This is a genomic window from Acinetobacter sp. CY17 (genome assembly GCF_059515825.1).
On record NZ_JCAKMX010000002.1, the window covers coordinates 114,141 to 229,483 of the forward strand.

Here is a 115,343-nt window from a genome sequence, read left to right on the forward strand (position 1 = left end):
AGGTCAACCTTTTGGTGAAATGACTTTGCCTAAAAGCACTGCACCTTTGGTGTTATTAGCAGCAGGCAGTGGCATCACGCCAATGTACAGCTTAGTGCAAAGCTTAGTACATACCCAGCAAATGACCGATCAGAAGGTAACGCTCTTGTATTGGGTCAAAACCCAAGCTGATGCGGCCTTTGTTGAGCAATTTCAAACGTGGGCACAGCAATACGTCAACTTTAATTTTGAACTGTTATGTACCCAAGAGGCGCCACAAGCTGAACGCTTAAATACACAGCATTTAGCATCGCTTGGCGAGATTCAACATGCCATTGTGTATGCCTGTGGGCCATCTGGTTTTGCCAAACAAGCACAACAGATGTTTGCAGAGGCGCATACCATTCATACTGAAGCATTTAGTATGAGCACTGAGTCAAGCGCTGAAACAGGTTTTGTTAATGTGACACTCACTCAATCGAATAAAGTTGTGACGATTCCTAAAGGTCAGTCAATTTTAGTGAGTCTTGAGCAACAAAATATTAAGCCAAAGCATGGTTGTCGCATGGGTATTTGTAATAAATGCGCATGTAACAAGGTTGAAGGCAGCACCAAAAATATTGTCAATGGTGGTCAAAATGCCGAACCTGGCAATTTATTAAAAATTTGTGTTAATTCCGCGCAGTCGGATCTAATTATTGATCTGTAATGGAGCCTAAAAATTATGAATATGCCCGTTAAAATCGAATATTTTAAAAATCCGAAAAACCGCGAATTAACTCAGGCGGAATTGGACAACTTGGCGCGTGAACTCGATGCCATTAAACAAGAAGTGTTGGATGATATTGGTGAAAAAGATGCCAAATACATCCGTAAAGTTTACTCAACCATTCGTTATACTTCAATTGCAGGACGTGCCTGCTTATTTGCAGGTTGGTTCCCACCAGCTTGGGTGTTAGGCACAGGCTTATTAGGTGTAGCCAAGATTCTAGAGAACATGGAGCTGGGTCATAACGTCATGCATGGTCAATACGACTGGATGAATGATCCAAAGTTCAATGGTCAGACTTATGAATGGGATATTGTAGGTACCGCAGATAACTGGCGTCAAACCCATAACTATAAACACCATACCTATACCAATATTAAAGGGATGGATGATGATATTGGTTATGGTTTAGTACGTTTGTTTCCAGAACAACGGTGGAAGCCAGGACATTTATTACAGCCTTTATATAGCATCCCATTTTGTACTTTGTTCCAATGGGGCGTGGCAATTCAGAACTTAGAAATTGGTAAAGTCTGGATGGGACGCAAGAGCAAACAACAACTTAAAGAAGAATGGCGTCCGCTGCAAAAGAAAATCTCTAAACAATTGTTTAAAGATTATGTCTTCTTCCCAGTGATTGCAGGTCCAGCGGCATTGCCTGTCCTGACAGGAAATATGGTGGCCAATGGTATTCGTAACGTTTGGACATTTAGTATTATTTTCTGTGGTCACTTTACCAAAGATGTAGAAGTGTTCCCAAAAAGTGTGATGCAAAATGAAAGCCGTGGTCATTGGTATATGCGCCAAATTCGTGGTTCATCAAACCTCACTGGTTCAGAAGCGTTCCATATTTTAACAGGTCACTTAAGTCATCAGATTGAACATCATTTGTTCCCTGATGTACCGGCACGTCGTTATCGCCAAATGGCACCAAAAGTAGAAGCAGTATGTGAAAAATATGGCTTAAACTACAACAATGCTAGTTTAGTGAAACAATATGGCAGCGTGTTAAAACGTATTGTGAAATACGCGTTCCCATTTAAAAAATAAGCTTGCTATGACTTGCGAGTAAAAACCACCCAATTGGGTGGTTTTTTATGCTGATTTTAACCCTAAAGGTGGTAAATCTAGATCTCGTCCAAGCATAAACGGGTAGTCGGCAAGCGCCAGCAAAGCTTCGTCTTCATGACTATTGCCATAGGCATAAATATTCGCAAACTGAGTTAAATCATAAGTTGCTTGTACGCGCAGGCTTTTTTGTTCCCCGCTACAATCAGGGGTTTGATAATGCCCAGTAAATTTGCCTTGTACAATCTGTGGTTGGGTGCAGATTAAATCAATATCTAAATAATCACAGAGGGGCTTTAGGTAGAGATCCAAAGAAGCAGAAACCAACGCCACGCGATCACCCTGCGCCTGATGGGCTTTTAAACGAATTAACATTTGACTATCTAAATGTTTGATCAATTGCTCAGCGTATTCAGTGGCAATTTTCTGGAGAAAGGCCGCATCTTGATCTTTAAACATATGATAAAACAATGTTTGCCGCATTTGATCGGCAGGGTAACACTGTAAATAATAAGCTTGAATTTTAGGTAAAATTTTAATCCCTTGCCGCACAATATGGCGTTTTTTTAAGGCGTAAAAAATAAAGCCGGTAAAACTGTCTTGGCAGCATAAGGTGCCATCAAAATCAAACAGGGCTAAATTTTGATACGTTTGGCACGTTGCATACATGTTTCATAGCGTCCATTTACGCGGCTCGCAAACCAATTGGTATTATAATCACGGCTCAGTTTAGGCCCTGAAATCACGACTTCTGGCATCACCGCATACATTGGGTCTTTACCAGTTTTTTCCTGATACAAACGTGTGATTTCCTTATAAGTTGCTGTGTCTTCAAATTTCTTGTCTTTTTCTTTCTTTAAGTCAGAACGAATTTGGCGTGGTGTGATCAGTACTTTTTCCACAGCAAATAGATTAATTAAAGCGGTCTCAGACTGACTTTTTTGGGGGCGCTCAGAACCATCTTTGCTGTAAAGCAGTAAGTCGCCATCTAAATCAAGATCAATCTCGGCCACGCTATTTAACATTTTCTGAAAGGCGGCATTACGACTTGAATACATGCCCGAGTTATAGTCGGCAAAGCGATAAATGGCACGGTCATAGTCGGTTGGATACATCATCAACCGGTGAATACCATAATATAAGCCGCCATATTGGCTATACAGGTCAGTGCGTAACTCTGCCATATTGCCCCCTTGGCGTTTATGCTCTTTGGCATAACTAATATGCACTTGCATAGAACCTAAGGTGGTAATGGGATTCATTTTTTCGCCAATATCTTGACCCACCAATTTTGCGGCGCCGGTTAAGGCACTGACATGGTAATGCTTGGACATATAGTCAAAAATTTCACGATATAATTCATCTAATTCACGCTCAGTTTTGACTTTACGCATTTGGCTTAAATAATTATTGTCAGGGGTAGGTTGGTTACGTAGCACATCTTGGAAGTAACCTGCCACTGTACCGCCAATCTTTTCACCTAATTTTTCAGTAAACTTTTCTTCTAAACGATCTTCAACTTCCTTGACTGCTTTCACCCCTAAACCTGCGACTTGTGGATCAGCCACAAAGTTAGATTCTTGATCCACCACTGCAATAATACTACACACATTATCTTTGGTTTGAGGAATGCCAAATTGCTCAGTAATATCATAAATGTCTTTTGCCCAAGTGTCGCGTTGATTGACTCGGTTTGGGATGAGCTTTTGAATTTGTTCAGTATTTAAAGTTGGCTCATCTTGATTATTCCACCAAGCGCTATCACCGCAGGCAGTTAAACTCAAACTAAGGGTTGTTATAACAAGAGGGAGATAAGCGTTTTTCATAACCATAAACACGCAGTAAACAGGTGAGCTCAAAAGGTAGATGCAGTATACTCACAATATCGTAAAAGTTAAGAATATATATGTATATTGGTCCTTATCAACTGTCAAATAATTTGATCGTTGCACCGATGGCAGGGGTGACGGATCGACCTTTCCGTACCTTATGTAAATATTTTGGCGCAGGGCATGCGGTCAGTGAAATGATGACCTCAGACAAGACCTTGCGTATGAGCAAGAAAAGCTTATATCGTGCCAATTTTGATGGTGAATTAGCACCGATCTCTGCGCAAATTGCCGGTTCTGACCCGCAGGATTTAGCAGAAGCTGCACGTTATCAAGTGGCCAATGGCGCGCAAATTGTTGACATTAATATGGGCTGCCCAGCTAAAAAAGTCTGTAATAAGCTGGCAGGTTCGGCTTTATTGCAAGATGAAGATTTAGTCGCGCGTATTTTAGATGCGGTGGTGGCGGCAGTGGATGTTCCTGTAACCTTAAAAACCCGCCTTGGCTATTTAAATGGTCAAGAAAATATTATGCGTGTAGCCAAACGTGCTGAAGAAGCAGGCATTGCGGCTTTGGCTTTACATGGGCGTACTCGTGAAGATATGTATTTAAATACAGCACGTTATAGTCTGATTAAAGATGTTAAAAGCATGCTGAGTATTCCAGTCATTGCCAATGGCGACATCGATAGCCCAGAAAAAGCCAAATATGTGTTGGATTATACTGGTGCTGATGCGGTGATGATTGGACGTGCTGCACAAGGCCGACCGTGGATTTTTCGTGAAATTGCTCATTATTTAGCAACAGGTGAGCACTTGGCTGCACCTTCTATTGCAGAAGTGCAACAGGTCTTGCTAGGTCATTTAAGCGAATTGTACGAATTTTATGGTGAATATTCAGGTTGTCGTATTTCCCGTAAACATATTGCTTGGTATACCAAAGGTTTACGTTCAGGTAATGAATTTCGGCAAAATATGTATAAGGTTGAAAGTACAACCGATCAATTTAAAGTGGTCGAAGACTACTTTAATCAGTTGCTTGCCCATGGTGAAATCATGAGTGATGTACAAGTGGAAGCTGTAGATTTACTGCAACCTTAACGATTTAAAAGCAAAAAAACCGCCCTTGAAAGGCGGTTTTTTAATGTACTGCGTTAAGGTGTTGCTACAGTCTCTACTGGCGCTACAGGTTGTTTTTGCGACTTATTTTGCAAGACATCCGCACCAAATCCAACCACTACTAAAAAAACTAATACATAGCCCACAATTTTTCCCCAAAAAATAAGCGAGCTGATATTAAACTAAAATGTGTGAGGTAGCTTCATTTCGAGTACAACAAGATTAATTAAATCGGCGGGTTCTAAAGCTCGAATTTGTGCCACACGTGTGCCTGCCCAAAAGGCAGCAAAATCATGCTGATCATGCTCAGCCGCAATACTATTTAATTGTTTTGCTAAATCATAGGCATAGGGGTAAGGGGCGACGTTTGGTCGTTGTGGATGATCGATTTGAGTATGCCAATGATTAATTAAACCGCGAGCAGGACGTCCTGAAATGCTGCTGGTGATTTGTGTAACAGGTTGTTTAAATAAAGCTGCCCGATAGGCTGCATTAGCATTTGAGCTTTTACATTGAATAAAAGCCGTGCCCATTTGCACTGCACTGGCACCTAGATTTAACATTTTTGCTGCATGTTGCCCATTCATAATGCCACCCGCCGCGACAATGGGTAGGCTGCAATGTGCGGTTAATAGTTGCACCAAATCTTTGGTGGTAATGGCGCTGTCGAGATGTTGGTTGAAAATACCACGATGTCCACCAGCTTCAATGCCTTGGGCAATAATCACATCAATCCCTGCCGCTTCAATAGCTTGGGCTTCGATTAAATTGGTGGCAGATACCATCGTCACAATGCCAGCGGCTTTTAAGGCCTGAATTTGGTGTGCATGTGGAATACCAAAATGAAAACTCACTGCTTGAGGGTGCGTTTCTAAGACCACTTTTAAATAATCATCATTGTCTAAAAAGCTTGGATAAATACAACTGAGTTGTTGCGGGGGGTGTACCTGATATTTTTGAAAAAAAGGCGCCATATAGTCACGCCATGCTTGTGCCTGTGCAGCGTCGAGTGCTTGAGTTTGATGACAAAAGAAATTGACTTGAAAGGGACGGTCGGTGAGTGCTTGGGTAGCTAAAATTTGCTGTAATGCTTGTGCTGGGGTATTTGCACCTAAACCTAAGGCACCTAAACCACCCGCATTGGAAACTTCCGCTGCCAATTGTGGGGTAGTCACGCCTGCCATGGGGGCCAGAAATATGGGATGTTGTAACTGTAATAATTGTTGTAAAGGCATATCAAAGCTCCTGTCTTCAGGCTTACTTTGCCAAGTTTGCCTGCATTAAGCAACGCATATGACAGACAAAATAACCAACATCACCGCTTTAAATACTAAAGTCAGCACCATAAAAAAAGCCCATCGAAATGGGCTTTTTACTTAGCAACCTGTTAATTTTTCAGGTTGTGGTTTTTCATCTGGAAAGAAGATTGGGCGTAGTTTGACACCTACACCATTACCAATAAAGGCAAAGATCAGCCATAACCAACCGTGTAAACTGCCTGAAGCAATACCACTAAAATAAGCACCAATATTACAGCCGTATGCCAAACGTGCACCATAGCCCAATAAAATACCGCCCACAATTGCGGCAATTAAGGAACGTGCTGGAATATTAAAATTAGGTGCAAATTTACCCGCAAGACTTGCTGCCAACAAAGCACCCAGCATAATGCCAAAGTTCATCATGGAGGTGATGTCAAACCATAATGAATTGGCTAAGGCTTTGGCATTGCTTGGTTGTTGCCAGTAATCCCATACGCTTACATCCACACCTACCAGCATGGCAGCTTTAGCACCCCAAACCGCCAAGGCAGAGGTCACGCCCCATGGACGACCTGCTAAGGCTAATGTGGCAAAGTTAAGCACAGTTAAAATTAAACCGCCCCAAATCAAAGGCCAAGGCCCTTGTAAGAAGCGTTTAAATCCTTGATGTTGGCTTTGTGGTTCAATTTCTAAACTGCCATGGCGTTTTTTCTCTACCCATACGGTCGCCAAAGCAATTAAGGCAAACAGCACAAAGTTCAGCAATAATGCAGGCATCACCCCAAGACTGGTGACCATAGACATTGGTCCTAAACTTGGTAGAGCAAACCACCACTCGAGATGGCTGGTCGCAATTAACGAACCAAAACAGAAAAATACCAAGGTCACTAGCATACGTGAGCTACCACCGCCAACGGTATACAAGGTCCCCGAGGCACAGCCGCCGCCCAATTGCATACCAATACCAAAGATAAAGGCACCAATCATCACCGACATAGACACAGGGTTGACGTTGCCTTTAACGGGATTACCAAATAGCTCGCCTGCACCTAAGGCTGGGAAGAACAATAATACCGCTACGGTCAGCATAATCATTTGCGCACGCAAACCACGGCCACGGCCTTGTTTAATAAAGACACGCCAGCTTGAGGTAAAACCAAATGAAGCATGATAAAGCGTCATCCCTAAGGCGCCGCCAATTAAAAATAGTAGGGCTTGGTTTAAGCCTACAAATTGATAGGCACCTAAGGTCCCTAGCACTAAGAAAATACTCGCCACCCAAATCGAAATATTCGAACGATTGGCTGGAGCTGCAACAATAGACATGAAATATACAAACAACAGCGAACAATAGCGCTGCATTGTAATGCAATCTTATAATTAAATATTATATATAGAGTGATAGTGTCTTTAATGTTGTTGAGAATAACTAATTTAATATATAAGTTAAATTTATATATAACTCTTATTCAGCATCAAAAAACGCCTCAACAGAGGCGTTTTTGAAGCATAAGTGGTTATTACTGTGCTCTTTCTTTTACATTGGCAGCACCTTGCTCAACGGCTGCGGCAGTGGCAGCAGTGGCATCCTTCGCTGCTTCTTTAGCATTATGTGCCGCAGCTTCTGCATTGGCCGCTGCATTTTGTGCAGCACGTTCAGTTGACTCAGCGGCATTATCAACCGCAGTTGCAGTGGCATTCGCTGCATTTTGGCTCGCATCTTTTACATCATGTGCGGCTTGATCAGCTGCATTTTCTAGATGTTGACCTGTAGTTGCACCTGTTTCTGGCGCTTTTTCTTTGCTACAACCGACTAAAGCAACAGTAGCAGCTAAACCTAATGCAACGAGTAATTTATTCATTCTATATTCCTTTTAATTATCTGTCCGACAACGGCCCACAGGCAATATATGCTGAAAAACTATAAAAATAAAGATGATGAATTGTTGAACAAATGTAAAAAAGGCCGAGTGTTTGCACACTCGACCTTATACAGTTTAAGGTGAATTATTGTCCAGAACGGATAATATAATCAAACGCAGACAGCGATGCTTTAGCGCCTTCACCTGTGGCAATGATGATTTGCTTGTAAGGCACTGTGGTACAGTCACCTGCTGCAAATACACCTTTGACATTGGTTTCATTGCGTTCGTTAATCACAATTTCACCACGGTTTGAAAGTTCTACAGCCGTTTCTTTTAAGAAATCCGTGTTTGGTAACAAACCAATTTGTACAAAGATCCCTGCAAGCTCAACAGTGTGTTCAACATCAGTGGCACGGTCTTTGTATTTTAGTGCAGTTACTTGTGAACCATCACCCACCACTTCGGTAGACAAGGCATTTTTGATCACAGTTGTGTTTGGCAAACTGTTCAATTTATCTTGAAGCACTTGGTCAGCACGCAGTTTGGTATCAAACTCAACAAGCGTTACATGCTCAACAATACCTGCTAAGTCAATCGCGGCTTCTACACCTGAGTTACCACCACCAATCACCGCAACACGTTTGCCTTTAAAGAGCGGGCCGTCACAGTGTGGGCAGTAGGCCACACCACGGGTTTTGTATTCTTGCTCACCCGGTACATTCATTTCTCTCCAACGTGCACCTGTAGATAAGATCACAGTTTTCGATTCAAGTTTGGCACCGTTTTCAAGTGTTACTTCAACTAAACCGTTGGCAGTCTCGTCAGCACCTTTAATGTTAGCTACACGTTGCAAGTTCATGATGTCCACGCCGTATTCACGAACGTGTGCTTCCATTTCTGCTGCAAACTTTGGACCTTGGGTTTTTTGAATCGAAGTGTAGTTTTCGATGTCCATGGTATCCATGACCTGACCACCCATGCGCTCCGCCACGATACCGGTTTTAATCCCTTTACGTGCAGCATAGATCGCAGAGGTATTGCCCGCAGGGCCGCCACCAATCACCAAGACATCAAAAGCATCTTTAGCATTTAACTTTTCAGCATCTTTAGCCGCAGAGTTGGTATCTAATTTTGCAACAATCTCTTCCAAAGTCATACGACCTTGACCAATGTGTTGGTTGTCTTGGAATACCATCGGTACCGCCATGATTTTGCGTTCTTCTACTTCGTCTTGGAAGAATGCACCATCAATCATGGTGGCTGTTGTGCCTGGGTTATAAATAGCAATCAGGTTTAATGCTTGAACCACGTCAGGGCAGTTATGGCAGCTTAAAGATACAAACACATCAAAGTCAGATTGTACGCCTAAGTCCTTAATTGAAGCTAAAACTTCATCAGACACTTTAGGTGCATAACCAGAGGTTTGTAGCAACGCTAGAATCAACGAGGTGAACTCATGGCCCATTGGAAGGCCGGCAAAGAATACCCGCGGCGCTTCACCTGCTTTGGCAATACCAAAGCTTGGGACACGTTTGTTTTGACCATCAAAACGTGCAGTCACCAAGTTGGATAATGCCGCAACTTCTTCAACCAATTCTTTGATTTTGGCTGATTTATCTGAATCATCTAGGGCTGCAACCAATTCGATTGGGCCTTCAAGGCGTTCTAATAAAGCTTTTAATTGCGCTTGAGTATTTTGATCTAACATTGCTAACGTCTCCAAAGGAGTAAATATTTATTTGATGAAACAATCATAAAATAGATCTATAAATAGATAAAACGGTTAGTTTTTATAAATATGATCGGAAAAATAGATTTAAAAATCGTTTCATCAACAATTTCATAAGTCTATATGGGGGATTTATGTTAAGTTTCAAGTAAAGCAGCAGCGACTCATTTATGTTAATTTAATCGCTTTATTTCAAAAGAGCAGTGATTTTATGCAATTACAGCGTGGTATTTACCAGCATTATAAAGGCAAGCACTACCAAGTTTTTCATGTGGCGAGCCATAGTGAAACACAAGAACAATTGGTGGTGTACCAATGTTTATATGGGGATTATTCGATGTGGGTGCGCCCACTGGAGATGTTTTTAGAAGATGTCGAGATAGAGGGGCACGTTATGCCACGTTTTAAATTGATTCAAGCATTATAAGTCCATATATAGGATAGAGCAGTCAAAACCAGTACCTATAGTGATATGTAGAGCGATTGCCACAGTCCAACGGTCACCACAGGCTTTAAACCAACGATGGGGCAACATGTACGAGATTGCTGCCATAAGCGTGAATATAGGGCGAAAGCTGACATTCACGCTGTTTTATAAGGGGATACTGGCGATTTGGCTTAGAGCAAACTGACTTTAGTAAAATGCACATCATATTCTAAATATTTGTGTACGAAAGCGGCTTTATCACTACGACGTAATAAATTGGCATAGACAAATTTAGGTACAGAGTAATACAGCTCTGCTGAGCCATTGTCATAAAAAATATGTAAATGCCGAGACGTCGAATTATATCTCCATGACGTGACTCTAAGTGCTACTCCCATAGGCAACTCCTTATTCACAAAGGTTTTTTCTATCATTATTATGTTGCGGCTTATTTGAAATTACTTGAATTAGCCGCTTTTCTATATAGCAGTATTGTAAACTGCTACATTCAAGTTGCTATGCCAAATTTATGCCAAACAGCAGCACAAAAGTGCTGTAGCTTCATCAACAATTCGAGGCTGTGGGGCAGATGAAAAAAGTAACAATTGTGTGGTGTAGTCGCGTTAAAAACTCAATTAAAATTCAGCAAAATAACAATGATTGAGAATGAAAATGCAATTATTTGAATGTTCTAACTGCCATCAACCAGTGTATTTTGATAATAATTATTGTACGGCTTGTCAGCATGTTTTAGGCTTTGATGCCAAGCAAATGCAGATGGTCGCCTTACACTACTCAGAACAAGATCACAGCCTGAGTGAACCCAACAGTCAAACTCGTTATAAATTTTGTCAAAATAAACAGTATCAGGTGTGTAATTGGTTATTGGCAGAGACAGACCCAGCGCAATTTTGTCTTGCTTGTGCACTTAATCGAGTAATTCCTGATTTGAGCGAGCCTGAATATCGTCAGCGTTGGCATAAAATTGAACTGGCTAAACATCGCTTAGTGTATGCTTTATTGCGTTGGCAATTACCACTGGAAAATAAAATCCAAAATCCACAGCAGGGTTTGGCCTTTGACTTTAAAGCCGACCCAAATTGTCCTCATGAACCTAAAGTCATGACAGGACATGATAATGGCTTGATTACCTTAAATATTGCTGAGGCTGATGATGTGGAACGTGCCATGGCGCGTCACAATATGGATGAAGTGTATCGTACCTTACTTGGGCATTTTCGCCATGAAATCGGGCATTATTATTGGGATGTATTGGTCGATGGCACAGCATTTTTGGAGCCGTGTCGGGCATTATTTGGCGATGAACGCATGGATTATCAGCAAGCGCTAGATCGTCATTATCATCAAGGGCCGCCAAGTGATTGGATGCAACATTATATTAGCCCTTATGCCACCATGCATCCTTGGGAAGATTGGGCGGAAACATGGGCGCATTATTTACATATTGTCGATGTGCTTGAAACAGCAGATTCTTTTGGGATGCAAATTCGCCCTCAAGTGGTACAGCAGCAACAAGACCATTTAATGCATTTGGCTGTAAAGAAAAATCCTTATTATAATCAAAGTTTTGATGAGATTTATCAGGCTTGGCTGCCAATTTCCTTTGCCATGAATAGCTTAAATCGCAGTATGGGACAAGAGGATTTTTATCCCTTTGTCATTAACCTTGAAGTACAAAATAAATTAAGATTTATTCATGAAGTGATTCAAGCCACAGCACAAAAAGCACACCAAGCAGCTTAAACTAAACATAACCACCACGCTAAGTGCGTGGTTTTTTTAGAGCGTTTGGCATTGTGCCACTTTAGAAGACGCTTGATTATGAGCACCTAGCGGGGCAATACGGTTATGCACGCACAATAATGCTTGGCTGCGATTATGCTCGAGTTGAATGACGCCGAGATTATTTTGTAAATCAATCTCTCCTGCAACTTGATTGCGTTTTAACATGATCTCACGTCCTGCGGCCAACTGAATGTTGCCTGCAACATGGGTTTCTTCAATTTGTATACCACTAAAATAGGCATCAGCTTGAATATTGCCACTGACTTGGCTGCGTTTTAATACCAAACTGCCATGTTGCTTGATCTCAATATTGCCGTTAATTTTAGCATTGTCTAAGATACATTTTTTTTCGACCACCAGATCAGCATTGATATTTTTATTGCGCAATTGACCTTGGCAAATCAGCGTGTCAGCAAAGCTTGGTAAGGCAATGAAGCACAAGAAAATAGCGGTAAATTTATGCATGATAAAGCCCTAAACGATATTTGGCTATATTTTGCCCTATTAATACTATAAAGATAAGTTTTGATAGATGAAAAGACATAAAAAAACCACGCTAACAGCGTGGTTTTTTTGAATCAGTTTGATCTAATCAAGATTAGATTTTACCAACTAAGTCGATTGAAGGCGCAAGAGTTGCGTCGCCTTCTTTCCATTTAGCAGGGCAAACTTCGCCTGGGTGAGCGTGTACGTATTGAGCCGCTTTCACTTTACGAAGAAGTTCTTGCGCGTCACGGCCGATACCACCCGCGTTGATTTCAACGATTTGGATTTTACCTTCTGGATCGATAACGAAAGTACCACGGTCAGCAAGACCAGCAGCTTCAATTAATACTTCGAAGTTTTTAGATAAAGTCCAAGTTGGATCGCCGATTAATGGGTATTGGATTTTACCAATTACGTCAGAAGTGTCGTGCCAAGCTTTGTGAGTGAAGTGAGTGTCAGTAGATACACCGTAGATTTCCACGCCTAATTTTTGGAATTCAGCGTAGTTGTCCGCAAGGTCACCAAGCTCAGTTGGGCAAACAAAAGTAAAGTCAGCTGGGTAGAAGAATACTACAGACCATTTGCCTTTAAGATCAGCTTCTGATAATTCAACGAATTGACCGTTGTGGTACGCAGTTGCGTTAAATGGTTTAACTTCAGTATTAATTAAGCTCATCATTGTCTCCATGATTGAGGTTTGTAATTTGATTTCCATAAGCATATAGAAATTAAGCGGCTTGCTAAAACAGAATTTTTGCATGAATAAAATCGGAAAATCCGAATTGAAGCCACAAAAGTCTGTTTCAAACCAGTAAACCTGCTATATAAATTAGTACAACAGATATAGTTTGCAAAGCTGTTAAAAACGTGGGGATGCGATTAAAAAATTCAAGGGCAACTACACAAAAAAGTCCAAAATATTCAAAAGTCTTATGCTTTCCCCAAATGCGATAACAGCGTAAAATAGCGCGCTATTGTGAGCTTTAGGAATACTTTTCAGTGCAGCGAGATTTAAATGTAGAACAGTTGGTGATGGCGCGTGACCTTCATCGTTTAAATCGACTACGTAAAGGAAAGGATGCCAATCAAGAACAATATCAGGCACTTTGGGATCAGTCACATGCCAAAGTGTTACAGCGCGTTGAGCGTTTGCCTCATATTCGCCTCAATCAAGATTTACCTGTTACCCAATATGTCGATAAATTAATCGATGCGATTAATCAGCATCAAGTGATTATTGTCGCAGGTGAAACGGGTTCTGGTAAAACAACACAATTACCGCAAATTGCGATGCTGGCAGGGCGCGGTTTAACTGGTCTCATTGGTCATACTCAGCCGCGACGTTTGGCGGCGCGCAGTGTCTCGCAGCGTATTGCTGAAGAAGTCGGTGAAAAACTCGGTGAATCGATTTCATTTAAAGTGCGTTTTAATGAACAAGGTTCGCAAGATTCTATTGTGCGTTTAATGACCGATGGTATTTTGCTCGCAGAATTAGCAAATGACCGTTTTCTCACCAAATATGACACCATTATTATCGATGAAGCGCATGAACGTTCGCTGAATATCGACTTTATTATGGGCTACTTAAAGCAGTTGTTGCCACGTCGTAAAGATTTAAAAGTCATCATTACTTCGGCAACTTTAGATGTTAATCGCTTTAGCAATTACTTTAATGGCGCACCAATTTTTGAAGTTGAAGGACGTAGTTTCCCTGTTGAGGTGCGTTATCGCCCAGTGTCTGAGCTGCCTGTTGGCGGCAGTGATGATGACGAATTTGATGATTTTGAAGAAAATCTACCGCGTGCGGTGGTTGCGGCTGTAGAAGAATGTTTTGCGGATGCACAAGCCAAAGGGCATCCTGAACATGCCGATATTTTGGTCTTTGCCTCAACCGAACAAGAAATTCGTGAGTTGCAAGAAACCTTACAAAAATATGGCCCACGGCATACCGAAATTTTACCGCTGTATGCCCGTTTGGCCTTAGCGGAACAACAAAAAATCTTTAATCCATCGGGTGGTGGGCGTCGTATTATTATTGCCACCAACGTGGCAGAAACTGCGTTAACTGTACCGAATATTCGTTATGTCATTGACAGTGGTTTTGCGCGTATTTCACGTTATAACTACCGCTCTCGCGTGCAACGATTACCGATTGAAGCCATTTCGCAAGCCGCAGCCAATCAGCGTAAAGGGCGCTGTGGTCGTATTGCGCCGGGTGTGTGTATTCGCTTGTATTCTGAGGAAGATTTTTTAAGTCGTCCTGAATTTACCGAACCGGAAATTAAACGTACCAACTTGGCATCGGTGATTTTACAGATGCAAAGTTTAGGTTTTGGTGACTTGGAAGACTTTGATTTTATCGAGCCACCAGATTTACGTTTAGTCAATGACGGTCGTAAGTTGCTGATTGAACTGGGCGCGATGACGGAGAAAGTTAATCCCCCTAAAGTGGCTGACAAAAAGCAGTCAGCCACTTTAGGGGGATTAACCAAAATCGGTCAACAAATGGCAAAAATGCCGATTGACCCACGCCTTGCCCGTATGATTTTAGGTGGCGCGCATTTTGGTGTGCTTAATGAAGTCTTGGTAATTGTGGCTGCGCTTGCGGTACAAGACCCACGTGAACGTCCTGCCGATAAACAAATGCAAGCCGATCAAAAGCATGCTTTATTCCGTGAAGCCGATTCTGACTTTTTATTCTATTTAAAACTGTGGGAAACGCTGCACGCCAATCGTGAAAGTATGAGCGAAAATAAGCGGCGTAACTTTGCGCGTCAGCATTTCTTAAGTTGGTTACGCTTACGTGAATGGAAAAAAACCCACGAACAATTGGTGGATTTAGCCCAAGGTTTAAAACTGTCGTTTAACCCGAAAAAAGCCAATTACGAAAATCTACATCGTGCTTTACTGACCGGTTTATTGTCATTTATTGCCAATAAAACCGATGAGCGCAATGTATTTATGGCGGTGCGTCAGCAAAAAGCACGTATTTTCCCTGCTTCAACCCTGCATAAAACCAATACGCCTTGGGTCATGGCCTTTGAGATGGTGGAAACTTCGCAAGTGTATTTACGTACCTTAGCGAAGATTGAACCTGAATGGATTTTACTGGCTGCAGGTGACTTGCTTAAACATCATTATTTTGAACCGCATTGGTCGAAAAAAGCCGGTATCGTGAATGCCTATGATCAAATCTCGCTGTTTGGTTTAATTATTGAACCACGTCGCTTGATGAACTATGAAAAAGTCGATCAGGCCGCAGCGCATGAGATTTTCTTACGTGATGCCTTAACCACAGGTAACTTAGGCATTACCCCGCCATTTTTAAAGCATAACCTACTCAAACTTGAAGAAGTTGAGCGTGTTGAAGACAAATTACGTCGTCGTGATTTGGTGGTGGATGAAGAAACCATTTATCAATTTTATGCCGAAAAAGTACCTACAGACGTTGCTAGTCGTCGTAGCTTTGAAGATTGGCGTGCCACAGTTGAGCCTAAACAGCCGCGTTACTTATTTGTTGAGGATGATGCACTGTGGCTCAATGACCGTCCAACCACGCAGCAATTCCCAGATTATTTACATAATGGCAGCTTGCGTTTAGCCGCCAGTTATCGTTTTGATCCAAGTCATAATCAAGATGGCGCTACGGTCAAAATTCCTCTACAAGCCTTAGCCCAAGTGGATGAAAATATTTGGTCATGGGGGATTCCAGGTTGGCGTCAAGATTTAATTGAAGCGCTACTCAAGACACTACCTAAAGATAAACGTCGTAATTTAGTGCCAATCCCTGATACCGCACGTAAGCTTATGCAACGTGTGGATGCGCTACATTTACGCGAACATATTTTAACTTTCTTAAGTTTCCAATTGCGCGGCGAGCAGGTCACAGCGCATGACTTTAATCTTGAGCGTATAGATCAATATCTATTGCCTTTTATTCAAGTGATTGATGAAAAAGGTCGTGTGATTGAGCAAGGGCGTGACTTAAACGAACTTAAAGCTCGTTGCCGAGCAGAGACGCATAGCCCAGTGAAACAGCTCAAAGGTGAGTTTAAAACTTTCCCTGAGCAATTTGTGTTTGAGGCTTCTCAAAAAGTTACGGGTGTTATTGTCAAACAATACCAAGCTTTGGTCGCTACGAAAGATTTTGCGGCATTAGAGCAAAAAGATGAATCGGGTGTGGTGATTCAAACCTTCAATGATCAGTTGGAGGCCATTAAGCAGCATCGCCAAGGGGTGATTCGTCTGGTGCATATGCAACTCGGTGATCTTATTCGTCAGCTAAAAAAACAAATTTCTAAACCTTTGGCATTGGCTTATTCACCACTTGGCGATAAAGCTAAACTTGAGCAAATGTTGGTCTATGCCACTTTAGAAATGGCGATTACCGATTTACCTGTCAATGCCGCTGAGTTTGAAACTTTGCTGCAACAGGTGAAAAAGACCTTTTTAACGCATGGACAAACTGCACTACAGGTCATGTCGGAAATTTATATTCAGTGGCAAGAGATTCGTCGTCGTTTAAGTGGCTTAAATGACGCCGTATTTGGCAAAAGTATGGATGACATTGAAGATCAACTTGATCTTATGTCATTGGCTAACTTTGTCTATATTAAGCCATCCGATGTATGGCTTGAGTTTCCACGTTACTTAAAAGCGCTGATCATGCGCCTTGAACGTTTGCCAAATAATTTACAAAGGGATGATTCTGCCATTGATCAAGTTGACCCTTGGATGGAAAAATTGTTCACTTTTAAAAATGACCCGCGCCTAAAAGAGCTCTACTTTATGGTCGAGGAGCTGCGCATCTCATTGTTTTCTCAACCGATGAAAACCAAGATGCCAATTTCAGCCAATCGTCTACAAAAAGTTTGGGAACGTTTAGGAATCCGTTAATATACTCACCATTTTTCCATAGGAGTTTTACATGGGCATCCGTATTACAGGTACAGGTTTATATACACCTGCTGAAACCATCACGAACGAAGAGTTAGTTCAAAGTTTAAATGCTTATGTAGAACGTTATAACACTGAAAACGCAGCTCAAATTGCCGCGGGTGAACTTGAAGAGCTGCGTACTTCGAGTGCAGAATTTATTGAAAAAGCATCAGGCATTAAAAGCCGTTATGTGGCAGAAAAGTCAGGTATTTTAGATATCGACACTATGCGTCCACGTTTAACTGAACGTCCAAATGAAGAAATTTCATTACAAGCGGAATGGGGCGTGGCAGCAGCCAAACAAGCGATGGACAATGCAGGTGTCACTGCTGAAGACATCGATGTAGTAATTATGGCATGTTCACAATTACAACGTGGTTATCCAGCACTTGCGATTGAAATCCAATCTGAATTGGGGATTCAAGGCTATGGCTACGATATGAACGTGGCATGTTCAGCAGCAACCTTTGGTTTAAAGCAAGCCTATGACGCGATCAAATGTGGCGCGCGCCGTGTGTTGTTGGTGAACGTTGAAATTACATCAGGTCAGTTGGATTATACTTCACGTGATTCACACTTTATTTTTGGTGATGTGGCCATGGCGTCTATCATTGAAGAGACAGACAGCAAAACTGGTTTTGAAATTTTAGATACCTATCTCTACACCCAGTTCTCAAACAACATTCGCAATAACTTTGGTTATTTAAACCCAGCTGAACAAGCGACAGGTAAAGGCTTATTGTTCCGTCAAGACGGACGTAAAGTATTTAAAGAAGTTTGTCCGTTAGTTGCAAAAACCATTAAAAACCAAGTGGAGAAAAACAACTTAACCCCTGAACACATCAAACGTTTCTGGTTGCACCAAGCCAATGTCAACATGAACGAATTGATTTTAAAATATGTTGCAGGTAAAGAAGCGCCAATTGAACGTGCGCCAATTATCCTCGATGAATTTGCCAATACGTCATCTGCCGGCGTAATGATTGCGTTGCATAAAACTGGTCATGAAGTCAACGACGGTGAATACGGCGTATTGTGTTCATTTGGTGCGGGCTACTCAGTAGGCTCAATCTTAGTGAAAAAAGTTGTGGTTTAAGTTTTAAATTGCACATAAAAAAGGCGCTGAATGCGCCTTTTTTATTTATGAAAATACTGGTGGTGTATAAGTTAAAGTACGACCTAAGAACCACAGTAAAAACAGCACCAATGGAATATGGAAAATCAGTTGGGTCACGGTAAAACCAATCACATCTTTGGCTTTAATTTTTAAAATACCCAGCATGGGTAACATAAAAAATGGGTTAATTAAGTTGGGCAGGGCTTCTGCCGCATTATAAATTTGTACCGACCAGCCCAAATGCACTTTTAAGTCATTGGCAGCTTGCATGACATAGGGTGCTTCAATAATCCATTTGCCACCGCCTGAAGGAATAAAGAAACCTAAAATAGCTGAGTAAACCCCCATGACAATGGCAAAGGTTTCTTGCGAGGCAATGGAAACAAAAAACTCAGCAATATAATGCGAAAGTGATAAATCTTGCGCGTTATGGGCATTGGTCATCATAAAGGCGATGCTGCCATACAAAGGAAATTGGATTAAAACCCCAGATACAGCAGGAACGGCTTTTGTCACCGCATTTAAAAAATTACGTGGTGTGCCATGCAGGGCAATGCCCAGCATTAAGAAAATAAAATTATAAGTATTAAGGCTGGAGATCGCCAAAATCGGGTTACTTTTGCTAAATTCATTGACCATCCATACCACACCCAAAATTACAATTAAAATACTTAATAAAGGTGAGTTTTCTAACCAATCACCGGGGCGTTTAGGAGCTTGCGGATCAACAGGCTTTTCTTCATCAAGTTGAATATCAAAATGCTCTATGGTTTTAATGTGTCGGCCTTTAGGTGCAGACCAAAAAGCGATGGCGATAGAGGCAACAATCAGCACTGCGGTCATAATCATCGATTGCGGTAAAAAGATGGTTTCGGTAAAGGGAATCACGCCAGTTAAGTTATAAATCGGTTCGGGTAGACTGGCTTTATTGGCTTGAATTTGTGCAGCTGATGAACTAATGCCCAGTGCCCATGTGGCGCCCATACCAATAATCGCGGCGGCTGCCGCAGCACGGTAGTCCATATTCAGCTCTTTACGTTGCGCTAAGGCAATCACCAATAGAGCAGTCAGAACAGTACTCATCGCCCAATTGACTAAAGAAATAAGCAAACTGACCGTGGCCACCAAGACAATTGCCCCGCGACCTGAATGAGGAAGACGAGCCAGTATGCGAATTAGCGCTTGTACGGGTTTAGACACCGATACTACATAGCCCACTACAATCAGCATACACATTTGTAAGGTAAACGGAATCAGGCTCCAAAAGCCATCGCCAAAAGAGAGCGCCACGGACTGTGCCGGAGCACCTATGAAAATTGCGGCAAGGGCGACAATCACCACGCCAAGGAGGGCAAAAATATAGGAGTCAGGAAACCATTTTTCTGACCAATCACTGACGCGAAGCGCAAAGCGCTGCATAAAATTTTGTTGTTCCATCTTTATATTCCATGCTGTTTTTTTAATTAAAAAAGCCCTTTAAAACCTAGTGCTTTAAAGGGCTGAAAATGTGATGCGTAATTTAGGCGATGAGTTTTACGCCCGTGACCTTTTGAATCTCATCTAAAGTCACGTCTTTGGCGAGTTCTACCAACTTAATCCCTTCAGGGGTGATATCCATCACGCCTAAGTCGGTGATAATACGCTGTACTACGCCTTTGCCAGTTAAAGGTAGGGCACATTGCTCGACAATTTTGGGTGTACCATCTTTGGCACTATGTTCCATCAGCACCACGACTTTTTGCACGCCTGCGACTAAGTCCATCGCGCCGCCCATGCCTTTGACTTTTTTACCGGGAATCATCCAGTTGGCAAGATCACCGCTTTGAGAGACTTCCATGGCACCTAAAATGGCAATATTGACATGACCACCACGAATCATGGCAAAAGAGTCGGCACTGGAAAAAAAGGCTGCGCCTTTGCGTGCAGTCACGGTTTGCTTACCGGCATTAATTAAATCGGCATCTACTGTTGCTTCTGTTGGAAATTCACCAATGCCCAATAAGCCGTTTTCTGATTGCAGCCAGACATTCATATTTGCAGGAATATAGTTAGCCACTAGCGTAGGTAAGCCAATACCTAAATTGACATAAAAGCCATCTTCTAACTCTAAAGCGGCGCGCTGCGCCATTTCGTTACGTGTCCAAGCCATGGCTTAAGCCTCCACTTTTAAAGTCAGTTGTTCAATGCGTTTTTCAGGTGTGGCATTTAAAATAATGCGCTGTACATAAATACCCGGTAGATGGATTTCATCGGGATCTAAATCGCCAATCTCAACAATTTCTTCCACTTCAGCAATACAGATTTTGGCGGCTGTAGCACACACAGGGTTAAAATTTTGTGCAGTTTTACGGAAAATTAAATTACCGGCTTTATCCGCTTTATAGGCTTTGACTAAAGCCACATCAGCAGTTAAGGCATGCTCTAAGATATATTCTTTGCCGTTAAATTCACGCAGTTCTTTGCCTTCGGCAATTAAAGTTCCCACGCCCGTTGCGGTAAAAAAGGCCGGAATACCTGCACCACCAGCACGTAGTTTTTCTGCTAGCGTCCCTTGTGGGGTGAGTTCTACTTCTAACTCACCATTTAAAAATTGGCGTTCAAATTCCTTATTTTCACCCACATAAGAGGCAATCATTTTTTTAATTTGTTTGGTTTCTAACAATAAACCTAAACCAAAACCATCGACACCAGCATTATTCGAAATACAGGTTAAGTTTTTAACCCCAGTGTCTTTTAAGGCGGCAATTAAGGCTTCAGGAATACCGCATAAGCCAAAACCACCTACCGCTAAGCTTTGTCCGTCTTTGACCACGTCTTGCAGCGCCTCGGCTGCACTTGCATATACTTTATTCATTGTTATTCTCTTTTGATCTTTAAGCGCAGCGCTGTTGCCAGTAGGCATTGGCATAATTGGATGGATTATTGCGCTGTAATACTTGGCTGATATTTTGACTCGCACGCATTAATGCATCCACGTTAATATCCGTGCTAAAGCCCATATTGGAGAGTAAATAGTACAGATCTTCGGTGGAGACATTACCTGATGCGCCTTTGGCATATGGACAGCCACCAAGGCCAGCAATCGATGAATCAAACACGCGAATGCCTTGTTCAAGTGATTGATAAATGTTGGCAATCGCCATGCCATAGGTATTATGGAAATGACCTGCCAAAAGTTTGGCATCGGTTGTAGCTAAACAGGCATCCCAGACCTGTTTAACGCGGTTAGGCGTGGCTGTACCAATGGTTTCGCCTAAAGATACTTCATAGCAGCCCATTTCCAGTAAGCGCTCAGTGACCTGTGCCACGACTTTCGGCTCAATGGCACCTTCATAAGGGCAATCCACGATACATGAGACATAACCACGCACTTTAATATTGTGCTGTTTAGCAGCGGCAAAAATATCGGCGAATTTGGCAAAGCTTTCGTCAATTGAGCAATTGATGTTTTTTTGAGTAAAGCTTTCAGAAGCTGCGGTAAATACCGCAACTTCTTGGCAGCCCACCGCTAAAGCCGATTCAAACCCTTTGATATTGGGCGTCAGTAAGCTTAAGCTGATGTCTGGGTCTTTTGGCAACTCGGCAAAGAGCTGATCGCTCATCGCCATTTGCGGTACCCATTTGGCTGATACACACGAACCAACCTCAATCGCACTTACGCCAGTTTGCATTAAATCTAAAATTAGATTTTTACGATCCGTTAAAGTCAATGGTGTTTTTTCGTTTTGTAGGCCATCGCGCGGCCCAACCTCGACGATTTTGACAAATTCACTCATGCCACATCCTCCAAGGCCACAAATTCCACCAATTCATCACCAGCTTTGACTTGATCACCGGCTTGGAAATAAGCTGCTGCCACCACGCCATCTTGCGGTGCACGAATCGAATATTCGATTTTCATGGCTTCTAAAGTCAGTAACACATCGTCTTTTTTGACTTGGCTGTTGGGTTGCACTAAAACTTGAGTAATCACCCCCGGCATTGGTGCTTTTAAATTGCCCGCATCGGCGCTGTCATCTTGGCTGTTAAAGCTTGGTTGAATATGAGCAAAATGATGGCTTTGACCGTTGTGATAAACAGTTAAACCACTGTCACTTAAGCTAAAGGCGTAATCGGTTTTACGACCCGCTAACTCAATTTTGACATGATGTGCATCTAACAACTGACCATTTATCACATAGCTTTGGCCGTCGTATTCTGCGATATAGCCTGCGTTTTGTGCAGTAAAGTGCACCACATTTTCAATACCATTGATGGCAAATTTTACCGCATAACGGGCATTGATATTGACGCGCCATAACGATGCAGCTTGCCAAACTGGATTATTGGCAGTTTTATTGCTGGCAAAACGCGACAGTAATTCAGTGAGTGCAGCAGACACCACTAATTCTGGCGAGATTTGTGGCTGTGGGCCAAGTAAAAATGCTTCTTCACGTTGAATTAGACCCGTATCTAGATGCGCATTGGCAAAGGATTCACAGCGTACCAAGCGGTCTAAAAAGGCAATGTTGTTGCCTAAACCATCCACATGGAATTGGCTTAGTGCATGATGCATTTGCGTGAGCGCCGCTTCACGGTTTTCACCCCACACAATCAGTTTGGCAATCATCGGGTCGTAGTAGGTGGTAATTTCATCGCCTTCGACAATACCGCTATCCACACGCACATGTGCATTTTGGGTTGGATAGCTTAAGTAATGAATTTGACCAATGGCTGGTAAAAAGCCTTTTTCTGGCTCTTCGGCATAGACACGCGCCTCTAGTGCATGACCATGGATGCTCAGTTCATGTTGCTCTTTAGGTAGTGCTTCGCCATAAGCCACACGCAGTTGCCACTCGACTAAATCTTGACCTGTAATCATTTCCGTTACAGGATGTTCAACTTGTAAGCGGGTGTTCATTTCCATGAAATAGGCCGTACCGTCTTGTTCGACGATAAACTCAACTGTACCCGCACCCACGTAATTCACGGCACGGGCAGCATCAATCGCAGCTTGGCGCATGGCTTCAAGTTTTGGCTCAGCCATGTTAGGTGCTGGTGCTTCTTCTAAGACTTTTTGATGACGACGTTGCACCGAGCAATCACGTTCAAACAAATGTACATAGTTGCCATGTGTATCACCAAAGACTTGTACTTCGATATGACGTGGTTGTACTACATAACGCTCAATTAAGACATCATCATTGGCAAAGCTGGCTTTGGCTTCACTTTTACATGAGGCAAGGGCAGCTGAAAAGTCTTCACTACGTTCTACTAAACGCATGCCTTTACCGCCACCACCCGCGCTGGCTTTAATGAGTACAGGGTAGCCAATGGCATCAGCTTGTTGTTTTAAAAACTCGGCATCTTGATTGCTGCCATGATAACCCGGGGTTAAAGGTACACCAGCTTTTTCCATTAAGGCTTTCGAGGTGGCTTTTAAACCCATGGCTAAAATGGCTTCTACAGGCGGGCCAATAAACACGATATTATTTTTTTTACATGCTTCAGCAAATTGGTCGTTTTCTGATAAAAAACCATAACCTGGGTGAATGGCTTGTGCACCTGTATCCAGTGCCGCTTGAATAATGCGTTCAACTTGTAAATAACTTTGTGCCGCAGGCGATTCACCAATATACACCGCTTCATCGGCTTGTTTGACGTGCTGAGCTTGCGCGTCGGCATCGGAATACACCGCAACGGTAGCAATGCCCAATTTTTTCGCACTACGAATGACACGGCAGGCAATTTCACCACGGTTGGCAATTAAAATTTTGTTAAACATAGCAGTATCCTTCTATTTTTGTTGTTATGCAGTGGTTTGAATCCAACTTGGACTTTGTTTGTTTAAAAACGCACTCAAACCATTTTTCGCCTCAGTTCCTTGGCGTACATGTGCAATATGTTGTGCGGTTTGTTTGAGTAAATCTTGACTGAGTTCTTGTTGATTGACCATCTGAATCAATTGTTTAGAAGCTGTTTGCGCTTCAGGGCCACCCAATAATAAGGCTTCTACAATAGAATCAATGCTTTGATCTAAACTTTCAGGCGTTGCCACTTCATGTGCTAGGCCAATCTTTAAGGCTTGTTCAGCAGAAATACGCTCAGCAGTTAAGAAATAACGTGAGGCTTGGCGCGCGCCAATGGCACGAATTACATAGGGGCTAATAGTGGATGGTGCTAAACCTAAGCGCACTTCTGAAGTGGCAAACTTGGCTTCCGTACTCGCCACACAAATATCACAGGCAGACGCTAAACCCATGCCACCGCCAAAGGCAATACCATGTACACGGGCAATGGTCGGCTGCTTTAAGGTCGCCAGTTGATGTAACATTTGCGCTAGTTTTAAAGCATCGGCTTCATTTTCTTCACGCGAGGCACTACCTGCTTGTTTCATCCAGTTTAAATCCGCACCGGCAGAAAAGCTTTTGCCACGTCCGGCTAAAATCACCACACGAATATCATCACGTTGATCAATGGCCGCAAAGCAGGTATGTAGCTCTTCAATCACTTGGGTATTAAAAGCATTGTGTAATTCAGCGCGATTCATCCAAACCGTTGCCACAGCGCCGTGTTGTTCGAGTTGTAAAAATTCATAGCTCATGTCATTCCCCCTTACATACGGAACACGCCAAATTTGGTTTCTTGAATCGGTGCATTGAGTGCTGCAGCTAAGCTTAGGCCTAAGACTTGGCGGCTTTGCGCAGGATCAATCACACCGTCATCCCAAAGACGTGCCGAGGCATAATACGGATGACCTTGTTGTTCAAACTGATCACGGAATGGTTGTTTAAATTGGTCTTCTTCATCGGCTGACCACTCTTCACCGCGTGCTTCAATTTGGTCACGTTTTAAAGTGGACAGTACGCTGGCCGCTTGTTCGCCACCCATCACCGAAATACGTGAGTTTGGCCATGTCCATAAGAAACGTGGCGAATAAGCACGGCCACACATACCGTAGTTGCCTGCACCAAATGAACCGCCAATAATTAAAGTAATTTTAGGGACATTGGCAGTCGCCACCGCCATTACTAACTTGGCACCGTGTTTGGCAATACCTTCGTTTTCATACTGGCGACCGACCATAAAGCCAGTGATGTTTTGAATAAACAGCAGGGGAATATTGCGCTGAGTGCACAGTTCAATAAAGTGCGCGCCTTTTTGTGCACATTCTGAGAATAAAATACCGTTGTTGGCAATAATACCCACAGGCATACCATAAAGCTCAGCAAAACCCGTCACTAAGGTGGTACCAAAACGCGCTTTAAATTCATCAAAACGTGAACCATCGACAATACGCGCAATCACTTCACGCACATCAAACGGTTTGCGTGTGTCACTTGGTACTACGCCATAGAGTTCTTCTGCAGCAAAGCGCGGTGGTTCAATTTGATCAAAAGATAGATTTGGTTTTTTATTCAGGTTTTTAACAATGTTACGCGCAATGGCAATGGCGTGTTCATCGTTTTCAGCCAAATGATCGGCAACGCCAGATAAACGCGTATGCACATCCCCACCACCTAAATCTTCAGCAGAAACGATTTCACCTGTTGCAGCTTTAACCAGTGGTGGGCCCCCTAAGAAAATCGTACCTTGGTTACGTACAATAATGGTTTCATCAGACATGGCTGGCACATAAGCACCGCCTGCGGTACAGCTGCCCATCACCACCGCAATTTGAGCAATACCCATGCTTGACATACGCGCTTGGTTATAGAAAATGCGCCCAAAATGATCACGGTCAGGGAATACTTCATCTTGCATTGGCAAGTAAGCACCGCCTGAATCAACCAAATAAATACATGGCAGATGATTTTGCTCGGCAATTTCTTGCGCGCGTAAATGCTTTTTCACGGTGAGCGGGTAGTAAGTGCCGCCTTTGACGGTGGCATCGTTAGCGACAATCATACAGGTCACGCCATTGACTTGACCGATACCTGCCACCACGCCTGCAGCAGGCACATCATCGGCATAGACTTGGTAAGCGGCCAATTGACCAATTTCTAAAAAGGCACTACCAGCGTCAATCAGTTGGTCAATACGTTCGCGTGGCAGTAATTTGCCACGGGCGATATGTTTTTCGCGGGCTTTTTCACCGCCACCTAAGGCAATTTTTTGTGCCATATTTTTTAGGTCAGCCACCAAGTTTTGCATTGCGGCTTGATTGTTTTTAAAGTCTTCGCTACGTACGTTAAGTTTGCTGCTTAATACATTGAGTTGATCGTGAGCATTTTCGCTGCGATTGAATTGACGTAATACATTCATCATAAACATCCTTGTATGTAATCTTGTTGTTGTATTGGGGAGGATGTGGGCACGGCTGTGCCCAAAAGCATTATTTGGTTTCGTTAAACAGTTCGCGACCAATCAGCATACGGCGAATTTCTGAAGTGCCAGCACCAATTTCATACAGTTTGGCATCACGCCATAGACGACCGACTGAATATTCGTTGATGTAACCATTACCACCTAAGGTTTGGATCGCTTCACCTGCCATCCATGTGGCTTTTTCTGCGGCATATAAAATGGCACTGGCAGCATCTTTACGTAGGCTGCGGCTATGATCGGCTTTGTCACATTCAGCACCTACAGCATATACCAGTGCTTTACAGGCCAACCATGTTGAATACATATCCGCGACTTTGCCTTGCATCAGTTGGAATTCACCTAAGGCTTGACCAAATTGTTTACGCTCATGTAAATACGGAATCACGCTGTCCATGCAGGCATCCATAATGCCAAGCGGGCCTGCGCTTAACACCGCACGTTCATAATCTAAACCGCTCATCAGCACTTTAACGCCATTGCCCACACCGCCCATGACATTTTCTTTAGGTACTTTGACGTTATCAAAAAATAATGGATAGGTATTTGAACCACGCATACCCAATTTGTCTAAATGCGTGCCGTGACTAAAACCTTGCATGCCTTTTTCAATAATAAAAGCGGTCATGCCTTTAGGCCCAGCATTGATGTCCGTTTTGGCATATACCACCAAGACATCAGCGTCACCACCGTTGGTGATCCACATTTTTGAGCCGTTTAATACATAATGATCGCCTTGATCATCGGCACGTAATTTCATGCTTACCACATCTGAACCAGCATTTGGTTCTGACATCGCTAAAGCGCCCACATAGTCGCCAGAGATTAATTTTGGTAGGTACTTTTGTTTTTGTGCTTCTGAACCATTACGTTTGATTTGGTTAATACATAAATTGGAATGCGCACCATAAGACAAACCAATGGCAGCAGAGGCACGGGATACTTCTTGCATCACCACAATATGCGCCAAATATCCTAAGTTTGAACCACCGTATTCTTCACTCACCGTTAAGCCGTGTAAGCCCATGTCACCCATTTTTTTCCATAAGTGCGCCGGGAATTCATTGTCGTGATCTACGCTTGCAGCAAGTGGGGCAATTTCTTTGGCACAAAATGTTGCCACAGAATCGCGTAAAGCCAGTAAAGTATCATCCAAACCGAAATCAAGTGTCTGTAGACTAAGTTGTAACGGAATATGTGCGTTCATGTTGTTCATCCTGAATTTGTATTTATTTTTCCCAAATCACTTGGTGAAAGCCGTTGTTTTTGTGCTTTTAAAACTAACATACAATGTTTTTTTGAAAAAGTGAATATAAATTCACAAATTGATTTAAAATTCACTTTTGTCTTGTTGAGAATTAAATTATGAGTTATAAAAGATCATCATTGATGCAAGAACGCATGGAGCAAAATCGTGCTGCGATTTTACAGTCCGCGCGGGAATTGATTGCACAAGGTGGACTAAAAGACGCACAAATTCAACCGATTGCAGAGCGAGCGGGCGTTTCAAGTGGCTTGGTATATCGCTATTTTGAAAATAAAAGTCAGGTCTTAATTGAAGTGTTGTCGGCGGCAATTTTGTATGAGATTGAGATTTTAGATTCAATTGCCAAACGTCAAGATTTATCTGCAACACAGAAATTACATAAAGCAGTCACAACTTTTGTAAAACGTGCCCTCAATAGTCCACAACTGGCTTATTCGCTGATGTTTGAGCCGATTGATCCATCGGTGGAGCATGAGCGTTTTCGCAGTAAGCAGTTGCTCAAACAGAGTATTAAGGAGATTTTAGCCGAAGGGAAAGTCAACGGTGAATTTGGATTTGAAGATTTAAATACCGCTGCATTATGCGTTGTTGGAACAATGACCTTTGTAGTGATCGAACCTTTAAATCCGTCACGTAATATGTTGTTTGATCAAAATTATAAGGATTACTTTGTCAAACAAATCGCTGATTTTTGTTTAAATGCGGTGATGTTAGAGGAAGAAAGCCGCGTTTAAATTCCACACAACGGTTTGTGGGCAAAGCATAAAAAACAAAATTAAAAAGAATCAAGGAGAATGATTCAATGACACAAGTCCGTTTAAGTTATGCCTATGGTGCAAGTGGTCAGCCGCTATTAGGCACAACCATTGGTGAAAAGTTTGACCAAGCCTGTGCCGAATATGCCGAGCAGGATGCTGTGGTGAGCGTGCAGCAAAATATTCGCTTAAGCTACAAGCAGTTGCAACAGCAGGTGAATGCCTTTGCTTGTAGCTTACTCAAATTGGGCCTAAAAAAAGGCGATCGCTTGGCGATTTGGTCACCCAATTGTGTAGAGTGGACCATTACTCAATTTGCGGCATTTAAAGCCGGTATTATTTTAGTGAATCTCAATCCTGCTTATAAAAGCAGCGAACTTGAATATGTGTTAAATAAAGTCTCTTGTGTAGGCTTAGTCATTGCACCTGCGTTTAAAACTTCAGATTATCAAGAAATTCTGTGTAAGATTGCCCCAGAACTCTGCAATTCTAATGAAAAAATTCTTTCAAGTAGTCGTCTGCCGTACTTAAAGCATGTCATTAAAATCTCAGATGAACAGCAAGGCGCGATTCATCGTTTTAGTGACTTATTGGCTGCGCCAACTGATCAGCAGCTTGCAGAACTTGAGCAAATTTCCAGTGAATTACAATTTGATGAAACCATCAATATTCAGTTTACCTCAGGGACTACTGGTAATCCTAAGGGCACTATGCTGACCCACAATAACATTTTAAATAATGGTTATTTTGTTGGAGAAGCGATTCGTTTAACCCCACAAGACCGTGTTTGCATTTCGGTACCGCTGTTCCATTGCTTTGGTATGGTGATGGGCAATCTCGCCTGTATTACGCATGGTTCAACCATGGTTTATCCATCGGGTGTGTTTAACCCTTTGGCCAGCTTACAAGCCATTGAGCAAGAAAAATGTACTGCAGCCTATGGTGTGCCGACCATGTTTATTGCCATGCTCGAGCATGAGCAATTTGAAGAATTTGATTTAAGCAGTTTACGTACTGGCATTATGGCGGGTAGCCCATGTCCGCGTGAAATTATGCAACGTGTGATTGAACGCATGCATATGCATGAAGTGACCATTTGCTATGGTATGACTGAAACTGCACCGGTGAGTGCACAAAGTGCTGTCACCGACAGCATTGAACAACGTGTGGGTACCGTGGGACGCGTGCATCCGCATATTGAAATTAAGATTGTGGATGAGCAAGGCAAAATTGTACCGCGTGGTGGCTTGGGCGAGCTGTGTGTCCGAGGTTATTCAGTGATGCTCGGCTATTGGGAAGATCAAGACAAAACCTTTGATGTGATTGATAAAGCCCGTTGGATGCATACCGGTGATATTGCTTCTATGGATGATGAGGGCTTTATTAAAATCAAAGGCCGTATTAAAGATGTGGTGATTCGGGGTGGCGAAAACTTATTCCCCAAAGAAATCGAGGACTTCTTATATACCCATCCTGCGGTAATGGACGTGCAAGTGATTGGTTTGCCTGATCCACGCTATGGCGAGGAATTGTGTGCTTGTATTATTTTGCATGAAGGCGAAAGTTGCAGTGAAGAAGCGATTCGTCAATATTGCAAAGAGAATATTTCGCATAACAAAGTCCCGCGTTATGTACGCTTCTTTGATGAGTTCCCGATGACTGCATCTGGTAAGGCACAAAAATTTAAACTCCAAGAGTTGATGCGCCAAGAACTTAATTTGCTGGAAGATATTGCTTAACTAAGTGTGCCCACGATCTTCGGATTGTGGGCTATTGTCGAATTGCCAATGTAAGTAGACCTGTATTAAGGAGTAAAGGTGGCTAAGGACTTTCACCATCCTAAAGTAGTTGCCGGTTATGATGAACATATCCGCAAACTGATTCCCGGCTATGAGCTGATGCATGCACAGGTACGTGCCGTATTTCGGGTTCATTTAGCTGCAGATGCACACATTTTAATTGTGGGTTGTGGCACGGGCTATGAAATTGGCTATCTGTTGCAACATTTTCCCAAACTGCAAATCACCGCAGTTGATCCATCTTTGACCATGCTTGAACACGCCAAAGTTTATACCGAGCATCTGAATGCATCTAAACAAATTAACTTTATTCATGGTACGGCTCAAGATTTAGACACAACAATACAATTTGATGCCGCCTTAAGTCTTTTAGTCGCACATTTTATTAGCAATGAAAATAAGGCACAATTTTTCCGCGAGATTTATCAGCACTTAACACCCAATGCATTGTTGATGACCTATGATTTACTGTTACATGCTGAAGATTACGAACTCAATATTCTACAGTGTATCTGTCAAGAACAAGGTTTAAGTCTCAGTCAAAGCCAGCAGATGTTGGCCCGTTTAGAGGATGACTTTGGTTTAATCACACCGCAAGGTTATCGTGATGCCTTACAACAGGCGGGTTTTCAACAGATTAAAACTTATATGCAAGTGATTAATTATTTTGGATTTCTAGCAAAAAAAATAACAGTATAGGGTAGTTATGTCAGCGTATTATCAATTAAAACAACGTGAACATTTACAAAATGGGACACTCATTTCCCATTATCAATGTCAAATTCATTGCCAAGGGGCGTGGAATCCGCATGAACAACATATGGCGCCTGCTGGTGGGATTCTAGCGCATGAATTGGCGCATTTTAATCCACGTCCTGAGCTTCGAATTGGGCGTATGAGTTATGATATTTTAGGTCTGATTCCCTTTGGTGAATTTTCGATTCAGACTCAAGTAATTCGTGGTGGTAAAACCATTGAATTGCTTGAAGCCACCATGCTGGCCAATGGACGTGCCTGTATTGTGGCACGGGCTTGGCGTATGCAAACTCAAAATACCCAGTCTATTGCAGGACTTGAAGATGGTTTTGTCACGCCACCTGAACAATTACCAGTATGGGATGGCATGAAATGTTGGCCAGGGGGTTATATTCAAAGTATTCAAGCACGTGCCGCTGCAGACCGCCGTGCCGGTCAAGGCATTGTGTGGCTCAATACCCAAGTGGATATGGTTGAGGGCGAAAAAACCTTAGATTTTGTTAAACTCATGGGATTAATAGATACCGCCAATGGCGTGGTACCGCGCGTCGAACCCGGACAAGGTTGGGCTTTTCCGAATCTAGATTTGCAAGTGCATTTATATCGTCAGCCACAAGGGCAATGGCTCGGTTTGCAAGCCACGCAGCAATATGGCAGCGATGGGATTGGTTTAACCAGTAGTGTCTTACATGATGAACTGGGGCCTTTTGGTCGCAGTGAGCAAATCTTAACCTTACGTGCCATGTAAAAAAAACCGAAGCGCTTGCTTCGGTTTTTTAAAGGCTAAAGGCTTAGAATTTTTTTTCAACACTCAGCAATACACTTGGAATGGCTTCATTGCTACGCGCTTGATAAAATTCACCATTGTCTTTATAAAGACGGGTTTTATAGTCGGTACTTAAAATATTACGTGCACTTAAAGTGGTTGCCCAACCATCTTGGAAGCGTTTGGTGGCACTAATATCCACATTGACGCGCTCATTGGTGTTTTGTACATAGGGCTGATTATCTACAGGACGGCTAAATGCAGGGGTGTAGTTGACATTCATACTGGTCGCCAACTGCCACGGCTGATAATTATATGAGACACCGGCACTGGCAGTATACGGTGCCACGCCACTGGCTAAACGCTCACCACCATTATCTAAATCAATTTTAGCGCGTACTGTTGAGACTTGACCATTGACCATAAAGGAATGGCCGGCTTCAGTTTGCTTAATGGCATAACGACCAGACAGCTCCATGCCGTAGGTGGTGGCACTATTTTGGTTGGTTGGACGCTGCACGTAGCGACCATCTTCTAAATTCACTACACGTTCGATGTAATCATCCACTTTACGGTAATAACCGGTTAAGTTGATGCCACCTGCAGCCGTGTTAAAACCTAATGTCGATTCAAAAGCATTGATCTGTTCAGGTTTTAAGAAGGGATTACCACCACGGTCGGGGTTATTTAAGCTACCAGCATCGGCATCGGTTGAATAGGAAATGGTTGGTAATAGGCTATTGCTATTGGGGCTACGGAAGGCCTGACTTAAATTGGTTTGTAATGACCATGCTGGAGTAAAATCAAAACGATGTGCCAGAACCGGGCTGAGATGAGAGTCGCTATAATCCACTAAACCTGAACGCTCTAACCATTGCTGGCGCGCACCTAAGGTCACGGTTTGACGCTCGGTAAAGCGCCATGAACCTTCTAAATAGGCAGCATAACGCTGTTCATCTAAAGTTTGGTTTTGATTGCTGTCCAGTTCATTGCTTTTTACATCAAAACCAAATTTGATTTGTTGTTTGGGATTAAATTTGCGTACCCCATCATAGGCAATACCATATTCATTGACCTGTTCCTGAATATTTTCGGTGCCACGACTTGAGCGGGTAATTTCGGTTTCGTCTTGTTGTTCAAGGCTGAGACGGATTTTATCTGAGTTGCCGCCATCTTTACGTTCATAACGGGTGTTTAAGCGAATACTTTCGTTGTCATCGGATTGCACAGTCCGCCCGTTATAGCCGTCATTTTGATGTTGACGATAAAAAATTTCCGCCACAATTTTTTGTTGATCATCAATTTCATATTCAGCACGCGGGGTGAGCATCAAAGATTTACGTTCATTAACACGTTTTTGTTGTACCACGCTTTCACCGGCATTTTGAGTATTGCTGGTGGTTTGCGTCTCATCAATGCTGTGGTTGGCAGATACGCTATAAATCCATTGATTGGTGCGGCCATCGGCCTGCAGGCTTAAGTTTTTACGTTCTTCTTCACGCGAATCTGATTCGGCAAAACCATAACCTAGGCGTACACTGCCATTAAGACGGGTGGTATCTAAAGGTTGTTTTAGAATAATATTAATCACCGCAGAACTTGCGACGGAAGCTTGCGCCACACTCGGTTGTTTGACAATTTCAATGCGTTCGATCATGTCAGGGGTTAAAGTGTCAACAATTGACATGCCACCACGCGGGCCACCTTGCACAGGTTCACCATTGATTAAAAACACCGGTGCACCGCCACCCCGAAAACGCATGCCGCCTGCGCCACCTGCACCACGCGGCCCTGGTCCTGATGGCATTTGAAAACCTGCCGCACGGCGCAGCGCATCATTGACGGATTGATCACCATATTGCAGCATTTCTTCACGGCTAATTATAGTTTTGGCCACAGCACTAATGTCTAGGTCGGCCTTGGCTTCAGCTTGGGCGCCAAAAGTTAAGGTCTCCAAGGTTTGCACTGGCAGACTTGCGGTATTTATTGTGTCTGCCATAACAAAGCTACTGCATGTAAATAAAGCCAAGCAAAGTGCGCTATAAGATAAGCCTAGAGATTTTGTCATTGTCCGTGCCCCATATTTTAATTGCGCAGAGTCTAAAATAAAATTATGGAGAAAATGTGCGCGCTATAAATAAAAGCCAAAAAAATGCTGCCCCGTGGCAGCATGCTTTAAGACACTTTATCTGGAATCATCAGTGCTTGATTAATATACAACTTAATTAGACGTTCCCGCGAGCCAATGGCTTTTTGATAATGAGTGGAATTCAAGAGCAGCGATGCCCCATAGGTCACGGTCCAAATATAAGACAAATAATCACGAATCGACATGGCGCTATTTAAGGATTTTAAATATTCACCAGTCATATCTTTAATCGATAAAATTCGCTGCTCACGTATCTCATACAGCTCTTCAAATAGACTTTTTAAGCGACGCTCGTTATTGGTTAAGCGTTCTTCAATTGAGTGCAGCAAGATCGTACGGTTCGAGTTGAGCATGTTGTATAACATATACTGCGACACATAAGTCTTGATGTTGGCTTGATGGGTTTTAGAAATGTCGAGTAAACGGCGCTCATTTAAAATAATCAATTCTAAATACAGCTGATTTTTACTTTTAAAGTGTTTGTAAATGGTGCCTTTGGCGATATCCAGTTCAGAAGCCAATTCCCCGAGGGTAATATCTTGATTGTTATCTAATAACAACTTTTCTGCCATGCTTAGAATTTTTTCTTTTCGAAGCAAAAAGTTTTGCTGGCGCTCTGAATTCATCTTCTTCGTTCCATCTATACAATCAAAACAACAAAGGCAACTTAAACTACCTCTGCCTCAATGCACATTACACCAAAGTCTTGAATTTGCCTAGTAAATGAACAATTGAAAACTGTTATAAATCATATTTTTAGACATAGCCTTATTTAAATGTCAAGCAAGGAAGACTCATGAGGTCAATCGTTTCCAATTGCCGCATTTTTATTTTATTGTCATTGCGTTTTCTAAGATTAGTTTATACAAAAATAACCAGTAAATTGGCTTTAAAAAAATACTGTAATTTGTATAACAATCTGAAACTAAAAGAATTGAATAGATAAAGAATGCAAGATGAATCTTGTGAATATTCAAATCTTTCAAGTATGGACTTGATCAAAAAGCCGATTCAAGCCATGCAAAAGTTACGGTGTTGCAGCCTGCGTACGATGTGCCAGCTGAATGCCACCTAGTAAAGGGATGTCATGAGAGTGTCAAAAATGAATTTGATACTTAAGCTCTTAGGGAATGCGAATCATGCAAGACCTGCTTTGCTTGCAAAGCAGTTTAATTTTAGTTAAGGAAAGTAACGATGCCGATTTATAATGCACCACTAAAAGACATGGATTTTATCTTAAATGACGTATTTCAGGCAGAACAGTTCTGGCAAAGTACTGAACAGCTCGCGCATTTAGATCAGGCAACAGCCAATGCAATTTTAGAAGAAATGGCAAAGTTTTCCAAAAATGTCATTTTAGATTTAAACCGCTCAAGCGATGAAGAAGGCGGTGCACAATTTAACAATGGTGTAGTCACAACTCCTAAGGGCTTTAAAGAAGCATTTGAACAATATGCACAAGGTGGCTGGATTGGTCTAGGTGCATCTGAGGAGTGGGGCGGTCAGGGCATGCCAAAAATGCTGACCGTACTTGCCGATGAAATGATTTGGGCCACCAACCCGTCATTTATGCTCTATCCACTGCTTACTGTGGGCGCGGGTATGGCAATTGACCAAGCAGGCACACAAGCGCAAAAAGAAGCGTATTTACCAAAATTCTATACCGGCGAATGGTCAGGCACCATGTGCTTAACTGAGCCACACTCAGGTACAGATTTAGGCATTATTAAAACCAAAGCTGAACCCAATGAAGATGGTTCATACAATGTAACGGGTACTAAAATCTTTATTACCAGCGGTGAGCATGACCTATGTGAAAACATCATTCACTTAGTCTTGGCCAAAACACCGGGTGCACCTGCGGGTTCACGTGGTATTTCGATGTTTATCGTGCCTAAATTCTTAGTCAATGAAGATGGTTCTTTAGGCGAGCGTAACACGGTTGCGGCAGGTTCAATCGAGCACAAAATGGGGATTAAAGGCTCTGCGACTTGTGTGATGAACTTTGATGCTGCTAAAGGCTACATGATTGGTAAAGAAAACGAAGGCCTAGCAGCGATGTTCATTATGATGAACTATGAACGTTTATCTATGGGGATCCAAGGTATTGGTGCGGCTGAATATGCTTATCAAAATGCCGCGCAATACGCAACGGATCGTCTACAAGGTCGTGCTGCAACGGGTGCGCAATCTCCTGAAAAACCAGCTGATTCTATTTTAGTGCATGCGGATGTACGCCGTATGTTATTAAACGTACGCTCGAATAACGAAGCATCTCGTGCATTTGCCGCCTATGTAGGTCAGCAACTGGATATCACTAAATTCTCAACTGATGCAGAAGCAGTGAAAAAAGCCAATAACCGTGTTGCGCTATTAACGCCAATTGCAAAAGCGTTCTTAACGGATAAAGCCTTAGAGTCAACTTTAGAGGCGCAAATGTGCTTTGGTGGTCATGGTTATATCCGTGAATGGGGTATGGAACAGTGTATTCGTGACTTACGTATTTCACAAATTTACGAAGGCACCAACGGTATTCAAGCACTAGATTTAATTGGTCGTAAAACCATTAAAACCAGTGGCGCTTTCTTGGCTGAATACCTAGAGGAAATCCGCGCATTCGCCAATGGTCTAGACGACAGCTTGAGCATTAAAGCGGTAACCTTAGATATTGCTGCACAAACTGAAGAATTAACCCAATTTATTGTTGAGCAATCGAAACAAAATCCAGATTTATCAAGTGCAGTTGCGGTTGATTACTTACATGCAGTGGGCATGATGAGCTTTGTGTACATGTATGCACGTATTGGTGCAGCAGCACAAGGTCAAACAGACAGCTTCTACCAAAACAAATTGGCATTGGCACAGTACTACAGCAATAAAGTCTTAGCTGACTTTGCTGCGCGTGTACAACGTGTCAAGAGTGGGACAGATGTCATGATGGACTTCTCAGCAGAATACTTTACTGCTCAGTCTTAATTTTAGCGCCATATGAAGGTATGTCAGGAAGGACGGCATACCTTCTGAAATCAGATAGGATATAAAAACAATGATCGTAATTGTAGATGCAGTTCGTACTGCTATGGGTGGCTTCCAAGGTTCACTTTCATCGCTAAGCGCACCAGAATTAGGGAGTGTAGTGATTAAAGAAACTATTCAACGTGCCGGTATTGCTGCCACAGACGTTGATGAAGTGATTTTTGGTTGTGTGTTACCTGCAGGCTTAAAACAAGCACCTGCACGTCAAGCCATGCGTTTAGCGGGTGTACCTGACAAAGTGGGTGCCACCACGATTAATAAAGTCTGTGGTTCAGGCATGAAGGCTGTCATGCAAGCCGCAGATGCGATTAAAGCGGGCAGTGCCAATATCATCATTGCAGGTGGTATGGAATCGATGAGTAACGCGCCGTATTTACTTGATAAAGCACGTGGCGGATTACGTATGGGTCACGGTAAAGTGATTGACCATATGTTCCAAGATGGCCTAGAGGATGCTGAAACAGGTCTGTCGATGGGTGTACTAGCGCAAGAAATGGCGGACAAAAAAGGTTATACCCGTGAACAGCAAGACGCTTATGCGATTGGTTCATTAAACAAAGCAGTTGATGCAGTTAATAACGGCTACTTTAAAAATGAAATTGCTGCCGTGACGGTATCTAGCCGTAAAGGCGATGTGGTGGTTGAGCAAGACGAACAACCATTTAATGCCAAAATTGATAAAATCCCGACGCTACGTCCGGCATTTAAAAAAGATGGCACAATTACCGCAGCCAACTCAAGCTCAATTTCAGACGGTGCATCTGCACTTGTGGTAACTTCTGATGTAGTGGCTAAAGAAAAAGGTTTAACACCACTAGCGCAAGTGGTGGCCTACGCAACCAATTCGCAGCATCCAACAGAATTTACCATTGCCCCAGTCGGTGCCATTGAAAAAGTACTTAAACAAGCGGGTTGGAGTGCAGAAGAGGTTGATCTGTGGGAAGTGAATGAAGCTTTTGCGATGGTGGCGATGGCTGCGATTGATGGATTTAACTTAGACCCAGCAAAAGTAAATATTAGTGGCGGTGCATGTGCGCTCGGTCATCCACTGGGTTCTTCAGGTTCACGTATTATTGTGACGCTGATCCATGCCTTAAAACGCACGGGCGGCAAAAAAGGTGTTGCTGCCTTATGTATTGGTGGTGGTGAAGCAACAGCTATTGCGGTGGAATTACTGTAAAACCCATGGACATAATCGTTGCGCGATGCCGCAACGATGGATAACAACAAGTTTGATTTTGAGAAGAGCTAACATGACCCAAGGTTTAGATCGCGTTCGTTGCACCGCGTTACATGACAAAATTGTTTCAGTAGAGCAAGCTTTAGATTTGATTCAAGATGGCGCCGTAGTGGGTGCAAGTGGTTTTGGTGGTGCCGGCGATGCCAAAGCGATTCCTTTAGCATTAGCGCAGCAAGCCAAAGTTAAAAATATTACTTTTGCCACAGGTGCCAGTTTAGGTAACCAAATTGACGGCAAATTAGGGGCCGCGAAAGTCATTTCACGTCGTTTACCGTATCAAGCCGATCCAAGCTTACGTAAACAAATTAACAATGGCGAAGTTGCATATACAGACATGCATTTATCGGGTCTTGCCGATAAAATGCGTCATAAAATGCTGCCAGCGCCACAAGTGGCTGTGGTCTCTGCTATTGCTATTACCGAAGATGGCCTGATTATTCCGACCAATTCCTGCGGTAACTCAGCACAATTTGTTGAGCTGGCTGATCATGTCATTGTGGAAATTGATTTGACCTCAAATCCAATTTTAGAAGGTTCACACGATATTTACGTGCCGCCAAGCCGTCCAGCACGTGGTCCTGTGCCTTTAATCAATGCACAAGATCGTATTGGTACCATTGGTATTCAAGTAGATCCTGCTAAAATTTCTGCCATTGTGATGAATGATGTGCCTGATACCACATTTGATATGGCGGATGCGGATGAAGAAACATTAGCCATTGCCAAGCATTTGGTAAACTTCTTTGAAAACGAAGTGGCCGAAGGTCGTTTGCCTGAGAATTTAGGTCCACTACAATCAGGTGTGGGTTCAATTGCCAACGCCGTGTTTGCCGGCTTTGAACATTCTAACTTTAAAGATTTAGTCATGTACTCAGAAGTGCTACAAGACTGTACTTTTAAATTGATTGATTCAGGCAAAATGATCTTTGCTTCAGGTTGTTCTATGACCTTGTCACAAAGTACCAATGATTATGTGATGGCAAACTTTGGAAAATACAAAGACAAGATTGTAATGCGTCCGCAGGATATTTCAAACAACCCAGAAATTATCCGTCGTTTAGGGATTATTGCGATTAACACCGCACTTGAGTTTGATATTTACGGTAACGTCAATTCAACCCATGTCACGGGCACAAAAATGATGAACGGTATTGGCGGTTCAGGCGACTTTGCCCGTAATGCGCTCTTGTCTATTTTTGTGACCAAATCGATTGCTAAAGCGGGTGCAATTTCATCGGTGGTGCCAATGGTCAGCCATCATGATCACACCGAACATGATGTAGATATTTTAGTCACTGAGCAAGGTTTAGCAGATTTACGTGGTTTATCACCTCGTGAACGTGCGCGCGCCATTATTGATCACTGTGCGCATCCAGATTATCGCGATGCATTAAACGATTATTATGATCGTGCGGCACAACAAGGTGGTCATACACCACATATTTTAACTGAAGCGTTAAGCTGGCATGCACGTTTGGTTCAAAACGGACATATGCTACAAAAAGAAGCTGCAACTGCTTAATGTTTAAATAAAAAAGCCTCCCTTGGGAGGCTTTTTTATTGCAGTAAAATTAGTTAATTTTCTTAAATAAGAAATCGTTAATTTTATGACCTTCTTCTAAGCCACGACGTTCAAATTTGGTTTGTGGACGCCAATCTGGACGTGGGTAGCTGTTGCCTTTACCCGCCATATTTTCTAAACGTGGACGGTTGTCTAGGACATCCAACATCCATTCTGCATACGGTTCCCAGTCAGTGGCTGAGTGGAAGGTGCCGCCCAATTCCAATTTTTGCTCAACCAATGGCATACGGTCATGTGAAACAAAACGACGTTTAAAGTGACGCTTTTTCTGCCATGGATCTGGGAAGTACAATTGTACCGCGTTAATGCTATTGTCTGGCATTTCACGTAACACCTGAATCGCATCGGCATCAAGCAAACGTAAATTGGTTAAACCTGCCATACCTGCTTCATAGACGCACTGTGCAATACCTGGTACGTGCACTTCAATCCCCACGTAGTTACGTTCTGGATTGGCTTTGGCCATTAATACCAATGAACGACCCATACCAAAACCAATTTCTACCGTTAAAGGACGGTCTGGATGTTCAAAGTGCTGACGCAAATCACCTGCAGGATATTCCAAAATTAAATGACCATATTGTTCAAGCGCAGTACGTTGCGAAGTATTCAGCGGCGTTGAACGACGCATAAATGTCACAATTTCACGGTGCTCATTTAAGTTTTCGAGCTCAATGACTGGCTGCTCTAATTGATCGTTTGACATAATTTTGGCAAATCTAAAATAAATCGAATGCGGTATTTTAAGTCCTCGTGTCTACAAGTCAAATATTTTCATACCCCAAAAAAAACGCCCATGATTGGGCGTTTGCTTTTATGGCTTTTTAAATTGCATTAAAACGATCGATCAAACGACTAGAGGCTTCATTTAAGCCAATCACTTTCACCTCAATATTGCGTTGCTCAAATTTGGCTAAGACTTTATTGAGCATCCCCACCGAAGTCACATCCCAAATATGTGCTTGAGTTAAGTCAATTTCAACCTGTTTAACGCTGTCATGAAAATCAAAAATGTGAAAGAAACGTTCAGCACTGCTAAAGAACACTTGACCTTGAATCGTATAGCGGCGTACGCCATGAGTTAAGGTTTGAGTCACTTGCAGGCTATTCTCCAATTGCTGAATAAAAAACAGTGCAGAAATTAATACCCCCACAAATACCCCAAGGGCTAAATTATGGGTCAAGAGCACGACCAACACCACAGCCAGCATGATGATATTAAACTGGCGAGGATGCTTAGAAAATTGCTTTACTGCACCCCATTGGAAGGTGGTCAGAGCCACCATCACCATGATGGCCACCAATGCAGCCATTGGAATATAAGAGAGCCAGTCTTTAAAAAACACCACCAGACACAGTAAAAAGATCCCAGCCACCAGCGTTGATAAGCGCGTGCGTGCGCCTGAGGAGACATTAATAATCGATTGACCAATCATCGCGCAGCCAGCCATACCACCCATAAAGCCACTTACAATATTGGCATAGCCTTGTCCACGGCACTCCTGATGACGATCACTTTCGGTCTGGGTCATTTCGTCAACCACAGTGGTGGTCATCATGGTTTCTAATAAACCCACCGTGGCCAGTGTCAGGGCATATGGGAAAATAATTTGAAGGGTGTCTAAATTAAGCGGAAGATCAGGCACTAAAAAAATCGGTAGCGTATCGGGAAATTGGCCTAAATCACTCACCATACGGATATTTCCGCCCAAGAGTAGTGCAAGCACACTGAGCACGATAATACAAATCAGTGGTGAAGGAATCAGTTGACCAATTTTAGGAATACGAGGAAACAGATAAATCAGTACTAAGCCCAAACCCATTAGGCTCAAGGCTAAGCTATCCATGTGTTGTATTTCTGGCACTTGTGCCACAAAGATTAAAATTGCTAAGGCATTTAAAAAGCCATACACCACAGCTTGTGAAACAAAACGCATGAGTTTTGCTACTTTAAAATAGCCTGCAATCACTTGGATCACACCAGTTAAGATGGTGGCTGCCAATAAATACTGCAAACCATGTTCTTTAACTAAGGTAATCATCAGTAAGGCCATTGCGCCCGTGGCAGCAGAGACCATAGCAGGACGGCCACCTAAAAAAGCAATACTGACTGCAATACAAAATGAAGCATATAAACCCACTTGTGGGTCTACGCCAGCAATTGCGGAGAAGGCTATGGATTCAGGAATTAGAGCTAAACCCACCACCACGCCTGCCAAAACATCACGACGAATATTTGAAAACCATTGCTCTCTTTTTAGGCTAATCACAGCATCTTTCATCAAACTTTAAAGATGCTATGGTAAAACAGCTTTATTGCAAAAAGCACCCATGAATGACTTGAAAAATCTGTCAATTTCCCTGATAGTCAGGGAGTGTCATGTATCAAGCTGCACGATTGGGCCTGATAAATGCTTAAATTAAAAAAAAGTACAAGGATTAGATCAAAGATGAAACTTTATTATGCACCTGGTGCATGTTCTTTAGCAGCACATATTATTTTAAATGAAATTAATGTTGACTTTGATTTAGTACGTGTGGATTTAAAGACCCATCAGACCGAAAAAGGTGTGGATTATTATCAAATTAATCCAAAGGGTTATGTACCCGCTTTAGAAATTAACCCCGGTCTGATTTTAACGGAAATTGTGGCAATTTTACCGTTTTTAGCCCAACATGATCCAAAACAAGATTTAATTCCACCTTCAGGCTTTGGGCGCGCCAAAGTGCTAGAATGGCTGGGGTATTTAAACTCAGAACTGCATGATGCCTATGCGGTATTTTTCCAAGGTGAAATTGATGACGCTGCCAAGAAAAAGGGCTATGCAGAAATTGATCGTTTGTTGACCTATGTGGAAAAACAAATTGCGAAAGAAGAACATGAATATTTAGTAGATGATAATTTTGGTCCAGCGGATGCCTATTTCTTTGTACTGACCAATTGGTCAAAAACCATTGGGCATGACTTGAGTCCATATCCAAATGTATTGGCGTTACGAAAAAAAGTCCGTCAACGTCAATCAGTGGAAATCGCCTTACGTGACGAAGGCTTAATTAAATAATTCAGTTTTGCTTTGAAAAGGACGCTTTAAGCGTCCTTTTGATTTTAAAATTTACGTGCTTTCCAAGCCAAATTTAGCCATCCCGCAATTATTAAAGCACCACCGATGGGTGTAATGGCACCAAAACCACGAGGTAATCCCAATGCCATTAAATACAGTGACCCACAAAACAGTATAATCCCCATTTGAATCAGCACAAAACTACGTTTGATATTGAGCTGGGGTAAAACACGCATGATCACAGCAATGAGCAATAAAGCTAAAGCATGATAAAAAAAGTAATCAGTTGCAGTGTGCCACCATGTTAACTGTGCTTCACTAGCACGCGTTTTTAAGCCATGCGCCCCAAAAGCACCTAACATGACGGCCAGCGCTAAATTCAGCGCAGAAATTGTCATCCACATATTGTTTATCACGTTACCAAAAGCCTGACGCTAGCATACCATTAGGACATTAAAAAAAGGGCGATTTCGCCCTTCTTTTAATTCGATGACATGGCCACTTTAATTTTTTCCATGGCATTTTTTTCAAGCTGACGAATACGTTCTGCTGAAACGTTATATTCGGCTGCCAGCTCATGTAAGGTAGACTTATCATCATCTAACCAACGACGTTGTAAGATGTTGCGTGAACGATCATCGAGCTGTTCCATTGCTTCATGCAAAGCTGAAGTACTTTGCTCTTCATAATCTTCATCTTCAGCTAAACGTGCTGGGTCATAACGATTATCTTCTAAATACAATGCTGGTGCGACATGGGTTGAGCCCTCATCATCGTCATCGCCTTGTGCTTCAAAAGCGGCGTCATAAGCCGTTAAGCGTCCTTCCATTTCCAAGACTTGTTCAGGTGTGACATTTAAGTCATTGGCAATTGACCGCGCTTCATCTAAAGTCAGTTTTTTACTGGATTTTTTTAAACTGCGTAAGTTAAAGAACAGTTTACGCTGAGCTTTAGTGGTGGCAATTTTTACAATTCGCCAGTTACGAATCACGTATTCATGAATTTCGGCTTTAATCCAATGCACGGCAAATGACACCAAACGTACGCCCATATTGGGGTCAAAACGTTTGACTGCTTTCATGAGGCCTAAGTTGCCTTCTTGGATTAAGTCACCTTGTGGTAAACCATAGCCAGCATAACTGCGGGCAATATGTACGACAAAGCGTAGATGCGACATGACCAGCATTTTTGCTGCGTCTAAATCTTGGTCGTAATAGTAGCGTTCTGCTAACTCTTTTTCTTGTTCGGCGCTCAGAATTGGAATTTGATTAACAGTACTAATATAAGCACCAAGATTAACGCCGGGCGCTGATAATGACAGGGGCATCAATTGATTGCGGCTGTCACTCATGGGTACTCCTTATAAGACAATCAGTCTTTGCAATGGTTTTATCTTAAAGCCAATTGTCTTCATCATTAAGGACAATTGGGTAGAGATATGTAACCTCGTCTGCACATTTAAGCGCTTAATTTTAATTGAAAACAATTAAGATTCAATGTGGTAATGGAATTCTTGTTCAGAAATTTTGATCATTTCACACTGCAACTGATGCACATGACAATAGCGACTGACATCGGTGTTGGAGTGTGGGTCTGAAGACTTTAATAACCATTGGCCATGCGCTTGTTTTTTTAAGGCACGTTTTAACATCAAAAGTGGCATAGGGCAGGGTTGACCCATGGCATCGATCACGTTAACGGTGTCAGACATACACATCTTCAAATCTATAAAAACAAGGGCTAAATATTAGCAAATTTAATGCCAAAGCCCAACCTAAAAAGCAGAACTTTTATGGCGCATGCTTTGTAAGATTTGGGCGTTAAAAGCGCCTGATTAAAATCATATAAATCAAAAAAAATCTACCAATCAGTAACAAGCCATGGTAAGCTCGATGGCGTTGAGGATGTATTACAACAAATAAAAATTGTTTTAAACACCGCTCTACAAGTGGATGTACCGGGATTTTGTTGATAGTTTTACAGAATGATTACAAGCTTAGAAATAAAAAATGTTTTTAACTTGTTTGCTCTGCTGTTTGCAACACCGGGTGGTCCTTCTTTTGAAAGAACTAAATTGAGGATTAACTTATGACAGCTCGTGAACAAGGCGTTGTGAAGTGGTTTAACGATACTAAAGGCTTTGGCTTTATTCAACGCAATGGCGGTGACGATGTATTCGTTCATTTCCGTGCAATTCAAGGCGATGGCCACCGTTCACTTCGTGACGGTCAACGCGTAGAATTCAGCGTAGTAAAAGGTCAAAAAGGCTTCCAAGCGGAAGAAGTACAACCTTTAGACTAAGCGATTTCGCTTGACGCCGAAACGCTCCAATATCTATTGGGGCGTTTTTTGTTTATAATGCCCTCGTGTGTCCATTTTCAATTAGAGCAACTCTATGTCAGCTGGTTTTGAAACCTTAAATCTCCATCCACAATTGAAACAGGCGATTGATGCCCTTGGCTTCCAATCTATGACCCCAATTCAAGAAAAGGTTTTAAAATTTACTTTGGCAGGTCATGACGCCATTGGTCGTGCACAAACCGGCACAGGCAAAACTGCCGCGTTTTTAGTCAGTGTCCTCAACGACTTATTAAATAACCCCATTACGACACAACGTTATCGCGGTGAACCGCGTGCCTTAATCTTGGCACCTACGCGTGAGCTCGCTCTGCAAATTGAAAGCGATGCCAAAGAGTTAACTCAATTTACCAATTTAAATTTGGTGACTTTATTGGGCGGAGTGGACTTTGATAAACAAAAAGCCCAGTTGGACGCCAATTTTGTTGACATTATGGTGGCAACACCGGGTCGTTTAATTGATTTAGTAGAACAAAAAGAAGTTTGGCTGGATCAAATTGAATTTTTAGTGATTGATGAAGCTGACCGTTTACTTGATATGGGCTTTATTCCATCGGTAAAACGAATCGTGCGTTATTCACCACGTAAAGAGCAGCGTCAAACCTTAATGTTCTCAGCAACCTTTAGTTATGATGTACTCAATCTGGCGCAGCAATGGTTGTTTGAACCCATAACGGTTGAAATTGAACCTGAGAAGAAAACCAATGCCGATGTTGAACAACGGGTGTATATGGTGGCTAAGTCAGACAAATATAAACTGTTGCAAGAAATTTTACGTGATGAGCCGATTGAAAAAGTCATGATCTTTGCCAATCGTCGTGATCAAGTCCGTAAGCTCTATGATCATTTAAAGCGAGATGGTTATAAAGTGGTAATGTTGTCGGGTGAAATTGCCCAAGACAAACGCTTAAAAATGTTGGATCAATTTAAAAATGGTCAACATAACATCATGATTGCCACGGATGTGGCGGGTCGTGGGATTCATGTTGATGGTGTATCACATGTGGTGAATTTTACTTTGCCTGAGCAATCTGATGATTATGTACACCGTATTGGTCGTACAGGGCGTGCGGGAACGCGCGGTGTAAGTATTAGCTTCTTATCTGAAGATGATGCATTTTATTTACCGGAAATTGAAAAAGCCATTGGGCAAAAATTACCGTTAACCCGTTTAGAGGGTTATTGCTAAAGCTTTTAAAAAACCGCTCGATTGAGCGGTTTTTTTTGCTTTTACTTATTGGCTACGACAGGTAAAGGTTAGCACTGTTTGGTAATCATCGTCTCGTGATAAACCTGTGGCTTTACCGGCTAGCCCGCCAATCACATCAGCTGCTGCCTGAATCACTTGTCCGGTTTTTTCATTGACGACACCTTTTAAGGCACCGTTATAGCTACTTTGCTCATTGACCAAAATTGGACTGGCTTTAGAGCCGCAAGTTTTGCTCGCTGCAGTAATGGCATTATTTTTAGCAATGATTTGGCTTTTACCTAACCCAGTGACTTCATACTGATTATTGGCATTTTGAATTGCTAAAGAGGTGGTGGGCTGTGAAGCACAAGCCGTCAAGAGAGCTGCACTACATGCAATAGCAGCAAGATGAAGCATTTTCATGGTGGATTTTCCTTTACAATGCAATTTTTGGCTATTGCAGCATATTCCAATAGATAAAAGTGCAAGGGCTTGTATAAAAATTGCAATGTTAAGGCCGCTTAAAGCATCAGATGGATCATGCGGTGATGTTGTATATAAAGATCAAGCAAAAACAGTACAGTGAAAGATAGAGTAACTTTCTTAGTTTATGCTAATCTTGAATGATTAGTTAGGAACATAGAATTTAAGCTGCAATGACGGACTTAACCCAAGATTTGATTCATCAAAATATGCACCAACGTCAGTCGATTGGTCAGTTGATTGAACCTGCGCCCAATGCACAACAATTACAATATGCTTTTGAAGCAGCTTTAACTGCACCTGATCATCATCGTTTAAAACCGACGCGTTTTGTGGTAATTGAGCCTGAGCAGCGCGCCGCCTTTGGTGAATTATTGTCACAAGCATTAAGCGATTTAGGTGAAACTGAAGCAGCTCAAATTGAACGGGTAAAAAATCATCCTTTTCGGGCGCCACTGTTGGTGTTGGCACTCACTGAATTTAAAGACCATCCTAAAGTGCCGTATTTTGAACAAACTTTAAGTTCAGGGGCTGCTATTCAAAACTTTTTATTGTCCTTACAGGCACAAGGTTTTGCCAGTATGTGGCGTAGTGGTGCAGTCATTGAGTCCAAGCATTTTAAACAGGCTTTAGGGTTAAAAGACACAGACCTTATTTCAGGCATTATTTATATTGGTACCGCAGCTAAAACGATTGCAGCACGTCAGCCAATACAAGTTGCTGATTATGTGAGCAGCTGGCAGGCGCGATAGGAGTGACTGATGACAGAATTAAAATTTACCGACTTGCTTGAGCCTGTGGTCATGAATCAAAAGACTGCACTACGTGTGACAGTACTCGGTGGTGGTAGTTTTGGTACGGCCATGGCCAACACTGCAGCGCGTAATGGCTGCGATACCATGATTTGGATTCGTAATCCTGAAGTAGCAGAGGCGATTAACCAAACCCACCTTAATCAGCATTATTTACCCGATTTTTTACTCGAACAGAACTTACGTGCTGAATCGAATTTAGAGGCGGCAGTGCGTGATCGCGATATTATTTTGGTCGCAATTCCAAGTCATTCTTTCCGTAGCGTTTTACAACAAATTAAACCATTTATTAGCTCTCAGGCCGTGATTTCTTTAACCAAAGGCATTGAAGCAGAAACGTTTAGTTTTATGAGTGACATTATTCGCTCAGAATTACCAGAAGTGCCTTATGGGGTGTTATCAGGGCCAAACTTAGCCAAAGAAATTGTTGCAGGGCAGCCAGCTGGTACCGTGATTGCCAGTCAATCAGAACTGGTGCGTTATGCAGTACAGCAGGCCTTGCATAGTGCGCTATTTAGAGTCTTTGCCAGTGATGATGTACATGGTGTAGAACTGGGCGGCGCACTCAAAAATATTTATGCGGTGGCGATGGGAATTGCAGCAGCGTATAACGTGGGCGAAAACACCAAAAGTATGTTGCTGACCCGTGCTCTTGCAGAAATGAGCCGTTTTGCCGTGAAGCTCGGTGCTAACCCACTCACGTTCTTAGGTTTATCGGGTGTTGGCGATTTATTTGCGACGTGTAATAGCCCTTTAAGTCGAAACTACCAAGTGGGCTTTGCTTTGGGTAAAGGAAAAAGCTTAGAACAAGCCACCACTGAACTGGGTCAAACCGCAGAAGGGATCAACACCATTATTCAAGTGCGTAAACGTGCTCAAGAATTAGAGGTATATATGCCGATTACCACAGCACTGTATGCGGTAATTTTTGAAGGTGCGCCGCCATTGAGTGTTGCAGTGTCAATGATGAAAACAGGGCAGCGCAGTGATGTAGAGTTTGTCTTGCCACATTATGCAGTTTAAGCCATGACATTGTCATATTGACTTGATATTCTCAACATAATCAAAACGAAAAGGAATTTTTATGCAGCTGACTTTAGTGCGTCATGGTGAAGCACACCCTGCAATTGATGGTAATGATGATAAGCGTCCACTCACGCCACGTGGTCAAGCACAAGCCAAAGAGACTGCTACTGCATTGCAACAGTGGATTCAGCCTGATGTATTTGTGGTTAGTCCATTGCTGCGCGCGCAGCAAACCTTAAGCTATTTACAAACGCATTTTCCTGAAGTGCCTGTGGTGGTGTGTAATACCATTAAACCTGATGATGATGCCAAACTAGCAGTAGAGTGGCTGTCACAATTGCCTTATGAATCTATTGCGGTGGTATGTCATATGAATGTGGTGGGTTATATTGAGCAAATTTTATTGCAAGCGCCATTTCACCCATTTCAACTGGCAGAGGCACGTATCTATGAGCAAGCCGTGATTGCAGCAGGCTTATCTACCCGTCGTCAGCAATTTATTCCACAGGCATAAGGCGAAAGATTGATGTTGCAAATATGGATGCCAGAAGTAGATGGTTTATGGCATTACTCAATCGATCAAACGTGGTCGCAAGCATTAACGCTAGAGCAATTGATTCGCGAATTGAGTGTCTATCAAGGTCAAGATACTGCAGTGTATTTTCCGAGTCGACATGTGCAATTATTGCAACACACTTTAAGCAAAAGCCAGTACAAGCAGCTTGGTGCGCTTGGGGCAAGTTATATGCTAGAAGAGTATGTGGTGTTGCCACTAGATGCTATGCTGATCAAACAGCACTTTGTGCAGCCTGATCAGCTGTATATGTTGGCTATTGCCAAGAGCACCTTAGAGATGTTGCAAGGCGCTTTGACCTTGTTGCCGATTAAAGTCATGGCATTATTGCCTGACTTTTTGTTGCTTCCTGAACCTGCACCAAATCAGACGTATTTGTTGCATATGGCTGGACGTTTGTTGGCACGCGATAGTGTATATAGCGGCACATCCATTGATGACTTAAATCTCTATTTAGATTATCAAGATCCTGAGCGACATTATGCTCATCATGGGTTAACTGAAGCTCAGCTGTCCGCTTTGGTGGCGGTCAAAACACAAGATCAATATCAAGCATTCGATTACTGCTTAGCAGTGCCTAAACGTCCAGAGCGACATAGTTGGAATCTTATGGCGCGTCAAGTGCCTGAGCATACACGTTCTAAATATTGGGGGCTTTGTGCTGCTGTGCTTGGGGCAGTGATTGTGGCACAAGTGGCCGTAGATGCGTTACGTTGGTATCAGGCTAAAAATGTAGCAGAGCAAACAGCTGCACAAGCGTTAGAACAATATAAAGCGTGGTTTGGTGCCAATAGTCGTGTCAGTGAGCAAAATCTGAAAAGCCAGTTTGAAAGTCAGTTACGTCTCAATCAAAGCGTAGATACCCAAGCCTTAAATTTAATTTCCCGTGTAGCACCAATTTTAATGCAGCACCAAGTTTTAGCCCAACAAGTCAATTATGACGAGCAAGGTTTGAATCTGCAATTAAGCGCGGCATCGAGTCAAAAATTACAAGATTTAAACGCTCAGCTTGCCAAGCAAGGTTTCAAAGTGCAGCTAGGAAATATTAGTGCGCAAGGCAGTGAGGCCATAGGCCAGTTGAGTATTCAATAATGCAAGTATGGACACAATTTCAACAGCAACTTCATACAGCCTTAGAGCGTTTATCGGCACGTGAACGAGGTTTGGTGATTGGTACGGCCATTTTTGTGAGCTTAGCCCTTATGGGGAGCTTGTTATGGTCAGTGCATCAAGCAGCCACGCGTGAACAACAACGCGTGAACGATTTAAAAGATTTAATGGTGTGGATGCAAAGCAACGCTGTGAGCATGAAAGCCGATACAGATGGACAGTTATCCACACAGGATAAAATTCAGCGGGTGGCGCAGCAGCAAGGCTTAACCTTAAGTTCTATGCAACAAGGTGAGCAGATTCAAATTGTTGCAGTTCATGCCGAATATGCCGTACTGGCCAATCTGCTGTCACAGATGGCAAATATTGGGTTAAATCTTAAAAAAATCCAAATGCTTGAAGAAGGTGGTCAGCTCAAATTAACAGCAGTAGTCGAGTAGTTGGTAAAAATAAACATCTGCAAAGCATGGTTTTTTCCAAAATCCATGCCTATAATAAGCCGACTTAAAAGCTGTAGACTTTTGTAGATATGTTGTATTCTCTTGCCCGCCCTCTGTTGTTTTCTTTCGCACCGGAGCGTGCACATGAGCTCACATTATCCTTATTAAAATCAGCTCATAAGCTAGGGATGATGCGCCAAAACGTTGCTGCAAAACCAGTGATGTGTATGGGAATTGAGTTCCCAAACCCAGTCGGTTTAGCCGCAGGTTTAGACAAAAATGGTGCTTATATTGATGCTTTAGCCGGTTTAGGTTTTGGCTTTATTGAAATTGGTACCATCACCCCACGTCCACAAGCGGGCAATCCGCATCCACGTTTATTCCGTTTACCTGAAGCCAAAGCCATTATTAACCGTATGGGGTTTAATAATGATGGGGTAGACAAATTAGTTGAAAATGTCAAAGCGGCTAAATTCAAAGGCGTACTGGGGATCAATATTGGTAAAAATGCCGATACACCAGTTGAAAAAGCGGTAGATGACTATCTGATTTGTTTAGAAAAGGTATATAACTACGCGTCTTATGTGACAGTCAATATTTCTTCGCCAAACACCAAAAATTTACGTAGCTTACAAAGTGGTGATGCCTTAAGTGAACTACTGGATACACTGAAACAGCGTCAATTGGAGCTGGCTGAAGAACATCAACATTACGTGCCGATTGTATTAAAAGTGGCACCAGATTTAGAGCCAGAAGACATCGAATTTATTGCCAAACAGTTAATTGAATTTAAATTTGATGGTTTGATCGTGACCAATACCACTTTGTCGCGTGACGGCGTTGAAGGCTTGGCACACGGTGATGAAGCAGGTGGTTTATCTGGTCAGCCCGTATTTGAAAAAAGTACTGCATGTTTGGCGGCATTTGCTCAAGCCTTACAGGGACAAATTCCTTTAATTGGTGTGGGTGGTATTTTGGCAGGTGAACATGCCAAAGCTAAAAAAGATGCGGGTGCTAGCCTTGTACAAGTTTATAGTGGCCTCATCTATACTGGACCGACGCTAATTCAAGACTGTGTGAATGCACTGTAATTTAATATGAATGGTTTAGACCTATTTCTGCTGATCATTGTTGTGATTGGTGGACTCAATGGCCTGCGTCAGGGCTTTATTCAGGCCTTTGCCAATCTGGTAGGTTGGTTTTTGGCTTTGTTTATTGCTGCTAAATATGCCACCAGCTTAGCCCCTTTTATGGTGATGGCCAGCGATCCTGTGGTACAAAAAGTGGCAGCTTTTGCCCTGATTGTGTTGCTAATAGTCATTGCTACTTGGTTATTTACTGGTTTTCTCCAGCGAGTACTGCATCTTTTAAAACTAGGTCCACTCAATCGTTTAGCAGGCGCTGTCTTTGGCACGTTAAAGGCGTTGCTGGTGATTTTGATCCTGCTACAAACGCTCTCTCCTTGGGTGTCTAGTTCGCCAAAATGGCAGCAGTCAAGCTGGGTACAGGCCCTGTTGCCTTATGCCCCATGGGCGACTGAGCAGTCGAAAAAAGTCGTCGCTGAGGCTAAACAACATTTTAAAGAAGATCGCTCTTCTTTATCCTCTGAACGGGAAGATTCAGAGACTGCAACAAAAAATCCTTTTAATTAATCCTAGCTTGTCTGCGAGGTTGCTATGTGTGGAGTTGTTGGTATTGCTGGTAAAACAGCGGTTAACCAAATGTTGTTTGATGCATTAACGATGTTACAACATCGTGGACAAGATGCCGCAGGAATCGTCACTTGTCATGAAGGCCGTTTGTTCCTGCGTAAAGATACCGGTATGGTGCGTGATGTATTTCATACGCGTCATATGCGTGCTTTACAAGGTAACTACGGGATTGGTCATGTGCGCTACCCGACTGCAGGTTCATCAAGCAGTGCTGAAGCACAGCCATTTTATGTAAACTCTCCATACGGGATTACCCTTGCACACAATGGTAACCTGACCAATGCTGAAGAAATTCATGATGACCTGTTCAAAACTGACCTACGTCACATGAATACTAATTCAGATTCTGAAGTGTTACTTAATGTCATGGCACATGAGCTGCAAAAGCGTGGCAAATTAGAGCCAACTGCAGATGACATCTTCCAAGTCATTAGCCGTGTACATGAGCGTTGCCGTGGTGGTTATGCGGTGGTAAGTATGATCACCGATCAAGGTTTAGTGGGCTTTCGTGATCCAAACGGCATCCGTCCATTAATCTATGGTTCACGTGAGACAGAGCAAGGGATGGAATATATCATTGCTTCTGAATCGGTGGCGATTACCGCACTTGGCTTTAAAGTTGAGCGTGACATCGAACCAGGCGAAGCCATCTTTATTGATATGCAAGGTAATTTATCTACACATCAATGTGCTACAGCGCCGAGATATCGTCCATGTATCTTTGAATATGTGTATTTTGCCCGCCCAGATGCGACTATTGATGGTATTTCTGTGTACAAAGCACGCCTCAAAATGGGTGAAAAACTGGCACAGAAAATCCTGCGCGAGTGGGGTGATGAGCATGACATCGATGTGGTCATTCCAATTCCAGATACCTCACGTACTTCAGCGCTAGAACTTGCCAATACTTTAGGGGTGAAGTTCCGTGAAGGCTTTATGAAAAACCGTTATATCGGTCGTACCTTCATTATGCCGGGTCAGCAATTGCGTGAAAAATCAGTACGTCAAAAGCTAAACCCAGTCGAACTTGAATTCCGTGGTAAAAATGTATTGTTGGTGGATGACTCCATTGTACGTGGCACCACGTGTAATGAAATCATTCAAATGGCACGTGATTCTGGCGCGAAAAAAGTTTTCTTTGCTTCAGCAGCGCCGATGGTAAAATATCCAAACGTGTATGGTATTGATATGCCAGCCAAATCTGAATTGATTGCGTCTAATCGTAGCGTTGAAGAAATTCGTGAGATTATTGGTGCTGACCGTTTAATCTTCCAAGACTTAGACGATCTAAAAGGTGCAGTGCGTACCACCAAAGTACCTGAGTTACAAGAATTTGACTGCTCAGTGTTTGATGGCGTGTATGTGACTGGCGATATTGATGAGGCGTATTTAGATACCTTACAAAAGAGCCGTAACGACAGTGCCAAGAAGAAAAAAGATGGTTACATTGATGTCAATATTGATGCAGCATCAGTGGATTTAACTGGCGTGAAAGAAGCTTAAATTCAGTTAAATTTCAGTCAAAAAGCGGGAATTTCCCGCTTTTTTGCTTTATGATGTGGCTCAGCATATTAGCTTAGGGATCGGCAATTGCGAGATATTGGCGCCTTTAAAATCGAAAATAAAAATATCTTTTGGTCAGTGTTAATGAGCCTACTGGCTGTGGCGCTGACGCTATTTATTTTAAATACCGTGCTAGGTTTATTTGTCTATTATTTTAGTCCGCTTGAATCGATCTATTGGCACAGTTTGAGTCCTTATTGTGTTGGTATATTACTGGCGATTATGGCTGGCTCTTTGTGGTATGAATGTTATATTTTGCGCCGTGGTGGACACAGTTTAGCGGGGCAGTTGGGCGCACGTCGTCTGAGTATGATCAATAGCACACCTGAGGAATATTTGGCACTCAAGATGAATCAGCAATTGGCTGAGGAATTTTTAAATTCAGCACCAACCTTATACGTCTTACCCGATGAAGTGGGAGTAAATTTGCTGACTGCAGGCTTTAACTCACAAAATACGGTGATTATTTTAACTTGGGGTGCTTTACAAAACTTAGATGAACAAGAACTATATGGTTTATTGGCGCATGCCTTTAATCAAATTTTGCTAGGTGAGACACGTTATAATACCCAATTAAAGATTTTATATAGTAGCTTAATTACCTTTAGCCAAATTGGCAGTAAGGTGGCAAAAAAGGGCTTCCAACGTCATCGTGCCAATCGCTTACGTCATTTTGCCACGGTATATGTGGCGATTGGTGGGTTAATATGGTTAATTGGCAGCTTAGGGGTATTGATTACCCGTTTGTTCAAATACATCACCTTAAGCAGCAATACTTTTAAAAATGATGTAGCAACACAGCGTCTTGTACAGAGTACAGCCAATATCCAAACCCTATCACGTATTTATGTCCATCACGCTGGGTCACAAATTCATAGTGAATACTCGGAAAGTATTTCGCATTTATGCTTTGCTAATTCTTTAAGCCCACAAAGCTGGCTAAATATTCATCCTAGCATTCAGCAGCGGATTTTTGAGCTCAATCCGAGTCTGATTCAAGAGCTGCAATTGGATAATTTAAAGAAGCTACGTAGCCAACCTTTATATAGTCTATTTCGTTCTTTGGAAGAAACCGATGGTCAGTTTGATGCGCCGTGGACCTCACCTGAGCCATTACCTTTACTGCGTTTATCACCGATTAGCTTTGCCATTAAAGATGCGATTAAACCACTGAATCCTGAATTGCGTGCCAATATGGAGCGTCCTGAGCTGATTCAACGTGCCATGCAAACGGCAACAGGTTCGCGTGAGGTGATGGTGGCTATTTTAATGATTCGTCAGTATCGTGAGTTTATTCCATCAGATGCTGAAGTCAGTCGAGCCATTGTTGAATCTTTATTACATTTAGATGGCCGGGTACATATTGCGATTTTCTTGCAAGCCTGTAGGCATATGGGGCACATGCCAAAAACCATTGCACGGCAATTTTTAACTAAACTGGCTAAAATTATTCAAGAAGATGGCGAAATTGGCTTATTAGATGCCTTATTGTTAGAGCGGGTTAAGCATCAACTGGATTTATTACCTGAACAGCGGCCAACAGCCTTAATCGAAGTCAAACCACAAATTGTACGTTTGATTGATGCGCTGTTGCATGTACAACAAATTAATAGCGACAATCAGATGGATGTGCGTGAGCAAATTCTAGCGCGTATTTTAACTGCCCAAGAACTGAGTCAGTTTGAAGAAGTTTCCGATGAACCGTTGGACTTAGCAGAAATATTAAATGATATTGCAGGCTTACTGCTACGTGAGCGCTTAAGCATTTTAGGTATTGCTGAAATTTGTCTGTGGCATGATCGAATTATCACCCAAGATGAGTTGGATGTTTTGGAATTATTGTATTGGCGTTTGGGCTTTGATACCCGTGAAATTACCGAGCAAATGCAAAAGAAAAATAGCTTAATGATTGTATAACATAGATGTGCGCTGAATAAGCAGAAAGCCCGCAGAAACTACAGCAAAAGCTGCGTATTCTCGTTAGAATACTCGCTTAGCGTGAGAGTAATAATCATGATTGGCCAGCAACGTCAAATTTTAACCGATTTAGGAATTGATTTATGGATTCCTCGGGATGTTGCATGCCAAAATTTGACTGCGCCCTCAATTTGGCGAGATCAAGCAGTAGAACCCCTACACCAATGGGCTGTAATTGACAGCGAGCCGCAGGTGGAAATTCCTTCTAGCCCCATTGAGCAGCCTAAACCTGTACCTCAGAGCAAACCTGAGCCTGAAGCTGATGTCAAACTGCTTGAACCACACACAACAAAGCTCACACACGAAGCCGTTCAAAGCATTCCTGAACAGAACAACACAGCACACGATTTAGGCAGTTTTGAACTACAACTTTTAGAATTAGCCCAATGTGCCATTGTGATTGATGCCAGCCAACTCTCTACAGCGGCACAACAACTATGGGCCAATATTAATCAAGCGCTACAAGCACAATACCAACAACTCAATTGGCCATTTCCTTTACTCAATCTACAAGATAGCAATGGCGCACACAGCTATGTGGAAGGTTTTTTAGATGCACATAGTGTAGATAGACCACTGATTAGCTTGGGTGACTTACCATATTTACATCCAAAAGCACTGCGATTGCCGAGCCTAGACAACATGCTCGCCAAGCCAATGTTAAAAAAACAATTATGGCAGTTGATACAAAACAACAAACAAGGGTAAAACATGCAAAAGGTAGTGGTATTTAGTCAGCTTGATGCTGAAATTTTGGCACGTCTAGAAAAAACTTATCATGTAGTACATATCAACCCCAAGCTTGGGGATGTAAATGCACAAATTTTGCAACATGTACAAGATGCTGACGGTATGATTGGCGCAGGTCGTGTTTTAAATGCTAAAAATCTACAGGGTGCGACACGCTTAAAGGTCATTTCGAGTGTCAGTGTCGGCTATGACAACTATGATTTAGATTATTTAAGCCAACAGGGGATCTATTTGTGTCATACCCCACAGGTATTGACTGAAACGACCGCCGATTTAGCCTTTACTTTATTAATGAGCGCTGCGCGTCAAGTAGCACATTTAGATGCTTGGACCAAAAGCGGACAATGGCAACGTACAGTTTCTGCAGCACAATTTGGTCAAGATGTCTTTGGAAAAACTTTAGGCATTATTGGTTTGGGGCATATTGGTGCTGCCATTGCACGTCGTGGTTTTCACGGCTTTAATATGAATATTTTATATCATAACCGTCGTCCAAAACCTGAAATTGCTGAAAGCCTAAATGCAGATTATTGTGAACTTAATGATTTGCTACAGCGTGCAGATTTTGTGGTGCTGGCAGTTGATCTTAATGCAGCGTCTAAGACCTTAATTGGAGCTGATGAATTGGCGTTAATGCAAAAACATGCGGTATTGGTCAATATTGCGCGTGGTGCGGTAATTGATGAACAGGCTTTAATTCAGGCCTTGAAAGCTGGACAAATTTTTGCTGCTGGTTTAGATGTTTATCAGCAAGAACCGTTACAAAGTTCTGAATTATTTAGTTTAGCCAATGTGGTGACCTTGCCACATATTGGCTCAGCCACTTTAAGTACACGCAAAAAAATGGCTGAATTGGCCTATCAAAATCTCGTCGATGCTTTAGAGGGGCGCACACCACGCTATGTGGTCCAGCCTTAAGTAACACTTTATTGCAAACCCTGTAACCTTAAGATGCTATAGTCAGGCCAAATTGCATCAAGTTGGGGGGATTGCATTGAAAGCTTGTACAGCCTTAGGTTTAGCCACATTACTCAGTTTAAGCGCTGCCAATACCACTGCATTTGAGCCCCATGTTCAATTTCATGTGCCTGAAATTGGCAGTGGTGTTGGCTTCATCGATCAGCATAAAGAGCATATGATTGGTGAAAAAGTCTATCGTGAAGTACAACGCCAATTGCCCATATTGAATAATCCATGGCTTGAAGATCAATTATTTAGCACATTTTCCCATATTTTAAGCCAGACCCAATTGTCTAAACCCATCGCTTTAGTAATTGTCAATGATCCACAAATTAATGCCTTTGCAGTACCTGGGGGATTATTTGCCTTAAATACAGGTTTACTTAACTCTGCCAAAAATATGGATGAAGTGGCAGGCGTAATGGCCCATGAAATTGCCCATGTGACTCAGCGTCATTACAGTCGTTCTCAAGAAGCTTTTAAAGGGCAAGGGTTATTGGCTTTAGCCGGGATTGTGGTCGGGGCATTGGTGGCCAGTCAAGCCGATGGCGATGTGGGTAATGCGGTAATGATGGGTACCCAAGCAGCTTTGGTCGATCGTCAGTTATCTTATAGCCGTAATCAAGAGCGGGAAGCAGACCGTATTGGTATGCAATTGATGTACAGTGCAGGCTATAACCCGCAAAGTATGGCTGATTTTTTTGAGACCATGCACCGTGCGACTAGTCGTTTAAGCTTTATGCCTGATTTCTGGCTGACTCATCCTTTAACCACAGAACGTATGAGTGAAGCCCGCTTACGTGCCAACCAGATGCCGAAAGTGAACAGCAGTTTGTATGATGAAGACTTTGAGATCATGCGTTTATATAGCATGGTGATGTCTAAACAAGCCAATGAGCAGCAATTAAAAACCATGGCAGCAGATGCGAAAAGATTAGCCCCGCAGTTGGCACTTGCAGCTTTTTATATAGAAAAAGGCGAGTTCAATCACGCGCAAAACATCTTAAATCAATTAAAACCACAACAGCGGCTGCATAATTTATCTCTGCTTTTACAAACAGACGTTTACTTAGGGCAAAACAAGATCACTTTAGCCCTCAAAACAATTCAATCACCCGCTGCAATTATGCCGGAAAATCGAGCTTTAAATTATAAACATGCTGAAGTTTTAATTCGTGCTGGACAACTTCATGACGCTGAGCGGATTTTGAAGCATTTTGTTAAAAGCAATGCGCGTGATGTTTATGCGTGGCAATTGTTACAACGTATTGCAGATGCTGATAAAGCTTCGCCGATACGCAGTGTCAATGTATTGCGTTATCGCGCTGAAGCAGAATATTGGTCGGGTTTAGAAGAAAATGGCATAAAATCTTTATTACAAGCACAACGCTTAGCCAAGGATAATCAAGTTTTATCTTTGACGATTAAAACGCGTTTGGAGCAAATGCAAAAGGAACATCGGATGAAAATTTAACTGCTGAAAGCTTAAGCACCCTAAGCTAGACAGTAAACACAGAAGATTTACAATGTTTGAGCAGTATTTTAATCAGTATAACGTTAAGAGACTTATGAATAAATTCATGTTGAGCAGCATATTGCTGTTGGGGATTAGTACAGCCAGTATGGCGGGCAGTGTAGAACAATATGTAAAAATGGTGGGTATGGCCAATAGTCAATTTCAAAAAAATAGCCGTAGTTTCTTTAATGCGCTTGATCCACAGCAGCAGGCATTTAGTATTCAACAACAACAGCAATACTGTCAGCTTGTGCAGGACTATGTCGATGATTTATATACAGCAGTAGAGCAAAATTTAGATATTTTTAGAAGTCAGAAGGCCTATACTAAGGCAGATGTGATTAATGAAGTGCTGTCAAAGCGAGAAATGCAGACGCTGGCGCAATATGGCGTGAAATGCCAATTAAAATAATATTTGGCGTGAACTGTCTTAAGTGATAAGGCAGTTCAAGCAACGTCGATCTCAAAAATCAGTTTTAAGCAAGTTTTGCTTTAATTTTGGCAGATACTTGTGCAGGATCGGCGCGTCCGGCTATGAGCGGACGCAGAGAATTCATCACCTTACCCATATCTTTCATGCTAGTCGCTTGCTGCGCTTCGATGGTTTGCGCAATAAGGGAATCAAGCTCATCCTCAGTCATAGCTTCTGGTAGAAATTGCGATAACACTTCAATTTCGGCTTGTTCTTTACTAGCTAAATCTTCGCGGTTCGCGCCTAAAAAGGCTTTCACCGACTCTTTACGTTGTTTGATTTGCTTTTCAATGACCGCAAGAACTTGCGCGTCGTCAAGTTCAACGCGATCATCGACTTCGATTTGCTTAATTGCTGCCTGCAGACCACGGATCACCGTCAACTTATTCATTTCTTTAGCACGCATTGTTGCTTTTAAAACTTCAGAGATTTGGCTTTTTAAAGTAGTCATTATTATATCCAGGCAGTAATCACAAATTAATTAGTAAAGGCGAGTTGTACGTACTGATTCACGCGCCAATTTCTTTTGGTAGCGTTTAACAGCAGCAGCTTTTTTGCGCTTACGTTCTTGAGTTGGTTTCTCGTAGAATTCACGTTTACGAACGTCAGCTAAAACACCCGCTTTTTCGCAAGAACGTTTAAAACGACGGATAGCTACGTCTACTGGTTCGCCTTCTTTCAATTTAACTTGTGGCATGAAGAATCCTCAATTAAGTTATGGATAAGATCAGAGGCGAAATTGCCTAAGATCACAAGTGAAGGACAATATTTTACTCATTTACATCTCATACCACAAGTCTATAATACGCTTGCATTTGATTTGATATAGGTTATAGGCAGTTTAATGATCGTTTTAGGCTTAGAAACTTCGTGTGATGAGACTGGACTGGCATTGTATGACAGTGAGCAAGGATTACGCGGTCAGGTGCTATACAGCCAGATTAAACTGCATGCCGAGTACGGTGGGGTAGTTCCTGAGCTAGCATCGCGTGACCATGTACGTAAATTAATTCCGCTCATGAATCAGTTATTGGTAGATTCAGGGGTGAAAAAATTAGAAATTGATGCGGTGGCATATACCCGTGGTCCAGGTCTGATGGGTGCACTCATGACGGGTGCGTTGTTTGGTCGAACCTTGGCATTTGCCTTAAATAAGCCTGCGATAGGTGTGCATCATATGGAAGGACATATGCTGGCGCCATTGTTATCAGAAACACCGCCAGAATTTCCGTTTGTAGCACTGTTGGTTTCAGGTGGGCATTCGCAGTTGATGGCGGCTTATGGTATTGGTCAATACGAGCTTTTAGGTGAATCGATTGACGATGCGGCAGGTGAAGCCTTTGATAAAGTCGCGAAAATGATGGGTCTACCTTATCCAGGTGGACCAAACATTTCTAAATTGGCAGAACATGGCGATCCAAATGCGTTTGCATTCCCACGTCCAATGTTGCACCAAGATTTAACTTTTTCATTTAGTGGTTTAAAAACAGCTGTTTCGGTACAAATGAAAAAGTTGGGTGACGAAAACCGTGATGCAGATATTGCTGCAAGCTTCCAAGAAGCGATTGTAGATACATTAGTCAAAAAGTCAGTCAAGGCACTGAAGCAAACGAGTTTAAAACGATTGGTCATTGCAGGTGGGGTGAGTGCCAATAAGCGTTTACGTGAGCGTTTAGAAGCCGACTTAGCCAAGATTCGCGCATCTGTGTATTATGCAGAGCCTGCATTATGTACTGATAACGGTGCCATGATTGCCTTTGCGGGTTATCAACGTTTAAAAGCAGGTCAAAATGATGGTTTAGCGGTCACCACAACACCACGTTGGCCGATGACGGAATTAACCAATCCAAGTCAAGCATAAGCTTTGCGGATTAAAAAAGAGGCATTTAGCCTCTTTCTTTATTTTGTCTTTCAGATTTTAAATGATCACTTACTTCATTAAAATTGCCTTTTAATAGATGAGGCATATTTATCCAAAAATTTGAAATAGACGCAGAAAAAGCTTTAATATGTTGGATATTGACGTTTAGATCACGATAATCAATGTAATGTCTTTCGAAGACATCATCTACAAAATTTGCATCAAGATACTCAGGGTTTTGTTGTTTTAACTTTTCCAACGATTGACCATCGCCATGTTTATAAACGTTTACAATATATTGTAATGTCATTAATTTTTCTGAATATTCAGCTGCCTTGATTTCCCATCCAAATACTTCACACAAACTCATTATCTGGTTAAGACTCAAATCCCATATACTATCCTTAGATTTTTCCCAAAAATTATAAATGTTCAGCTCTTTGATTAGCCATTTACGGAAAGTCTTATCCCAATGGTGAAAAAATAAAGCTAATGTATTGAGATACACATCTTTTTTCATATCGCTGATCAAGTCATAAAACTGATAGGCTTCATTAAATGAGTCCTCATATATTTGCTGTGACATATCAATAAAAATTGAATGATCTTCTTCGTGAGCAAGGTGTGCTAAACAAGAAGTAGTATATTCCCCTAGAAACTCATCTGTTTCACGTTCTATGTGATCAAAGTTTCTTAATATTCTCTTTACAGAGTGTTGATATAGAAATTCATTCTGTTCAATGAAGTGTTTAATTTCAGGAGTGTATGTGAGTATTGTTATTCTGGTATGCATAGTCTTGTTATCTTTAAAGAAGAGACAGGAGCCTCTTCTTTTGTATATTGGTTTAGTGAAATATATAGGCGATTTTATCTCATTGCTGTGCGAGTTGCTGCGAACCAATCCAATGTTTAGAAAACTGATACGCTGAACGACCTGAACGCTGCCCACGACTTTGACACCAACGTAAAGCTTCAGCGCGTGCCTCTGCAGTCATAGTCATATCGGCTCGCTGTAAATAATGCTCCACAATCTCTAAGTATAAATTTTGATCCATTGGATAAAAAGACAACCACAAACCAAAACGATCTGACAATGAAATTTTCTCTTCAATTGCTTCTTGCGGATGCAACTCATGGTGCTGAGGAACATCTGCTTTCAATACTGGTGTATTCTCATGCATAAATTCAGGTAACAAATGACGACGGTTACTGGTGGCATAAATTACAAAATTACTTGAACCTGATTGTAAAGAACCATCTAAAACACTTTTTAAACTACGGTAATTTTCATCTTCTGCGTTAAAGGCTAAATCATCACAATACACAATAAACTTTTCAGGACGATCTTGAATTAAAGCCTGAATTAAAGGCAGGTCACGTAAGTCATCACGCTCAATTTCAATGAGACGTAAACCTTGGCTGCTATATTCAGTTAGGAGTGCCCGCACAATTGAGGATTTACCCGTGCCGCGTGAGCCAGTGAGTAAGACATCATTAGCAGGCAACCCTTGTAAAAATTGTAAGGTGTTTTGCACCACTTTTTGCTTTTGACGGTCAATCCCTTTTAAATCTTCAAGCTGCATTTGACGTGGGTGAGTAATGCCTTTGAGTTCACCATTTTGCCATTTAAATGCAGTATAAGAAAAATCAGGGGCTTGCTTTACAGCAGGCAAGAATTGCTGCAATTGCTGTAAAACTTGATTTAAACTTTGTAGGACAGAATCAGAGAGTTGAATGCTAGACATAGTTGTAAAGTAAAGGTCGCTAAAATATAAGCAAAACTCTATATCAACTGACTCAGATTTACTAATACAATTGGGCAATAGCCATTATAAAAAAGCGTGTGCAGTGTTGCGACGTGGTAGGGAGTGTTTATGTTGTTTCAAGAATTTATACAGCGTGGCCAATCGCATCAGGTGTATCGGATTAAACAACTGAAACAGCAACTTGAACATGCAGACAGTTATGAAGAGTGGAAAGCAATCGCCTTAAAAATTGATGAGGCTTCTGGTGCCCAAGAATGGAAATATGATAACTGCTCACCTTATTTTGACGCAGAGGTCATTGCTTACCGTTTAACCATGCTTAAACGCTACCGCAGTCTGCAGCGCTGCCGTGACTTAATCTATATATTACGTGAAGGTTTAACTTATGATGTGGCTAATATTGCCCATCCGCTGTTGTTTAGTGCGACTTATGTAGGTACCAAACGTATTATTGAGGATTATATTGAAGAGGTGAGTCAAAGTTTAGCTTTTATTGCCTCGGATGCGTGTACTGAGCTAAGTCGTACAGAAAAAATTGAGTTTTTTCAGCATGCTCAGCAAGCTTATGGTCAACCCGCCTTGATGTTCTCTGGTGGCTCCACCTTAGGTTTATTTCATACTGGTGTATGTAAGGCGCTACTTGAACAAGATCTTATGCCTAAAGTGTTGTCGGGTTCAAGTGCAGGTGCAATAGTCACGTCTATGATTGGATTAAGTAAACCTACTGAAATACTTGATGTATTAAGTGGGGAGCATTTAATGAGTGAAGCATTTAAGTTTCGCAAATTGGGGCAGATTTTGCGTGGTAAAGGCGGCATTGCTGATGTAAAACATTTAAAAAAATTTTTAGTCAGTAATATGGGGGATGTTAGCTTTGAAGAGGCTTATAAGAATTCAGGTTTACATATTAATGTTGCAGTTGCACCTTATGATGCCTCACAAGATGCACGAATTATGAATAATCTTACTTCACCTGATTTATTGGTCTGGAGTGCGGTATTGGCTTCTTGTGCTGTACCGATTTTATTCCCACCTGTTAAACTCACCAGTAAACGCTACGATGGCCAGCATACCCCCTATATGGCCAGTACACGTTGGGTGGATGGCAGCGTGCGCAGTGATTTCCCACAAGAAAAAATGGCAAGGCTATATAACATTAATTATACCATTGCCAGTCAAACCAATCCGCATGTGGTACCGTTTATGCAGACTGATGCAGAGCGCTATCGTAAAGATATTATTAGTTGGCCAGAACGTATTATTCGCCGTCAAGGCAAGGTGCTGACCCGTGGTGTACTCGATTTTACCCGTGAGCGTATGGGCAGTGTGCCTGCTGTGCGCCGTGTTTTAGATCATAGTTATGGTGTGATTGATCAGCGCTATTATGGGGATTTAAATATTTTTGGACATTATAGTTTGCGTCATTATTATTATTTAATGCAAAACCCACGGCCGCATTTGTTTAAACTATTACAGCGTGAGGGAGAGCGGGCCACATGGCCAAAAATTTCGGCCATTGAAACGCATGCACGTATCGGTAAAACCATTCAGCACTGTTTAGAGCTGTTAAATTTTCAAAAAGACCCACAGCAGCATGCCCAAGCAGAATACATTGCAGTTTAATGTGCAGGATTTACCACAGGCCAACTGGCAGTTAAGGACAAAATCACGAAGCTTAACTTTTGGGCGTAGGCTGTATCAAATTCAAGTGCAGCATAAGTTGTACTGGCTCAAGGTGCAATATAAAGAAGTGCATCCGAGTGTAGAGCAACATTATCTTCGTGAAGTTGAATTTTATAGGGGTAATTCTCACTTAAATTGTCTATTGCCTATTCAATATGTTGATCTCACACAGCAATTAGAGTTTAAGCAAACTTATACCAGTTTTATGTTGCCCCATGCTACGCCATGGCTTGTACCAGTTGAAGATTTAACTGCGAATGAGATTAAAATGAAAATATTAAGCATGCTGAGTTGTATGGAGGAGCTGGCTCAACACGGCTTTATTCATGCTGACCTTAAGCATGAGCATTTTGTGCAGTGGCAGGGCCACCTGAAGCTGTTAGATTTTGAACATGTACAGGCGATTGCGACGCCAGATCAAAAGCTAAGTGCGACACCGCGCTATATGGCACCTGAATTATTTCATGCTGAGGCAAAAAGCTTACAAACTGATTTGTATGCTTTAGGGATTATTCTGTATGAATGGCTCAGTGGTCAGCGTTTGAGTGCATCTAGTTATACGGATTGGGCTTATTTACATTGTCAGCACTTACGGATTGAGCTGCCACAGGCCTATCAGTGTTTCTTAGAACCAATATTGGGCTTAACGGCCAAGCTTAAAGCTGCACGTTTTGCAGATATTAAGACAGTAAAGCAGGCAATTGAGCAGATAAAATGCTAAAAAACACGAGCTTTGCTCTATATTTAAGCAGTTAAGCACTTTATTTTAAAAAAGTACTTGTCATTGAAAAATGATCTCTATAATATACACAGCCATCGGGGACGTGGCGAAATTGGTAGACGCACTGGATTTAGGTTCCAGCGCCGCGAGGTGTGAGAGTTCGAGTCTCTCCGTCCCCACCAATTTACTTGAGTAATTGAGTAAAATGGCCGAAGTAGAGGATTGGTGTAATGGTAGCATGACGGTCTCCAAAACCGTTCGTCAAGGTTCGAGTCCTTGATCCTCTGCCAACTTAAAGTCTAACACGATGTTAGCACCCTGATGGGGACGTGGCGAAATTGGTAGACGCACTGGATTTAGGTTCCAGCGCCGCGAGGTGTGAGAGTTCGAGTCTCTCCGTCCCCACCATCATATTGAAGCAAGGTTTAAGACCTTGCTTTTTTATTGCCTAAAATTTAACACATAATAAAAAAGCCCCATGTATGGGGCTTTCATTGAAGTGCAATGGCAACTCAATGAGGTTCTCTTAATAAACGTGAGGGTAGCAGGTTAAGCTTTTAAATGGTCCTCGAATTCTTCCCCAAGCTGTAGTGCTAAGGCATTACCAGCAAGATCACAAGTGACTAAACCATACTCTTTTTTAAAGCTAAAGGTAAAACCTCGGTTATCCGCTAAAGTTTTGACTGAATACCCCAATTTTTCTAACCAAATACGAAATGCTGTTAAATTTTTTGCCTTAACTACTTTTTTCACGAGAGAACTCCTGTATATCTTGTCTGTGACTTAATAATATTAATAGGGATGCAGATGAAATTTTTAAAGGGGAAATTTGTATTTTTCTGTTAAATAATATTTGAAACATAATTTCTTTGTTTTAAATAGGCCTATTATTTTGCTGGAAAATTGGATTAAGGAGGGATATTAAATTGTAGATAAAATAATCAAAATTAATGCTGAGCATTGATTGTGTTAATTTATATAAGACATTGATTGTAATGATATAAAATTTTAATTTCTGTGCTTTAACATGAATAACTTTATTTAAAGTTAAAAAAAGTAGTTTAGTATAATCTTAATCTTTAAAAAATTAGTGCATCAAGAACGTAAATTTTGACTCATTATTTAAGCTTTAAAAAATATGAAACATTTTATTAAATTAATTAAATATGCATCATATTGAGCAAACTTCAATGTTGTCTATCGTGCGATCAAGTCGTGCTGATGGCTAAGTCAACTGTAATTTAGCTTACCTAAAATATCCTAAGCTGAGCAAGGGCGCTTTAAGACCAAAACAATGTGCTTAATCTAAAAGTTGATTAGGATTGCTATGATAACAATAAAAAATGAATCAAGCTAAAGAGTTATAACTTATCTTCAGCTTGAAAAGATTCACTATTTTTGAAAGTAGAAAGTTATAATACAGCCAACATTCATTTGGATAATACAACGTGATGCAAAGCATTGAACAGCAGGTACAACAGCAAATCCAAGCCATGCAACAACAGGCGCTTGAGCCTGTTGCGGTGCTTATTGGGCATGAAGATTGGTTATATTTTACCGAACAATCCAAAGTCGTCTATACGCCTTTTGGCAGTGCACGTCGTTATCAACCTGCATTAGGTGGTTTGTTATTGGTGCGTGTAGATGCCATGCAGCAGTGTCAGGTGGTGAGCCAAGCCCAATTAGATGAATATGCTAAAACACATCAAATCTTATAAAAATAAGCCCTAAGTTTAGGGCTTATTTTTTTAAAACTGGTCTTTCAGTTCGCGTAGACGTTGAAATTCCGCCAAACTGTTGGCACGTAAAAAAGGGTTGGTAGCAAGTTCTTGTTTAATTGAGCTGGGTAGGGTGGCTAAACCTTGTGCACGTAATTGCTCTACCTCTGCTAGACGGTTTTGGATGGCAAGAGTGTCAGGTTCAACCTGTAGTGCGAATTTCGCATTAGAAAGGGTGTATTCATGGGTACAGTACACCAAAGTCTCGCTTGGCAGGGCTGCTAGGCGATTTAATGAGTGATACATTTGCTCAAAAGTACCCTCAAACACGCGTCCACAGCCCATCGCAAATAGAGTATCGCCACAGAATAAGCTTTGTAGGTCTTGAATATAATAGACAATATGACCCAAAGTGTGCCCTGGTACGGCAATCACATCAATTGTTAAATCATGAAATTGAAATTGCTGTTCATGTTGGAGTGGGTGGCTAACACATGGAATCTTACTCAGTTCATCACGCGGCCCATAAATTTCAATGCCACCTTGAGTGATCAATTCAGGCACCCCACCAATATGATCTTTATGCCAGTGGGTGAGCCAAATTTGTTTGAGCTCAAGGGCATGTTGCTGACAAAAATCTGTGATCAATTGGGCTTCGGTTGGATCGACGACAATGGCTTGTTTTGATGGAATATGCTCAAGTAGCCAAATGTAGTTTTGTAGCGGGTTTTTTACATCTAAAAGATGAACTTTATAATCCATATTGTTCTCACACAGGTTGTTACTTTAAGGTTTAGAGAGATTTGCCTTAGATACGCGAATCAATCGCATCATTTACGCACAGATTAGCAACAGACTACGTCTTTTGGGTAAAAAGGCGTAGACTAGCAACGTTTTTTTTCTCCCTATTGTCATTATGAGTGTTGCATATCGCGCGGATATTGATGGCCTACGCGCCATTGCTGTGTTGTTGGTGTTATTTAATCATTTGGGCTGGTCGTGGTTTGCTGGTGGTTATATTGGGGTTGATATTTTCTTTGTGATTTCAGGTTATTTGATTAGCTCGATTTTAGTCAAGGACCTCGCAGCCCAGCGTTTTTCTATCGCCAAATTTTATAAAAAGCGGGTGCTTCGTTTAGCCCCTGCTTATTTTACTGTACTCAGTGTGGTGAGTGTTTTAGCTTGGCAAGTAATGCTACCTGATGAGCTGATGAAATATGCCCAAAGTGCCTTACACGGGACTTTTTTTATGGCAAATTTCTATATGAGTAAGGAGGTAGGCGATTATTTTAGCCAAAGTGTTGATAGCATTCCTTTATTGCATCTGTGGTCACTTGCGGTAGAAGAGCAGTTTTATATTTTTTGGCCACTGATTTTACTGTTGTTGTTTAAAGCGAACAGACAAAAATATCTGTTAGCACTGATTACTGTGGGGATTCTCACCTCACTGTATTATGCTCATCAGCAATTACAGTTAAATGCAGAGAAAGCCTATTACAGCATGCCTGTTCGTGCTTTTGAATTAATGTTGGGTGCATTGTTGGTATTTTTACCTCGCTTGCAATGGCCGCGGCGCTTGGGGCAAGTGTTGGTTTATGCCGCTTTACTGGTGTTGGGCTTATGTAGCTTTTATTTTGATAAAAATACTATTTTCCCAGGTATGATGGCCTTGATTCCGTGCTTAGCAACGGCTGTCATTATTTATTGTGGGCAGCAACACGCCACAGCCAATCCACTGTTGAGTCATCCAGTCAGTCTTTGGTTGGGTAAAATTTCTTATCCCTTGTATTTGTGGCATTGGCCGTTGATTGTATTTTCGGGTTTTTACTTATTGCCGCAACATTTAACCAGCCAATTGGCGTTAGTGGCTGTGGTGATTGGCTTGGCTTGGTTGACTTATCGCTATATTGAGCAAGCTTGCAAGCGTTTTGCTGATGTGGCGGCATGGAAAGTGATTAGTGTTGGGTTTTTAGTGCCAGCACTGAGTTTTAGCGTTGCGGCGCAAGTGGTGCAACAGCAGGCGGGTTTTCCACAGCGTTTTTCTGCCACGGTGCAACAACAATTAGCCACTTTAAATAGTTTTGCCCATCGCTTACGTGGCAAATGTATTGGTTATCCAAGCGCAGCACAATTTTCCTCAGCTGAGGTATGTCATTTAGGGGTAGATAAACCAAGCGTAGACTTTATTTTAATTGGTGATTCACATGCCAATAGTGCCAGCGGTATGTTAGATGTGTGGGCTCAGGCTGCTGATTTACGTGGCTATGATGTTGCGCAAAGCTCAACCTTATATTTACCCGAAGTAGAGCGTTTAGGGCGTAAAGGCACACAGTGGCAGATTAATGCAGCATTTAAAACCCGTAATGATGCCATTACCCAGCACCTCGCACAGCAACATTATCCAATGGTGATTTTAACTGGCTATTATCATGCTTATTTAGGCAATACCTTACAACTTCAAGATGGAGTGCACGAGCAGCGCAGTGAAATCTTATATCAAGGCTTAAAGCGTGCCATTTCCAATGCACAGCAAGCCAGTGATCAAGTGGTGCTATTGTTGGATGTGCCAGAACTCAAACAAGTACCTGCCGATTGTCAAATGCGTGCTGAGATTTTAGGACGTAACTTATCATGTGAATTTTCTAAACAAAGTGAGGCAAAAGTCGCAGCTGAGTTTAATCGGATCGTGCAGCAGCTGAAGCACGATTTTCCAAAGCTTAAACTTATTGATCCTAAGCAAGTGTTATGCCGTGCTGATCGTTGTAAATCGAGTATCAATGGCTGGCCGATTTACCGCAATAAAGATGATGACCATTTGAGCTTAAAAGGCTCAGAAGCTATAGGACAAGCTTATTTGGCTGAATTTGGTAATCCATTACAATAATGCTTTAAATCAAAAAAAGCCGTGCTAGATCGCACGGCTTTTTAATTTTGAAGGCGCAATTAACGCATTTTGGCAAGGAAGCGTCCTAAACGGGTTAAAGCTTCACGCAGTTCATTTTCGGCAGGTAAAAACACTACACGGAAATGATCTGGGGTGGGCCAGTTAAAGCCTGTACCTTGCACCAATAACACTTTTTCGGCACGTAAGAAATCTAGCATCAATTTTTCATCATCTTGCACTGGATAGACATTTGGATCAAGTTTGGGGAAGCAATACATCGCGCCTTCTGGTTTTACACATGATACGCCCGGAATATCATTGAGCATTTCCCATGCGATATTACGTTGTTCGTATAAACGGCCACCCGGACGGATCAAATCATTAATGGATTGATAACCGCCAAGCGCGGTTTGAATGGCATATTGCGCTTGATGGTTGGCACATAAACGCATAGATGCCAACATATCTAAACCTTCGATATAGTCGGTTGCGCGTGAGCGGTCGCCTGTAATTGCCATCCAACCTGAACGGTAACCAGCAATTCGATAGGATTTAGACAAGCCGTTAAATGAAATACATAACTGGTCGCCTGCAAGCGCTGCGACGGAAACGTGTTCGATACCGTCATAGACGATTTTGTCGTAAATTTCGTCGGCAAATAAAATTAAATCATATTTTTTTGCTAACGCGACAATTTGCTCTAAGACATGACGTGGATAAACTGAACCAGTTGGGTTGTTGGGGTTGATGATGACAATACCGCGCGTATTTGGCGTGATCTTACTTTCCATATCTACGAGATCAGGATACCAATGGTTTTCTTCATCACATTTATAATGAATTGCCGTTCCACCAGATAAATTTACCGCAGCAGTCCACAGTGGATAATCTGGCATAGGCACTAACATTTCATCGCCATCATCCAATAGACCTTGCATGGCCATCACAATCAGTTCAGAAACACCATTGCCCACATACACGTCATTAACGTGCATATCTAAAATACCTTTTTGTTGATAATACTGACAAATCGCTTTACGTGCTGGGAAAATCCCTTTGGAGTCGGTGTAACCAATGGCATTAGGCAGATTTAAAGCTACATCATTAATAATCTCTTGTGGAGCTTCAAAACCAAACGGTGCAGGGTTGCCAATATTGAGTTTAATAATTTTATGACCAGCTTCTTCCATCTCATTGGCCGCTCGTAACACAGGGCCGCGAATGTCGTAGCATACGTGCTCGAGCTTAGAAGATTTTTTAATTTCGCGACGGGTTTCAAATGTGTTGGAATTGGACATAGTGATAGTCTCTGAAAGCGTGGGGGTCACTTTTGCATAACGATATAAATAGCTTTTAAATGTCTCAGTTGTTACGAGATCTAGGTCGTGCTCATCTCGAAGTAAGGTAACAATTTTTTCATGCGTGTAGCCGACCTGTTGATATTGTTTAATCACAGGGAGCAGATTTTTAAAAATCACGCTTTTTTTTTGCGACATTTTTTCATCCTGAGCAAGAATAGGATTAAGCCTATCACTAAATTTGCTCACAAAAAAGCATTTAATGGATAATTTGCTTACTTATTTTTGTTAATTTTGCTTACTTTTTGCTTTCGAAGTCATATTGACTATCCATTATATATCTTTTGTAAAATCGAAAATAAACACTAGAATTTTTAAAATGAATCACGTAAATATGGGATTATCCTATTTTAAATAGCAAGATAGAAAGGGAAGCACCTATGGGAAAACTCAGTAAAACGGAACGCGAATGGCAAAGAGAGTTATCACCAGAAGAGTTCCGCATCACACGTCAAAAAGGAACCGAGCCTGCATTTACAGGTAAATATTGGAATACCAAACAAGATGGGACCTATGTATGCCGCTGTTGTGGGACAGCGCTATTTAGTTCAGAAACAAAATATGACAGTGGCTGTGGGTGGCCAAGCTTTTATCGCAGCATTCATCCAAGTGCGATCGAAGAACATGTAGATACCTCACATGGCATGGTCAGATCAGAGATTGTTTGTCATCATTGCGATGCACATCTCGGTCATGTTTTTGATGATGGTCCTGAGCCGACTGGATTACGCTATTGCGTCAATTCTGCGTCATTAGAATTAAAAACAAATGAAAAAAATGATGAGGATACATATCCATGAGCAACATATATCAGTTTCAAGCTGAGTTGTTAGATGGGCAGGAGCAGTCTTTATCGGCTTATGCGGGTAAAGTCATTTTGATTGTCAATACTGCCAGTAAATGTGGTTTTACCCCACAATTTTCAGGACTAGAAAAACTCTACCAACAATATCAACAACAAGGTTTAGAGATTTTGGGTTTTCCATGCAACCAATTTGGTGGACAAGATCCTGGCACGAATAGTGAAATTGGCGCATTTTGTAAAAAAAATTACGGTGTAACTTTCCCGATGTTTGCCAAGGTCAATGTCAAGGGACCCGAAGCGCATCCAGTATTTCGCTACTTAACCAATAACAGTAAAGGGGTATTGGGTAATGGCATTAAATGGAACTTTACTAAATTCTTAATTGGACGTGATGGGCGAATTATTCAGCGTTTTGCCCCAACCACCAAACCTGAAAGTCTACAAGAAGAGATTGAAAAAGCGCTACAATAAGAAAAGTTGAAGGCGATTGATAAAATCGCCTTCATTTTTGCTAGATTGAGGAGCCATACGTTATGAATAGAACACAGCAATTGCTCAGTGCCGCATTGCTCAGTTGTGTCACAACGATGAGCTTGGCTGATCCTGAAAGTTTAGATACAGCCTTAGAACAAGAATTAAAATTATTACTCACCACGCAACAACAACCCTATGTACCTAAAGCAGATCCGACGTTAGAAAAGAAATTAAAGGCGCAGCAAAACAATAAAAATTATCAAGTGGGTTGGGTGAACCGTCCCAAAATTGAATTTAGCGACAGTGACTATAAAGGCTATAAAAATCCAATTAAATTAAAATTGGTGGTACTTGCCGATGACGGTCGTATTGTTAAAGCTGAGGTGTTGAGAAGTTCAGGGTCTAAAGCGCTCGATGCCAAAGTGGTTCAAGCTTTGGCATCTGCGCAATTAGAATCCATTCCGACGATGGATCGTAATGTGATTTACAGCTTTGAGCATGAGTTTAGTATTAGCAACTCCTAAACACATGCATTGGCGTGTTAAAGTATGGCTTTTAAACGCTCAATCGCTTCTTGGCACTGTTGTAAATCAGCCACTAAAGCTAAGCGTACGTGGTTTTCACCAGGATTACCGGTTGGGGTATCACGAGATAAATAGCGCCCTGGTAAGACCTTAATATGGGCTTTTTCCATCAGCATTTTGGCAAAAGTTTCGTCATTATCGACTTTTAACCAATAGTAAAAGCCTGCATCTGGTTTTTTAAGGTCTAATAGATGCCCTAATTCTTGCTGGAAAAGTTCAAACTTTGCGCGGTATTGGATACGGTTTTCTTCAACATGTGTTTCGTCATTCCAAGCAGCAATAGAAGCCAATTGGTGTTGAACTGGCATAGCAGCGCCGTGATAGGTACGAAACTTTAAATACGGTTTTAATAGCTCCGCATCCCCGGCTACAAAACCTGAACGCATCCCTGGTAAATTAGAGCGTTTAGATAATGAGTGAAACACCACACAGTTTTTATAGTCATCACGACCGATTTCTGCACAGACTTCTAACAAACCTACAGGCGCCTGATCAAACCATAATTCTGAGTAGCACTCATCTGAGGCAATTACAAAACCATATTGATCAGAGAGCGCGATTAACTTTTTAAATTGTTCTTTAGAGAGGACAGCCCCTGTTGGATTGCCCGGTGTACATACAAATAACAAAGCTGTGTTTTGCCAAACTTCGGCAGGGACCGCATCAAAATCACCTAAATAGCCATTGTCTTCAGTAGAATTTATAAAATATGGTTTGGCCCCAGCAAGTAAGGTTGCTCCTTCATAAATTTGGTAAAACGGGTTTGGCATGACTACATAAGGTGCATCAGCGCGATTCACCAAAGCTTGTACAAAAGAAAAGATTGCCTCACGTGTACCTGATACCGGCAAAATATGGTGATCAGCACTGATGCTGTTTAAAGCAAAACGACGTGTCAGCCAATTGGCAATACTTTCGCGTAATTCTGGTAAGCCTTTACTGTTTGGATAAGTAGATAAATGCTGAAAATTTTCAATAATCGCGTGTTTGACAAACTCAGGTGCAGGGTGCTTCGGCTCACCAATTGAAAGTGGAATGAGAGGTAAATTTGCGGGTTGCACATCAGTAAATAGCTGATTTAACTTTTCAAATGGATAAGGGTGCAGTAGTGACAAACTAGAGTTCATAGAAGCGATACCGATAAGTTTAGATTAAGATTGGCTACAGACTTGATGCGAGGCTTGATCGAGCGCGGCTTTTAAGCGCTCGGCAAATACTTGAGCTTCTTCGGCACTCATGGCATGACCATCTTTTTTAGTGACAAAGAAAATATCTTCGGCACGTTCGCCCAAGGTCGCAATGCGTGCGGAATGAATGTCCAGACCTTGCATCATGAATAAACCACCCACCTTGGCCAATAAGCCAGGATGGTCAAGGGTAGAGATTTCTACCATGTTTTGTTGTAAAGCAGCGTTAAAGCTAATATCAACCGTATTTTGAATATCAAAGTGGCGTAACTGACGTGGAATGCGACGCTGCATTAAACCCGGATATTGATCGGATTGACTTAAGGCGCTGACTAAGGCCTTTACCACAGTCGCTTCACGTTCAGGGTCACTGAGTAAATTCCCAAAGCGATCAAGCACCACATAAGTGTCTAAACTAAATGAAGTACTAGCAGTAATAATCCGTGCATCTTGAACATCCAAATTCATACGATCAAGCACTGCAACCGTGGTGGCAAATAGATTGGGTTGATCTTGAGTATAGATAAAGATTTGTACTGCATCTTGGGCAGATTTACGATGTGCGCGTAATAACACCAACGGTGCTGGATTATTACCATGGCGTAAAATGGCACGAGTATGCCAAGCAATTTCATCGGCAGATTCTTTAATAAAATATTCATCGCCGAGTTCTTGCCAGACTTTTTCCACGTCCTCTAGGGCAAAGTCATTAACCAATAATTCGCTGGCGCTAAATTTGGTATCTTCAATCAGCATTTGATAATCAACTGGCCGACCAAGCCCTGAACGAATCACATCACGTGCATGGGTATAAAGTTGACGCATCAGTGATGCACGCCAAGTATTCCAAAGCGTTGGGTTAGTGGCATTGATATCGGCGACAGTCAGCGTATATAAATAGTCTAAATGTTCCATATCTCCGAGTTTTTCAGCAAACTCTTGCACCACATCGGGATCAGAAATATCTTTTTTCTGCGCAGTCATCGACATGAGTAAATGGTTTTGAATTAGCCAAGCGACTAGATTACATTCGCGCTCGGTAAAACCATGGGTACGGCAAAAATCAATGGCATCTATGGCACCAAGTTCACTGTGATCACCTCCTCGACCTTTGGCAATGTCATGGAAAATTGCAGCTAAGTAGACAATATCGCGACGCGCCAAACGTTGGAAAACTGAACTGACCACAGGAAAATCTTTGGCAAATTCAGGTTCTTTAAATCGGTTTAAATTACGAATGAGTAATAAAGTGTGTGCATCGACGGTATAAATATGAAATAGGTCATATTGCATTAACCCGGTAATTTGTCCAAAAGCGGGAATGTAGTTTCCTAATACGCCATAACGTTTCATCGCGACCAAAGTTTCGTACAAACGATAAGGCGAGCGAATGATGGACATAAACAAGGCTTGGTGTACAGGGTTATCACGGAAGTCTTGATCAATACTTTTGGCGGCTAAGGTTAATAGACGTAAGGTGCGTGCACGAATACCTTCAATTTCGGGACGGTTGGCCAGTAAGTAAAAAATTTCTAAAATAGCACTAGGATTTTCTGAGAAAATTTTATGATGCTGTACTGCAAGTTTGTTATCGACCAGCTTAAAGTTGGCATTAATATCAACAATTTGACGCTCATATTGCGGTAAACGGGGGGTGATTACTGACTCGTTAAAATATGCCAGCAACATTTCATTTAAAGTCGACACCTGCTGTGCAGTACGATAATACTGCTTCATAAATTGTTCGATAGGGTAATTGGGTGATTTACCTTCTTCACGTACAAAACCAAATTTGGCGGCAATCTCACGTTGATAATCAAATAATAAACGATTTTCATCGCGTTTAGTTAAACGATGTAAATAATGGCGAATTTCCCATAAGAAAATTTCCGCTTGTTCTAAAACTTCGAGTTCAAACTCGGAAATAAAGCCCAAATGCACTAAATCATAAATACGATTAACCCGGAAATGACGTTTAGCGATCCAACCAATTTGGTTAATATCCCGAATACCGCCGGGTGCATTTTTAATGTCGGGCTCTAAATTGCTTTCAGTATTATTGTGCTGAGCGTAACGCTTATGCTGTTCTTGCATTTTGGCATCAAAGAAGGTTTTATCGGTCCAACTTTGTGACACAATGCGCCGTGGCCATTTGGCCAAGTTTTCATTGCCATCAATTAAACGTGCTTCAATTAAACTGGTGGCCACGGTCAAATCGCTGGTGGCTTGATTGACGCAATCATGAATAGTACGAACGCTGATGCCGGGTTTGAAATTACCTACATCCCACAGCGAAGAAATAAAGGTGGAGATTTTTTGTTCATTCTCTGGGCTAATCTGATCTTCTGATAAAATCATGATATCGACATCAGAATAGGGCAGCATCTCACGGCGCCCATAGCCGCCTACAGCAAATAACCCTAAATCACTGTGTTGTAATTCAGCGTGTTGCCATAGAAACTTTAATGCTTCATCAATTAAATCGGAGCGGGTACGAATAATATCGCGAATCGAGTAACCCTGTTCTAGACACTCTTGTAACTGCTGTTCTACATCACTGCGCCATTGGTTAATGGCTTGAATATCATGGTGATCGTGGGTGTATTTGAGCAGAGGAAGCGTATTGATCATGAACAGGGTCCGTTATTATTGAAAGCTTAATTTTGTTTAACGCTGACTTGATCCGCCGCGTGTTTAGCCAATTGACGTGCTTGTTCTGTGCTCTTTGCACGTGCAGTGGCGACACCCATACGACGGCGTTGAAAGCCTTCTGGTTTACCAAACAGACGTAAGTCTGTGTCGGGATGTGCTAAAGCAAGATTTAAGCCAGAAAATGCCAGATTTTTCGCATCCACACCTGCATAAATCACCGCACTTGCTGCCACACTATGCCGCGCTGTATTAACAGGCAAACCTAAAATAGCGCGGGCATGCAATTCAAATTCACTTTGGAACTGTGATGCTAAGGTGACAAGACCGGTGTCATGCGGACGTGGTGATACTTCACTAAACCACACTTTGTCGCCTTTGACAAATAGTTCCACGCCAAAAATACCGCATCCACCTAAAGCTGTTGTGACTTTATGTGCAATCTGTTTGGCCTCATTTAAGGCGGCTTGAGTCATAGGCTGCGGTTGCCAACTTTCAACATAATCACCAGATTCTTGGCGATGACCAATCGGATCGCAGTAAGCAGTTTCAATGGCGCCCGTTTCAGGGTTTTTACTACGAACGGTAAGCAAAGTGATTTCAAAATCAAAATCAATCTGTGCCTCCACAATCACGGTACCTTGATTGACACGCCCTCCAGTTTGCGCATAGTCCCATGCCGCATCCACCTCTTCAAAAGAAGTGACGCGTGATTGGCCTTTCCCAGAAGATGACATGACGGGTTTAACAAAATTTGGATAACCAATATCGTCGCATGCTGCACGGAAGCTGTCTAAACTGCTGGCAAAACGATAAGCTGAGGTGGGTAAGCCGAGTTCTTCTGCGGCTAAGCGACGAATACCTTCACGGTTCATGGTCAGATTCACCGCTTTAGCCGATGGAATGACTGTGGCTGTGCCAGCATTTTCAATGTCAACCAATACTTCTGTGGCAATGGCTTCAATTTCAGGCACAATTAAATGAGGTTGAACTTCAGCAATTAAATTTTTTAACGCTTCAGGATCTGCCATATTTAAACTATGGCTAAAATGAGCCACTTGCATAGCAGGTGCATCAGCATAACGATCAGCAGCGTGGACTTCGACGCCTAAACGTTGCAAGGAAATCACGACTTCTTTACCCAGTTCACCAGACCCTAACAGTAAAACTTTATATGCTGAGGTTTGTAGTGGCGTACCAATAGTGATGCTCATGTGTATGATCCTTTACGATTGAGTTTTTAGCATAGCAGAACTGATGCTTTTTTTAAGGGCATAGTTAATTAAAATAATGATATTAAACAACAGATTTTTTGATAAAGATGCCATGAAAAATGCTAAAAAAAGGAGCCATAAGCTCCTTTTGATTTACACTGGGAAATAGGTATAAATTAAACCATAGGTTAACGCAGCGATTAAAGTTGCAGCGACAATTTGCCTAAATTTAAAATAAATTCCAGTCAGCACCATAAAACCAATGAGCATAGCCAAGCTTTTATTGGGTGTTTCGAGTAAGGGCGGCAAGGTGGCCACCACCAGCATTGAACTAATGGCTGCAATACCAATACTGCCTAAAGCGATTTTAAGCCACAGCGCACCACGTTTTTGCTCATCTTGTTTAAACTTTTGAATGACAAAAAATGGCCCAAAGCGCGAGGCAAAATTGGCAATACCCACTAAAATGCCCACCAGAATAATTTCAATATTCATAATGCATCTCCTTGGTGCTCCGGATCTGGTTTTTTTAACACATAATGTTTAAATAGACCTGCAACAATACCTGAACTAATACCAATAAAAATTGCAGCAGATAAATCAATGAAATAACAGGCAATCGCAGAAACAATCAGAGTCACCGCCACAATAAAGCTATGTTTGCGTTCAAAAGCTGCCAATAAGAAACTTAAGAATAAAGCAGGTAATAGAAAATCGAGCGCTGCTTGTAAAAATTGCGGCATTTGACTGACTTGATCGGCAAACATGCCGCCTAAAAACGAACCTGTTGCCCAAGACAGCCAACTACATAAGCTCAAGCCCAGCATCCATGATTCTGACCATTCTTGACGACGCTGTGACAGCTTGATCATCCCTGAAGCAAACACCTCATCGGTGAGTCCCCAAGCCCAAACCGCAGTCTTTTTTAAATTAAGTTTATTTTCAATCAAGTTATATAAGGCAGGGCCATAGAGGAGATGCCGAATATCAAGCGCAATCACGGTGAGGGCTGTCATCCAAATCGACGTGCCACTCCCGAGTAAAGCAACCACTAAAAATTGACTGGCACCCGCATACATAGAGCAGGATAAAAATAAGGCTTCCCATGCGCTAAAGCCAAATTGCGTGGCAGACACGCCAAAAGCAAAAGACACGGGTAAATAAGTCCAAATAATGGCTTGGCTATCTTTGGCGCCTTGCCAAAAGCCTGCGGGTTGCGCAGGCAATAATTGCGGTTCAGACACGACACACCTTGTGGGGGAGTGGAACTTAAAAGAAAGACGATTGAGTATTCTACGCGAATTCACTAGCATAGTGACGAAATGTTTTAAGGTGAGTCAAATGCCATTTAAATTTGTACATCTCATGGCAATGTCTATGCTATGTGGGAGCATCTTGCTACAAGGTTGTGCTCAAGATGATCAAGCCAAGCCTGAGATTAAAGCTGCACCTAAACTCAGCAACGATGCCACTGCTTATGCTGAACAAGCATGGCAACTCATCAATCAAGTTGATGGATTGGTCTATGCCAAAGAGCGCTCACGTCTTGAAAGTGAAGTCCGTTTACCAGCACGTAAGCTCAGCACTGATTGGCGCATTAACGTTAAAATGACCGATTCAGTGACCGAAGGTAAATATGCCTTATGTCGTAAAGCACTGACCAGTTTAGAGATTTGGGCACGTACGACCTTAGATAACGCGCCATCGGCTGCACAAAAGCAATTGGATTATGAGCGTGATAAAAAACAGTGTGCCAATGCACTGCAACATCCTGAATTGGGTAATACCGATCCTAAGCAAAAGGGCAATGCCGTAAACGTCTCTTAATGCTCTCTTTTCAGCTCAAGCGCAGTTGAAACTGCGCTTTTTTTGTGCTTTAAATTTTTTATTAGATTTTAAAACAATAAGTGTAGTTTTGTATGTATTATCTTAATGTGATAAATAATCTATAATAAATTTAAAATATAGCTAATTTAAATCTATAATTTCAGAATATGAGGTCAATTTGATGTTAAATAAATTGTTTTTAGCGATAAGTATAGGTACGTGTTTGGCAACTGCAAATTGAGCCAGTTTAGCGTCAAATTCTAATGAAGTTGCGCCGTGTCACAATGGCTTTGATGATGTGAATGTGTGTCAACTACGTTCATAAAGCACCGATCGTGTGCATGTGGTATAAAATTGGTGCACAGATGCTCAGCTTCCAAGCCTCAACAGTGAGGGTGTTTCTGTGCTTAGAAAAATTGTTGTACCACTACCGCTGCGCCAGCCATTAAGATGGTGCTGCCCAAGGCCAAACGCAGCAGATAGGACAGAGTATGCATTAAGCGATTGCTGCTAAATAACGACTATTGACTTCATCCCAATCAATCACTTGATAAAATGCCGCAATATATTCAGGACGGCGATTTTGATAGTGTAAATAGTATGCGTGCTCCCAGACGTCTAAAGCTAAAATCGGCGTATGGCCATGCATGAGCGGAGAGTCTTGATTGACAGAACTCTCGACTACAATTTTACGATCTGCTGTGACGGATAGCCATGCCCAACCACTGCCAAAACGTGTTAATGCCGCTCGCGTAAAAGCATCTTTAAAAGCCTCAAAACCACCCAACTGTTGCTCAATCGCTTGTGCAATCGCGTCGGTTGCTACACCACCACCTTGTGGACTCATAATGCGCCAAAACAGGCTGTGATTGGCATGACCGCCTGCATTGTTGATCACTGTGTACTTAAGTTCAGTAGGTAGCTCATCCACACGTTTGAGTAAATCTTCTACGCTCAAATTTTCCCATGGTGTGCCTTCAATGGCTGCATTAATGTTATTAATATAAGTTTGATGATGTTTAGTATGATGAATATGCATGGTTTGTGTATCAAGATAGGGTTCTAAAGCATCATAGGCATAAGCAAGGGCCGGTAATTGATAAGCCATGGTCAGTCCGTTTTAAGATAAGTTAAGCCAAAGCTTAGGATATTAAAAAAACAAAGTAAATATAATGATAATAATTATCGTTATTATTTGGTAATTGGTTGGGATTCATTAAAGCGAGTTGAGTTAGAAAAAGGACAACAACACAATAAAAAAAGCCCCATTTATGGGGCTTTTTTTATTAGTACTTAAACGTTAAAACGGAAGTGCAATACATCACCGTCTTGTACGATATAAGTCTTGCCTTCTAAACGCCATTTACCTGCTTCTTTGGCCCCGGCTTCACCGTTGTATTGTACGAAATCATCGTAAGCCACACATTCAGCACGAATAAAACCTTTTTCAAAGTCAGTGTGAATCACACCTGCTGCTTGAGGCGCAGTTGCACCAACTTTTACCGTCCAAGCGCGAACTTCTTGTACACCAGCAGTAAAGTAAGTTTGTAAGCCAAGAAGTGCATAACCGGCACGAATCACTACGTTTAGACCAGGTTCTTCCATATCCATTGCTTCTAAGAACTCAGCACGGTCTTCGTCTTCAAGCAATGAAATTTCAGCTTCAATTTGGTTGCAAAGTGGAACCACAATGGCATTTTCAGAAGCAGCTAAGGCTTTAACTGCATCAAGATGAGGGTTGTTTTCAAAACCATCTTCAGCCACGTTAGCAATGTACATGGTTGGTTTTAAAGTGAGTAAGCCAAAACCACGTACTAATTTACGTTCGTCATCATCTAAATCGGCAGCGCGGGCTGGTTTACCTTCATCAAGTAAAGGTAAGATTTTTTCTAAGACTGCTTTGGTTGCAACTGCTTCTTTGTCGCCACCTTTCGCTGATTTTGCTAAACGTGTTACTGCTTTCGTTACAGTTTCAAGGTCAGCTAAAGCAAGTTCAGTATTAATGGTTGCAATATCGTCTAATGGGTCAATTTTACCATTTACGTGAATCACGTTTTCATCTTCAAAACAACGTACCACATGTGCAATCGCATCTGTTTCACGAATGTTAGCTAAGAATTGGTTACCTAGGCCTTCACCTTTAGATGCACCTGCCACTAAACCTGCAATGTCAACAAATTCCATGGTGGTGGGAATGACACGTTGTGGGTTCACAATAGCAGTTAATTTATCAAGACGTGGGTCGGGTACTGGCACAATACCAGTGTTGGGTTCAATCGTACAAAATGGGAAGTTCTCTGCAGCAATCGCAGCTTTAGTTAATGCATTAAACAGGGTAGATTTACCAACGTTGGGTAAGCCAACAATACCACAATTAAAACCCATGAAATCACTCACAAAGTGTTATTTAAAAATTGGCGCTGATTTTACATCAAAGCCAAGCTAAAGTCATGAAATGCAACTTGCTGAAACGCTTTTCCATCGTGTGTTTGCACTTTGGTCATAAATCGCATTGTCTTTGGCTTTTATTATGGCTTAAAGTAAGACCGATTGATTTACTTGCCAATAACAGCAATTCTTGTGGAGTTTGTATGCGTACACTTTACCAGTTCCCTTTATCACATTTTTGTGAAAAAGCACGTTGGTTGCTCGATCATAAAGAACTGGATTATGTGGCACACAATTTAATTCCGGGGGTACACCGTGCTTTTACCCAACTGAAAACTGGGCAAAATAAGTTACCTATTTTAAAAGATGCTGAACATTGGATTGCAGGCAGTACTCAAATTGCCTTGCATTTGGATGAACATTATCCTGAGCATCGCTTATTGTCTTTAGAGAGCAGTTTACGTCAACATGCCTTAGACATTGATGCGCAGGCAAATGAGATGGGACGTCATGTGCGGCGCTGGGTGTTGGCACATGCCTTGCAAGGCAGCGATGAATCAGTAGAGATTTTAATGGGTGAAAAAGGCTATCTGCGTCAGTTTGAAAAATATACCAAACCTTTACTCAAAAAGTTAGTGTCTAAAGGCTACCAATTGAAAAGTAATAAGGTGGCACAATCTAAAGCAGAACTTGACCAAATCATTCCTCTTTTAAACGAGAGATTGATTGCTAATCATGGTCGATATTTGGTGGGTTCACGTTTAGGTTTAGCTGATATTGCTGTATGTAGTATGCTGGCACCCATTTTAGCTATGGCGGGCACGCCTTGGGAAACTGAACACCCTGAGGCATTTTCGGCTGAGTTCTTAGAATACCGTGACTATTTAAGCCAATTACCGCTTGGCCAATATGTCGCGCGTATCTATGCGACTGAACGCCGTGCGCGAGTCGATTGGCGTGGTATATAAGCTTTTTTAGTTTTTTTGTTGAAATAAATATCGAAAAATATCTCTTTGTTGCATAGAAAAGTGTATTTTAAAGGTGATGTATGAATTTTTTTGCGAATTTAATTTGATTTATGCAAAAAAATTTCAAAAAATCTTTTATTTTTTTAAATTTAGGAAAATAATTTAAAACGGATGTTGCTAATCTATATAGCAAGGGTGTGATGGGGATCGAAAAGAGTAACAGGCACAAACACTTATAAAGTGAAGCTGTCTTTACCCAAAAGGTCTCGATTCGACTTAGGACGCTATTGATCAGAAGTTGATAGGCACATGCTATAGGTTACAAACGTGTAGTTGTTGAAGTAAACACATTAAGTTTTCCTCAGACACCCTCAAAGATTCTACACAGCATCATCCAGTACAAGAACACAACAAACTAGGATGAGCTGATGCAACTTGACCGCTTTGATAAACAAATTCTCGAAATTCTAACCCACCAAGATGTAAACCTGAATGAACTTTCAGAGCGCATTAACTTATCGGTCAGTTCTGTGCATCGTCGCATTAAACAATTGATTGATACCAATATTATTACCCAACTCAAACGCGATTTAAACTATCAAAAATTAGGGTTTAGTTTGCATGTGTTATTGCAAGTATCTTTAAGCAAGCATGACTCAGATACTTTTGCTAAATTTTTAGAGGAACTTGAAGATATTCCAGAAGTGATCAATGCTTTTTTAGTGACAGGGCAATCAGCTGATTTTATTGTAGAAGTAGTGGCCAAAGATATGCAAAGTTACAGTGAAGTTTTATTGCAACGTATTGGTAAAATTGAGCATGTGGTGGCGCTACATTCAAGCTTTGTGATTAAAGAATATAATGTGTTTAATTGTCATGGTTTACTCAGTAAAGCTTAAGCATAAAAAAACGCGCCAAACAGCGCGTTTTTAATTCATGCTTAATGTTTAAGCATCAAGCTGTGCCAATACATCATCTGAGAATTCAACGTTGGTATAGACGTTTTGTACGTCATCTAAGTCTTCAAGCATATCAATCATTTTTAAGATTTTTTTCGCTTGTTCAACGTCAGTGATTTCAGCTTTGGTTGATGGGTTCATCACCACTTCTGCATTATCAGATTTTAAACCTGCTGCTGCAAGCGCATCTTGAACCTGACCAAAGCTTTCTGGTGTGGTAATGACTAAAATATCATCTTCAGACACTTCGATGTCTTCCGCACCTGCTTCTAATGCCACTTCCATGATTTGATCTTCTAAAGAAACATCTTCAAAAGTAATCTCACCACGTTTTGTGAACAAGAACGCCACTGAACCGTTGGTTCCTAAGTTACCATCCGTTTTTGAGAAACAATGACGAACGTCTGGTACAGTACGGTTTAAGTTATCTGTCATAGTTTCAACAATAACTGCAACACCGCCTACGCCATAACCTTCGTAAGTGACTTCTTTTAAATCAGCATTTTCTTCACCACCAACACCACGTTGAATGGCGCGGTTGATGGTGTCACGTGTCATGTTTGCGACTAATGCTTTTTCAACCACTGCACGTAAACGTGGGTTAGAGGCAGCATCCCCACCGCCTAGACGCGCTGCTGTGACAATCTCACGAATAAATTTTGTGAAAACTTTAGCGCGGCTCGCATCTTGTTTTGCTTTACGATGCTTTGTGTTCGCCCATTTGGAATGACCCGCCATGCGAATATGCTCCTTGTAGATTGGCCTTATGCCTATCAAATTGAGGTGAATTCTACCATAAGCCTTTTTTGGGGATAAAGGGCTTTACTTGTAGTTTTTGCGCATTTATACGCGAGTTTTTCGCTTAGGAATCACAATATCTAAGCCAGTGTGTTGTTTATAAAGTTTTTGCATTAATTCAAGATCATCATCTAGATTAGTAGGATAAATCTTGGCAAAAATACCACCTTGTTTGGTCAGTGAGTTGGCATACATGCACACAATAGGGACATTAGCTGCTTTCGCAATATGCCAAAAACCAGTGCGAATGGGACGACGTGCTTCACCACGCGCCGCGCGTGTTGCCTCTGGTGCAATCACCAGATTAAATTTTTCATTCTCATTAAAATATTGCACCATTTGCGGCACCACATTACCTTTGGCTTTGCGGTCTACAGCAATACCACCCATGGCCTCTAAAATGGGCTTCATTGGCCCTTTAAATAGCTCTTTTTTGATGAGGGTGTGAATTTTAATGTCGTAGATTTGAAACAGAGCAATCGAGAGCACGCCATCCATAATTGAGGTATGTTCAAAACCAACAATGACTTGTTTATCTTCTAATACATCGGGCTGGACTTCATACTGCCATCCTGAAAGTTTAAATGCTGCTTTGCCAATAAATTTCTTTAACATAGATCAATTACAGTGCTTGCTTTTAAAACAGCCGCATACTCTCTGCTTGTTTAGAAGTTGAGTCAAGTTTTGCTGTTAAAAATTGCAAATAGAAACATAAATAATTATAGACTGAGTCTTTTTATGTCTAAAAGAAAATTTATTTATATGAATAATAAATAATAAAAGACAAATTAAGTCTTAATTGACTTAAAAACTATCTTTTCATCTGTCGAAATACCCATTAGACTTTTGTCTTAGATGGAAGTGTACGCGATACTTAATCTTGTGCAACTTAGCCTCATGACGGAGTAATCTTAATGACAATATGGTCTATGCTCAGCGTGGCATTTGTGGTTTTTATGCTAGTGGTATGTTGGTCAATGCTCGAATTTTACCTTGAATCGCGTAAAGAGAAGCTTTTGAGCCGTAAAATGATCTATCCAATGCCAAAAAATAGCATTTCAATTAAACATATCGCTTAAGATGATGAACTTATAGCGGAAAAAGATTATTTTTTATATTAATACTTTTTAGGTATTAATAAATTGTTAAATCCTAAGTTCACTCCGTGGTGACTTAGGATTTTTTATGAGATTAAAAAAACTTAACTATAAAAACTTGTTGGCTTAATATGCGATTAAATGGAAAACACTTGTTTTTTCTATTTTTGTTGGTTAGTATTCTTGGCGCTAGGAAGATGTTGATATATAACATTTATAGCAATATTAGGGCCTATAGCTCAGTTGGTTAGAGCAGCGGACTCATAATCCGTTGGTCGACAGTTCAAGTCTGTCTGGGCCCACCATATAAAACAACCACTTACGTGTACTAATCGTAAGTGGTTTTTTTTCGTCTATAAAAAAGGTAGCAAATAGGTAGCAAATAAAATGAGTATATATGGCTTAGGCTTAGCAGAGAATTTAATTAAAGATTTAAGCGAGTCGAATAAAGAGTTTGAAAGAGCAATATCTAGACTCAATCAGCATAAAGAGAAAATTAATCAAGCTAGCTTACTGATGGATGAAATCAGTTGCTTTGATGCAATACGTTTGTTGGTTTCAAGTGCGTATGGCAAAGAAATAGATTCTTGGAATGAAAGTCGTTTAATAAAAGAGTATTCAGAAGCTTTAATTGCGTTACATAGTGAAGCCAAGAATGAAAAAAGACCCATTGAGTTAACTATTGGAGTTTATAAAACGATTAGTAATCATAAGTTTATAGAAGAAGTAGATCTGATTGATTTTGAAAATTTTTCTTCAGTTGCTGAATGGGATGGACTAGCCAATAAATTGTCTAAGTATTCTATCCAAGCAAGATATATCCGTAAGATAGTAAATAGATTCAATTTTAAGCATATACAAAATAGTGATATGCCATCAAAACAACGTATAGAGCAAGGCCTTAATCTGATTAAAAAATTATATAAAGAGTTATTACCTGAAGAACTTGAATTAGCTACTTTAGCGACTCAAGGCAAAAAAGGGCTGAAAAGTTTAATCAAAAGTAAAATTTCTCGCAAAGATTATTTAGAACTTTTTCCTGGTCAATATGATTTTAAAAATCGATGGGATGAAGTGGCTAAAGAATTGAGAAAATAAAAAAACTAACCTTTAGACTAGTCTAAAAAAATTAAACTAGTCTAAAAATTTTATATTGTTGATTTTAAAATAAAAAACTAGTCTAAATATTAATATAAATTAGCATTTTACTCTATGTTAGCTAGGTCTAGAAAATGGATTAAAGTTTTTGAGAGTTGATTTTAAATTATGAAGATTAATCCGTTTTCGGCACAAAAAAGTTTTGCGACTACTAATGAGGCAGCACTATTTTTGTGTTTAAAACCTCAGACATTGCGAAAGTGGGCTATGGATGGAAGAGGTCCAATTCAGCCGATCAAAATTGGGAATAGATTACGTTGGAATATTAAAGAACTAATGGCTTTGATGGAGGTCAATTGATGAATTTTTTAGTACCTGAAGTATTCGATTTAAAAAATTATCCTTGTCTACCACTTGATGTAGAGAGTTTTAGAAATTCTAGTTTTTGGATTAAATCAAATGATGTTCAAAAAATTGCATACATTAATTTGCTACTCACAAGTTGTTATCAGATTTCATCAACTAGTTTGCCAAATGACCAACCTCTTCTAGAGCATGTAGCCATAGGTCTTTGGAACCAATTTAATCAACTATGTCACGAATATAACTTAGCTTCTTATGAGGCAAGTATGGCTGGTAGAAAATTGCGTTATGAGGGGCAAGTGAGGAAGCCTCAGCTGCAAAAACAAATTAATGATCTAAATGAGAAAATTCAGCTAAAACTTGAGTTTGCTAAGGTTTAATAGATTGAAAACTATCCTTTTAAATGTCATTAAACTTGTTTCTATATGGTTTATCACAGTGATTCTTCTTGCAAGCTGTGGTTTACCTGCATATGCTAAGCACGTTCATCAAAAAGCAGATGAATTAGCTTTGGTCGGCTATAACTTACAAGGCGTACAACTCAACAGAGTTATTGTGCGTAATATCTCTATGCGTTCGCATTTTATGGTGAAGCTGGAGAGGGACACGCTTGCGTGTGCGGGAAACCTTGTAGTCCTGTCGACCAACCCTTTTCAGCTTTGCCACCATCATTTGGTCGTGATTGGCAAAGCTTCTTATAAACTACAAGGAGCACAATTCATCGTGCCTATTTCTAGCGATTACGCAAATAAAAAGGCGGTGACATTATGACTAATGCCACCACCTTCGATCCGAAATCTATTTTAGCAAACTCTAAGCAACTTAATCCACAGCACCTAGAATATACCAAACATGAAATTATTCAGCGTTTTGGCAATCCACAGCAAGCCATCTATATTGATCAAAGCTCTGTTGATATTGAAGGCGTTAAATACGACAGACCTTTTATCTTACCGATCTACAATGCTCAACTAGAGCTGATTCAATGTGCTGTATTGGCTGATCAACAGCGTGTGCAAGTGATACCTGATGGCTATGCCAAAGGTTTTGCATATTATGGAAAATTACAGCCTGATCAGCCTGTAATTGTTACGCATCATTTAGAAACATTTTTTAAAGTTGCACAGACCAACTACGCCGTGGTGCTTGTTGTACTGCCTACGTTATGCACTGCATCTCTAACAAAGTTAAAGAATGCTGATTTTGAGAAAATTCGCATTGTTGTCGAGCAATTGCAGGAAGCTGGCTATAGTCATTTATATATGCCTGTTAGACCTGAAGAAATAAAACGAGAGAATATTCAAGATTTGGAGAAAAACACAGCGTTACGCCTTCTAAATCAGTATTTGATTATTGATGATGATGGAATTCAAACTGAGTATTTGGTGGAGCTGTACAAAGAAGATCTTGTTGAGGATGTGCAAATCTTCTTAGATGAGTCTATTCAGCGTTTGCCTCCGATCAGTCAGCTGCCTGAAGGACATTTGGCCAAGCCATATAAACTTGATGAGAATAACCATGTGTATATTCTGCAAAATGGCTTGGTACACATGAAAGAACAACAGTTAGAAAATGGGGAAGTACAGAAGAAACCTATTTTAATCTCGCCACCTATTGTGATCTTGGGTGAAGCACGAAGTGTTAGCAATGATAATTGGAAGAGAGTAATCCAGTTTAAGGATAAAGATCAGAAAGAGCATACCTTGTTGATTCCCTATGAGTATTTTATGGGAGAAGCGACAGATGCTTTAAGGCTGATTGCTAACCATGGACTTATGCCACCACGCCAGAATGCCAAAAAGCAGATTTTTATCCAATATCTTCAGGCTTATCCGATACAAAAGCGTTTTCGCTGTGTGGAACGTACAGGCTGGCATACCAATCACTATGTCACACCAACGCAAACTTATGGCGATACTCAAGCTGAAGGGCTGCTCTTTCATCATGAAGGCAGAAATCCCTACAGTGTGCAGGGGAGCTTTACAGAGTGGCAGGCGTTAAGTCGCTTAATTGAGCCGCATGCTTTAGCGGTTTTAGCTTTTTCCTGTGCTTTTTCTGGGCAGTTGGTTGAACCTTTAGGCGTAGAAAGTGGTGGGTTTCATATTTACGGTTCCTCGACTGATGGTAAAAGTACCATTACTAAAGCGGCATGTAGTATTTGGGGAAACCCGAAGGATATTTCTAAATCATGGCGTACCACAGACAATGCTTTAGAAAATGAAGCTGAACTCAGAAATGACCATTTTTTAAACCTTGATGAGCTACGTCAGGCAGCACCCAAAGCAGTATCCGACATCATTTATATGCTAACAGGTGGACAGGGTAAGGCACGTAGTAACAAGGTCGGTAAAAACCGAGATTTAAAGCAATTTAATTTGATTTATAGCTCAACGGGTGAAGTCACCTTAGAAGAGCATTTAAGACGTGGCAATATTGAATTAGATGCAGGTCTTTTATTACGTTTTGCTCATTTGCCGAGTGATGCAGGTTACGGCCATGGTGTATTTGAGCAACTGAGTGATGGCCAAGAGCCACAAGCGTTAGCCAATCAGCTCAATAGCTTAGCCAATCAACATTATGGGCATGCAGGTCATAAGTGGTTAGAGTTTATGACCAAAAACAAAAGTGCAGTCATTGAAGAGGCACAAGCTGTATTTGAGCAGTTTATTACTCAGCATGCCCATTGTAAAAATGGGCAAGCTCAACGTGTATTAAGGCGTTTTGCTTTGGTTGCTGCTGCTGGAGAACTTGCAACACAGGCAGGGATTACCGCTTGGCAACAAGGTCGTGCCTCAGCAGCTCTTGGCCAGTGCTTTAGCTTATGGTTAAACAGCTTAGGAAATAGCTCGAATTTTGAAGAGCGTAAAGTGTTAGAGCATATCAAAGGCTTTTTTGAGGCACATGGTACAAGCCGCTTTGAATCTTTGCTGGTGCGGCGTCATGCGGATGGGGAAATCATACAGTCAAGGATTCATAATCGTGTTGGCTACTATGATCCAGAGGCTAAAAGCTATTTGATTTCACCAACCATGTTTAAACAAGAAATGTGTATTGGCTTTAATGAAGCTTATGCCAAAAAGGTGTTGATTAAACATGGCTGGATTCAAAGCTTTAGTGAGGCAGGAAAAACACTCTATGTTAAAAAGAGTAGCAGTTGTTTACCTGATGGCACACGACCACGGATGATGCATTTTAATATTGAAGTCATGCAGCAGTTAGATCTTTAATTTTCTAAACAACTAAGTGGACAAGGTGGACATAAAAGTATTTTATTGAATTAAGTTATTGTTTTTGAATAAAAATATAATGTCCACTTTTTGAAGATATTTCATTTTATAAAGGTGGACATCAAGTGGACAAGGTGGACATGAGAGAAGTCGTCATTCATGGTGTCCACTTTGTCCACCATGTCCACCTAAAAAATAACAAAAGCTGATCAGTATCTTTGTGAGTTAAGAGAGCTAAAGCCAAATACATGCATATCTTGATCTGGGAAATCGTTGATCCTTCAATATTTATAATTTTATAGGGTACTTTTAGACGATGGCGGATTGCAAAAAACGGTATGCCGCTTTTAAAAAGTATTCTGTTTTTAAAATTAATAAATAACAATGATTTATAGTTATTTTGGCAAAGCGGCATAGTAAAAAACAGCACCATAAAGCGGCAATACTTTAGTGATACAACACGGATTTTTTTTCGCCGTATGGCTATAGAAAAATAGATCTCATGTAAACTACGCCCATTCAATCATTTGACCAATCATGGGTACGCTTTAATGACTCAAGTACAATTGCATCAATTACAAAAACAACTGTGGAATATTGCCAATACTTTACGTGGCAAAATGGGTGCTGATGAGTTTCGTGATTACATTTTAGGTTTTATCTTCTTTAAATACTTGTCTGAAAAAGCAGTGAATTTCGCCAATGAAATACTTGATGGTGAAGAGATTGGCTTTTTAGAATTAGATGAAAATAATGCTGAGCATGTGAAATACATTAAAGTCATTAAACAGAATGCCATTAGTGAAGTGGGTTATGCACTGACACCAAAACAATTGTTTCATAGCTTAGCTGAACGTGGTCGTCAGGGTGAGTTTATTTTAGATGACTTAAATGCCACTTTAAAAGCCATTGAACAAAGTACTTTAGGTGCAGAATCTGCCGATGACTTTGCCAACCTATTTGAAGACCTTGATTTAAATTCGACCAAACTGGGCAACACGGCGAATGACCGTAATGAATTAGTGGCGCGTGTCCTCAGTCATTTAGATGATATTGATTTTGATATTTCAAATAGTGAATCAGATGTATTGGGCGATGCTTACGAATACTTAATTGGTGAGTTTGCCTCTGGTGCAGGCAAGAAAGCAGGTGAGTTTTATACACCACAGTCGGTTTCGACTTTGCTGGCCAAGATTGTGACGCAAGGTAAAGCGCGTTTACGTTCAGTCTATGACCCAACGTGTGGTTCAGGTTCATTGCTTTTACGTGTCAAACGTGAAGTGCAAGACGTGGACATGATTTACGGTCAAGAGATGAACCGTACCACCTACAACTTGGCACGTATGAACATGATTCTGCATGATGTGCATTTTGCCAAGTTTGACATTAAGCAAGAAGATACTTTAATCCGTCCGCAGCATTTAGAAAAACGCTTTGAAGCCGTGGTGGCGAATCCTCCATTTTCTGCAAAATGGTCAGCCGATCCGCTATTTTTACAAGATGAGCGTTTTAGCAGTTATGGCAAACTTGCACCAAGTTCAAAAGCGGATATGGCATTTGTTCAGCACATGCTTCATCACTTAGATGAAAACGGGACGATGGCAGTGGTCTTGCCCCACGGCGTTTTATTCCGTGGTTCAAGTGAAGGCGTGATTCGTCAGTACTTGATTGAGCAGATGAATGTGATTGATACCATTATTGGCCTACCTGCTAATATTTTTTATGGTACGTCTATTCCGACCTGTATTTTGGTGCTGAAAAAAGACCGTGAGCACAAAGATAATATTTTGTTTATTGATGCCAGCAATGAGTTTGAAAAGCAAAAGACCCAAAACAAGTTATTGCCTGAGCATTTAGACCATATTATTGCTGCATTTGAAAACCGTCAGAATATTGAGAAATATGCCAAAGTGGCCACTTTGCAGGAAGTGAAAGACAACGACTTTAATTTAAACATTCCTCGTTATGTGGATACCTTTGAAGCCGAAGCAGAGATTGATTTAGATTTAATTGCAAAACAGCTTCAAGCCTTAGAAGTAGACAGTCAAAAGACCGATGCGGTGATTGCGAACTTCTGTAAAGAGTTAGGGATTGATTCACCATTTGCGGAGGTGAAGTAATGGCTACGCCTAAGTTACGGTTTAAAGAGTTTGATGGGAATTGGAAAAGTTCACTATTAGGTGAATTGATAGGGATTTCATCAGCTTCCCGTGTTTTTAAAGATCAATGGCAAGAGTCAGGAGTTCCTTTTTATAGAACAAGTGATGTTGTTTCCTTTTTTAAAGGTAAAGAAAATGAAAAAGCATTTATTTCTCTAGAGCTATTTGAAGAACTTGCTAAAAAGTCAGGAAAAATCCAAAAGGATGATTTGTTAGTCACAGGTGGTGGAACAATTGGTATTCCTTATCTAGTACCTAATAATGAACCTCTATACTTTAAAGATGCCGATTTACTTTGGTTAAAGTCATCAGGAATTATTGAAGGATCATTTCTTTATAACTTTTTTGTAAGCCCTAAATTTAGAGAGTATTTAAAGAGCATTTCCCATACTGGCACAATTTCTCATTTTACGATTGAGCAGGCGAAGACAACTCCGTTCAATTACCCACCCAAAGAAGAACAAACCAAAATCGCTTCTTTCCTTTCCGCCGTGGATGAAAAGATCAGCCAATTGACCCAAAAATATGAACTTCTGAGCCAATATAAACAGGGGATGATGCAAAAGCTGTTTAGTCAGCAGATTCGTTTTAAAGCGGATGATGGTAGTGAGTTTGGGGAGTGGGATTTAAAAGAGCTTAAAGAGGTTGCTCACATTAATCCTAAAGTAAAAAAATTACCTGATGAATTTATTTACATTGATTTAGAAAGTGTAGAAAAAGGTCAATTACTTTTAGAAAAAAATATTACTCTAAGTGAGGCACCAAGCCGAGCACAAAGATTATTGTCAAAAGGTGATGTCTTATTTCAAATGGTTCGACCTTATCAACAAAACAATTACTATTTCAATTTAGATGGGCAATATGTGGCTTCAACAGGCTATGCTCAAATCCGTACCGAATTAAATTCTAAGTTTATTTATTATTCTTTACATGAAAAATCATTTTTAGATGAAGTTATGAATCGTTGTACAGGAACAAGCTATCCTGCGATCAATAGTTCAGATTTATCATCTATTGAAATACTTGTCCCTTGTCTAGAAAAACAAACCAAAATCGCCAATTTCTTATCTGCCATTGACCAAAAAATTGAAGTCGTGGCACAGCAAATTGAACAAGCGAAACAGTGGAAAAAAGGCTTGTTACAGCAGATGTTTGTTTAATTTTTTAAGCCAAATCTTATAGGGAGGTTTGGCTTTTTTGTATTTTATAGAGGGTGGAAAATGAAAAAACTATTCATCGCAACTTTGGCTTTAGTTCCTATGTTCAGCCAAGCACAGACATTTTATTATGGTGAGCCTGCTGTATTAACAGGTAAGTTATTAAAAATAAAAAGTCAGCATTTTAATCCTGAATTTGCCAAAGAAATTCAAATTGCTGTATCGCTTGATCAGCAAGTAGATGTAGATGGTCAAGCAGGTTTAGTAAAAACCAAGCTCATTCAAATTGTGGGCGGTAGTTCCCAAGTCTATTCTTCGCTGTTTAAAAATGAAGGTAAGGCTGTAAAAGTAAAATGTGCTGAACTCTTTAGAGCGGAAACAGCCCACCATACAACAAAGGTTCTTTGTGATTTAGATTCAATTCAATATGTATCTAATCCAATGCCTACTGCAAATACGACAACCGCTAAATCTGGATTAAGTCTATATAAAACTGACGATGAGTTTAAATACTATAAAGGACAAGTCACTTTAACGGGCACCTATACAAGGTCGTATAACCCGAATGATGAATTTGATGACAGTGATAACATTTGTTTCACACCGGATGCTACGACGGCGAAACTCATTCCTCGACCAAATGGCGATACACGTAAGCCGTATTTTTGTTTTAGTAACTTTGAAACAGCAAGAAAACAGCTCAATTTGAATGCGCAATTACCAAGAGGCTACTGCTCACAAAAGGGTAAGGCGACGGTGACGATTCAAGGATATGACCTGTTCTACGCAGAAGCTGGTTTTCATGATCTATCTAAACTTGTATCTGCCAAAAATATTGTGGCTGGTCAAGCTGGAAAATGTAGAAATTAAACGTGTTTAATTTGGCTTGTTAAGCTGATGTTTGTTTAAATTTTTAAAGCCAAATTCTTGAGAGAATTTGGTCTTTTTATACTATTTTGAAAATTAAAATATGAGAGGGTGAAATGAAAAATCCATGGTTAATTGGGGTGGCTGGTATTGTTTTGGGTGGCGCAGGTGCGTTTGGTTATGTGTCCTATCAGAATAAAAATGTAGATACTAACGTGGCGACTATAAAAGAAGCACCTCAACCCAAAACGACTGAACAATCCAATGAATCTAGAAAATCTAGTTTTCTGAGCCAAGAATTAGTAGATGCTCGTTTAAATGAGCTCAGTTTTAAAGAAGTTATGCGACTTTTCTATAAAGATAATATGCGTAATGTCTACGTCAATGAAGATGAATTAGCAACAGAGAATTTCATTGGTCTAGGGGCAACGAATGAGTCTGGAGAGGATACCGTTGCATTGATGCATCCTATTATTAACTATCGCAATGTCGAAGGTGATGCACGTTTCTTGGTGATTATTGAAAAAGTTCAGGTCATGGATAACGGCAGTGTTGTGAGTTGTCATGCATGTGTTGGAAATGCTGATTTATATACCTTTAAAAAACTTAAAAATGGTCAGTATCAAGTCGTAAGTATCACACATAAAGACCAAGAATTTGGTGGTAGTTATGGACGTGTACACCTAGATCGCGAAGAAATTTTAAATAATATGCAACCTATCGGAAAAAACTTAATTGGTAGTTTTTACCAAAGTGGCTATAGCAGTACGGGTGAAACTTCAATCTCATGGAATGTTATTCATTTACCTGAAGATGATTTTATAGGCGCTTATGGTGTAGCTGAAAAGGCAGGAGATAATGGTGGGAATCATGAAGAAGGTTCTCCATTGCATTATAGTTTTGATAGTCAAATTCAGGTGATTGATAATAATGGAAAATATTATCCAATTCAGGTGAGCTATTTCGGGGAAAAATATAATACAGATTACACAGAGATTATTCCTGCTGATCAAAAAATTGTCTTAAAGTTTGATTCAATTAAAAAACAATATGAATAGAATCTATGGACTTATTTTTTAAATATCAACATCTTTTAGATCAAGCTAAAAAATTTAAACAACAGCCTCGTGAAAAGACATTCTTTGATACGGCGATCCGTAACCACTATGAAAACCCAACAACTGAGCTATTGGAGTTCTTCCTAAATTCTCAAGAATCTCACGAGTTGGGAGATGTCTTTTGGAAAGGCTTTGCCGATGTCGTTCAGGCTGAACTAAAGCAGGATACAGACGTTTCAATGGGTCAGATTGAACGATTAGAGCGTGAATGTGTAACGCATAGCGGTAATCGTATTGATTTGATACTAGAAACTGACACACATTTATTGCTTGTTGAAGCAAAGATTTATCACCATCAAAATAATCCCTTTCATGACTATGTGAAATATGCAAAGTCTCGTTCAAAAGGGAAAGAGATTCTAGGATTTATTCTGAGTATTTCTGGTAAAAGTGAAGCTAGAAATTGGTATGGTATTTCCTATCAACAATTGGTGAATGCAGTACGTCCATATTTGGCAGAGCAGATGCTGAATAGTCCAATGAATAAGTGGAATTTATTTGCTCGTGAGTTTTTACTTCATCTTGAAAGCTATTACAAAATACAGAACCTAGATATGAACCGTGTGCAATTTATTTTTGATCATTACCAAGAGATTCAAGAGTTACAGAAACTCAAGACCAATACAATGAAAGAGGTTGTTGAAAAAATCAGTCAGCAATTGAATCTCATGATCGACAACTATGACTCCTACAATAAATATGAGTCATGGGGCGGGATCCGTTTTTATAATCATGCTTGGGGTAATACCAGTAATACGACTTTGTATATTCATGAAGATAACGGTGAGACAGTCTTTGGTGTAAACACTTATATTCTCAATTTACCTCAAGAGCTTGAAGGACAAGCATTGAATATCTTGAACTATGATCAAGATGAACGCCATGCTCAGGATTGTAAAATACAAAAATATAAAGGCGAACGTTGGTTTTGTATCTACTGGTATGTAACTGAGCCAACATTTGAGGCTATTGAAAGTTTAATACTTGAAAAAGCAAGTTTATTAGATAAGATTGAAAAAACATTACGCTAAAAAACGCAACAAGTGTTTATATTTAGAGGGAAAAATGACAGTACAAAGCGAACAACAACTTGAAAATGCACTTATTGCACAGCTACAAACATTGGGTTATCAGCGTATTAAAATTCAAGACGAAGCCCAACTACTGTCAAACCTAAAGACCCAAATTGAACATGCCAATGGTTTAAAACCTCTATCGCTAAGCGAGTGGAAACAAGTTATTAGCTTTTTAACCACAGGCACAATTTTTGAACGGGCACAAAAACTACGCGATAAATTCCCCGTTAAATTTGACGATGGCAGTAGTCAACACATTTACTTTTTAAATGCTGATCCGAGCAAAAACACGTACCAAGTTAGCAATCAAATCCAAATCGATCATAAAGCCATCAATGGCCATACCAGCCGTTTTGATGTGACCTTATTGGTGAATGGCTTGCCCTTGGTACAAATTGAACTGAAAAAACGCGGTATGGAAATAGCCGAGGCCTTTCATCAAACTCAGCGTTATAGCAGTGCAGCTTATGCAGCAGGGCAAGGGCTGTTTCAGTTTATTCAGCTGTTTGTGATTAGTAATGGAGTTAATACACGCTATTACGCCAACACTACTACAGAATTTGCTTTTACCTTCCCTTGGGCAACTATCGACAATAAACCCATCAATGAAGTGGTGGACTTTGCACAGGTGTTTTTAACCCCTGCACATATCACCCAAATGATGACCCAATACATGGTACTTTTAGAAACCATGAGCCCTAAAGCGTTAATGGTACTGCGTCCGTACCAAATTTATGCAGTACAAGCGATTGTGCAACAGGTTCAGCAGTCATCACAGCATGGCTATATTTGGCATACCACAGGATCAGGCAAAACCCTGACCTCGTTTAAAGCCAGTCAAATTATTATGCAAATGCCTGATGTAGAAAAAGTGCTGTTTGTGGTGGATCGTAATGATTTAGATACCCAAACCGCCAAAGAATTTAATGCCTTTAAAGCTGATAGTGTAGACAGTACCAGCAATACCAAAATTTTAGTCGATCAACTGGCACAGCAACATGACAAGCTGATTGTGACCACCATTCAAAAGCTCAATCGTGCCATTAATAGTGACCGTTATGCGCAAAGTATTGCCTATTTAAAAGATAAAAAAGTGGTATTTATTTTTGATGAATGCCATCGTAGCCAGTTTGGTGAAACCCATCAAAACATTAAAAAGTTCTTTCAAAATGCACAAATGTTTGGCTTTACAGGAACACCGATTTTAGAAGAGAACTGCCATAACAAAGCTGGTTTAAAGCTCACGACCAAGCACTTGTTTAATGAGTGTTTACACAAATACGTGATTGTGGATGCCATTCGGGACAAAAACGTATTGCCATTTCAGATTGACTATCGAGGCAAGTTTACCGCCACAGGCATGCAACGGAGCGAAGAAGTTGAAGGGATTGATACGCAAGAACTGCTTGACCATCCGCAACGCCTAGAAAAAATTGCAGCGTATATTTTAGATACGCATAACACCAAAACCAAAAATCGCAAATTTACCGCTATGTTTTGTGTCAGCTCAGTCGATACCCTGATTCAATACTATGACATTTTTGAGCGGTTACAAGCCGAGCGACAAGCCGAAAATCCAGCTTATCAGCCTTTAACCATTGCCACTATTTTCTCTTATGCAGCCAACGAAGAACGTAGTGTGAATGAAGATGCACAAAATGGTTTACTCGATGAAGAATCAACGGACATCCCAAGCCAATATAATCCATCTAGCCGTGACAAATTAGATCGTTATATTACGCAATATAATCAGAAATTTAAGACTAATTTTAATTCAGGCGATCAGTTCTACGCTTACTATCGAGATATTGCCCAAAAGGTAAAAGATAAAAAAGTTGATATTTTGCTGGTCGTGAATATGTTCTTAACAGGTTTTGATTCAAAACCACTGAATACCTTGTATGTCGATAAAAACCTCAAGCATCATGGTTTAATTCAAGCCTTTTCACGCACGAACCGTGTCTTAAATGCCGATAAACCGTTTGGCAATATTGTCTGCTTCCGTAACTTAAAACAGGCCACTGATGCTGCCTTAGCCATGTTTTCTAATAAACAGGATGTACACAGTACTGTGTTAATTCCAAGCTTCGAGAAAATTCAACAACAGTACAACACGGCGTTAGATCACTTATTGATGCTCACCCCTGATTATCAGGCAGTCGACGATTTATATACTGAAGATGAGCAATTGGCCTTTATTAAAGCCTTTCGTGAGGTGATGCGTTACAACGCCCAGCTTGAAACCTTTGTGGAATATGACCAAGACCAAACCCAATTGGTTAAACAGGAGTTTGTAAACTTCCAAGGCAAATATCGTGATTTGTGCCAGCAGGTCAAAAGCACGACACAGAAAAACAAAGTCTCTGTATTGGATGATGTCGATTTTCAGCTTGAGCTATTACATAGTGATCGTGTCAATGTGGGTTATATTCTTAACCTGTTGCAATTGGCAGTCAGTGGTCGCAATCCTGAAAAACGCCAACAGTATGAAGCACAAGTACATGATTTAATCAGTAGTGAAATTAGCCTTTATGACAAACAGGACCTGATTAAAAAGTTCATTGAACAGCATGTACCTAAAATGCTCAATGGACAAAGCGTAGAAGCAGCCTTTAAGCAGTTTTGGGATGCAGAAAAGGAACAGGCCTGTCAGCAGCTCTGTGCAGAAGAAAACTTGAAAGCAGACGAAATGAAGGTTGTTTTAGAGAACTACGAATATACCCAGCGTATGCCACGTAAAGAAGAGCTTAAAGACTTACCAAACTTTAAAGTGAAGTTGTTTGAACGGAAAAATGTCTTTAACCAACTGTGGGATAAGACCAGAAATTTTATTCAGACGTTTTATACGGGGCTTTAAGTAGGTAATAGAGTGCTAAATATTGATGCTCAGGTGGAAGCCTTGTTTACTGACCCAGTGACTGTAAGTAAATATTTTTCTTGCTTTGAAAAAGATATTAAAAAGCGACGCGTTCAAAAAAGTGAACTCTATTAGATATAGCAATTTAAGGAATTTTCAAGATAATGTTAGACATAGATAATCTCAGTATTGGTCAAAAACTCACAAATATTGAGTTATATGAGGTCTTTGGTTGTGGGAACTCGGGTGGGATGCGCCGTGCCAAAAAAACCAATAGCCTGATTATTATCTCGAGTCATGTAGCATCAATTTACGAAGATCGATGGGATGCAGATATTTTGCTCTATACAGGAATGGGGCTTAATGGAGATCAATCTCTCGAATTCAATCAAAATAGAACATTAAACCAGTCTCGTACAAATGGAGTTCAAGTTTTTTTATTTGAACAATTCAAGGTAAATGAATATACCTTTTTAGGACCTGTTGAATTAGTAAATGAACCATATATAGAGTTGCAACCGGATTTAAATGGCGACATCAGAAAGGTCTATATTTTTCCATTACAGCTTAAAACCTGCGAACGTTACATTGATCAAAAAACTGCACAAACTTGGCATGAAAATAAGCAGAAACAAGCCAAAAAACTATCTATGGATGAACTCAAACATCGGGCATTAGAAGGTAATCCTAAAAGTAATGCATATAAAACGACTGTTCAACAATATGTGCGCAGTGCGTATGTAGTCGAATATGCTAAACGCTTAGCCAGCGGCATATGCCAATTATGTGAACAGCCGGCACCCTTTAGAGATAAAAAAAGTATGCCATATTTAGAAACACACCATATTGTTTGGTTAGCACGAGGAGGAGAGGATACGATTTCTAACACAGTTGCTCTTTGCCCAAACTGCCATAAACGTATGCATATTTTAGATTTAGAGGCAGATAAAACTAAACTTCTATCTAAAATTAAACTCCTAGCACTAGAGAATCCTGCTTAATGAAAAAGATTGAAGTGGTTGCAGCCATTATTATTAAAAATGAAAAAATTTTAGCTGTTCAAAAAGGTAAGGCTAAATTTGATTATGTTAGTTACAAGTGGGAATTTCCGGGTGGAAAAGTCGAAATCGATGAGAGTTTAGAACAAGCCATTCAAAGAGAGATACTAGAAGAACTGAATATACGGATTATTCCTAAAGAATTATTGATCACAGTTGAACATACATATCCAGATTTTCATTTAATGATGCATTGCTTTATTTGTGATTATGAGGTTAGAGATCTGCATTTGACCGAGCATATTCAATTAACTTGGTTAAATCATAGTGAGCTTAATACATTGGATTGGGCTGCAGCCGATATTCCGGTGGTGGAAACTTTAATAAAATATAATGTCAAAATGCAGGATGTAAAATGAAACAAAATTCGGGGTGGTCAGGATATTGGTCAGAATTTCTTAATATAGAGAAACAAGAATTTATTCACACCTTAATCCAGTATGTAAACTCATTAGAATGGACACAGTCTGTGAGTGAGTCCCAGATACTCGCTTGGAATATTGAATTTGATGTCATGCAATGCACATTACAAGAAGTATTAAGACAAGGCCATGATCAGCTACAAAGAGCCTGGATATCATTTGAACACGAACTTTTTGGAGAAAGTGGTAAACGCGCTGCGGATGTAAATTTGGTTCTACCTACAGGGGATTTATTTTTAATCGAATTTAAACATAAGGTTGAAGCAAGTCAGCAAGAAATAACACGTGTTGGGTTCGATTTAAGTAGCTTATTAAAATTTCACAGTGAATCTATCAATTTAAAAGGTCACGCATATCTAGCTTTAACAAAAAGTAATGCTAAACCATTTGAAGATCATACTGTTATTTGTGATGTTGAACAAAATAACGTATTACATATCTTAAAAGAAGATCTTATAGCTGCAGGGAATAAACCCGAAGTTTATCAGGTTGAAAATTGGCAGTCAGGAGGCTTTATTCGTCAACCGGGTATTTTAGCAGGCACAGTTGATATCTTCTTTAATCATAAAATGCCTAATCTTAAAAATGAAGCTGCTGAAAATATTAATGAAGCTAGGGAAGAATTGTTACAGCTATATGAGGATGCTAAGGCTTCTAAATCTCGTTTTATTGTAATGGTCAATGGTCGACCTGGTGCAGGAAAAACCTTATTAGGCATGACTGTTGTTGCTGAACTCGCGCGTCAGTATACGTATGATGGATTATCGCCATTATTTATTTCTGGTAATGACCCATTGGTTGAGGTTTTGCGCTATACGTTGGATTATTATGGTAAGCAAAAAAATCAATCTACTGACATAGATGGCCGCGTCATTATAGAACAGCTCATTAATTTTAAAAGAACATTTAAGGCCAATAAGCGTGTAAACGATCATCTAGAAAATTATATTTTTTTTGATGAAGCACAACGTGCATGGGACCATATTGGATATGAAAACAATGAACCAGAATCTGAACTACATTTACTTTGTAGGTGGTTATCTAAAAAAGAGTTTGGCGTATTAGTATTGTTGATTGGTGATGGACAAGCTATTCATAATAAAGAAATGTCGATTCCAGAATTTATGAAAAAATTTAATGATGCTATTTTTAAGTATGGTCAAGATTTTAAAGTGATAATGCCAGGTCTTCATACACATTATTGTCAAGGTTATCATCCAATTGAGAAAGATATTTTTAATTTAAAAACACCTATTCGACAACATTACACAGATCAATTGGACATGTGGATTGAAGCGGTTTTACAAAGTAATAGTAATTTAGCATTTGACATTGCTAAGAGGCTTGATCCATATCCTTTGTATATTACTAGAAGTAAAGAAGCAGCTGAGAATTATGCGCACATTCTAAAAAAAGAATTACATGAAGATGAAAGACAGGCCACCAAGTTTAGAATGGGATGGTTGGAATCAAGTAAAGGGGCTACACCAGGCAAAAACCTATTGCCACAGATTTCTAAAGGGAAGAATCAAATAGGTCCCTGGTATGTACATCAGCCTAATGATAAACAATCGTGTTGTTCCTTTAACACATCAAGTACTGAATTTTCCTCGCAAGGTTTAGAAATCTCGTTAGCATTATTAAATTGGGGAAATGATCTAGTTTTTAGCAATGGTCAACTTGTGCCACAAGAAGGTAAACGTCAGAAAGATGAATATACATTTGGTGCTTATCGAGTGTTGTTAAGCCGAGGAAAAAATGGATTGATCATTAAAGCAGATGATCCTGAGACATTTGAGTACTTAAAAAAATGTGGTATGTCAGTTTTAGCATAAAATAGTGCAACTATGCTCATCTGGATGAGTTCAGAGTGAGCATATTATTTTTATATTATTTTGGCCTCGGATAATATCCAAATCTCATATTCAACATGCCATTTTCTAAGTAGGTCAATAGGGCGAACCGTATAATGCTTCTCTTCTGTCCCACTTGGCTTGTGTCCTGCAATTTGGGCCACAATACCACTTGGTAGTGATACCCATTCAGAAAGAGTTTTAAACGAACGGCGTAAGCCGTGAATACTTAGGTGCTCAATCCCAGCATTTGAAGCAGCAAGTTTTAAACTCTTTGTTGGTTCTACAATATAGCCAGTAGAAGACTTCTCAGAATAAAAGACATAATCATTATGCTTCGGTAAATCAGTGATTAACTTTTTAACATAAGGTGTTAAAGGGATTGAGCGGCCTTCATCATCAATTTTATCGCTGATATGTAAGGTATTCCATTTTAGATCAATATCTTGCCATTTTAATGTGGCTATTTCATTTCGTCTTGCACCCGTAATAAGAGTAACAAGAAGGTAAGCTGAAATATATGGATTAGGAAGTTCTAAAATAGCTTTAAAAAAAGCATGAAGTTGTTCTCGTTGTAAGCAATCTTTTTTAGCTTTTGTTGGTGTGACTGATTGTTTTACTTGCTTAGTATGAATTGACTTATCAGGGAGTAAGCCCATATATAAGCTTTGTTCATCAGCCCAGTTTAAGCAAGCTCTGACAAGACGAAAAGATAATGCAGCCGAAGTTGGACGTTCTATGTTTTCTTGATTCAACCATTCAGTAAGTACATTACTACTGAGTTCGCTTATTGGAATATTTAACAATGCATAAATAGGCTGCGGTTTGGATAAAGTTTTACGTTTCCCAATGCTAATTTCGTTATTGCCTGAGGCAAGGCGAATATGGTCTTTATAGGTACGCTCACGCCAACGAGATTGATTGGCTTGAAGATAAGAATCCCAAACATCAGCAAATAATAGCTTATTACGTTTAATCTGTTTAGCTTCTAAGTCATTTTGAGCAATTTGTTTTTTCTTTTCTAAACGTGGGTCAATGCCTTGAGTGCACATTACATCTAATGCTTTCGCCTTTTGACGAGCTTGATCAATAGTAGAGTTTGGAAAAGTCCCAAGAGTAATTTTAAGGACCTTGCCTCCTAAACGAGATTGAAAAAGAAAAGTTTTCTTTGATGAAGGGTATGTCTTTAAGCCGAGACCTTTTACGGTTTCATCCCAATAAATAACATAGTCTTTTTCGGGTGGACAACTGCACTGATTCAGTCTAGAAGATGTGAATTTAAAAGTGGTATTCATAAAAAGGTAGCAAATAGGTAGCAGATTAGGTCAATTTAAAGCTATTTTGATCAACCCAAAAAAGGAGTAAAACTTAGTTTGGTTAATAAATATATTTAAAATACAGTATATTATAAATTATAATCAACCCTAATAAATATGTAAACCTAAGAACTCATAATCCGTTGGTCCACAGTTCAAGTCTGTGTGGGCCCACCAAATTCTTAAAAAACCTCTAAATTGATTTAGGGGTTTTTTATTGCCTAAAGTTTAATAAAGAAGCATGTCAAGCTGAATACAGCAGGGTGACATCGGGTCAGTTAAAGATTATCAATTGCGCTAAATGCCTTTATAATAGTGGCATGTTTGACTAAGTAAGTGTGCTTAGTCTGTTCTTTTTAAGTCTATTTCTCTGTTTGATTCGGCTTATCTTTTATTTACAATCTTATGTGTCCATGCCGACATATAGGACTTTAGGTACTCGCATGGAAATTAAGGTTAATTATCTCGATAACCTTCGACAAGAAGCTAAATTTGATGATTTTAGCGTTATTGCTGACCAACCGATCCGTTACAAAGGTGATGGTTCTGCACCCGGTCCATTTGACTATTTCTTAGCTTCTTCTGCTTTATGTGCAGCTTACTTTGTAAAGGTTTACTGCGCAGCGCGTGATATTCCAACCGATAATATTCGTCTATCGCAAAATAATATTGTTGATCCTGAAAACCGCTATAAACAAATTTTTAAAATTCAGGTGGAATTACCGGCTGATATTTCTGAAAAAGACCGCCAAGGCATTTTACGTTCCATTGACCGTTGTACGGTCAAAAAAGTGATTCAAACTGGCCCTGAATTTGTCATTGAAGAAGTCGAAAGCATTGATGCTGATGCCCAAGCATTGCTCATGCCAAGCCTTGCTTCTGAAAATAAAACAATTATTGCGGGTAAAGATTTACCGCTTGAAGAAACCATTGCCAATATGTCAGCGATTTTGGCTGGTTTAGGCATGAAAATTGAAATCGCATCTTGGCGTAATATTGTGCCTAACGTATGGTCGTTACATATTCGTGATGCACAATCGCCAATGTGCTTTACCAATGGTAAAGGCTCGACCAAAGAAAGTGCATTGGCATCAGCTCTAGGCGAGTTTATTGAACGTCTAAACTGTAACTTCTTCTATAATGACCAATTCTGGGGTCAAGAGATTGCCAATGCCGAATTTGTGCATTATCCAGATGAAAAGTGGTTCCAACCGGGTAGCGAGGGCGAGTTACCGGTTGAAATTTTAGATGACTACACCCGCGCTATTTATGATCCTGATGATGAATTATTAGGTACGCATTTATACGACACCAACTCAGGTAACACTGCACGTGGTATTTGCTCGTTGCCATTTGTCCGTCAATCAGATGGCAAAACCGTGTATTTCCCATCTAACTTGATTGAAAACTTATACTTATCCAATGGTATGAGTGCAGGGAACACCTTAGCTGAAGCACAAGTCCAATGTTTATCTGAAATTTTTGAACGTGCAGTGAAACGTGAAATTTTAGAAGGCGAAATTGCGCTGCCCGATGTACCACAAGAGGTTTTAAACAAATATCCAAAAATCGTGGCAGGGATTCAAGGCTTAGAAGAGCAAGGCTTCCCCGTTTTAGTCAAAGATGCATCGCTTGGCGGTCAATTCCCTGTGATGTGTGTGACCTTAATGAACCCACGTACGGGTGGTGTCTTTGCTTCATTTGGTGCACATCCAAATTTTGAAGTGGCTTTAGAGCGTAGCTTAACTGAGCTATTACAAGGGCGTAGTTTTGAAGGTCTGAATGATTTACCTCAGCCAACCTTTAGTTCAAATGCAGTCACTGAGCCAAATAACTTTGTGGAACACTTTATTGATTCAAGCGGTGTCGTGTCTTGGCGTTTCTTTAGTGCCAAAGCTGATTATGACTTTGAAGAGTGGGATTTCACCGACAATGGTCAAGCAAGCAATGCTGAAGAAGCGCAAGCGTTATTTAACATTTTGCATGACATGGACAAAGAAGTGTATATGGCAGTCTACACCCATCTAGGTGCAACGGCTTGCCGGATCTTGGTGCCGGGTTATTCTGAAATCTATTTGGTAGAAGATTTGGTTTGGGATAATACCAACAAAGCCTTATTATTCCGTGAAGACATCTTAAACTTGCATCGCCTTGATGAAGCACAGCTTGAAGCCTTGGTTGAACGCCTAGAAGAAGTTGAAGTGGATGATTACACCGAAATCAAAACCTTAACTGGGGTTGAATTTGATGATAATACTGTGTGGGGTCAGTTAACGATTTTAGAGCTTAAGCTACAGATTTATCTTGCACTACAGCAGTTTGAAGAAGCGAAAGATTTGGTTGAAGCCTTCTTACAATACAACACCAACACCGTTGAGCGCGGTTTATATTACCAATGCTTAAATGTAGTGTTAGAAGTTGAGCTAGATGATGACATGCAGCTTGACGACTACGCGTATAACTTCCGTCGTATGTTTGGTGATGAACGTATGAATGCGGCCTTAGGTGCACTTGATGGCAGCGTACGTTTCTACGGTTTAACTGAAACCAATATGCAACTTGAAGGTTTAGATCGTCATTTACGTTTAATCGATAGCTACAAAAAATTGCATGCTGCGCGTGCTAAATTTGTCGCTCAGCAATAAAACATAATCATCAGCCTATACTTGGGTATAGACTGATGGGGTAAATAGTCATGAAAGATTTTAAAGCCTTAACCTATATAGTAGATGATAACTTAGCTGATACCTTAACTTGGCTGAGTCATCATCAAGACTGTTTTGAGCGTTTTAGCTATGACTGTATTACGCAAGAATTATGCGTCGAACATGCCAATGGTATGGACATGATCCGTCAAGGCGATTATTTAAATGCCAATTATGGCATTTTAATTACTGCGCATAATTTTGCTTAAATCGCCATGGCATCAATACTTAATGCTTGCACAGAAGGTTTCGCTACTTCTTGTTGTAAACCTAATTTTTTAAACAGGGTTTGGTCTTGTGAGGTGCCTTGATTGGGGGTGGTGAGTAATTTATCGCCTGAGAAAATCGAATTGGCACCTGCCATAAAGGCCAAGGCCTGTTCTGACTCAGTTAAACTTTCCCGTCCTGCCGATAAGCGAATATAACTCTTTGGCATAATCAAACGTGCCACGGCAATGGTTCGAATCCATTCTAAAATATCGAGTTTTTCGGTATCGCCCAAAGGTGTACCTTGAATCGGTACCAATAAATTAATCGGCACTGATTCTGGATGCAGCGGTAAGGTGGCAAGTTCATGCAGTAAACCAATGCGATCTTGCACATCTTCACCTAAGCCCACAATCCCACCACTACATACTTTCATACCTGCATCGCGTACATGCTGTAGCGTATCTAAACGTTGATCAAAACTGCGTGTGCTAATCATTTTGGGATAATATTCACGTGAGGTATCTAAATTATGATTGTAATAATCCAAACCTGCATGGGCTAAACGCGTTGCTTGTGAGCTATTTAGCATCCCTAAAGTCATACAGGTTTCTAAACCTAAGGCTTTAACCCCTTGGACCAATTCTAAAACATAAGGCATATCGCGTTCGTGCGGATTACGCCACGCTGCTCCCATACAAAAACGTGTAGCACCTGATGCCTTGGCGGCTTTGGCATGTTCAAGCGCCGTGCTTACCGCCATTTTCTTTTCTGCAATAAGCTGCGTGTCATAGTGGGCGGATTGGGCACAATATTTACAATCTTCAGGACACTTACCTGTTTTGATGGAGAGCAAGGTACTGACCTGAATTGAATTGGCTTTAAAATATTGGCGATGTAAGCTTTGTGCCTGTAAAAGTAAATCTAAGAATGGTTGTTGATAAAGTGCTTCAATCTCTTGTCGTGTCCAGTCGTAACGTAAGCTCATTTTTATTCCTTTGGCATGATTTTTTTTAGCATAGCGGATAAAAAAAGCCTGCAAAGGCAAAAAATGCCAAATTTTTCGCGTATTTCGCTTGCAATTTTTAATGATAAATATGTGTAATTTACTTGCAAAGTTAACATGTTTTACGAAGTTTTCATTACAAAGTTGATTTTTGAGAAACATTAAAAAACTTTAAAAAGTTACTATATTAAAAATTTTGTCGCGAACGTGGGTTGATGTTGCTGCTTGGCAAAATGCATCAGTATAGAGCACGTTCGCTACTAAATTTAAACTTGTTTAAGCTGTTGCTGCGCTAAGGCCCAATCAATATGTACTTGCACAATCTCATCATGCTGTTCACGTTTGCTGCTTAATTGAGCCATGATCTCTGAGCTAAAAGGGGCATTGCCTAAGCCAATCGCTACATTACGCATAAAGCTTTGATAACCAGTACGACGTAAGGGGCTGCCTTCGGTATGGTTTAAAAAGGTTGCTTCATCCCATTGCCAAAAGTCTAATAAAGTTAACTGATCGAAGCCGTGACGAGGATGAAAGTCCTCAATAGGCGTGATTTTAGCAAAGCTATTCCAAGGGCAAATGAGTTGACAGTCATCGCAGCCAAAAATTCGATTGCCAATCGGGCGGCGTAGATTTTCCGGAATAATGCCTTGATATTCGATGGTGAGATAAGCGATACATTTGCCGGCATCCAACATATAAGGTTCAACAATCGCTTGAGTGGGACAGATATCAATACAGGCGCTGCAAGAACCGCAATGTTTGCTGGTTGGCTGGTCAAACGGTAAATCTAGAGAGGTAAAAAGCTCACCTAAGACAAAAAAAGAGCCGGATTTTTTATGAATCAGTAGAGTGTGTTTGCCTGTCCAGCCCATACCTGCATTTTCAGCCAAAGATTTTTCAAAAATCGGTGCAGAATCGGCAAAAGGGCGTGACTCAAATTCTCCGACACGCGCTTTAATGCGTTGCGACAGAGTTTTTAAACGACCGCGCATAATTTTATGATAGTCGCGGCCACGGGCATAACGGGCAATAATACCTTGATTGGGCGCATCAGGTACATGGCGTGGCTTGGGTGTTTCGACCAAATAGTCCATACGTACGCAAATAATACTTTTAGTACCAGGTACCAGTAAGGCAGGGTTGGCACGTTTTTGTAAATTTTCGCCTAAAAAATGCATATCGGCGTGATAACCGCGTTTTAAATATTCTTCTAAGCGTGGTAATTCGGCTTGAGCATCGGGCTTGGCAATGACACAATCAGCAAAACCAAGCGCCAGTGCTTCTGCTTTAATCCATGCTTTAAGCGCCACAGGATCGTCGTTTTGAGTGGGAATAACAGGAGAAGATGCAACAGCCATAAGGATAAAATAAGGAAAAACAATGCAGCAAGTTTATCATAGCCACGATCTTCAAGCATGGGAGCAACGTTGGTTTGCGCAAGGAAATTCATCTTATGGCTTAATGCAACAAGTGGCATGGTCAATTGCCCAACAATTACAAACTTTATTCATTGATAAAAGCTTACAGAATGTCGCCGTGTGTTGTGGTCAAGGCAATAATGCGGGTGATGGTTATTTAATTGCAAAGTATCTGCAAAATTTAGGTTTTCAGGTGCAAATTTATGCGAGTCCTTTAGGTGATGCAACTGATTTGCAGCGTGCTTATACAGAAGCAAAACAAGCCAATATTAAAATCCTGCAAGGTTTTGATTTTATAAAATCTTATGATGTTTATGTTGATGCTTTATTTGGGATTGGGCTCAATCGTGACTTAAATTTAGAGTGGCAAAGGATTGTCCAACATATCAATACCCAAGATGGCTTAAAAGTTGCCATTGATCTTCCAAGTGGTTTAAACGCCAATACAGGGCAACCTTTACCGTGTGCGATTGTGGCCGATTATACCTTTAGCATATTGGGTTTAAAGGCAGGTGTGTTTACTGGTCAAGGTAAAGCGTTTGCAGGTGTCGTGCATACGGTCGCCTTGTTGCCACCTGACTCGAAATTAAAGGCTTTAGCACAGTTGTCGCCATTACAGATTACTTTGCCTCAAAGGCAAGCCTTTGGGCATAAAGGCTGTTATGGGCATGTGTTGGTGGTGGGTGGGCATGCGGATATGGGCGGTGCGGTCATGCTGGCAGCGGAAGCAGCCTTTAGTGCAGGCGCGGGTAAAGTGACTGTTGTTTGTGATGCTAAACACCACACGGCAATTTTAGCGCGTAGCCCCAATATCATGCTACGTGATATCAATACGCTGAACACAGCCGATATTCAAAATCTTGTTGGCCAAATCGATGCGGTTTGTTTTGGCATGGGGCTTGGGCGTGATGCATGGGCAACAGAAAAATTTCAGCACTGGTTTGACCTCATCAATCAAGATGATTTAACTTTAATTTTAGATGCTGATGGGTTATGGTTTTTAGCACAACACGGCCAAACAGTCAGCCATAATACTTATTTAACCCCGCATCCAGGGGAAGCAGCCAAATTATTAAACTGTCGTGTTGTCGATGTAGAAGCAGACCGCATTGCGGCAATTTATGCCTTACAACAAAAATATGGCGGTGAGTGGGTGCTTAAAGGTGCTGGTAGCTTAATTTTAGAACAACAATTATGGATCTGTAGTGCAGGCAATCCAGGTATGGGCACAGGTGGTATGGGTGATGTGTTGGCGGGGATGATTGCCAGTTTAAAGGCGCAGTTTGGGCTACAAATTGAATTGCATCAAATTGTCACTTTACATGCCAAAGCGGGTGATCTCTTGGCAGTAAAAGGTGAGCGTGGTCTACAAGCCCAACAGATGAGTCAGGCCATTTATCGTATAATTAATGGAGAATAAGCAATGCAACAAGGATTTTATTTAACTGTAAGTGGTCAAGTGCAGGGCGTGGGGTATCGACGCTGGTTTGCCGCGCAGGCCCAAGCCAAAGGTTTACAGGGCTATGTCAAAAACTTAGCAACAGGTGAAGTTGAGGCGGTGATTATTGGTGAACAGGCGGCTGTACAAGAGATGTTAGATCAGAGTTTAGTGGGACCGACTCGCGCTCAAGTCACTTATTTACATTATCAAAGCCATGATCAAACAGACTATCACGGTTTTAATATTTTGCGTTAACGACGCCGGCTACTCGAACGACTACGTCCACGCGCCATTCCACCTAAGGCATTGAGCACGGCCATTTTGCTCATACTGCCTGAGGCATGTGCGTGACAAATTGCCGCAGCGAGTGCATCGGCAGCATCTTGTTGTGGTTTAATCTCAAGTTTTAAAATTCGCATCACCATCATTTGCACTTGTTCTTTATCGGCGGCACCATAACCCACCACCGATTGTTTGATTTGGCGTGCAGTATATTCGGCTACAGATAAATCTAAGTTGGTCAGCGCAGCAATGGCAGCACCACGTGCTTGACCGAGCTTTAAAGCAGAATCAGGGTTTTGTGCCATAAACACTTGTTCGACAGCCGCTTCTGTAGGGCCATGAAAGCGAACAATACGATCGACGCCTGCAAAAATGCGTTTTAAACGCTCTGGCATTTCTGCCGTTTCAGTACGAATCGTGCCTGCATCCACAAAGCTTAATTGTTGTCCTTCTTTTTTAATAATGCCATAGCCGGTTAAACGTGAACCCGGGTCAATCCCAATAATTAAGCTCATTGCCTTTAATCTGTTAGTGCTTTGGGGGCATTATAGGCAAAATTTACTTTTAAAATACACGTCTATGCTTAACTAGCCAAAAAACGTTCAACTGAGTTTGCAAAAAATAAATCGTCAATTGTGCTTGTAAACGCTAAAATCTCCCCCATAGAGATTAAAAGCAGGGCAATTTATGTGTCTTGCAACCAACATATTGTATTGAGATTAGATTAATTTTCATGAAATTAGCGCTTATTGTTTTAGCTGGCCTTATTCTCGAAGTCTTCGTATGGATTGGCGTGGGTGACCTCGTCGGTAGTATGTGGTACGTTTTCTTCTGGTTTGTTGCCGCATTCTTTATTGGGATTAACATGGTGCGTAAATACGCAGCAGGTGTGATGCCACAAATGCAACAAATGCAAATGGGTATGGCCATGGGCATGGCGGATCCAGCTTTAGGCGCAAACTTACCTAAAATTGCTGCAGGCTTTTTTTTACTTATTCCGGGTTTAATTACCGATGTATTGGCGGTATTAATTTTAATTCCTGCGGTACAAAACGCTTTTAAAGCAGCAGCCATGAAAGCTGTGATGAAGCGTCAGCAAACAATGATGGAAAAAATGATGGGTGGTATGGGCGCAGATCTGGGCGGTGCGGCGGGTCAAAATCCATTTGCGGATTTAATGCGTCAAATGCAAGACATGCAAGGTCAGGCAGGTTCACGTGATTCAACCATTATTGATGGTGAAGCACGAGAAGTGACCCCTGAAGCGAAACGTCTTGACCTAAAAGATGTCAATAAAAAATAAGCTTAAGCTTTAAAAGACCAAAACCGAGCCTAGAGGCTCGGTTTTTTTAGGTCTATATGCGTATAATTTTGGCATTGATTCTTTGTATAGATCTGCTATGTCCTTATTACTTACGATTAGTATGTTGCACTTTGTTGCTCAGCTGAGTCCTGGTCCTGATGTGTTACTCATTGCAAAAAGCTCAGCCTCAACGACACGTGGTAATACCTTAAAAATTATTGCGGGTATTTCACTGGGTATTGTCGTATGGGTGGTACTGACTTTGGCTGGCTTTACGGTGCTTATGCAGCAATGGCCATGGATTCAGCAAGCTTTAATGTTATTGGGAGGCTTTTTCTTAGCGAAAATGGGCTATGCCATGTTAAAAGGGGGCTTAAAAAGTCTTAATCAACACGCCAGTTTAGAAGAGGGTAGAGCTGAGCCACAGCCCAAAAACTATTTCTTACTTGGTTTACTGACCAATTTATCCAATCCTAAAACTTTAATTTATTTTAGTAGCGTATTTTCTTTGGCGCTCTCATCATCAGCCAATCACAGTATTAAAACCCAATTGGCCATTTTAATTCCGCTGCAAACCTTTTTAACCTTTGTCTTATTTATGCTGATTCTATCACTGCCCAAAATTAAGGCTTTGTATCAGCGTTCGGGCAGTTATATTGACATGATTTCTGGGGCATTGTTTTTGGTGTTTGCGCTATGGTTATGGTGGGACGCACTACAACTATTTTAGTGCGTCTTGATGGCTTGATTTTACAGCAACTGGCGTAGGTTCTGCTGCTGTTTGGCTACGTTGTTCGTTGTAACGATTAGGATTTAAGGTTGTGACGGTGTTTTCAGAACCTTGATAACGCTGACTGCGATTGGCACGTTCGCGTAAACCGCCTTTTTTAATCAGTTGAACCATAAAAGCTCCTTACAAAAATAAAAGCAAAAAATGCTACAAAGTGTCACAAAAATCGTCTATTAAGCATGGCACAATGCGAGGAAAGGTCAGTTAAATAGGAGGATACCTATGCTGCGTTATCAATATCATTGTGCATGTTGCGATCAGGCGGTGACAGCCGAGGCACATACTTGTCCAAACTGTGGCTCACATCAAATCAAAAGCCCATTTGGATTTTGGATGTTTTGTATTTTAACCTGTTTAGCGCTTGCGATTGCACTGAAGTTGGTACATGTTTATTTACAGCATGACCAGCCTGTGCTGCCAGAACAGAAAAGTTTGTTTGAAGTTTTGACCTTTGAGCATAATAAAACTCCACATTCATAAAAAAAGCCCGCAATTGCGGGCTTTTTAATGGAGAAATTACAGACCCGCAGCAGCGCGTAACGCTTCAGCTTTGTCAGTTTTTTCCCATGTGAATGCACTATCAGAACCTTCGCGGCCAAAGTGACCATAAGATGCTGTTTGTTGATAC

The 115,343-nt window shown here is 41.0% G+C and carries 109 protein-coding genes and 4 tRNA genes (2 of these 113 cut by a window edge); 66 read left to right on the forward strand and 47 right to left on the reverse strand.

Annotated features, from left to right (window positions below):
• Positions 1–688: the 3' portion of a ferredoxin reductase gene (locus AC5YCI_RS02030; RefSeq protein ID WP_496128418.1), read on the forward strand. 377 nt of this gene lie to the left of the window's left edge; the window shows 688 of its 1,065 coding nt (coding positions 378–1,065); its start codon lies off the left edge, out of view; it ends in the stop codon at positions 686–688.
• A 15-nt stretch (positions 689–703) separates the two neighbouring features.
• Complete coding sequence (locus AC5YCI_RS02035; protein WP_496128419.1) at positions 704–1,798, forward strand: fatty acid desaturase family protein; 1,095 nt, start codon at positions 704–706, stop codon at positions 1,796–1,798.
• Positions 1,799–1,843: 45 nt separating this feature from the next.
• Here the strand turns inward: AC5YCI_RS02035 and AC5YCI_RS02040 are convergent, their stop codons facing one another.
• The gene (locus AC5YCI_RS02040; RefSeq protein WP_496128420.1) at positions 1,844–2,485 is read right to left on the reverse strand and encodes an HAD-IB family phosphatase; all 642 of its coding nucleotides are present in this window, start codon (positions 2,483–2,485) and stop codon (positions 1,844–1,846) included.
• Positions 2,452–3,648 carry a DUF1615 family protein gene (locus AC5YCI_RS02045; RefSeq protein WP_496128421.1) on the reverse strand — a complete coding sequence of 399 codons (1,197 nt, stop codon included), beginning with the start codon at positions 3,646–3,648 and terminating at the stop codon, positions 2,452–2,454. The genes AC5YCI_RS02040 and AC5YCI_RS02045 overlap by 34 nt, the downstream gene beginning before the upstream one ends.
• Positions 3,649–3,722: 74 nt before the next feature.
• Here AC5YCI_RS02045 and dusB point away from each other — a divergent pair, with 74 nt between their 5' ends.
• Complete coding sequence (dusB, locus tag AC5YCI_RS02050; RefSeq protein ID WP_496128422.1) at positions 3,723–4,745, forward strand: tRNA dihydrouridine synthase DusB; 1,023 nt, start codon at positions 3,723–3,725, stop codon at positions 4,743–4,745.
• 200 nt (positions 4,746–4,945) lie between these two features.
• Here dusB and AC5YCI_RS02055 read toward each other — a convergent pair whose 3' ends face one another.
• The 4 genes from AC5YCI_RS02055 to ahpF all read right to left on the reverse strand — a co-directional run bounded on the left by AC5YCI_RS02055 (position 4,946) and on the right by ahpF (position 9,598).
• A complete protein-coding gene (locus tag AC5YCI_RS02055; RefSeq protein WP_496128423.1) occupies positions 4,946–5,998 on the reverse strand; it encodes an NAD(P)H-dependent flavin oxidoreductase in 1,053 nt (350 codons plus the stop codon).
• A 141-nt stretch (positions 5,999–6,139) separates the two neighbouring features.
• Positions 6,140–7,351 carry a YeeE/YedE family protein gene (locus tag AC5YCI_RS02060; protein WP_496128424.1) on the reverse strand — a complete coding sequence of 404 codons (1,212 nt, stop codon included), beginning with the start codon at positions 7,349–7,351 and terminating at the stop codon, positions 6,140–6,142.
• Between the two features lie 194 nt (positions 7,352–7,545).
• A complete protein-coding gene (locus tag AC5YCI_RS02065; RefSeq protein WP_496175139.1) occupies positions 7,546–7,887 on the reverse strand; it encodes a hypothetical protein in 342 nt (113 codons plus the stop codon).
• A 145-nt stretch (positions 7,888–8,032) separates the two neighbouring features.
• A complete protein-coding gene (gene ahpF / locus AC5YCI_RS02070; protein WP_496128426.1) occupies positions 8,033–9,598 on the reverse strand; it encodes an alkyl hydroperoxide reductase subunit F in 1,566 nt (521 codons plus the stop codon).
• A gap of 232 nt (positions 9,599–9,830) precedes the next feature.
• Between ahpF and AC5YCI_RS02075 the strand changes: the two genes are divergently transcribed.
• Positions 9,831–10,046, forward strand: a complete 216-nt coding sequence (locus AC5YCI_RS02075; RefSeq protein ID WP_496128427.1) for a DUF1653 domain-containing protein — start codon at positions 9,831–9,833, stop codon at positions 10,044–10,046.
• Positions 10,047–10,237: 191 nt separating this feature from the next.
• Here the strand turns inward: AC5YCI_RS02075 and AC5YCI_RS02080 are convergent, their stop codons facing one another.
• Complete coding sequence (locus AC5YCI_RS02080) at positions 10,238–10,444, reverse strand: KTSC domain-containing protein (RefSeq protein ID WP_496128429.1); 207 nt, start codon at positions 10,442–10,444, stop codon at positions 10,238–10,240.
• Positions 10,445–10,712: 268 nt separating this feature from the next.
• Between AC5YCI_RS02080 and AC5YCI_RS02085 the strand changes: the two genes are divergently transcribed.
• Positions 10,713–11,810 (forward strand): zinc-binding metallopeptidase family protein, encoded by a 1,098-nt coding sequence (locus AC5YCI_RS02085; RefSeq protein WP_496128430.1) that lies wholly within the window; start codon positions 10,713–10,715, stop codon positions 11,808–11,810.
• Between the two features lie 36 nt (positions 11,811–11,846).
• Here the strand turns inward: AC5YCI_RS02085 and AC5YCI_RS02090 are convergent, their stop codons facing one another.
• On the reverse strand, positions 11,847–12,317 hold the full coding sequence (locus AC5YCI_RS02090) for a hypothetical protein (protein ID WP_496128431.1): 471 nt from the start codon (positions 12,315–12,317) through the stop codon (positions 11,847–11,849).
• Between the two features lie 133 nt (positions 12,318–12,450).
• The gene (gene ahpC / locus AC5YCI_RS02095; RefSeq protein WP_122898761.1) at positions 12,451–13,014 is read right to left on the reverse strand and encodes an alkyl hydroperoxide reductase subunit C; all 564 of its coding nucleotides are present in this window, start codon (positions 13,012–13,014) and stop codon (positions 12,451–12,453) included.
• Between the two features lie 323 nt (positions 13,015–13,337).
• Here ahpC and hrpA point away from each other — a divergent pair, with 323 nt between their 5' ends.
• Both hrpA and AC5YCI_RS02105 read left to right on the forward strand, forming a co-directional pair.
• Positions 13,338–17,234 carry an ATP-dependent RNA helicase HrpA gene (gene hrpA / locus AC5YCI_RS02100; protein ID WP_496128432.1) on the forward strand — a complete coding sequence of 1,299 codons (3,897 nt, stop codon included), beginning with the start codon at positions 13,338–13,340 and terminating at the stop codon, positions 17,232–17,234.
• Positions 17,235–17,265: 31 nt separating this feature from the next.
• Positions 17,266–18,372, forward strand: coding sequence for a beta-ketoacyl-ACP synthase III (locus AC5YCI_RS02105; protein WP_496128433.1), 1,107 nt, complete (start codon positions 17,266–17,268; stop codon positions 18,370–18,372).
• A gap of 45 nt (positions 18,373–18,417) precedes the next feature.
• On the opposite strand, the gene AC5YCI_RS02110 is transcribed toward AC5YCI_RS02105, so the two are convergent.
• From AC5YCI_RS02110 to AC5YCI_RS02145, 8 genes are all read right to left on the reverse strand, one after another.
• Positions 18,418–19,830, reverse strand: a complete 1,413-nt coding sequence (locus tag AC5YCI_RS02110) for a short-chain fatty acid transporter (protein WP_496175140.1) — start codon at positions 19,828–19,830, stop codon at positions 18,418–18,420.
• An 82-nt stretch (positions 19,831–19,912) separates the two neighbouring features.
• Positions 19,913–20,542 carry a CoA transferase subunit B gene (locus AC5YCI_RS02115; protein WP_496128435.1) on the reverse strand — a complete coding sequence of 210 codons (630 nt, stop codon included), beginning with the start codon at positions 20,540–20,542 and terminating at the stop codon, positions 19,913–19,915.
• Between the two features lie 3 nt (positions 20,543–20,545).
• The gene (locus AC5YCI_RS02120) at positions 20,546–21,247 is read right to left on the reverse strand and encodes a CoA transferase subunit A (RefSeq protein ID WP_496128436.1); all 702 of its coding nucleotides are present in this window, start codon (positions 21,245–21,247) and stop codon (positions 20,546–20,548) included.
• Positions 21,248–21,266: 19 nt separating this feature from the next.
• The gene (locus AC5YCI_RS02125) at positions 21,267–22,169 is read right to left on the reverse strand and encodes a hydroxymethylglutaryl-CoA lyase (RefSeq protein WP_496128437.1); all 903 of its coding nucleotides are present in this window, start codon (positions 22,167–22,169) and stop codon (positions 21,267–21,269) included.
• A complete protein-coding gene (locus tag AC5YCI_RS02130; RefSeq protein ID WP_496175141.1) occupies positions 22,166–24,157 on the reverse strand; it encodes an acetyl/propionyl/methylcrotonyl-CoA carboxylase subunit alpha in 1,992 nt (663 codons plus the stop codon). The genes AC5YCI_RS02125 and AC5YCI_RS02130 overlap by 4 nt, the downstream gene beginning before the upstream one ends.
• A 24-nt stretch (positions 24,158–24,181) precedes the next feature.
• Positions 24,182–24,976, reverse strand: coding sequence for an enoyl-CoA hydratase/isomerase family protein (locus AC5YCI_RS02135; protein ID WP_496128439.1), 795 nt, complete (start codon positions 24,974–24,976; stop codon positions 24,182–24,184).
• Positions 24,977–24,987: 11 nt separating this feature from the next.
• Positions 24,988–26,637, reverse strand: a complete 1,650-nt coding sequence (locus tag AC5YCI_RS02140) for a carboxyl transferase domain-containing protein (RefSeq protein ID WP_496128533.1) — start codon at positions 26,635–26,637, stop codon at positions 24,988–24,990.
• Positions 26,638–26,707: 70 nt separating this feature from the next.
• On the reverse strand, positions 26,708–27,904 hold the full coding sequence (locus AC5YCI_RS02145; RefSeq protein WP_496128440.1) for an isovaleryl-CoA dehydrogenase: 1,197 nt from the start codon (positions 27,902–27,904) through the stop codon (positions 26,708–26,710).
• Positions 27,905–28,062: 158 nt separating this feature from the next.
• Between AC5YCI_RS02145 and AC5YCI_RS02150 the strand changes: the two genes are divergently transcribed.
• The 4 genes from AC5YCI_RS02150 to AC5YCI_RS02165 all read left to right on the forward strand — a co-directional run bounded on the left by AC5YCI_RS02150 (position 28,063) and on the right by AC5YCI_RS02165 (position 32,022).
• Positions 28,063–28,698: a TetR/AcrR family transcriptional regulator gene (locus AC5YCI_RS02150; RefSeq protein WP_496128441.1), complete on the forward strand. Its 636-nt coding sequence runs from the start codon at positions 28,063–28,065 to the stop codon at positions 28,696–28,698.
• 68 nt (positions 28,699–28,766) lie between these two features.
• Positions 28,767–30,458, forward strand: a complete 1,692-nt coding sequence (locus AC5YCI_RS02155; RefSeq protein WP_496128442.1) for an AMP-binding protein — start codon at positions 28,767–28,769, stop codon at positions 30,456–30,458.
• A 78-nt stretch (positions 30,459–30,536) separates the two neighbouring features.
• Positions 30,537–31,217 carry a class I SAM-dependent methyltransferase gene (locus tag AC5YCI_RS02160; protein WP_496128444.1) on the forward strand — a complete coding sequence of 227 codons (681 nt, stop codon included), beginning with the start codon at positions 30,537–30,539 and terminating at the stop codon, positions 31,215–31,217.
• Between the two features lie 7 nt (positions 31,218–31,224).
• Positions 31,225–32,022, forward strand: a complete 798-nt coding sequence (locus AC5YCI_RS02165) for a thioesterase family protein (RefSeq protein WP_496128445.1) — start codon at positions 31,225–31,227, stop codon at positions 32,020–32,022.
• 43 nt (positions 32,023–32,065) lie between these two features.
• On the opposite strand, the gene AC5YCI_RS02170 is transcribed toward AC5YCI_RS02165, so the two are convergent.
• Positions 32,066–34,108 (reverse strand): TonB-dependent receptor plug domain-containing protein, encoded by a 2,043-nt coding sequence (locus AC5YCI_RS02170; protein WP_496128446.1) that lies wholly within the window; start codon positions 34,106–34,108, stop codon positions 32,066–32,068.
• A gap of 107 nt (positions 34,109–34,215) precedes the next feature.
• A complete protein-coding gene (locus AC5YCI_RS02175) occupies positions 34,216–34,815 on the reverse strand; it encodes a TetR/AcrR family transcriptional regulator (RefSeq protein ID WP_496128447.1) in 600 nt (199 codons plus the stop codon).
• Between the two features lie 568 nt (positions 34,816–35,383).
• On the opposite strand from AC5YCI_RS02175, the gene AC5YCI_RS02180 reads away from it, so the two are divergent.
• The 3 genes from AC5YCI_RS02180 (at position 35,384) to scpC (ending at position 39,987) form a co-directional block, all read left to right on the forward strand.
• A complete protein-coding gene (locus AC5YCI_RS02180; protein ID WP_496128448.1) occupies positions 35,384–37,165 on the forward strand; it encodes an acyl-CoA dehydrogenase C-terminal domain-containing protein in 1,782 nt (593 codons plus the stop codon).
• 70 nt (positions 37,166–37,235) lie between these two features.
• Positions 37,236–38,405: a thiolase family protein gene (locus AC5YCI_RS02185; protein ID WP_496128449.1), complete on the forward strand. Its 1,170-nt coding sequence runs from the start codon at positions 37,236–37,238 to the stop codon at positions 38,403–38,405.
• A gap of 73 nt (positions 38,406–38,478) precedes the next feature.
• Positions 38,479–39,987, forward strand: a complete 1,509-nt coding sequence (gene scpC / locus AC5YCI_RS02190) for a succinyl-CoA:acetate CoA-transferase ScpC (protein WP_496128450.1) — start codon at positions 38,479–38,481, stop codon at positions 39,985–39,987.
• A gap of 49 nt (positions 39,988–40,036) precedes the next feature.
• Here scpC and trmB read toward each other — a convergent pair whose 3' ends face one another.
• Together trmB and AC5YCI_RS02200 are read right to left on the reverse strand one after the other, a co-directional pair.
• On the reverse strand, positions 40,037–40,753 hold the full coding sequence (gene trmB / locus AC5YCI_RS02195; protein WP_496175142.1) for a tRNA (guanosine(46)-N7)-methyltransferase TrmB: 717 nt from the start codon (positions 40,751–40,753) through the stop codon (positions 40,037–40,039).
• A gap of 118 nt (positions 40,754–40,871) precedes the next feature.
• A complete protein-coding gene (locus AC5YCI_RS02200; RefSeq protein WP_496128534.1) occupies positions 40,872–42,317 on the reverse strand; it encodes a SulP family inorganic anion transporter in 1,446 nt (481 codons plus the stop codon).
• 180 nt (positions 42,318–42,497) lie between these two features.
• Here AC5YCI_RS02200 and AC5YCI_RS02205 point away from each other — a divergent pair, with 180 nt between their 5' ends.
• Positions 42,498–43,109 carry a glutathione binding-like protein gene (locus AC5YCI_RS02205; protein WP_496128452.1) on the forward strand — a complete coding sequence of 204 codons (612 nt, stop codon included), beginning with the start codon at positions 42,498–42,500 and terminating at the stop codon, positions 43,107–43,109.
• 44 nt (positions 43,110–43,153) lie between these two features.
• Here the strand turns inward: AC5YCI_RS02205 and AC5YCI_RS02210 are convergent, their stop codons facing one another.
• From AC5YCI_RS02210 to AC5YCI_RS02220, 3 genes are all read right to left on the reverse strand, one after another.
• Positions 43,154–43,513, reverse strand: coding sequence for a DUF423 domain-containing protein (locus AC5YCI_RS02210; protein WP_496128453.1), 360 nt, complete (start codon positions 43,511–43,513; stop codon positions 43,154–43,156).
• A gap of 77 nt (positions 43,514–43,590) precedes the next feature.
• Complete coding sequence (rpoH, locus tag AC5YCI_RS02215; RefSeq protein ID WP_496128454.1) at positions 43,591–44,460, reverse strand: RNA polymerase sigma factor RpoH; 870 nt, start codon at positions 44,458–44,460, stop codon at positions 43,591–43,593.
• 135 nt (positions 44,461–44,595) lie between these two features.
• Positions 44,596–44,820, reverse strand: a complete 225-nt coding sequence (locus tag AC5YCI_RS02220) for a sulfurtransferase TusA family protein (protein WP_496128455.1) — start codon at positions 44,818–44,820, stop codon at positions 44,596–44,598.
• A gap of 377 nt (positions 44,821–45,197) precedes the next feature.
• Here AC5YCI_RS02220 and AC5YCI_RS02225 point away from each other — a divergent pair, with 377 nt between their 5' ends.
• Both AC5YCI_RS02225 and rhlB read left to right on the forward strand, forming a co-directional pair.
• On the forward strand, positions 45,198–45,410 hold the full coding sequence (locus AC5YCI_RS02225) for a cold-shock protein (RefSeq protein WP_004648643.1): 213 nt from the start codon (positions 45,198–45,200) through the stop codon (positions 45,408–45,410).
• Positions 45,411–45,504: 94 nt separating this feature from the next.
• Positions 45,505–46,656: an ATP-dependent RNA helicase RhlB gene (gene rhlB, locus AC5YCI_RS02230; RefSeq protein WP_496128456.1), complete on the forward strand. Its 1,152-nt coding sequence runs from the start codon at positions 45,505–45,507 to the stop codon at positions 46,654–46,656.
• Positions 46,657–46,701: 45 nt separating this feature from the next.
• Here rhlB and AC5YCI_RS02235 read toward each other — a convergent pair whose 3' ends face one another.
• Complete coding sequence (locus AC5YCI_RS02235; RefSeq protein ID WP_496128457.1) at positions 46,702–47,079, reverse strand: hypothetical protein; 378 nt, start codon at positions 47,077–47,079, stop codon at positions 46,702–46,704.
• 233 nt (positions 47,080–47,312) lie between these two features.
• On the opposite strand from AC5YCI_RS02235, the gene AC5YCI_RS02240 reads away from it, so the two are divergent.
• The 13 genes from AC5YCI_RS02240 (at position 47,313) to AC5YCI_RS02300 (ending at position 59,991) form a co-directional block, all read left to right on the forward strand.
• On the forward strand, positions 47,313–47,891 hold the full coding sequence (locus tag AC5YCI_RS02240) for a nitroreductase family protein (protein WP_496128458.1): 579 nt from the start codon (positions 47,313–47,315) through the stop codon (positions 47,889–47,891).
• Positions 47,892–47,900: 9 nt separating this feature from the next.
• Positions 47,901–48,974 carry an NAD(P)H-dependent glycerol-3-phosphate dehydrogenase gene (locus AC5YCI_RS02245; protein ID WP_496128459.1) on the forward strand — a complete coding sequence of 358 codons (1,074 nt, stop codon included), beginning with the start codon at positions 47,901–47,903 and terminating at the stop codon, positions 48,972–48,974.
• A 61-nt stretch (positions 48,975–49,035) separates the two neighbouring features.
• A complete protein-coding gene (locus tag AC5YCI_RS02250) occupies positions 49,036–49,491 on the forward strand; it encodes a SixA phosphatase family protein (protein WP_496128460.1) in 456 nt (151 codons plus the stop codon).
• A gap of 12 nt (positions 49,492–49,503) precedes the next feature.
• Positions 49,504–50,643, forward strand: coding sequence for a type II secretion system protein GspL (gene gspL, locus AC5YCI_RS02255; RefSeq protein ID WP_496128461.1), 1,140 nt, complete (start codon positions 49,504–49,506; stop codon positions 50,641–50,643).
• The gene (locus AC5YCI_RS02260) at positions 50,643–51,101 is read left to right on the forward strand and encodes a type II secretion system protein M (RefSeq protein ID WP_496128462.1); all 459 of its coding nucleotides are present in this window, start codon (positions 50,643–50,645) and stop codon (positions 51,099–51,101) included. Before gspL ends, AC5YCI_RS02260 begins: the two co-directional genes overlap by 1 nt.
• 89 nt (positions 51,102–51,190) lie before the next feature.
• Entirely contained in the window at positions 51,191–52,192 is a 1,002-nt protein-coding gene (locus AC5YCI_RS02265) for a quinone-dependent dihydroorotate dehydrogenase (RefSeq protein WP_496128463.1), read from the forward strand.
• 6 nt (positions 52,193–52,198) lie between these two features.
• Positions 52,199–52,753 carry a CvpA family protein gene (locus AC5YCI_RS02270; RefSeq protein ID WP_496128464.1) on the forward strand — a complete coding sequence of 185 codons (555 nt, stop codon included), beginning with the start codon at positions 52,199–52,201 and terminating at the stop codon, positions 52,751–52,753.
• A gap of 24 nt (positions 52,754–52,777) precedes the next feature.
• On the forward strand, positions 52,778–54,316 hold the full coding sequence (gene purF / locus AC5YCI_RS02275; RefSeq protein ID WP_496128465.1) for an amidophosphoribosyltransferase: 1,539 nt from the start codon (positions 52,778–52,780) through the stop codon (positions 54,314–54,316).
• 87 nt (positions 54,317–54,403) lie between these two features.
• Positions 54,404–56,293 carry a M48 family metalloprotease gene (locus AC5YCI_RS02280; RefSeq protein WP_496128466.1) on the forward strand — a complete coding sequence of 630 codons (1,890 nt, stop codon included), beginning with the start codon at positions 54,404–54,406 and terminating at the stop codon, positions 56,291–56,293.
• Between the two features lie 96 nt (positions 56,294–56,389).
• Positions 56,390–57,061: a hypothetical protein gene (locus AC5YCI_RS02285; RefSeq protein ID WP_496128467.1), complete on the forward strand. Its 672-nt coding sequence runs from the start codon at positions 56,390–56,392 to the stop codon at positions 57,059–57,061.
• Positions 57,062–57,064: 3 nt separating this feature from the next.
• Positions 57,065–58,021: a 2-hydroxyacid dehydrogenase gene (locus AC5YCI_RS02290; protein WP_496128468.1), complete on the forward strand. Its 957-nt coding sequence runs from the start codon at positions 57,065–57,067 to the stop codon at positions 58,019–58,021.
• A 76-nt stretch (positions 58,022–58,097) separates the two neighbouring features.
• Positions 58,098–59,537: a M48 family metalloprotease gene (locus AC5YCI_RS02295; RefSeq protein WP_496128469.1), complete on the forward strand. Its 1,440-nt coding sequence runs from the start codon at positions 58,098–58,100 to the stop codon at positions 59,535–59,537.
• Positions 59,538–59,643: 106 nt separating this feature from the next.
• Positions 59,644–59,991, forward strand: a complete 348-nt coding sequence (locus tag AC5YCI_RS02300) for a hypothetical protein (RefSeq protein ID WP_496175143.1) — start codon at positions 59,644–59,646, stop codon at positions 59,989–59,991.
• Positions 59,992–60,055: 64 nt separating this feature from the next.
• On the opposite strand, the gene AC5YCI_RS02305 is transcribed toward AC5YCI_RS02300, so the two are convergent.
• Complete coding sequence (locus AC5YCI_RS02305; RefSeq protein ID WP_496128471.1) at positions 60,056–60,502, reverse strand: GatB/YqeY domain-containing protein; 447 nt, start codon at positions 60,500–60,502, stop codon at positions 60,056–60,058.
• Between the two features lie 30 nt (positions 60,503–60,532).
• Positions 60,533–60,748, reverse strand: coding sequence for a 30S ribosomal protein S21 (gene rpsU / locus AC5YCI_RS02310; RefSeq protein WP_001136722.1), 216 nt, complete (start codon positions 60,746–60,748; stop codon positions 60,533–60,535).
• A 147-nt stretch (positions 60,749–60,895) separates the two neighbouring features.
• Here rpsU and tsaD point away from each other — a divergent pair, with 147 nt between their 5' ends.
• Complete coding sequence (tsaD, locus tag AC5YCI_RS02315; protein ID WP_496128472.1) at positions 60,896–61,912, forward strand: tRNA (adenosine(37)-N6)-threonylcarbamoyltransferase complex transferase subunit TsaD; 1,017 nt, start codon at positions 60,896–60,898, stop codon at positions 61,910–61,912.
• Between the two features lie 25 nt (positions 61,913–61,937).
• Here tsaD and AC5YCI_RS02320 read toward each other — a convergent pair whose 3' ends face one another.
• A complete protein-coding gene (locus AC5YCI_RS02320) occupies positions 61,938–62,705 on the reverse strand; it encodes a hypothetical protein (RefSeq protein WP_496128473.1) in 768 nt (255 codons plus the stop codon).
• Between the two features lie 79 nt (positions 62,706–62,784).
• A complete protein-coding gene (locus AC5YCI_RS02325; RefSeq protein WP_496128474.1) occupies positions 62,785–63,657 on the reverse strand; it encodes an ATP-binding protein in 873 nt (290 codons plus the stop codon).
• A gap of 129 nt (positions 63,658–63,786) precedes the next feature.
• Between AC5YCI_RS02325 and AC5YCI_RS02330 the strand changes: the two genes are divergently transcribed.
• The 5 genes from AC5YCI_RS02330 (at position 63,787) to AC5YCI_RS02350 (ending at position 66,490) form a co-directional block, all read left to right on the forward strand.
• Positions 63,787–65,301 (forward strand): DUF3336 domain-containing protein, encoded by a 1,515-nt coding sequence (locus AC5YCI_RS02330; protein WP_496128475.1) that lies wholly within the window; start codon positions 63,787–63,789, stop codon positions 65,299–65,301.
• Positions 65,273–66,082 (forward strand): protein kinase domain-containing protein, encoded by an 810-nt coding sequence (locus AC5YCI_RS02335; protein WP_496128476.1) that lies wholly within the window; start codon positions 65,273–65,275, stop codon positions 66,080–66,082. Before AC5YCI_RS02330 ends, AC5YCI_RS02335 begins: the two co-directional genes overlap by 29 nt.
• A gap of 97 nt (positions 66,083–66,179) precedes the next feature.
• Positions 66,180–66,264, forward strand: a tRNA-Leu gene (locus AC5YCI_RS02340).
• Positions 66,265–66,298: 34 nt separating this feature from the next.
• Positions 66,299–66,372 (forward strand) — tRNA-Trp (locus AC5YCI_RS02345).
• Positions 66,373–66,405: 33 nt separating this feature from the next.
• Positions 66,406–66,490 (forward strand) — tRNA-Leu (locus tag AC5YCI_RS02350).
• Positions 66,491–66,631: 141 nt separating this feature from the next.
• On the opposite strand, the gene AC5YCI_RS02355 is transcribed toward AC5YCI_RS02350, so the two are convergent.
• Positions 66,632–66,835 (reverse strand): hypothetical protein, encoded by a 204-nt coding sequence (locus AC5YCI_RS02355; RefSeq protein WP_496128477.1) that lies wholly within the window; start codon positions 66,833–66,835, stop codon positions 66,632–66,634.
• Between the two features lie 698 nt (positions 66,836–67,533).
• On the opposite strand from AC5YCI_RS02355, the gene AC5YCI_RS02360 reads away from it, so the two are divergent.
• Entirely contained in the window at positions 67,534–67,800 is a 267-nt protein-coding gene (locus tag AC5YCI_RS02360; RefSeq protein ID WP_496128535.1) for a hypothetical protein, read from the forward strand.
• A 30-nt stretch (positions 67,801–67,830) separates the two neighbouring features.
• Here AC5YCI_RS02360 and gloB read toward each other — a convergent pair whose 3' ends face one another.
• Complete coding sequence (gene gloB / locus AC5YCI_RS02365) at positions 67,831–68,562, reverse strand: hydroxyacylglutathione hydrolase (protein ID WP_496175144.1); 732 nt, start codon at positions 68,560–68,562, stop codon at positions 67,831–67,833.
• A 154-nt stretch (positions 68,563–68,716) separates the two neighbouring features.
• Here gloB and AC5YCI_RS02370 point away from each other — a divergent pair, with 154 nt between their 5' ends.
• Positions 68,717–70,684, forward strand: coding sequence for an acyltransferase family protein (locus AC5YCI_RS02370; protein ID WP_496128479.1), 1,968 nt, complete (start codon positions 68,717–68,719; stop codon positions 70,682–70,684).
• A 59-nt stretch (positions 70,685–70,743) separates the two neighbouring features.
• On the opposite strand, the gene AC5YCI_RS02375 is transcribed toward AC5YCI_RS02370, so the two are convergent.
• On the reverse strand, positions 70,744–72,180 hold the full coding sequence (locus AC5YCI_RS02375) for a pyridoxal phosphate-dependent aminotransferase (protein ID WP_496128480.1): 1,437 nt from the start codon (positions 72,178–72,180) through the stop codon (positions 70,744–70,746).
• Positions 72,181–72,422: 242 nt separating this feature from the next.
• On the opposite strand from AC5YCI_RS02375, the gene msrB reads away from it, so the two are divergent.
• The 3 genes from msrB (at position 72,423) to AC5YCI_RS02390 (ending at position 73,845) form a co-directional block, all read left to right on the forward strand.
• Complete coding sequence (gene msrB / locus AC5YCI_RS02380) at positions 72,423–72,842, forward strand: peptide-methionine (R)-S-oxide reductase MsrB (protein WP_496128481.1); 420 nt, start codon at positions 72,423–72,425, stop codon at positions 72,840–72,842.
• Positions 72,839–73,318 (forward strand): glutathione peroxidase, encoded by a 480-nt coding sequence (locus tag AC5YCI_RS02385; RefSeq protein ID WP_496128482.1) that lies wholly within the window; start codon positions 72,839–72,841, stop codon positions 73,316–73,318. The genes msrB and AC5YCI_RS02385 overlap by 4 nt, the downstream gene beginning before the upstream one ends.
• A gap of 62 nt (positions 73,319–73,380) precedes the next feature.
• A complete protein-coding gene (locus tag AC5YCI_RS02390; protein ID WP_496128483.1) occupies positions 73,381–73,845 on the forward strand; it encodes a TonB C-terminal domain-containing protein in 465 nt (154 codons plus the stop codon).
• Positions 73,846–73,862: 17 nt separating this feature from the next.
• On the opposite strand, the gene dapC is transcribed toward AC5YCI_RS02390, so the two are convergent.
• The 5 genes from dapC to AC5YCI_RS02415 all read right to left on the reverse strand — a co-directional run bounded on the left by dapC (position 73,863) and on the right by AC5YCI_RS02415 (position 80,181).
• Entirely contained in the window at positions 73,863–75,032 is a 1,170-nt protein-coding gene (gene dapC / locus AC5YCI_RS02395) for a succinyldiaminopimelate transaminase (RefSeq protein ID WP_496128484.1), read from the reverse strand.
• Between the two features lie 24 nt (positions 75,033–75,056).
• The gene (glnD, locus tag AC5YCI_RS02400) at positions 75,057–77,723 is read right to left on the reverse strand and encodes a [protein-PII] uridylyltransferase (RefSeq protein WP_496128485.1); all 2,667 of its coding nucleotides are present in this window, start codon (positions 77,721–77,723) and stop codon (positions 75,057–75,059) included.
• A gap of 26 nt (positions 77,724–77,749) precedes the next feature.
• Positions 77,750–78,964, reverse strand: a complete 1,215-nt coding sequence (purT, locus tag AC5YCI_RS02405) for a formate-dependent phosphoribosylglycinamide formyltransferase (protein ID WP_496128536.1) — start codon at positions 78,962–78,964, stop codon at positions 77,750–77,752.
• A gap of 144 nt (positions 78,965–79,108) precedes the next feature.
• Complete coding sequence (ygaH, locus tag AC5YCI_RS02410) at positions 79,109–79,450, reverse strand: L-valine transporter subunit YgaH (RefSeq protein WP_496128486.1); 342 nt, start codon at positions 79,448–79,450, stop codon at positions 79,109–79,111.
• Positions 79,447–80,181 carry an AzlC family ABC transporter permease gene (locus AC5YCI_RS02415; RefSeq protein ID WP_496128537.1) on the reverse strand — a complete coding sequence of 245 codons (735 nt, stop codon included), beginning with the start codon at positions 80,179–80,181 and terminating at the stop codon, positions 79,447–79,449. The genes ygaH and AC5YCI_RS02415 overlap by 4 nt, the downstream gene beginning before the upstream one ends.
• A 115-nt stretch (positions 80,182–80,296) precedes the next feature.
• On the opposite strand from AC5YCI_RS02415, the gene AC5YCI_RS02420 reads away from it, so the two are divergent.
• Positions 80,297–80,782 carry a hypothetical protein gene (locus tag AC5YCI_RS02420; RefSeq protein ID WP_496128487.1) on the forward strand — a complete coding sequence of 162 codons (486 nt, stop codon included), beginning with the start codon at positions 80,297–80,299 and terminating at the stop codon, positions 80,780–80,782.
• A 496-nt stretch (positions 80,783–81,278) separates the two neighbouring features.
• Here the strand turns inward: AC5YCI_RS02420 and AC5YCI_RS02425 are convergent, their stop codons facing one another.
• The gene (locus AC5YCI_RS02425; protein ID WP_496128488.1) at positions 81,279–81,890 is read right to left on the reverse strand and encodes a superoxide dismutase; all 612 of its coding nucleotides are present in this window, start codon (positions 81,888–81,890) and stop codon (positions 81,279–81,281) included.
• Between the two features lie 185 nt (positions 81,891–82,075).
• Positions 82,076–83,167 carry a redox-regulated ATPase YchF gene (gene ychF, locus AC5YCI_RS02430; protein ID WP_496128489.1) on the reverse strand — a complete coding sequence of 364 codons (1,092 nt, stop codon included), beginning with the start codon at positions 83,165–83,167 and terminating at the stop codon, positions 82,076–82,078.
• Positions 83,168–83,373: 206 nt separating this feature from the next.
• Between ychF and AC5YCI_RS02435 the strand changes: the two genes are divergently transcribed.
• Both AC5YCI_RS02435 and AC5YCI_RS02440 read left to right on the forward strand, forming a co-directional pair.
• A complete protein-coding gene (locus tag AC5YCI_RS02435) occupies positions 83,374–84,138 on the forward strand; it encodes a glutathione S-transferase family protein (RefSeq protein ID WP_496128490.1) in 765 nt (254 codons plus the stop codon).
• A gap of 428 nt (positions 84,139–84,566) precedes the next feature.
• Positions 84,567–85,037 (forward strand): Lrp/AsnC family transcriptional regulator, encoded by a 471-nt coding sequence (locus tag AC5YCI_RS02440; protein ID WP_496128491.1) that lies wholly within the window; start codon positions 84,567–84,569, stop codon positions 85,035–85,037.
• A gap of 48 nt (positions 85,038–85,085) precedes the next feature.
• On the opposite strand, the gene AC5YCI_RS02445 is transcribed toward AC5YCI_RS02440, so the two are convergent.
• Both AC5YCI_RS02445 and AC5YCI_RS02450 read right to left on the reverse strand, forming a co-directional pair.
• Positions 85,086–85,835, reverse strand: a complete 750-nt coding sequence (locus AC5YCI_RS02445; protein WP_496128492.1) for a YebC/PmpR family DNA-binding transcriptional regulator — start codon at positions 85,833–85,835, stop codon at positions 85,086–85,088.
• Positions 85,836–85,940: 105 nt separating this feature from the next.
• The gene (locus AC5YCI_RS02450) at positions 85,941–86,510 is read right to left on the reverse strand and encodes a 1-acyl-sn-glycerol-3-phosphate acyltransferase (RefSeq protein WP_496128493.1); all 570 of its coding nucleotides are present in this window, start codon (positions 86,508–86,510) and stop codon (positions 85,941–85,943) included.
• 710 nt (positions 86,511–87,220) lie between these two features.
• On the opposite strand from AC5YCI_RS02450, the gene AC5YCI_RS02455 reads away from it, so the two are divergent.
• The 15 genes from AC5YCI_RS02455 (at position 87,221) to AC5YCI_RS02525 (ending at position 104,229) form a co-directional block, all read left to right on the forward strand.
• Positions 87,221–87,297 (forward strand) — tRNA-Ile (locus tag AC5YCI_RS02455).
• Between the two features lie 82 nt (positions 87,298–87,379).
• Positions 87,380–88,090 carry a hypothetical protein gene (locus AC5YCI_RS02460; RefSeq protein WP_496175145.1) on the forward strand — a complete coding sequence of 237 codons (711 nt, stop codon included), beginning with the start codon at positions 87,380–87,382 and terminating at the stop codon, positions 88,088–88,090.
• A 168-nt stretch (positions 88,091–88,258) separates the two neighbouring features.
• On the forward strand, positions 88,259–88,450 hold the full coding sequence (locus tag AC5YCI_RS02465; protein ID WP_496175146.1) for a helix-turn-helix domain-containing protein: 192 nt from the start codon (positions 88,259–88,261) through the stop codon (positions 88,448–88,450).
• The gene (locus AC5YCI_RS02470) at positions 88,450–88,833 is read left to right on the forward strand and encodes a hypothetical protein (protein WP_496175147.1); all 384 of its coding nucleotides are present in this window, start codon (positions 88,450–88,452) and stop codon (positions 88,831–88,833) included. Before AC5YCI_RS02465 ends, AC5YCI_RS02470 begins: the two co-directional genes overlap by 1 nt.
• 58 nt (positions 88,834–88,891) lie before the next feature.
• On the forward strand, positions 88,892–89,224 hold the full coding sequence (locus AC5YCI_RS02475; protein ID WP_496175160.1) for a hypothetical protein: 333 nt from the start codon (positions 88,892–88,894) through the stop codon (positions 89,222–89,224).
• Positions 89,221–91,680 (forward strand): DUF927 domain-containing protein, encoded by a 2,460-nt coding sequence (locus AC5YCI_RS02480; protein WP_496175148.1) that lies wholly within the window; start codon positions 89,221–89,223, stop codon positions 91,678–91,680. Before AC5YCI_RS02475 ends, AC5YCI_RS02480 begins: the two co-directional genes overlap by 4 nt.
• 551 nt (positions 91,681–92,231) lie before the next feature.
• Positions 92,232–93,800, forward strand: a complete 1,569-nt coding sequence (locus tag AC5YCI_RS02485) for a type I restriction-modification system subunit M (RefSeq protein WP_496175149.1) — start codon at positions 92,232–92,234, stop codon at positions 93,798–93,800.
• Complete coding sequence (locus tag AC5YCI_RS02490) at positions 93,800–94,999, forward strand: restriction endonuclease subunit S (RefSeq protein ID WP_496175150.1); 1,200 nt, start codon at positions 93,800–93,802, stop codon at positions 94,997–94,999. The genes AC5YCI_RS02485 and AC5YCI_RS02490 overlap by 1 nt, the downstream gene beginning before the upstream one ends.
• A gap of 60 nt (positions 95,000–95,059) precedes the next feature.
• Positions 95,060–95,866, forward strand: a complete 807-nt coding sequence (locus tag AC5YCI_RS02495) for a DUF4431 domain-containing protein (protein WP_496175151.1) — start codon at positions 95,060–95,062, stop codon at positions 95,864–95,866.
• A 113-nt stretch (positions 95,867–95,979) separates the two neighbouring features.
• Positions 95,980–96,921, forward strand: coding sequence for a hypothetical protein (locus tag AC5YCI_RS02500; protein ID WP_496175152.1), 942 nt, complete (start codon positions 95,980–95,982; stop codon positions 96,919–96,921).
• Between the two features lie 5 nt (positions 96,922–96,926).
• Positions 96,927–98,012, forward strand: a complete 1,086-nt coding sequence (locus AC5YCI_RS02505; RefSeq protein ID WP_496175153.1) for a PD-(D/E)XK nuclease family protein — start codon at positions 96,927–96,929, stop codon at positions 98,010–98,012.
• 34 nt (positions 98,013–98,046) lie between these two features.
• The gene (locus tag AC5YCI_RS02510) at positions 98,047–100,914 is read left to right on the forward strand and encodes a type I restriction endonuclease subunit R (protein WP_496175154.1); all 2,868 of its coding nucleotides are present in this window, start codon (positions 98,047–98,049) and stop codon (positions 100,912–100,914) included.
• A gap of 164 nt (positions 100,915–101,078) precedes the next feature.
• Positions 101,079–101,915 carry an HNH endonuclease gene (locus AC5YCI_RS02515; RefSeq protein ID WP_496175155.1) on the forward strand — a complete coding sequence of 279 codons (837 nt, stop codon included), beginning with the start codon at positions 101,079–101,081 and terminating at the stop codon, positions 101,913–101,915.
• Entirely contained in the window at positions 101,915–102,331 is a 417-nt protein-coding gene (locus AC5YCI_RS02520) for a (deoxy)nucleoside triphosphate pyrophosphohydrolase (RefSeq protein ID WP_496175156.1), read from the forward strand. The genes AC5YCI_RS02515 and AC5YCI_RS02520 overlap by 1 nt, the downstream gene beginning before the upstream one ends.
• A complete protein-coding gene (locus AC5YCI_RS02525; RefSeq protein WP_496175157.1) occupies positions 102,328–104,229 on the forward strand; it encodes a DNA/RNA helicase domain-containing protein in 1,902 nt (633 codons plus the stop codon). The genes AC5YCI_RS02520 and AC5YCI_RS02525 overlap by 4 nt, the downstream gene beginning before the upstream one ends.
• Positions 104,230–104,279: 50 nt before the next feature.
• On the opposite strand, the gene AC5YCI_RS02530 is transcribed toward AC5YCI_RS02525, so the two are convergent.
• Entirely contained in the window at positions 104,280–105,542 is a 1,263-nt protein-coding gene (locus tag AC5YCI_RS02530; RefSeq protein ID WP_496175158.1) for a tyrosine-type recombinase/integrase, read from the reverse strand.
• Positions 105,543–106,006: 464 nt separating this feature from the next.
• Between AC5YCI_RS02530 and AC5YCI_RS02535 the strand changes: the two genes are divergently transcribed.
• Together AC5YCI_RS02535 and AC5YCI_RS02540 are read left to right on the forward strand one after the other, a co-directional pair.
• The gene (locus AC5YCI_RS02535) at positions 106,007–108,208 is read left to right on the forward strand and encodes an OsmC domain/YcaO domain-containing protein (RefSeq protein ID WP_496128494.1); all 2,202 of its coding nucleotides are present in this window, start codon (positions 106,007–106,009) and stop codon (positions 108,206–108,208) included.
• A 50-nt stretch (positions 108,209–108,258) separates the two neighbouring features.
• Positions 108,259–108,477: a hypothetical protein gene (locus AC5YCI_RS02540; RefSeq protein WP_496128495.1), complete on the forward strand. Its 219-nt coding sequence runs from the start codon at positions 108,259–108,261 to the stop codon at positions 108,475–108,477.
• Here the strand turns inward: AC5YCI_RS02540 and bioB are convergent.
• Positions 108,474–109,463, reverse strand: coding sequence for a biotin synthase BioB (gene bioB / locus AC5YCI_RS02545; RefSeq protein WP_496128496.1), 990 nt, complete (start codon positions 109,461–109,463; stop codon positions 108,474–108,476). The genes AC5YCI_RS02540 and bioB overlap by 4 nt on opposite strands.
• 284 nt (positions 109,464–109,747) lie before the next feature.
• Entirely contained in the window at positions 109,748–110,839 is a 1,092-nt protein-coding gene (gene queG / locus AC5YCI_RS02550; protein ID WP_496128497.1) for a tRNA epoxyqueuosine(34) reductase QueG, read from the reverse strand.
• A 22-nt stretch (positions 110,840–110,861) separates the two neighbouring features.
• On the opposite strand from queG, the gene AC5YCI_RS02555 reads away from it, so the two are divergent.
• Positions 110,862–112,319, forward strand: coding sequence for an NAD(P)H-hydrate dehydratase (locus AC5YCI_RS02555; RefSeq protein ID WP_496128498.1), 1,458 nt, complete (start codon positions 110,862–110,864; stop codon positions 112,317–112,319).
• Positions 112,320–112,322: 3 nt separating this feature from the next.
• On the forward strand, positions 112,323–112,595 hold the full coding sequence (locus AC5YCI_RS02560; RefSeq protein ID WP_496128499.1) for an acylphosphatase: 273 nt from the start codon (positions 112,323–112,325) through the stop codon (positions 112,593–112,595).
• On the opposite strand, the gene ruvC is transcribed toward AC5YCI_RS02560, so the two are convergent.
• Positions 112,592–113,137, reverse strand: a complete 546-nt coding sequence (gene ruvC, locus AC5YCI_RS02565) for a crossover junction endodeoxyribonuclease RuvC (RefSeq protein ID WP_122898603.1) — start codon at positions 113,135–113,137, stop codon at positions 112,592–112,594. The two genes, AC5YCI_RS02560 and ruvC, sit on opposite strands and share 4 nt — an antisense overlap.
• 218 nt (positions 113,138–113,355) lie before the next feature.
• On the opposite strand from ruvC, the gene AC5YCI_RS02570 reads away from it, so the two are divergent.
• Positions 113,356–113,925, forward strand: coding sequence for an FxsA family protein (locus AC5YCI_RS02570; RefSeq protein WP_496128500.1), 570 nt, complete (start codon positions 113,356–113,358; stop codon positions 113,923–113,925).
• A gap of 97 nt (positions 113,926–114,022) precedes the next feature.
• A complete protein-coding gene (locus AC5YCI_RS02575) occupies positions 114,023–114,655 on the forward strand; it encodes a LysE family transporter (RefSeq protein WP_496128501.1) in 633 nt (210 codons plus the stop codon).
• Here the strand turns inward: AC5YCI_RS02575 and AC5YCI_RS02580 are convergent.
• A complete protein-coding gene (locus AC5YCI_RS02580; protein ID WP_496128502.1) occupies positions 114,647–114,829 on the reverse strand; it encodes a hypothetical protein in 183 nt (60 codons plus the stop codon). The genes AC5YCI_RS02575 and AC5YCI_RS02580 overlap by 9 nt on opposite strands.
• A 108-nt stretch (positions 114,830–114,937) precedes the next feature.
• Here AC5YCI_RS02580 and AC5YCI_RS02585 point away from each other — a divergent pair, with 108 nt between their 5' ends.
• Complete coding sequence (locus tag AC5YCI_RS02585; RefSeq protein WP_496128503.1) at positions 114,938–115,195, forward strand: hypothetical protein; 258 nt, start codon at positions 114,938–114,940, stop codon at positions 115,193–115,195.
• 36 nt (positions 115,196–115,231) lie between these two features.
• Here AC5YCI_RS02585 and metK read toward each other — a convergent pair whose 3' ends face one another.
• Positions 115,232–115,343, reverse strand: the 3' portion of a protein-coding gene (gene metK, locus AC5YCI_RS02590) for a methionine adenosyltransferase (RefSeq protein ID WP_496128504.1). Its footprint extends 1,055 nt past the window's final position; only the last 112 of its 1,167 coding nucleotides appear in the window; its start codon lies beyond the right edge, outside the window; the stop codon is at positions 115,232–115,234.

Bases quoted from the DNA above. Each gene is read 5' to 3' on its own strand.
- AC5YCI_RS02035 (WP_496128419.1), top strand. From the start codon at position 704: ATGAATATGCCCGTTAAAATCGAATATTTTAAAAATCCGAAAAACCGC.
- AC5YCI_RS02040 (WP_496128420.1), bottom strand. From the start codon at position 2,485: ATGTATGCAACGTGCCAAACGTATCAAAATTTAGCCCTGTTTGATTTT.
- AC5YCI_RS02045 (WP_496128421.1), bottom strand. From the start codon at position 3,648: ATGGTTATGAAAAACGCTTATCTCCCTCTTGTTATAACAACCCTTAGT.
- dusB (WP_496128422.1), top strand. From the start codon at position 3,723: ATGTATATTGGTCCTTATCAACTGTCAAATAATTTGATCGTTGCACCG.
- AC5YCI_RS02055 (WP_496128423.1), bottom strand. From the start codon at position 5,998: ATGCCTTTACAACAATTATTACAGTTACAACATCCCATATTTCTGGCC.
- AC5YCI_RS02060 (WP_496128424.1), bottom strand. From the start codon at position 7,351: ATGTCTATTGTTGCAGCTCCAGCCAATCGTTCGAATATTTCGATTTGG.
- AC5YCI_RS02065 (WP_496175139.1), bottom strand. From the start codon at position 7,887: ATGAATAAATTACTCGTTGCATTAGGTTTAGCTGCTACTGTTGCTTTA.
- ahpF (WP_496128426.1), bottom strand. From the start codon at position 9,598: ATGTTAGATCAAAATACTCAAGCGCAATTAAAAGCTTTATTAGAACGC.
- AC5YCI_RS02075 (WP_496128427.1), top strand. From the start codon at position 9,831: ATGCAATTACAGCGTGGTATTTACCAGCATTATAAAGGCAAGCACTAC.
- AC5YCI_RS02080 (WP_496128429.1), bottom strand. From the start codon at position 10,444: ATGGGAGTAGCACTTAGAGTCACGTCATGGAGATATAATTCGACGTCT.
- AC5YCI_RS02085 (WP_496128430.1), top strand. From the start codon at position 10,713: ATGAAAATGCAATTATTTGAATGTTCTAACTGCCATCAACCAGTGTAT.
- AC5YCI_RS02090 (WP_496128431.1), bottom strand. From the start codon at position 12,317: ATGCATAAATTTACCGCTATTTTCTTGTGCTTCATTGCCTTACCAAGC.
- ahpC (WP_122898761.1), bottom strand. From the start codon at position 13,014: ATGAGCTTAATTAATACTGAAGTTAAACCATTTAACGCAACTGCGTAC.
- AC5YCI_RS02105 (WP_496128433.1), top strand. From the start codon at position 17,266: ATGGGCATCCGTATTACAGGTACAGGTTTATATACACCTGCTGAAACC.
- AC5YCI_RS02110 (WP_496175140.1), bottom strand. From the start codon at position 19,830: ATGGAACAACAAAATTTTATGCAGCGCTTTGCGCTTCGCGTCAGTGAT.
- AC5YCI_RS02115 (WP_496128435.1), bottom strand. From the start codon at position 20,542: ATGGCTTGGACACGTAACGAAATGGCGCAGCGCGCCGCTTTAGAGTTA.
- AC5YCI_RS02120 (WP_496128436.1), bottom strand. From the start codon at position 21,247: ATGAATAAAGTATATGCAAGTGCAGCCGAGGCGCTGCAAGACGTGGTC.
- AC5YCI_RS02125 (WP_496128437.1), bottom strand. From the start codon at position 22,169: ATGAGTGAATTTGTCAAAATCGTCGAGGTTGGGCCGCGCGATGGCCTA.
- AC5YCI_RS02130 (WP_496175141.1), bottom strand. From the start codon at position 24,157: ATGTTTAACAAAATTTTAATTGCCAACCGTGGTGAAATTGCCTGCCGT.
- AC5YCI_RS02135 (WP_496128439.1), bottom strand. From the start codon at position 24,976: ATGAGCTATGAATTTTTACAACTCGAACAACACGGCGCTGTGGCAACG.
- AC5YCI_RS02140 (WP_496128533.1), bottom strand. From the start codon at position 26,637: ATGAATGTATTACGTCAATTCAATCGCAGCGAAAATGCTCACGATCAA.
- AC5YCI_RS02145 (WP_496128440.1), bottom strand. From the start codon at position 27,904: ATGAACGCACATATTCCGTTACAACTTAGTCTACAGACACTTGATTTC.
- AC5YCI_RS02150 (WP_496128441.1), top strand. From the start codon at position 28,063: ATGAGTTATAAAAGATCATCATTGATGCAAGAACGCATGGAGCAAAAT.
- AC5YCI_RS02155 (WP_496128442.1), top strand. From the start codon at position 28,767: ATGACACAAGTCCGTTTAAGTTATGCCTATGGTGCAAGTGGTCAGCCG.
- AC5YCI_RS02165 (WP_496128445.1), top strand. From the start codon at position 31,225: ATGTCAGCGTATTATCAATTAAAACAACGTGAACATTTACAAAATGGG.
- AC5YCI_RS02170 (WP_496128446.1), bottom strand. From the start codon at position 34,108: ATGACAAAATCTCTAGGCTTATCTTATAGCGCACTTTGCTTGGCTTTA.
- AC5YCI_RS02175 (WP_496128447.1), bottom strand. From the start codon at position 34,815: ATGAATTCAGAGCGCCAGCAAAACTTTTTGCTTCGAAAAGAAAAAATT.
- AC5YCI_RS02180 (WP_496128448.1), top strand. From the start codon at position 35,384: ATGCCGATTTATAATGCACCACTAAAAGACATGGATTTTATCTTAAAT.
- AC5YCI_RS02185 (WP_496128449.1), top strand. From the start codon at position 37,236: ATGATCGTAATTGTAGATGCAGTTCGTACTGCTATGGGTGGCTTCCAA.
- scpC (WP_496128450.1), top strand. From the start codon at position 38,479: ATGACCCAAGGTTTAGATCGCGTTCGTTGCACCGCGTTACATGACAAA.
- trmB (WP_496175142.1), bottom strand. From the start codon at position 40,753: ATGTCAAACGATCAATTAGAGCAGCCAGTCATTGAGCTCGAAAACTTA.
- AC5YCI_RS02205 (WP_496128452.1), top strand. From the start codon at position 42,498: ATGAAACTTTATTATGCACCTGGTGCATGTTCTTTAGCAGCACATATT.
- AC5YCI_RS02210 (WP_496128453.1), bottom strand. From the start codon at position 43,513: ATGTGGATGACAATTTCTGCGCTGAATTTAGCGCTGGCCGTCATGTTA.
- rpoH (WP_496128454.1), bottom strand. From the start codon at position 44,460: ATGAGTGACAGCCGCAATCAATTGATGCCCCTGTCATTATCAGCGCCC.
- AC5YCI_RS02220 (WP_496128455.1), bottom strand. From the start codon at position 44,820: ATGTCTGACACCGTTAACGTGATCGATGCCATGGGTCAACCCTGCCCT.
- AC5YCI_RS02225 (WP_004648643.1), top strand. From the start codon at position 45,198: ATGACAGCTCGTGAACAAGGCGTTGTGAAGTGGTTTAACGATACTAAA.
- rhlB (WP_496128456.1), top strand. From the start codon at position 45,505: ATGTCAGCTGGTTTTGAAACCTTAAATCTCCATCCACAATTGAAACAG.
- AC5YCI_RS02235 (WP_496128457.1), bottom strand. From the start codon at position 47,079: ATGAAAATGCTTCATCTTGCTGCTATTGCATGTAGTGCAGCTCTCTTG.
- AC5YCI_RS02240 (WP_496128458.1), top strand. From the start codon at position 47,313: ATGACGGACTTAACCCAAGATTTGATTCATCAAAATATGCACCAACGT.
- AC5YCI_RS02245 (WP_496128459.1), top strand. From the start codon at position 47,901: ATGACAGAATTAAAATTTACCGACTTGCTTGAGCCTGTGGTCATGAAT.
- AC5YCI_RS02250 (WP_496128460.1), top strand. From the start codon at position 49,036: ATGCAGCTGACTTTAGTGCGTCATGGTGAAGCACACCCTGCAATTGAT.
- gspL (WP_496128461.1), top strand. From the start codon at position 49,504: ATGTTGCAAATATGGATGCCAGAAGTAGATGGTTTATGGCATTACTCA.
- AC5YCI_RS02260 (WP_496128462.1), top strand. From the start codon at position 50,643: ATGCAAGTATGGACACAATTTCAACAGCAACTTCATACAGCCTTAGAG.
- AC5YCI_RS02265 (WP_496128463.1), top strand. From the start codon at position 51,191: ATGTTGTATTCTCTTGCCCGCCCTCTGTTGTTTTCTTTCGCACCGGAG.
- AC5YCI_RS02270 (WP_496128464.1), top strand. From the start codon at position 52,199: ATGAATGGTTTAGACCTATTTCTGCTGATCATTGTTGTGATTGGTGGA.
- purF (WP_496128465.1), top strand. From the start codon at position 52,778: ATGTGTGGAGTTGTTGGTATTGCTGGTAAAACAGCGGTTAACCAAATG.
- AC5YCI_RS02285 (WP_496128467.1), top strand. From the start codon at position 56,390: ATGATTGGCCAGCAACGTCAAATTTTAACCGATTTAGGAATTGATTTA.
- AC5YCI_RS02290 (WP_496128468.1), top strand. From the start codon at position 57,065: ATGCAAAAGGTAGTGGTATTTAGTCAGCTTGATGCTGAAATTTTGGCA.
- AC5YCI_RS02300 (WP_496175143.1), top strand. From the start codon at position 59,644: ATGTTGAGCAGCATATTGCTGTTGGGGATTAGTACAGCCAGTATGGCG.
- AC5YCI_RS02305 (WP_496128471.1), bottom strand. From the start codon at position 60,502: ATGACTACTTTAAAAAGCCAAATCTCTGAAGTTTTAAAAGCAACAATG.
- rpsU (WP_001136722.1), bottom strand. From the start codon at position 60,748: ATGCCACAAGTTAAATTGAAAGAAGGCGAACCAGTAGACGTAGCTATC.
- tsaD (WP_496128472.1), top strand. From the start codon at position 60,896: ATGATCGTTTTAGGCTTAGAAACTTCGTGTGATGAGACTGGACTGGCA.
- AC5YCI_RS02320 (WP_496128473.1), bottom strand. From the start codon at position 62,705: ATGCATACCAGAATAACAATACTCACATACACTCCTGAAATTAAACAC.
- AC5YCI_RS02325 (WP_496128474.1), bottom strand. From the start codon at position 63,657: ATGTCTAGCATTCAACTCTCTGATTCTGTCCTACAAAGTTTAAATCAA.
- AC5YCI_RS02330 (WP_496128475.1), top strand. From the start codon at position 63,787: ATGTTGTTTCAAGAATTTATACAGCGTGGCCAATCGCATCAGGTGTAT.
- AC5YCI_RS02335 (WP_496128476.1), top strand. From the start codon at position 65,273: ATGCCCAAGCAGAATACATTGCAGTTTAATGTGCAGGATTTACCACAG.
- AC5YCI_RS02360 (WP_496128535.1), top strand. From the start codon at position 67,534: ATGCAAAGCATTGAACAGCAGGTACAACAGCAAATCCAAGCCATGCAA.
- gloB (WP_496175144.1), bottom strand. From the start codon at position 68,562: ATGGATTATAAAGTTCATCTTTTAGATGTAAAAAACCCGCTACAAAAC.
- AC5YCI_RS02370 (WP_496128479.1), top strand. From the start codon at position 68,717: ATGAGTGTTGCATATCGCGCGGATATTGATGGCCTACGCGCCATTGCT.
- AC5YCI_RS02375 (WP_496128480.1), bottom strand. From the start codon at position 72,180: ATGTCGCAAAAAAAAAGCGTGATTTTTAAAAATCTGCTCCCTGTGATT.
- msrB (WP_496128481.1), top strand. From the start codon at position 72,423: ATGGGAAAACTCAGTAAAACGGAACGCGAATGGCAAAGAGAGTTATCA.
- AC5YCI_RS02385 (WP_496128482.1), top strand. From the start codon at position 72,839: ATGAGCAACATATATCAGTTTCAAGCTGAGTTGTTAGATGGGCAGGAG.
- AC5YCI_RS02390 (WP_496128483.1), top strand. From the start codon at position 73,381: ATGAATAGAACACAGCAATTGCTCAGTGCCGCATTGCTCAGTTGTGTC.
- dapC (WP_496128484.1), bottom strand. From the start codon at position 75,032: ATGAACTCTAGTTTGTCACTACTGCACCCTTATCCATTTGAAAAGTTA.
- glnD (WP_496128485.1), bottom strand. From the start codon at position 77,723: ATGATCAATACGCTTCCTCTGCTCAAATACACCCACGATCACCATGAT.
- ygaH (WP_496128486.1), bottom strand. From the start codon at position 79,450: ATGAATATTGAAATTATTCTGGTGGGCATTTTAGTGGGTATTGCCAAT.
- AC5YCI_RS02420 (WP_496128487.1), top strand. From the start codon at position 80,297: ATGCCATTTAAATTTGTACATCTCATGGCAATGTCTATGCTATGTGGG.
- AC5YCI_RS02425 (WP_496128488.1), bottom strand. From the start codon at position 81,890: ATGGCTTATCAATTACCGGCCCTTGCTTATGCCTATGATGCTTTAGAA.
- ychF (WP_496128489.1), bottom strand. From the start codon at position 83,167: ATGGGTTTTAATTGTGGTATTGTTGGCTTACCCAACGTTGGTAAATCT.
- AC5YCI_RS02435 (WP_496128490.1), top strand. From the start codon at position 83,374: ATGCGTACACTTTACCAGTTCCCTTTATCACATTTTTGTGAAAAAGCA.
- AC5YCI_RS02440 (WP_496128491.1), top strand. From the start codon at position 84,567: ATGCAACTTGACCGCTTTGATAAACAAATTCTCGAAATTCTAACCCAC.
- AC5YCI_RS02445 (WP_496128492.1), bottom strand. From the start codon at position 85,835: ATGGCGGGTCATTCCAAATGGGCGAACACAAAGCATCGTAAAGCAAAA.
- AC5YCI_RS02450 (WP_496128493.1), bottom strand. From the start codon at position 86,510: ATGTTAAAGAAATTTATTGGCAAAGCAGCATTTAAACTTTCAGGATGG.
- AC5YCI_RS02460 (WP_496175145.1), top strand. From the start codon at position 87,380: ATGAGTATATATGGCTTAGGCTTAGCAGAGAATTTAATTAAAGATTTA.
- AC5YCI_RS02465 (WP_496175146.1), top strand. From the start codon at position 88,259: ATGAAGATTAATCCGTTTTCGGCACAAAAAAGTTTTGCGACTACTAAT.
- AC5YCI_RS02470 (WP_496175147.1), top strand. From the start codon at position 88,450: ATGAATTTTTTAGTACCTGAAGTATTCGATTTAAAAAATTATCCTTGT.
- AC5YCI_RS02480 (WP_496175148.1), top strand. From the start codon at position 89,221: ATGACTAATGCCACCACCTTCGATCCGAAATCTATTTTAGCAAACTCT.
- AC5YCI_RS02485 (WP_496175149.1), top strand. From the start codon at position 92,232: ATGACTCAAGTACAATTGCATCAATTACAAAAACAACTGTGGAATATT.
- AC5YCI_RS02490 (WP_496175150.1), top strand. From the start codon at position 93,800: ATGGCTACGCCTAAGTTACGGTTTAAAGAGTTTGATGGGAATTGGAAA.
- AC5YCI_RS02495 (WP_496175151.1), top strand. From the start codon at position 95,060: ATGAAAAAACTATTCATCGCAACTTTGGCTTTAGTTCCTATGTTCAGC.
- AC5YCI_RS02500 (WP_496175152.1), top strand. From the start codon at position 95,980: ATGAAAAATCCATGGTTAATTGGGGTGGCTGGTATTGTTTTGGGTGGC.
- AC5YCI_RS02505 (WP_496175153.1), top strand. From the start codon at position 96,927: ATGGACTTATTTTTTAAATATCAACATCTTTTAGATCAAGCTAAAAAA.
- AC5YCI_RS02510 (WP_496175154.1), top strand. From the start codon at position 98,047: ATGACAGTACAAAGCGAACAACAACTTGAAAATGCACTTATTGCACAG.
- AC5YCI_RS02515 (WP_496175155.1), top strand. From the start codon at position 101,079: ATGTTAGACATAGATAATCTCAGTATTGGTCAAAAACTCACAAATATT.
- AC5YCI_RS02520 (WP_496175156.1), top strand. From the start codon at position 101,915: ATGAAAAAGATTGAAGTGGTTGCAGCCATTATTATTAAAAATGAAAAA.
- AC5YCI_RS02525 (WP_496175157.1), top strand. From the start codon at position 102,328: ATGAAACAAAATTCGGGGTGGTCAGGATATTGGTCAGAATTTCTTAAT.
- AC5YCI_RS02530 (WP_496175158.1), bottom strand. From the start codon at position 105,542: ATGAATACCACTTTTAAATTCACATCTTCTAGACTGAATCAGTGCAGT.
- AC5YCI_RS02535 (WP_496128494.1), top strand. From the start codon at position 106,007: ATGGAAATTAAGGTTAATTATCTCGATAACCTTCGACAAGAAGCTAAA.
- AC5YCI_RS02540 (WP_496128495.1), top strand. From the start codon at position 108,259: ATGAAAGATTTTAAAGCCTTAACCTATATAGTAGATGATAACTTAGCT.
- bioB (WP_496128496.1), bottom strand. From the start codon at position 109,463: ATGAGCTTACGTTACGACTGGACACGACAAGAGATTGAAGCACTTTAT.
- queG (WP_496128497.1), bottom strand. From the start codon at position 110,839: ATGGCTGTTGCATCTTCTCCTGTTATTCCCACTCAAAACGACGATCCT.
- AC5YCI_RS02555 (WP_496128498.1), top strand. From the start codon at position 110,862: ATGCAGCAAGTTTATCATAGCCACGATCTTCAAGCATGGGAGCAACGT.
- AC5YCI_RS02560 (WP_496128499.1), top strand. From the start codon at position 112,323: ATGCAACAAGGATTTTATTTAACTGTAAGTGGTCAAGTGCAGGGCGTG.
- ruvC (WP_122898603.1), bottom strand. From the start codon at position 113,137: ATGAGCTTAATTATTGGGATTGACCCGGGTTCACGTTTAACCGGCTAT.
- AC5YCI_RS02570 (WP_496128500.1), top strand. From the start codon at position 113,356: ATGAAATTAGCGCTTATTGTTTTAGCTGGCCTTATTCTCGAAGTCTTC.
- AC5YCI_RS02575 (WP_496128501.1), top strand. From the start codon at position 114,023: ATGTCCTTATTACTTACGATTAGTATGTTGCACTTTGTTGCTCAGCTG.
- AC5YCI_RS02580 (WP_496128502.1), bottom strand. From the start codon at position 114,829: ATGGTTCAACTGATTAAAAAAGGCGGTTTACGCGAACGTGCCAATCGC.
- AC5YCI_RS02585 (WP_496128503.1), top strand. From the start codon at position 114,938: ATGCTGCGTTATCAATATCATTGTGCATGTTGCGATCAGGCGGTGACA.